Below are 88,696 nucleotides of genomic sequence, written 5' to 3'. Positions count from 1 at the left end.
AGGCCCGCGCGGCGCTGCGCGGCGTGACATTTCACGTCGAGCCGGGACAGGCGGTCGGCGTGATCGGCCCGTCGGGCGCGGGCAAGTCGACGCTCGCGCGCGCGCTCACCGGGGTCTGGACACCGGCGGCCGGGTCGGTCCGGCTGGATGGCGCGGCGCTCGACCAGTACCGGCAAGAGGCGCTCGGCCGTCACGTCGGGTATCTTCCCCAGCAGGTGACGCTGTTTGGCGGCACCATCGCGGAGAACATCGCGCGGCTGAGCGATCCGCCCGACGACGAGGAGGTGGTCGCCGCCGCGCGCAAGGCCGACGCCCACGAGATGATCTTGTCCCTGCCCAAGGGGTACGACACCGTGTTGCGCAATGACACCGCGTGCCTCTCGGGTGGGCAGATGCAGCGTATCGGCCTGGCCCGCGCGCTCTACGGCGATCCGGTGATGCTGGTGCTCGACGAACCCAACGCCAATCTCGACAACGAGGGCAGCACTGCGCTCAATGCCGCCGTGCGCGCGGCCAAGGCCGACGGCCGGGCCGTTCTGCTGATGGCGCACCGGCCGGCCGCGATCCGCGAATGCGACAGGCTCTTGATGCTGGAGGACGGAATGCTGCGCGCCTTCGGCCCGTCCGAGCAGGTGCTTCGGCAGGTCACGCAGAACCATGCGGTCGTTCTCGGGGCGACGGGCAGCGGGAGCGTGCGGTGAGCGGCGACGAACGGGCGGCGTGGCCGGTGCGCGGGCCGATGGCCGCCGGGCTGCTCGGCCTGATGGTGTTGTTGGCCGGTTTCGGCGGCTGGGCGGGGCTGACCCGCATCTCCGGTGCCATCATCGCGCCGGGACGGCTGGAAGTGGACCGGAACCGGCAGGTCGTCCAGCATCCTGACGGCGGCGTTGTCGCCGCCATCGCGGTGGAGGAAGGCGACCGGGTCCGGGCCGGCGAGGTGCTGTTGCGGCTGGACGGGGCCGCCCTGGACTCGCGGCTGGCAATCATCGAGACCCAGCTTTTCGAGGTCGTGGCCCGGCGCGACCGGCTCGCGGCCGAACGTGACGGTGCGCCGAAGATCAGTTTCGATCCGCTCTTGCGTCAAGCGGCGGCGACGGATGAACGGGTCGCGGAGTTGGTCGCGGGACAGGCGCGGTTGCTGAGGGCGCGCTCCGCCTCGGTCGGGCAGGAGATCGACCAGCTGGGCAAACGGCGCGGCCAGATCCGCAGCCAGATAGAAGGCATCCAGGCGCAACGCGCGGCGCTGGCACGTCAGCGCACGCTCATAAGCCGGGAGCTTGACGGTCAGCAAACCCTGCTCGACCGTGGCCTTGCTCAGGCCACGCGCGTGCTCGGCCTGCGCCGGGAAGCGGCCCGGCTCAGCGGGCGCATGGGCGAACTCGCGGCGGCGGAGGCACAGGCGCGCGGGCGCATGACCGAGATCGGCATCGAGATCCTGAAGCTCGAAGCGCGCAGGCGCGAGGAGGCAATCGCGGCGTTGCGCGACCTGCGCCATCGCGAGCTGGAGCTGCGGGAGGAGCGCCGCGCCTTGCTGGAGCGCATCGACCGGCTGGATCTCCGCGCGCCGGTCGGCGGCGTCGTCTATGATCTCAATGTCCACGGCCCGCACGCGGTGGTCCGCCCGGCCGAACCGCTGCTCTACATCGTGCCGCAGGACCGCCCGCTGGTCATCGGCGCCCGTGTCGACCCGATCCACGTGGATTCCGTCGGCGCCGGGCAGGAGGTTGTGCTGCGCTTCCCGGCGCTGGACAGGCGCCGCGCACCGGAGCTGACCGGACAGGTGACGCGGGTCTCGGCGGACGCGTTTCGCGACGAGGCGACGGGCCAGCGCTATTACCGCGCCGAGATCGCGCTGCCAGACGGCGAAACGGGCAGGCTTCCCGACGGGGTCACCCTGATTCCCGGCATGCCGGCCGAGGCCTTTATCCGCACCGCGGACCGCACGCCGCTGGCCTATCTGGTCAAACCCCTGTCGGATTTCTTCGTCAGGGCGTTCCGTGACTAGCTGGGTCATGCCCGCAGGGGCCGGTGCCGGTGAGCGACGGGTCGGGACTGCGCGAAAAAGGCTGCGAATGCGATTTCCTTCGCTACCGCGACCCGCTAGCGTCGCCGAGACACCGACTCGGGAGGCAAAGAGATGGGACAATTCGAGGACAATCTGGCGCGGCTGGGCGTGACGCTGCCCGAGGCGCCGATGCCGGCGGCCAACTACGTGCCGTATGTTCAGGTCGGCAACACGCTCTACGTCTCGGGCCAGATTGCCAAGGAGGGCGAGCGGCTGATCACCGGCAAGCTGGGCGATGACATGGACACCGCGCAAGGTGCCGAGGCGGCCAAGGCGTGTGCCATCGCGCTCCTGGCGCAGGTCAAGGCGGCCTGCGGGGGGGATCTCGACCGGATGAAGCGGGTGGTCAAGCTGACCGGGTTCGTCAATTCCACGCCCGAATACGGCGAGCAGCCGCTTGTCATCAACGGGGCGTCGGACTTCCTCGGTGAGGCGCTGGGCGAGGCGGGCAAGCATTCGCGTTCGGCCGTGTCGGCGGCCTCCCTGCCGTTCGGCGTGGCGGTCGAGATCGAGGGGATTTTCGAAATCGAATGACCGCGCTGGCGCCCGTATTCCTACGCCTGCCGATCGCGCACCGCGCGCTGCACGATGCCGCCGATGGCCGGCCCGAAAACTCGCGCGCGGCGATCCGCGCCGCCGTCGCGGCCGGGTATGGCATCGAGATCGACCTGCAGCCGAGCCGCGACGGCCGGGCGATGGTGTTCCATGACCCCGACCTTGGGCGCCTGACGTCCGAAAAGGGCCCGGTTCGTGCGCGCGATGCCGCGGAGCTGGCAGCGATACGGTTGTCCGGCAGTGACGAGACGGTCCCGGCGCTGTCGGACGTGCTGGCACTGGTGTCGGGGCGTGTGCCGCTTCTGGTGGAACTCAAGGACCAGCACGGCCGCCTCGGCGAGACGGACGGCACGCTGGAACGCGCGGCAGCCGATGACATCGCGGCCTATGACGGGCCGCTGGCGCTGATGTCGTTCAACCCGCACATGGTGCGGCGCATGGCAACGCTGGCGCCGGGGCGCGCGCGCGGTCTTGTGACCTGCGCGTACGCGCCCCGCGACTGGCCCGACCTGCCCGAGCAGACCCGTGCCAGGTTGCGGGACATCGCGGATTACGACGCGGCCGGGTGCAGTTTCGTGAGCCACCACGCCGCGGATCTGCACCGCCCGCGCGTGGCCGAACTAAGGGCGCGGGGCGCGGCAGTGCTTTGCTGGACAATCCGCTCCCCCGAGGCCGAGGCACGGGCGCGGCAGGTGGCCGACAATATCACCTTCGAGGGGTATCGTGCCGTGATACCGGCTTGATCCGCGGCGGATCGGTCACAGGTTATGCATGTAACCGGAGGCGCGGCGCCATGGACGGACAGGCGGTCACGATCAGCGTGCATGACAGGCTCGACACGATCGGGCAGCCCACATGGGACGCCTGCGCATGCCCGGAGGCCGCGGATGGCGGACGGGCGGAGGACCCGTTCACGACGTTCCGTTTTCTGCGCGCGCTGGAGGACAGCGGCTCCGTCGGGCCGGGCACGGGCTGGCAGCCGCAATACCTGGTGGCGGAGTCGGGGGGCGAGGTGATCGCCTGCGCGCCGCTCTATGCCAAGTCCCACAGCCAGGGCGAATACATATTCGATTTCAACTGGGCCCATGCCTATGAGCGCGCCGGCGGCAGGTATTATCCCAAGCTGCAGGTTGCGGTCCCCTTCACCCCCGTCACCGGCCGGCGCCTGCTGACCCGGCCGGGCCACGACGTGGCTGGCCGCGCGGCGCTGGTGCAGGGAATGGTGGAGCTTGCGGAAAGAAACCGGCTGTCCTCGGTGCATGTGACCTTTTGCACCGCGCAAGAGGCCGAGGCCGGCCGGCAGCTGGGGTTGATGCCGCGCACCTCGCAGCAGTTTCACTGGTTGAACCGAGGCTACGCCGGTTTCGATGATTTTCTCGCCGCGCTTTCGTCGCGCAAGCGCAAGACGATCCGCAAGGAACGGCGGGAGGCCGATGCGTTCGGCGGCGAGATACGCCTGCTGACCGGCGAGGACATACAGAGGCATCATTGGGATGCAGTCTGGACATTCTACCAGGATACCGGGGCGCGCAAATGGGGGATGCCCTACCTGACGCGCGCCTTTTTCGATCTGGCGCATGAGGCGTTGCGCGACGACACGTTGCTGGTGCTGGCAGAACGTGACGGACGCCCGGTGGCCGGCGCCATGAACATGATCGGGCGCAACGCGCTTTTCGGACGCTACTGGGGCTGCACCGAGCATCACCCCTGCCTGCATTTCGAATTGTGCTATTACCGTGCGATCGATTTCGCCATCGCCCACGGCCTGGCCCGCGTTGAGGCCGGCGCGCAGGGCGAGCACAAGCTGGCGCGCGGCTACCTGCCGACGGAGACGCATTCGCTGCACTGGATGCGCGACGCGGGTTTCGCCGAGGCCGTCGCGCGTTATCTTGAAGCAGAGAGGAACGCGGTCGAGGAGGATATCGAGGTTCTTACCGCTTACGGCCCGTTCCGAAAGGAAAAAACGGAGGATCACCAGTGACAGAACATCTCAGCGACACCGCTCGAAAGACCACCCTGGAGCCGCTGCTGGAGGCCGGGTGGAGTCTTGACAAAGAACGCGACGCGATCTCGAAGACCTTCGAGTTTGCCAATTTCGTCGAGGCCTTCGGCTTCATGACCCGGGCCGCGATGTGGGCGGAGAAATGGAACCATCACCCGGAATGGTCCAACGTCTACAAGACGGTCAACGTCACGCTGACCACCCACGACGTGGGCGGGCTGAGTTCGCTCGATGTCAAGCTTGCCCGCAAGCTTGACACGCTGTCGGAATGACGTGTCGAAGAATTTTCGCAAAAAATTCTATTTCTTAGAAAATTCTGCGAATTTTCTCGGGCTCAGATGCTCTGGTCGTAGGCGCCGACCGAGGGTTCGGTACGGATGACCGTATCGATGTCCTCGAATATCGCGCGCATCTCTTCCGCGCTGTCGCTGCTTTCGCAAACGACGACGAGGTTGGGGGTGTTGGAGCTGGCCCGCACCAGCCCCCAGCTGCCATTGTCGAGGATCACGCGGGCGCCGTTGACGGTGACGACTTCCTTGATGGGGCGGCCGCCAACGCGTTCGCCGGCCTCTTGCTTGGCCACGAGCTTTTGCACCAGCCGGTCCAGCACCTCGTATTTCTCGGTATCGGGGCAATGGGGTGACATGGTGGGCGTCGACCACGTCGTGGGAAGGGCGCGGCGCAGGTCGGACATGGACATGCCGGGGTTGCGGTCCATAAGCTTGCAGATCTCGACGGCCACACGCAGGCCGCAGTCATAACCCCGACCGATCGGCTTGGCGAGAAAATAGTGGCCCGATTTCTCGAACCCCGCGAGCGCCCCGATTTCCTTCACGCGCCGCTTCATGTGGCTGTGCCCGGTCTTCCAGTAGTCTGCCTTGACGCCGTTCTCCTGCAACAGCGGATCCGAGGCGAACAGGCCGGTGGATTTGACGTCGGCAACGAAGGTTGCGCCCGGGTACAGCCTGGACAGGTCGCGCGCCATGATGACGCCCACCTTGTCGGCAAATATCTCCTCGCCCTCGTCATCCACCACGCCGCAGCGGTCGCCGTCTCCGTCGAAGCCCAGGGCGAGGTCGGCGCCGGTATCCCGCACCGTGGCGGCCATGTCGTGCAGCATCTCCATCGCCTCGGGGTTCGGATTGTAGTTGGGAAAGGTGTAGTCCAGCCGGGTATGGGACGGCACGACCTCGACGCCGATGCGCTCGAACAATTCCGGGGCGAAATGGGCTGCCGTGCCGTTGCCGGTGGCACAGACGACCTTGAGCCTGCGGCTCATGCGGAAATCGCCAACGAGATCGTCGAGATACGCCTCGCGCACCCCGTCGACGAATTCGTAGCCGCCGCCGGCATGCGGCTCGCCGCGGCCTTCCAGCACGATATCGCGCAGCTCCGCCATTTCCTCGGGGCCGTGGGTGAGCGGCCGGTCGAAGCCCATCTTGACGCCCGTCCACCCATTGGGGTTGTGGCTGGCCGTGACCATCGCCACCGCCGGCACGTCGAGGTGGAACTGTGCGAAATAGGCCATGGGCGACAGCGCCGGGCCGATGTCCTTGACCTCGATCCCGGCCCGCATCAGCCCAAGGATGAGCGCGTTCTTGATGCTCAGGGAATAGTCGCGGTAATCGTTGCCGACCGCGATGACCGGTGCGATGCCGCGGCGGCGCATCTGCGTACCCAGCCCGAGGCCGAGGGCGGTCATGCCGGGCAGGTTGATCTCTTCGGGGTATTTCCAGCGCGCGTCGTATTCGCGAAAGCCGGTGGGCGCGATCATCGGATCGCGCAGAAAGGCCCAGGTGTTGGGAGAGACATCGGGCAGCGGCCTGGTCATGCAGAAAATCCTTTCGGTCAAATGCGGATCGGCGCGGCCTTGGCCAGCCGATCGAAATCCATCAGCGTTCTAACGAGGCGGGGCATTTCATCCAAGCGGATCATGTTGGGCCCGTCGGACGGGGCCGTGTCCGGCGACTCGTGCGTCTCGATGAACACGGCGGCGATGCCCACGGCCACGGCGGCCCGTGCCATGACGGGCGCGAATTCGCGCTGCCCGCCCGAGCAGTCGCCAAGACCGCCGGGCTGTTGCACGGAATGGGTGGCGTCCATGACCACCGGGTAGCCGGTGGCCGCCATCTGCGGCAGGGCGCGCATGTCGGCCACGAGCGTGTTGTAACCAAAACTCGATCCGCGCTCTGTCAGCATCAGCCGCGTATTGCCCGTGCTTTCAAGCTTGGACACGACGCCGGCCATGTCCCAGGGGGCGAGGAACTGTCCCTTTTTCACGTTGATCGCCGCGCCGGTCGCGCCCGCGGCCAGCAACAAATCGGTCTGGCGGCACAGGAACGCAGGGATCTGGAGCACATCCGCCACCTCTGCCACGGCGGCGCACTGATCGGGCAGGTGCACGTCCGTCAGGACCGGTACGCCGAGGGTGTCCCTGACGGATTGCAACATCGTCAGCCCCGCGTCGAGACCGGGGCCGCGTTCGCCCGAGAGCGCGCTGCGGTTGGCCTTGTCGAAGGATCCCTTGAACACGTACTGGGCGCCAGCGGCCGTGCAGGCCTCGGCCATTGTTCCGGCGATCATCTGCGCGTGGTCCGCGGATTCGAGCTGGCACGGCCCGGCGATAATCGTCAGCGGCCTGTCATTGCCGATGTCCAGCCCGTTGAGGGCAACGTGTTTCATGGCTTACGACGATACCTGCTCTCTGAGGATGGACGCGGTGAGCGATATCATCAGGTAGATACCCGCAAATATGAGGAACGCAACCAAAGTGTTTTCGAAAGCGCGGGGATAGGAGGCATCCTCCGACGCCACGGGCTGCACGCTGACCGTGAGGTAGCGCACCTGCTTGTTCGCCTCGATTTCGGACTGGCGCTTGGTCTCCAGCGCAGATTGCAGGATCATGTCGGCAGTGGCGAGGTCCGCCTTGGCGATCTCGATCGCGGCCGCCTGCGATGCGAGCGAACTGGATTCGCCGGTGGCCTCGGTCAGGCGGGCGTTCTGCTTTTCAAGCTCTGCCTTCAGCACCTCGATCTGGCTGCGCAGCGCCTCGACCTTGGCCGCGTTCGGGCGTTGGTTGTTGAGCTGGGTGTTGAGCGCGAGCTGTTTTTCCTGCAGCTGCATTTCAACGTTCTGGATGAGGGCGCGGATGTTGGCGATCTCGCCCTCGGGGTCGAGGATCGAGCCCTCCTGCAGGCGGACCAGACGTTCCTGCGCCGCCCGTCGTTCGGCCTTGGCCTCCTCGAGGCTCTGCTCGGCGGTCTTGACCGCGTCCTGCCGCTTTTCCTGGCTGAGCTGGTCGACACGCTCCTCGGCATACTCGATGAGTTTCTCGGAAAAACGCTGGCTGACCTCGGGGTCGGCCGTCGATACCTCCATCCGGATGACACCCTCGGTCGGATCGTAGCCAAGGCTGACGTATTTCGAATAGAGCTTGTAGGCCTTCTCGTTCGTGGCGTCATCGGGCAGACGCTGGATGGGGTCGATGAAATCCTGGCTGAAATGCTCGCGGAACCCCTCGTCCCGGTCGAGGCGCAGCATGGCGTCCTTGGATTCCAGATAGGATTGCGTGGCGATCGAATCCTGCCCCGTCGCGAAGGCGGTGCCGCTGAAAAGCCCTTGCGCCGCGGAACTGCCGCCCAGCCCATCCGCGGTGAGGATGAGGAACTCCGACTTGGTCGAATACATCGGGGTGGCAATGTTGTAGAAATAGTAGCCGACGAGGAAGGTCGGAAGGAACACGAAGGCCAGAAGCTTGGCGGAAAGGAGTGCAAGCCGGCGGCGGCGCCTGCGGCCGATGTCGCGCTGGATCTGCATGATCTCGGCGGCGCGCCGGTCGGCCGGGCTGGATTCGGTCGAGGGCAGTTGCGACTCGCCCGCCGGCACGGTCTGGGGAAGCTGGACCCGCTCTTCGCCTTCTTGCCGTTGCGCGGGGTCGTTGCGGCCGGGGGTGACCAGTTCCAGCACGTTGGCCCGCTGGAACGGGTCGATTCCCTTGGCACGCAGCAGCCTCACGGCATCGAAATCCGAGGTGGGGGCGAGACCTTGTTTCTGTGCCATCCGCCGGGCCATGCGCAGCTGTCGGCCGGTCAGGCCCTCGCGCCGGATGGAGTCTATGTCGTGCGGCGCCGCAGCGCCCGGCCCGGGGGTGCTGGGGGCTGCGTATTGTCCATGGTCCTCCTGCTCCTGAGCGGGGGGGCGGGCAGCGTGCTCCTGGCCGGGGTGCTGGGCGATATTTTCCTGTGCGGCGCGGGCAGCCGAGCCGTCGCTCGTCGCCGCATGGCCGCCCTGTGGCGCGGCGGCCTGGCCTTGGGGGCCGGCCGTTCCGCCCTGCGCCGGCGTACGGCGGATGCGGAATTTCCTAGCCTTGGTTTTCGTAGTCATAAAGCTGTTTCGCCTCTTCCAAGGTATCGAACATGTAGAGCTTGCCGCCCATCAGGACCGCGGCCGACCGGGCGAACTTCTCCAGCGTCCGGGGCTGGTGCGACACGATCACGACAGTGGTGGTCGCCAGCCGCTCCCTCAGGATCTCGCCGGCCTTGCGGTTGAATTCCACGTCGGTAGAGCTCGGCATTCCCTCGTCCACGAGGTAGATATCGAAATCCAGCGCCAGCATCAGCGCAAAGGTGAACCGTGCGCGCATACCCGAGGAATACGTGCCGAGCGGTTGATCGAAATACTCGCCCAGACCGCAGAGCCAGCGGCAGAACGCCTCCACATAGTCGGGATCCAGCCCGTAGAGCCGGGCGATGTAACGCGCGTTTTCCTTGGCCGAGACCTTGGCCACGACACCGCCCATGAACCCCAGCGGAAAGCTGATGCGGCAGCCCCGCCGGATGTTGCCCTCGTCGGGTTTCTCCAGCCCGGCCATCATCTTGATGAGCGTGGTCTTGCCTGTACCATTGGGCGCAAGGATTCCGAGACTGCGCCCCAGTTCCACGCGGAAGGACACCCTGTCGAGGATGACCTTGCGCTGGCGGCCCGTCCAGAAGGACTTGCTGACATTTTCGAACTCGAGCATCCAGTGGCTCCGGTCCTGCTCCGATCGGCCATCTTGTTGTTAGCGGGCTTCGGTTAATTGGTCATAAGCCGATGTCGCGGCCCAGTATGTCCGAACTGGCGCGAATATTTCAACAAAACGTGGCCTTTTTGTGCCCGTGCGCGGCAAATGCAGCGTCGGTGCAGCCAGGTATTCAACGTCCGGTTGCCGGTTCGTGCCCCGGTGGGCGAAAGAAGGCTACTCCGTGCGCCATGTCGGGTGAAAGCGACCGGCCGGCGAGAGCGTGAAAATTTCGCAGCCCTGTGCCGTGACACCCACCGAATGCTCGAACTGTGCCGAGAGCGACTTGTCGCGGGTCACGGCGGTCCAGTCGTCCGACAACACCTTGGTTTCTGGCCGTCCGAGATTGACCATCGGCTCGATGGTGAAAAACATCCCCTCCTCCAGCACGGGGCCGGTTCCGGCGCGGCCGTAGTGAAGCACGTTGGGCGGGGCGTGAAAAACGCGGCCCAGCCCGTGGCCGCAGAAATCGCGCACGACGCTCATGCGGCGGCTTTCCACGTATTCCTGGATGGCGTGGCCGATATCGCCGAAGGTGTTGCCGGGGCGGACCGCCTCGATCCCCTTCATCAGGCTGTCATGGGTCACCTGGATCAGCCTGTCGGCCTTGCGCGAGAGCTTTCCGGCGACGAACATCCTGCTCGTGTCGCCGTACCAGCCATCGACAATCACGGTGACGTCGATATTGAGGATGTCGCCTTCCTTGAGGCGCTTGTCGCCCGGGATGCCATGGCAGACGACGTGGTTGACGCTGATGCAGCTGGCATGCTGGTAGCCCTTGTAGCCGATGGTCGCCGATTTCGCGCCAGCGTTCTCGACCATTTCCTCGATCATCCGGTCGAGCTCGCCGGTGGTCTGGCCGGGGTAGACGTGGTCGGCTACCTCGTCGAGGATGTGCGCGGCCAGTTCGCCGGCCTTGTGCATGCCGGCGAAATCGCCCTTTTCGTGAATGCGGATGCCTTCACGTGTCTGCCTGCCGGGGTGATCGTTCTGCAAGGGTCGGCTCCGGTCGCGTTCTTTCGTTTGCGCGCCTTGTTTAATCCAGCCGCGCCCGACATTCCAGAGCCTGCGCAGGATCGCCGGGCCCGCCATCACGTGCCGCGGCGGTGGCAGAACGACAGCGGAGCCGCCACCTCCACCGACTCCTGGCTGATCCGGCAGCCAAGGCAGAGTGTTTCGACCCCTGCCGCCCGCGCCGCTGCGTAGGCTTCGGCATAGGCCGGGTCGATGTCTGCGGCCAGCGTGACGGTCTGGCAATCGGTGCGCTGCACCAGAAACAGCATCACCGCGCGCTGTCCGGCGCGGGCAACCTCGGCAAGCTCCTCAAGATGCCGGAGGCCGCGGGCAGTGACACTGTCGGGAAACTCGGCCACGCCGGGGCAGCGCGACAGAGTGACCGATTTCACCTCGACATAGGCATCGGGCAGGCCGGGTTCCTGCAGCAGGAAATCGATCCGGCTACCCCGTCCGTATGTCCGTTCGGGAAGCACCGCGCCATAAGCGGAAAGCCCGGGCACTGTGCGCGCCTCGAGCGCCGCCTTCAGCGCCCGGTTTGGCAGGCTTGTATCCACGCCGGTGAAATGCCCGTTCTCGTGATCGACCAGCCGCCAGCCGAATTTCAGTTTCTTCCGCGGGTCGTCGTTGGGTTCCACCCATATGCGTGCGCCGGGCTCCGCCAGCCCCATCATCGAGCCGGGATTGGCGCAATGCGCGACCACCTCGCGCCCGTCCGCCTCCAGCCGGATATCGGCGAGGAAACGTTTGTAGCGCCGTATCAGGCGGGCGGGCACAAGCGGGGTTTGAAAGCGCATGGGCGACGCCCTATACCGGTCTTTGAACCCGTTCAAGAAAGGCCTTTCATGTCCAATCCAACGGCTGCCATGCTCGTCATCGGCGACGAGATCCTGTCGGGACGCACGCGGGATGCGAACATGCATCACCTCGCGGTCATGCTCACGGCGCGGGGCATCGACCTGAAGGAGGCGCGCGTGGTGAGCGACGACGCCGCGGCGATCACGCGGGCCGTCGGGCAACTCCGCCGCGAGCGGGATCACGTTTTCACCTCCGGGGGGATCGGGCCGACCCACGACGATATCACCGCCGACAGCGTCGCCGCGGCCTTCGGTGTGCCCATCGGCGTTCGCGAAGATGCCCGCACCCTGCTCGAGGCGCACTACGCCGGAACAGGGCAGGAGCTCAACGAGGCGCGGCTGCGCATGGCACGCATTCCCGACGGCGCCACGCTGATCGAGAACCCCGTCAGCGCCGCGCCCGGCTTCACGCTGGAGAACGTGCACGTGATGGCCGGGGTCCCGCGCATTTTCGAGGCAATGCTCGAGAGCCTGCTGCCACGCTTGACGGGCGGTGCGCCGCTTCGCTCCCGGTCGCTGGAAGTGCTGCGGCCCGAAGGTGACATCGCCGGCCCGCTGGCCGACCTGGCGGAAAGGTATCCCAATCTTTCCATCGGTTCTTACCCGTTCCAGCGGGACGGCGCGTTCGGTTCCAACGTGGTGCTGCGCGGTTCTGACCCGTCAGAGGTCGACGCGGCGCTGGGCGAGTTGCAGGACGTTTTCGCCGCATGACCACGGACTTCGAGACCCTGTGTCGCGTGACCGAGGCCACATGGCCAGCGGCAGCCCTGCGCCGGTCGGGGCCATGGACCATCCGCGCGGGGCAGGGCGGGGGCAAGCGGGTCTCGGCCGCGACCGCCGAGGACGTGGTGACCGAGGCCGACCTGCCACTGGCCGAGCGAGAGATGCGCGCACTGGGTCAAACGCCGCTGTTCATGATCCGCGAGGGACAGGAGGCGCTGGACGGGGTTCTGGAGGCGCGCGGATATCGCGTGGTGGACCCGGTCAACGCATGGCTCGGGCCCGTCGCGCCGCTGATCGCGGACCCCATGCCGCGCGGTTGCGTTTTCGATATCTGGGAGCCGCTGGCGATCCAGGTCGACATGTGGACGGCTGCGGGGATCGGGCCGGGCCGCATCGCCGTGATGGAGCGCGCCGCCCATCCCAAGACGGCGCTTCTCGGACGGCTTGAGTATACGCCGGCCGCCACGGCCTTTGCCGCGATCCATCAGGGCATCGCAATGGTGCACGCGCTTGAGGTGGTTCGGCCCTGTCGCCGCAAGGGCATGGCCAAGCTGGTCATGCGTCACGCGGCCCACTGGGCCGCGGACAACGGCGCCGACCGGATCGCGGCATTGTGCACGCGGGCCAACACGGCCGCCAATCGTCTCTACGCTTCCCTAGGCCTTGGCGTTGTGGGACAGTATCATTACCGGACCGAGGAGAAAGACAGCCACGAATGAACACAGACGACCAACCCACCGCCCTTGACCTGCCCATGGCGGACCCGCTGCCGCCCGAGACGGAAAAGTACTTTGATATCTGCGAGGAAAAGCTTGGCATGGTGCCCAACGTCCTGCGGGCCTATGCCTTCGACAAGACCAAGCTGGACGCCTTCACCGCGATGTACAACGATCTCATGCTGGGTGACAGCGGCCTGTCCAAGCTGGAACGCGAGATGATCGCGGTTGTCGTGTCGTCGATAAACCGCTGCTGGTATTGCCAAGTGGCCCACGGGGCGGCGGTACGCCAGCTGTCGGGGCAGCCCGAGCTGGGCGAGGCGATGGTGATGAACTGGCGCATGGCAAACCTGGACGCCCGCCAGAGGGCCATGCTGACCTTTGCCGAGAAGGTTACGAAAGCCAGCGCCGAGGTGGGCGAACCAGATCGTCAAGCCCTGCGTGACGCGGGCTTTTCCGACCGGGACATCTGGGACATAGCAAGCGTCGTGGGGTTCTTTTCCATGTCCAACCGCGTGGCGAGCGCGACGGGGATGCAGCCCAACCCCGAGTATCACGCGCAGGCGCGCTGACCGCGGTGGAAAGGGAGGTGCTGACACTCTTCCGCGGCTTGCCGCTGGTCGCGGTTCTTGCGCTGTGGTCGGCCGCGGCGCAGGCGCTCGAGCTGAGCCTGCCGGTAAGAGCCGAATTGACACGCGCGAAGGAAAGCCCCGCCGGCACCTATGACCTGCCCCTTGGCCCGTATGCAAATGGCAAGGTCCCGACCCGCGCCGTCGAGGGCCGGGTTGCCCGGCGCGCGTGGCGTATCGACGGCGAGGCGCGTACGACGCTGGAGATATTCGCCCCCCTGCGGGAGCAGGTTGCCGCACGGGGCTATGACATCCTGTTCGAGTGCCGCGACGAGAGTTGTGGCGGCTTCGACTTCCGTTTCGGCGTCGAGGTCATGCCCGCGCCCGACATGTTCGTGGACCTTTTCGATTACCGCTTTCTCTCGGCCCGCAAGAACGGGCGCGACGACGCGGATTATGTTTCGGTGCTTGTCAGCCGCGCGGGCGGGGCGGGATACGTGCAGATCGTGGCGGTGGGCGACGCGCCCGTGATCGACACGCCAACCGACCGCGCCGAGACCGCGCGCAGCGGCAACCAGACCGGAGACGCCGGGGCGGGGGTGGCCACCTTGATCGAAAGGCTTCTGGCGCAGGGGCATGTCGTGCTCCCCGATCTGGAATTCGATACCGGCGCGGCCGCGCTGTCAGATGGGAATTACGCGTCGCTCGCGGCGCTGGCCGAGTATCTCAAGGCGAATGCGGGCCGGCGCATCGCGCTGGTGGGCCACACCGACACGGTTGGCGGGCTGGATGCCAACGTTTCGCTGTCTCGCCGGCGTGCCGCCTCGGTTGTGACGCGGCTGGTTGAGCGGCATGGCGTGCCGGCGGGGCAGCTGGAGTCGAACGGCATGGGCTACCTGTCGCCGATCGCTCCGAACACCACCGAGCGGGGGCGCGAAGCCAATCGCCGGGTGGAGGCCGTGCTTTTGGAGGCCGAATAGCCGGCCGCCGCCACGCTGCGCCTTTACGCCTCAACCATGCCGGACGGGATTTCGGCGCAGCTTGGGAAAGCTGTGGCTTCCTGTCGGACCGCTCGGCGGTTTACCATGGCCGTGCAGTCGCGTGGCCCAGACCGGAATGACCTCAGGATACTCGGAATATGCCGTGACGATCGACTCGCCCCTCGGGGCGCTGACGGTCGTGAGCGATGGCAGCGCGATCACGGCGGTGCGCTGGGGCGCCGCAGCAGGGGCGGCGCATGAACGGCCGGAGCTGGACGAGGCCGCCGCGCAGCTGGGCGCCTATTTTGACGGGCAGCTGGCGTCGTTCGACCTGCCGCTTCGGGTTTCGGGGTCCGAGTTCCAGCGGTCTGTCTGCGTGGCGATGCGCGCCATCCCCTTCGGACGGACCTGCCGCTATGGTGATCTGGCGGCGCGGCTGGAGGTCTCGCCGCAGGCGGTTGGCGCGGCCTGCGGCGCGAACCCGATCCCCATCGTGATCCCGTGCCACCGTGTTCTGGGCGCCCACGGGCTTGGCGGTTTTTCGGCACCGGGCGGGGTGGAGACAAAGGTCTGGCTGCTGCGCCACGAGGGTGCGGCGGGCCTTTTGATCTGAGCTGTCAGCGTTCCGGCAGAAGCTGTTGGAACGCGCCGGCGAACAGCAGGTAGAAGCTTGTCCCGACAAGACCCCAGATGGCCCAGCTTTCGGGGTGGAAATCAACCCATGCCGCCCACCCGGCAAAGAACGTCCACGCAACCGCTACCGGGAAAGACACCACTCGCCAGCGTTTCGTGCGGGCCGGGTGGATGAACTTGAGCGGCAAGAACATCGCCACCGACATCGCGACCACCAGCACGAGGATCAGCCAGAAATTCGGTTCGACCGCGAAAAGCACGAGCACCAGCATGTTCCAGCAGCCCGGAAACCCCTGGAACGAACTGTCCTCCGTCTTCATCTTGGAATCGGCGAAATACATCGCGCTGGCATAGGTGATCACGATGATGGCGAACCAGCCGGTCCAGCCGGGCAGCAGATCGGATTTGAAAAGCGCGAAGGCGGGAATGAAAACGTAGGTGAGGTAGTCGATTATGAGGTCGAGCAGGACGCCGTCGAACCGCGGGCAGTTGGTGTTGACCGCGTATTGCCGCGCCAGCGGGCCATCGACGCCATCGACGGCGAAGGCCACCACCAGCCAAAGGAACATAAGGCTCCATTCCTCCTCGACGGCGGCCAGCATGGCCAGCATGGCGAACACTGCGCCCGTTGCCGTGAGGAGGTGAACCAGTAACGCCTTGAACTGTTTTGTCATGAAGGCGTCATGGCCCAAAATGCGCGCGGGCGCAATCAGGCTTTGGGGTGCGCACGGCGGTAGACTTCCGTCAGCCGCGCGGTATCGACACCGGTATAGGCCTGCGTCGTCGACAGCGAGGCATGGCCGAGAAGCTCCTGTATCGCGCGCAAGTCGCCACCGGCGTTGAGCAGGTGCGTGGCAAAGCTGTGCCGCAGCGCATGCGGCGTCACGGAGGCGGGCAGGCCAAGCTGCATGCGCACCTGTGCGACCACCTTCTGCACCGCCCGGGGCGACAACGCGCCGCCGCGCACGCCGCGGAACAAGGCGGTGCCCTGTGCAAGGTCATGCGGGCATAGGCCGGCATACCGGTCCACCGCTTCCCGGGCGGGGGCGATGACGGGCACGACGCGTTCCTTGCCGGCCTTGCCCGTGATTCGCAGGGACGATCCTAGGGGCAGTACGTCGACTGTCAGGCGCAGCGCCTCGGATATCCGCAGGCCGCAGCCATAAAGCAGGGTGACGACCGCCTGATCGCGTGCCGCGATCCACGGCGTGGGTGATTGAAGGTCCAGCGTGTCGATGACGCCGCGGGCGTCCGTCTCGGTCAGCGGGCGGGGCAGCTTGCGGTGGAACTTCGGGGTTCGCGCGGACAGAACTGGCGTGGCGTCGAAACCGTCGCGTCGTGACAGCCAGCGGTAGAAGCTCTTGACCGCCGACAGCCGCCGCGCAAGCGAGCGCGCGCCGATCCCCTCCGCCCGGCAGGCCGCCATCCAGCTGCGCATGTCCGTAACTGTGAGCCGCGTGAGCGGGGCGAGCCCCTGCGCCCCGCCGTGATGCGCGGCCATGAAATCAAGGAACCCGGCCACGTCGCGGGCATAGGCATCTACCGTGTTCTGCGACGCCCCCTTGAGGGCCCTTTGATGCGTGAGCCACTCCTCCAGCGCGGCGCGGGCCGCCGGCGACATCATGACAGCCAGCGGCGCATCGCCCGTTCGAAAACGCCGGTGAAGAACGCCAGCAGGTCGGTGCCCTGCTGCGGGCTGAACTGGTGCGGGTCCTCGGCCCCGAGGGCCAGCATGCCCGGCAGACGACCCTCTCCGAAATCGAGCAGCAAGCACGCCTCCGAGCGGATATGCCCCGCCGCGTCCCCGTAAACCCGGCCATCGCCCTCGCCCAGCTGGCGCAGCGTCACCTGCCGCACGGGTCCGGGCCGTCCATCGGCGAGATAGGACTCGATGAAACCGGGCTCGGCCACCGACAGCACGTCGCCCATGCGCTGCAGGGCGGGGTCATTGCCTTTCTGGGTCGTCTCCAGCACGAGCCTGACGCGGTCGACGCGCAGTATCTCGGCCACTTCGCCCCCGAGGTCGTGCAGGAAATCCTCGAATTCCACGGGGTCGAGCATGCGCAAGATCGCCCTGTGAACCTGGTTCGTGCCCGAAAGGTTCTCGTAGGCGGCGGCGATCACGTTGCGGTGGGTGTCCTCCAGCCGTGCCAGCCGGGCCTCCAGCCGCTCCATCGCGATGCCCCGCAGGTCCACGATGTTGCCCCCCATCGCGCGTTCGTTGGCCGCGATGAGAGCGCGCATGAGATCCTGATCGTCCAGGATCACGTCGGGCTGCGCGATGATCTTCTCGCGCATCTGGTCATTGATCGCGGGCTTGCTGCTCATTGTCCGCCTCTTTCTTGTTTCGGCCCTTATATCACGGCGTCACAGTATTTTCTGCCCTGTTTTTTCCCAGTCCTTGAGGAAGGCCTCGAGCCCCTTGTCGGTCAGCGGGTGCTGGGCCATCTTCTTGATCACGTCGGGCGGCGCGGTCATGATGTCCGACCCGATGCGCGCCGCCTCGCAGGCATGGTTCACGCTGCGGATGGAGGCCGCGAGGATTTCCGTTTCGAAACCGTAGTTGTCATAGATCTGGCGGATGTCGGCAATCAGCTGCATGCCGTCGAGGTTGATGTCGTCAAGCCGCCCGATGAAGGGCGAGATGAAGCTCGCCCCGGCCTTGGCCGCCAGCAGTGCTTGGTTGGCCGAAAAGCACAGCGTGACGTTGACCATGCGGCCCTCGCCCGAGAGCGCCTTGCACGCCTTGAGACCGTCCCATGTCAGCGGCACCTTGACCGCGATGTTCTCGGCGATCTTGGCCAGTTCGCGGCCTTCGGCGATCATCTCGTCGGCCTTGAGCGCGACCACCTCGGCACTGACGGGGCCGTCGACCATCCCGGCGATTTCGCGGGTCACCTCGGTGATGTCGCGGCCCGATTTCAGGATCAGCGAGGGGTTGGTGGTCACGCCGTCGACCATGCCAAGGTCGTTGAGTTCGGCGATCGCGTCGACATCGGCGGTATCCACGAAAAACTTCATCGGCTGACCTTTCAAGCGGCTTGGGGTTTGTCAGGTTTGCGTTTACCCCATGGTGGACCTTGTCGAAACCCTAGAAGGAACGTTTGCGTGACCGACGCGCCCGGATTCTTTGCCGAAGGAGAGCTGGTTGGCGTGCTGACGGCGCAGCCGCTTGACCGGTTGCTGGACTACCGCGCGCCCGAAGGCGGCTGCCATGCCGGCGCTTTCGTCGAGGTGCCGCTCGGTTCGCGCCGGGTGCTGGGCGTTGTCTGGGGGGCCGGGCGCGGCGATATCGACGCGAACAAGATCCGGCCCGTAACCCGCGTGCTCGACGTCGCGCCGATGCGGGCGGAAATGCAGGATTTCCTGACACGGGCGGGCGATTACACGCTGACGCCGTTGCCGGCGATGCTGCGGCTTGCCACCCGCGCGCCGGGGCTTGGCGATCCGCCATCCATGCGCAAGGTGTACCGCCCCGGCGATGCAGCGCCCGAGCGCATGACCGACGCGCGCCGGCGGGTGCTTGAGGTTCTCGACGCCTACGGCGGTCTTGCCTTCACGCTGACCGAGCTGGCCCAACAGGCCGGCGTGTCTGGCTCGGTCGTCAAGGGGCTGGTCAAGCAGGGGGCGGTGCAAGAGGACTCCGCCCCCCGCGACACCCCCTATCCGCGGCTCGACCCCGAGCGCGCGGGCGTGGCCCTGACCGGGGAACAGGCGGGGGCGGCGGCGTGCCTGCGCGAGAGCGTGCGCGCGGGCGGTTATGGCACGACGCTGTTGCGGGGCGTCACCGGCTCGGGAAAGACGGAGGTCTACCTGGAGGCGGTGGCCGAAACCCTGCGCCAAGGGCGGCAGGCGCTCGTGCTGCTGCCCGAGATCGCGCTGACGACAGAGTTCCTCTCGCGCGTGGAGGCGCGTTTCGGCGCCCGGCCCGCGGAATGGCATTCGGGTGCGACGATGACCGAGCGGCGCCGCATCTGGAAGATGGTCGGACAGGGTGGATGCCAGATGGTCGTGGGGGCGCGGTCGGCGCTGTTCCTGCCGTTCCGTGACCTCGGGTTGGTCGTCGTCGACGAGGAGCACGATACCTCCTACAAGCAGGAGGAAGGCGTGCTCTACAATGCCCGTGACATGGCCGTGCTGCGCGCCAGCATCTGCGGTGCGCAGGTGGTGCTGGCCTCGGCCACACCGAGCCTGGAAAGCTGGGTGAACGCCGAAGCCGGCAAATACGCGCGGCTTGACCTGACCGCGCGGTTCGGTGCGGCGGTCATGCCCGAGATGCGGGCGATCGACATGCGGGCAGAGACGCTGCCGTCGAGCCGCTGGATCTCGCCCAGCCTGCAGCAGGCCGTCGAGTCCCGGATCGGTTCCGGCGAGCAGGCGTTGTTGTTCCTCAACCGGCGCGGTTATGCGCCGGTCACGATCTGCCGGGCCTGCGGCCACCAGATCGGGTGCGCGCAATGCGACGCGCGCATGGTCGAGCACCGTTTTCTGGGGCGGCTGATGTGCCATCAGTGCGGTGAGACGCGGCCCATGCCGACCGCGTGCCCGGGCTGCGGGGCCGAGGACCGGCTCGCCGCGGTCGGGCCGGGCGTCGAGCGCATGGCGGAGGAAGCGGCGGCACTGTTCCCTGACGCGCGGATCGCCACGCTGTCGTCGGACATGTTCGGCTCGGCCCGCGCGTTGAAAGACCAGATCGCCGATATCGCGGCTGGTGGCGCGGACATCATCATCGGTACGCAGCTGGTCGCCAAGGGCCACAACTTTCCGCTGCTGACGCTGGTGGGCGTGATCGATGCCGACCTGGGGTTGCAGGGGTCGGACCTGCGCGCGGCCGAGCGGACCTTCCAGCTTATCCGGCAGGTGGCCGGACGGGCCGGGCGCACCGACCGGCCCGGGACGGCGCTGATCCAGACCTTCCAGCCCGAGCACCCGGTAATCCGGGCGATCCTGTCTGGCGACGAGGAAGGGTTCTGGCGCGCCGAGGCGGCGGAGCGACGGCAGGCCGCCGTGCCGCCCTTCGGCCGAATGGCGGGGATCGTCCTGTCGTCCACCGACATGCAGGAGGCCTTCGACATCGGCAACCACCTTGCGCGCAATGCCGCGCCGCTGCAGGCGGCCGGCGCGCAGGTCTTTGGCCCCGCCCCCGCGCCCATCGCCCGGGTGCGCGGGCGCCATCGCGTGCGGCTGCTGGTCAAGGCCCCCAAGGGCGTGGCGCTGCAGGGGCCGATCGCGCAGTGGATCGCAACCGTGCGCGGATCCGCCCAGTTCCGGCTGAGCGTGGATATCGACCCGCAGAGCTTCTTCTGAAAAGGGAGGCGCTCATCCGCCCTCTCGGGCGTCTTCGCGATAAACGCCCCCGGCCGCTGTCAGGCGGCGGTCGCGGCGGGCCGCCGTGGCCGCGTGCGCAAAAGGATCAGGACCATGATCCCGATATTTAGGAAATTGAACGCGATGCCGTTGACGAACGCCAGCTGGTAGCTCCCCGTCATGTCGAATATCCAGCCCGACATCCAGCCGCCAAGCGCCATGCCGAGGATCGTCAGCATCATCACGAACCCCACGCGGCGCCCCGCTTCGGCGCTGGGCATGTATTCACGCACGACCAGCGCGTAGGAGGGCACGATCCCGCCCTGTGACAACCCGAAGACCGTGCTGACGATGTAGAGAGAGACCATGCCCCCCGCCGGCAGGTAGAGAAACAACGCCATGCATTGCAGCGCCGAGCCGATGAGCAGCGTTCTGACCCCGCCGAACCTGTCGGCCACCATCCCGAAGACCAGCCGGGATGCCGCCCCGCCAAGCAGCATCATCGACAGCATCTGCCCGCCGACGGCAGGGCCGTACCCCAGATCGGTGCAGAGGCTGACGATGTGCACCTGCGGCATCGCCATCGCCACGCAGCAGCCGACACCGGCCAGCCCCAGCATCAGCATCAGCGTTCGCGGCGGAAACCCGGCGGCCTTGGCCCGCATTGTCGAGATCTCGTCGGCGTGGGCGCGCGCCTCCGGCGGGACGCGGCGGCGCAGCAGGAACGACAGGGGAATGATGGTGGCCACCGTGATGAGCGCCAGCGCGGCATATACCGCGCGCCAGCCATCCTCTTCCAGCACGCCCGCCAGCACCACCGGCCAGATCGCGCCGGACAGGTAATTGCCGCTGGCGGTGATCGCCACGGCGATACCGCGCCGCTTGAGAAACCACAGCGAGACGTCGGCGATGAGCGGTCCGAAGCTGGCCCCCGTCCCGACCCCGATGGCGACCTGCAGAACGGCAAACAGGATGATGGAGGGGCTTGTTGCCGCCAGCCCCATGGCCGACGCTATGACGAGCGCCGCCATGACGAGCGCCAGCGTGACGCCGAAGCGGTCGATGACGCGGCCGACCGCGAAATTGCCGATCGCGTAACCCAGCATCGTCATCGTGTAGGGAAGGGAGGCGTCGGCGCGGTCGATTCCGAACTCGCTTTGTACCGACGGCATCACCATGACCACCGCCCATATGCCGACATTGCCCACCGCCGCGATCAGAAGCGAAACGGCGAGACGGAACCATGAATAACGGCTGTCGAGGACGTCGGGCCCGGTCATGGCGGCGACGTTAGAGGGGTCGTCCACGGTTGACCACCCGGAAATCGGACGGGGCTTGGCCTCGGCCCGGCGGCGCGGTAGGACTGCGCCGCACAGTGCCCCGGAGCCGGCCCATGACCGACAGCGACAGCCCCACCGATATCGCCCGCGACGTGCTTGCCATCGAGGGCGCGGCGCTCGCCCGGCTGCGCGACGAGTTGCCGGGCAGTTTCGACGACGTGGTGGCGCTGCTGCTGGGAATCCGGGGGCGCGTGATCGTGTCTGGCATGGGCAAGTCCGGTCACGTTGCGGCCAAGATCGCGGCCACGATGGCCAGCACGGGCACCCCGGCGCAATACGTCCATCCCGGCGAAGCGAGCCATGGTGATCTTGGCATGCTGACGCGCGAGGATGCCGCGATCCTGATTTCCAACTCGGGCGAGACGCGGGAACTGGCCGATATCATCGGCCATACCCGGCGCTTCGCGATCCCGATGGTTGCCATCACGAGGACGGCCGACAGCACGCTGGGGCGACAGGCGGATCACGTTCTGGCACTGCCTGACGCCCCCGAGGCCTGTGCGATCGGAATGGCGCCGACCACCTCGACCACCTGCACCCTGGCACTTGGCGATGCGCTCGCCGTGGCGTTGATGCGGTTGCGGGGGTTCGACAGGGACAGTTACCTTGCCTTCCACCCCGGCGGGACACTCGGGGCGCAGCTGCTGAGGGTATCGGCCGTGATGCATACCGGGGCGGAACTGCCGGTAGTGTCCGAGGACACGCCGATGGGTCAGACCCTGCTGGAGATGACTGCCAAGGGGTTCGGCGTGGCCGCGGTGGTGGAGGACGGCCAGCTTGTGGGGGTCATCACCGATGGCGACCTGCGGCGCAACCTGGACGACCTGATGGCGCGCAGCGCGGGTGAGGTCGCTACCCGCAGCCCGCGGACCATTGCGCCCGACGCGCTGCTGACCGAGGCGCTCGGAATCATGAACGCCAACAAGATATCGACGCTGTTCGCGGTTGACGGGACAGGCCGGCTGAAAGGGCTTGTTCACATCCACGACGCCCTGCGCGCCGGGGTGGCCTGAGGCCGGGTGCGCTCAGCCCTGGTGCGCGATCTTGATGTGTGTCTCGCCGCGCGCCTCGGCCAGCGCGATCTGCTTTTGCCGTTCGCGGAAGCGCGCCTTGTCAGCCTCGCTCGTCTCGTCGATGCAGTGATGGCAGGACACGCCGTGCTCGTAGTCGGGGCGGTCCATGTCCTCCGGCAGGACGGGGCGGCGGCAGGCATGGCAGAGCTCGTGCGGGCCTTCTGCCAGACCGTGGCCCACCGACACGCGGTCGTCGAAGACGAAGCAGGCGCCCTGCCACGTGCTGTCCTCCTCCGGCACATCCTCGAGATATTTCAGGATGCCGCCCTTGAGGTGGTAGACATCCTCCACCCCCTGCGAAAGCAGGTAGTTGGTGGATTTCTCGCAGCGGATGCCGCCGGTGCAGAACATCGCGATCCGCTTGTTGTGGAAGCGGTGCTTGTTGGCCTCCCACCAGGCGGGAAAATCTCGGAAGCTCTCGGTGCCGGGGTTGATGGCGCCTTCGAACGTGCCGATCGCCACCTCGTAGTCGTTGCGCGTGTCGATCACCGCCACGTCGGGGGCACGGATCAGCGCGTTCCAGTCCTGTGGCGCCACGTAGTGCCCGACCCGTGCCTTGGGGTCGACATCCGGCTGGCCCATCGTCACGATTTCCCGTTTCAGTCGGACCTTGAGGCGGCGGAAGGGCGGCGCGGCGCTCTCGCTCCGCTTCCATTCCAGATCGGCGCAGCCGGGCAGGGCGCGGATATGGGCGATGACCCGGTCTATCCCCTCGCGGGGTCCGGCGACCGTTCCGTTGATCCCCTCGTGCGCCAGCAGCAGCGAACCCGAGATCCGCTCGCGTTCGCATAGCTGCAGCAGCGGCATGCGCAGCGCGGCGGGATCATCGAACCGGGTGAAATGATAGAGGGCGGCAATGGTGTACATGCCGGGATGATCTACGCCGGGTGCCTTCATGCCGCAAGGGGCGGCGTTGACGCGGACCGCCCCGCCGCATACCTCTCGGGCAATCGGAAAGGACCGCCCATGACCCATGCCCTTATCGCCGTCGACCTGCAATACGATTTCTGTCCCGGCGGGGCACTCGCGGTGGAGGAAGGTGACGTGATCGTGCCGGGCATCAACGCCGCGATGGCCGGGTTTCCCGCGGTTGTCCTGACGCAGGACTGGCACCCGGCCGGGCATTCCTCTTTTGCCTCCAGCCATGCGGCCAAGGCGCCCTTCGACACCGTTGAAATGGCCTATGGCCCGCAGATCCTGTGGCCGGATCACTGCGTGCAGGGCACCCGCGGGGCTGCCTTGCACGACGATCTGGACACGACCCGCGCCGACGTGATCCTGCGCAAGGGGTATGATGCCGGGATCGACAGCTATTCGGCCTTCTACGAGAACGACCACGAGACGCCGACGGGACTGCACGGGTATCTGCAGGAGCGCGGGATCGACACGCTCACGATCGTGGGGCTGGCGACCGATTTCTGCGTCAAGTGGTCGGCGCTCGACGCGGCCAAGCTGGGCTATGCCGTCACGGTGCGCACCGACCTGTGCCGCGGCATCGACCTCGACGGGTCGCTTGCCGCCGCGCTGACGGAAATGGCCGACGCGGGCGTGAAGGTCGCGTGAGTGACAGGGCTGGCCGAGGACATCGCGGCCTGCCGGCTATGCTCGGACCGGTTCGCCGCAACCGCCACCGCCCATGCGCCGCGACCCGTGGTCTGGTTCCGTCCCGGCGCGCGGGTCCTGATTGCGGGACAGGCGCCGGGGATGCGCGTGCACGCGTCCGGCAAGCCCTTCGACGATCCGTCCGGCGAGCGCCTGCGAGACTGGATGGGTTTGTCGCGCGATGCGTTCTACGATCTCGACAGGGTCGCGGTGGTGCCGATGGCGTTCTGCTTTCCCGGCTACGATGCGAAGGGATCCGATCTGCCACCGCCGTCGGTATGCCGGCAGACATGGCATGACAAGGTCATGGCCGCGCTGTCCAGCGTCCGGGTGCGTGTGCTTGTCGGCGGGTATGCGCACAAGTACCATCTGGGCGTCCGAACGGGCGTCACCGAGACCGTCAAGGCATGGCGGGCGCATGCGCCCGATGTGTTCGCGCTGCCGCACCCGTCGTGGCGCAACACCGCCTGGCTCAAGAAGAACCCCTGGTTCGAGGCAGAGGTGCTGCCCGAGCTGCGCGCGCGTGTGCGGGAGGTGATTGATGACCGATGAGACCCGGCTGGAGTCCGCGCTCGCCGCGATGAATGCCGCACCCGATGACGAACAGCCGCGGCTTGCTTTCTACCACACTTTCGCGGCGTCAGAGCTTTTCCTGTTGCTGGAGGCCGAGGCGGAGGCCGACAAGGTCACGCCGAGGACCGTCGCGGTCGACGGGCAAAGCCATGTGCTTGTGTTCGACAGCGAGGATCGGCTGGCGCACTTCGCCGGTGGCGAGGCACCTTACGTGGCGCTTTCCGGCCGCACGGTCGCCACCATGTTGGCGGGTCAGGGGTTGGGGGTCGGCCTGAACCTCGGTGTTGCCTCCACTCAGACCCTGCTGCCGGCGGAGGCCGTGAGCTGGCTCGCGAACATGCTGTCCCACCGCCCGGCGGAAGTGGAGGCAAGGCTGCGCGAGGTCCGCCCGCCCGGCGAATTGCCGGCGCGGCTGTTGAGCGCCCTTGATGCGCGGCTGGCCAGCGCGGCGGGACTGGCGGGGCACGCCTATCTGGCCGGGGCGGTCTATGACACCGGCGCCGGGGGGCATATTCTGGGCATCATCGACGCCGTTCCGGGCGCCGAGGAGGCCATCGCCGCCGCGATCTCGGAGGTCTTGCAGTTCTCGGGGCTGGAGGCCGCGGCGCTGGATGTAGCCTTCTTCCGGGCCGAGGACCCGGCGACGGCGCGGTTGGCCCGGGTGGGGCTGCGTTTCGACCTGCCCGAGCCGGAAGGCGCCATTCAGGCGCCCGCTTTGACACCGGGGTCCGATCCTGACCGTCCGCCGAGGCTGAAATAGACGCCCACCCGCGCGCGGCCTGTCCGGCGGGCGGTTGACCGGCACACGTCGCTTGGCGATAGTCCGGCCATGACGCGCCTGGTTGTCGTTCTTCTTGCTGCGGTTCTCTGGGCAACGGCAGCGCCCGGGCAGCCCGTCACGGCCCCGCCGGTGGACGAGGCCACGCAAGCGCCGGATTTCGCCGCCTATCGCGACCGCCTTCTGGAGGCCGTGGTCGGGCGCGACATCGAATCGATCCTGTCCATGGCCAGCGAGAACATCCGGCTGAGCTTTGGCGGGGCGTCGGGACGCGCGGCGCTGCGTGATTTCCTCGAGGTCCCGTCGGAGGATTTCGCCCCGGAACGCCGGCACGAGGCCCCCGCCATGCGTGAGCGAAACTGGGCGGACCTCGAAACGGTCCTGCGCATGGGCGGGCGTTTCGACGGCGAGAGGCGGTTCGTCGCGCCCTACACTTTCACCTATGCTCCCCCTGACGACATCGATCCCTTCGAGGCGCTGTTCGTCACCGGCACCGGCGTGGCGATGCGCGGGCGGCCGATCCGGTACGGCGCTGTGCTGGACCGTCTCGACCACGAGGTCGTGCGACTTCGCGACTGGGTAAGCGGCACCAGCTATGTCGGCGTGGAACGCACCGACGGCGCGAAAGGCTACGTGCACGAGGACTATCTGCGCGCCTACCTCGATTACCGCGCGATCTTCGAACAGGTCGACGGGGAGTGGACGATGACCGCCTTCATCGCGGGCGACTGACCGAGCCCGCCGTGATCATCGCGCCATGGGTCAGTATCCCCGTTCACGATCCACCAGGTAGAGCAGCGGTTCGCCTGCTTCGGAGCGGCGGATATTCTCGGCGATGACCCGGGCGGCGGTTTCGGGGCGTGTCTCGGCGGCGATGTGTGGGGTGACCGTGACCCGGGGATGGGTCCAGTACGGATGGTCAGCGGGCAGCGGTTCCTGCCGGAAAACGTCGAGCGTGGCATGACTGACCTGCCCCTCGTTCAGCGCGGCCAGCAGCGCGTCATCGTCGATGAGCGTCCCGCGCCCCGGGTTGAGGATGACCGCACCCCGGGGCAGGCGGGCCAGTGCCCCCTTGTTAAGTATGTCACGCGTCGCCGGGGTGTCGGGCAACAACAGGACGAGGATCTGCGCGGTCGAAAGTGCCGTTTCCAGACCTTCCTCGCCGGACAGGCAGGTAATGCCATCAACCGTCTTGGGCGTACGGCTCCAACCCGTCACGGGAAAGCCGATACCGGCGAGCATACGTGCCGCCGCCTGCCCGAGTTCTCCAAGCCCGAGAATGCTGACGGGGCGTTCCTTTGCCAGCGGGGGGATATGCGGGGACCAGTCCCCGGCGGCACGAAGGATATCGAGATCCATGTCGAGGTGGTGACGCATCGCGTGGCCTGTCACCCATTCTGCCATCCCCACGGACAGGCCTTCGTCGACCATCCGCGTGAGCGGTTGCGTGAGCGTTGGGTTGGTCACGATGGATTCGACCCCGGCCCACAGGTTCATCACCGCCTTGCAGCGCGTGAACGGGGTGAAATCCTGCACCGGTCCGCCCGGCGCGTAGACGATGTAGTCGACGGTTTCGGGGGCTTTGTCGGTGGTTATCGACACGTCCAGCCCGGCGTTCGCGAACGCTGCTTCCAGCGGGGTCTTGTAGCTTTCCCACCGCTCGGGCTTGGCGGCGAACAGTACGTTGAGTGACATGGTTTACCTCGGCCTGTGAATATGGGCGCTCTGCACCAGGCCAAACCCCAGCATGAGGATCAGCATGGCCGACCCGCCGTAGCTGACCAGCGGCAGCGGAACCCCGACCACGGGGGCCAGCCCCATCACCATCGACATGTTGACCGCGAAGAAGAGGAAGAAGGTCGCGGCGATCCCCAGCGTCAGCAGCGAGGCGAAGCGGTCGCGGTTGGCAAGCGCCGAGACGATGCAGAAGACGGTTATCAGGGCATAGAGGGACAGGAGCGAAATCGCCCCGATAAAACCGAACTCTTCGGCCAGCGTTGTGAAGATGAAATCGGTATGCTTTTCCGGCAGGAAGTTCAGCCGGGACTGCGTGCCCTGCATGAACCCGCGCCCGGTCCACCCGCCGGAGCCGAGCGCGATTTTCGACTGCGTGACATGATACCCCGCCCCGAGCGGATCAGAGGCCGGATCGAGGAACGTGTCGATCCGTCGGTACTGGTAGTCGGCGAGCATCTGCCAGTCGGTGCCGCGGCTTTGGAATACGGCCGCGACCAGCCCGGCGGCGGCGGCGATCACCACGGCGAAATACGCCCAGTGAACCCCGGCAAGGAACATCAGGATGCCGCCCCCCGCGATGAGAAGGATCGACGTGCCCAGATCGGGCTGCCGCAGGACGAGCGCCACGGGCGCGAGGATCAAGCCCAACGGCAGCAGAACCCAGAGGGGCCGCGAGACGCGGGACATGGGCAGCCAGTCGTAATAGGCGGCGAGCACCATGATTAGGCTGATCTTCATCAGTTCGGACGGCTGCAGGCGTATCACGCCAAGGTCGAGCCATCTCTGTGCGCCCTTGCCCTCGATGCCGAAGAACTCCACCGCGACGAGCAGCAGAACCGAGGCGACGTATGCCAGTGCGGACATGTTTCGCCAGAACCAGATCGGGACCATCGCCACCGCGAACATGGCCACGAATCCCGCGGCGAAGCGTTTCATCTGCGGTTCGGCCCATGGCGAGAAGGAGCCGCCCGCGACCGAGTAGAGCATCAGGAAGCCGATGCCGGCCACGGCGGTGAGCAGGATCGCCAGCCCCCAGTTGAAATGGAGGACCTTGCGCAGCCCCGCGGGCGTGGTCTTGACCGTGTACTCGAGATAACTCACGCGCGGTCGCTCCCGTTCTCGGCAGGTCCGGGGCGGGCCCGGCGCAGGCGTTCCTGCTGGGTGCTGATCCGGTTGCGGTCCTTCGCCGGGTAGGCCGAAAGCGGCGGGTCCTCGCCGTAAAGCGCCTGCAGCGTCACGTCACGGGCGATCGGGGCTGCAGCGGTCGAGCCGCCGCCGCCATGCTCGACCACCACGGCGACGGCGATGCGCGGTTCGTCGTAGGGCGCGAAGTTCACGAAAAGGGCGTGGTCACGCTGTTCCCATGGCAGGTCCTCGTTGCGGCGCACCCCTTGGGCGCGCTCGCCGGTGGTGATGTTGCGGACCTGGCTGGTGCCCGTCTTGCCCGCCATGCGAAAGGCGTCCTCCACGATCCGGCTGGAATAGGCGGTGCCGCGACGGTCGTTGGACGCCGCGTACATAGACTTGCGCACCGCGCGCAGCATGTTCTCGTTCAGTCCGAGGGGGGCGCCGGGGCTGTTGGGCTGGTCGACCCCGTCCACCGACTTGATGAGCCGGGGCACAACGCCGCGCCCCGTGGCAAGCCGTGCCGACATGATCGCCAGTTGCAGCGGCGAGGCGAGCACGAAGCCCTGCCCGATGGCCGCGTTCACGCTGTCGCCGATCACCCATTCGGCCCCGCGGTTGACGATCTTCCAGTCCTTGGTGGGCGTGAGGCCCGCGGCCACCGATGTCAGCGGAAGGTCGTGCGCGACCCCGAGGCCGAGCCGCTGCGCCATCGCGGTGATCTTCTCGATGCCGACCCGTTGCGCGATCTCGTAATAGTAGACGTCGCAGCTTTCCTTGAGCGAATGATGCAGGTCCATGTTGCCGTGGCCCGCGCGTTTCCAGCAATGGAAGCGGCGGCCGCTCACCTCCATGTGGCCGGGGCAATAGACCGTTTCGTTGAGGTCAAGCTGGCCGTCCTCCAGCGCGGCGAGCGCCGTGACCATCTTGAAGGTCGAGCCCGGCGGATAGATGCCCTGCACCGCCTTGTTCGGCAGAGGGCGGCGTTCGTCTTGCAGCAGGGCGTTGTAGTTCGCGACCGAGATGCCCCGCACGAACAGGTTGGGATCGAAGCTGGGTGAGGAGGCGCAAGCCAGAAGGTCGCCGGTGGCGCAATCCATCACGACGACGGACGCGCTTTCGTCGCCCAGCCGTGCCTGCGTGTATGTCTGCAGCGCGTCGTCGATGGTCAGCTGGATGTCCGATCCGGACGTTCCCTCCTGCCGTTCAAGTTCGCGCATGACACGGCCGGCGGCATTCACCTCGACGCGCTTGGTGCCCGCCTCGCCGCGCAGCATCTCCTCGCGCTCGGCCTCGAGCCCGATCTTGCCGATCTGGAAGCGCGGTATCAGCAGCAGCGCGTCGGGTGCGTCGATGCGTTCAAGGTCCCGGTCGCTTACCGGGCCGACATAACCGACCACGTGCGCGTAGGCCTTGCCGCGGGGATAGCGGCGTGACAGGCCCACGTCGGGTGTCACGCCGGGCAGGGCAGGCGTGTTGACGGCAACGCGGCTGATCTCTTCCCAGCTGACACGGTCGGCCACCGTCACGGGCGTGTCGCCGCGCAGCCGCTCGAGGTCGCGGCGGGCGCGTTCCAGCTCGTCCGCCTCGATGTCGACCAACCGCGACAGGCGCGAGATGATCTCGTCGACATCCCCGGCCTCTTCGCGGATCATGGTGATGCGATAGCTCGGCACGTTCTCGGCTATGATCGCCCCGTTTCGGTCGAATATCCGCCCGCGCGTCGGAGGGATGAGCCGGATGTTGATGCGGTTCTCGTCGGCCAGAAGGCGAAACTGGTCGGATTGCTCCACCTGAAGGAAGCGCATGCGCAGCGCCAGCGCCCCCACCGCGGTGGTCATGGCGCCGCCCAGTATCAGGCTCCGCCGGGTAATCCGGCGGTGGCTTTCGGCGGTATCGCGGCTTGGCCGTCTCATGTGCCGGACCTCATGGCGTCGAGTTCCCCGGGCGCGATCTTGCGCACGCCCAGGACCGACTGCGAGACCAGCACGACGACCGGGTAGGCCACAAGGGTCATCACCATCTGCATCAGGCTCAGTCCAAGCGGTGCCTGGTCGACCATCAGGACGCCGAGAATCAGGCGGTATCCCAGTGTCATGGCCACCAGCGTCGTTGCCACGCTCAGCCACTCGACCGGGAAGGTCAGGTCGCGCAGGTCGGGCGCGCGGGCGCGCAGCGTCTGGCTGCCGATCAGCACAAGCCCGGCCCAGAGGCCCGGGGGCCGGTGGAACAGCAGGTCGCAGAGCAGGAACACCAGGGCAATCAGGACGGGCGGAACAAGCTCGGGGCGCCTGAGGCTCCACGCGAAGGTTATGGCCAGCATGATGTCCGGCCCGGCCCATCCCCGTGGCAGCGTGTCAAGCGGCAGGAGATGCAGGAAGACAAGCCCCGTGCACAGAGCGAGATACAGCGCCCGCATCGCCCAGAGATAGGCCTGTCCGCGTTCAGCCATCGGCGGCTTCCCGGTTCGCTGCTTCGGTTCCGGGGGCGTCGAGCGCGCCGGATGTGCCGCTGGCAGGCAGGTCGTCGGGCACGACCAGACCGCCGGGGTCGGTGATGCGCTCATCCCGCCAGTTGCGCAGGACGCGAAGGAATTCAAGCCGCTCGTAATCCGCCGCGAGACGCACCCGGAGCCGCCCCCCGGGATCCTTGGTAAGCTGGCCCACATGCAACCCGGCGGGGAATACCCCGCCGTCGCCCGACGTCACGACGCGGTCCCCCGGGCGCACTCGGTCCGGCGCCTCCAGGAAGCTGATCGTGGGCGCCGGCGTATTGTCTCCCGACACCAGCGCCTGCTGGCCCGAGGGCTCCACGGTGACTGGAATCCGGCTGGACGTGTCGGTGAGCAGAATCACCCGGCTGGTGTTGTCGCCAACGCCGGAGATGCGCCCGACAAGCCCCAGCCCGTCCATGGCCGCCCAGCCATCCATGATACCGTCACGCGCGCCGACATTGATGAGAACGGACTGCCGGAAGGGCGACCCGCTGTCAGCCAGAACGACCCCGGTGACAAAAGTAAGCCGGGGATCGAGCTGCACGTTGTTGAGATCCAGAAGCCGCGCGTTTTCCTGCTCCAGTTGCAGCGCCGCTTCCTTCCACGCCTTCATCTGCTGGAGTTCGCGGCGCAGCTCCTGGTTCTGGCGGTAGATACGTTGGTAGCTCTGGAAGTCGTGGAAGAGATTGACCATGCCGGTGACCGGTGCCATCGCCCAGTCGAAGCTGGGCACGACGGTGTCGATCACCTGTGCGCGGAATCGCTCTATCCGGGGGCTGTCGATGCGCCACAACAGGAACAGCGCGAACAGGCACAACGCGAGCACCCAGACCAGAAGACGCCTCAACTGGCCGGAATAGTCGTTCTCCCGGGTGCGGTCCCTTGCCAAGGGCGGTCCCTTCGCTTCGAAGCCTTTGCCTAGCTTTCGTAGTCTATCGCGTGCCGGAGCTGTTTTTCAAACTCCAACGCCTTGCCCGTGCCGAGTGCGACGCAGTTGAGGCTGTCATCGGCGATCGAGACGGCCAGCCCGGTCTGCTCGCGCAGCGCGAGGTCGAGATCGGCCAGCAGCGCGCCCCCCCCGGTCAGCATCACGCCGCGGTCCACGATGTCGGCGGCGAGGTCGGGCGGTGTGGTCTCCAGCGCGGTCATCACGGCCTCGCAGATCGACTGCACGACCTCGGACAGCGCCTCGGCCACCTGCGCCTGAGTGATCTCCGTTTCCTTGGGCACCCCGTTGAGCAGGTCGCGCCCCCGGATCTGGAGTGACGTACCCCGCCCGTCATCGGGCATCCGCGCCGTGCCGATGGACGTCTTGATGCGCTCGGCGGTTGATTCGCCCACCAGCAGGTTCAGCTGGCGGCGCAGGTAATTGATGATCGCCTCGTCCATCCGGTCGCCGCCCACGCGGATCGAGCGGGCATAGACGATGTCGCCAAGGCTGAGCACGGCGACCTCGGTCGTGCCGCCGCCGATGTCGACGACCATGTTGCCGGTGGGGTCGGTGATGGGCATGCCTGCGCCAATCGCCGCGGCGATGGGTTCGGCCACCAGCCCCGCGCGCCGTGCGCCCGCCGACAGCACCGACTGGCGGATCGCGCGTTTCTCGACCGGTGTGGCGCCGTGGGGCACGCAGACGATGATCTTGGGCTTGGAGAAGGTCGAGCGCTTGTGCACCTTGCGGATGAAGTGCTTGATCATCGCCTCGGCGGTGTCGAAATCGGCGATCACCCCTTCGCGCATCGGGCGGATCGCCTCGATGCTGCCCGGCGTGCGGCCCAGCATCAGTTTTGCGTCCTCGCCGACGGCAAGCACCTTCTTGACGCCGTCCTTGACATGATAGGCGACAACGGACGGTTCCGACAGGATGACACCGCGCCCCTTCACGTAGACAAGCGTGTTCGCTGTTCCCAAGTCGATCGCCATGTCCGAGGAAAAGAGACCGGGGATATTGTTGAACATTGACATGTTTGTGTCTGGTCCTGTCGCCGCCATGGAACCGGGGCGGCGACTCGGCCGCCCGGACCGCCGCCCTTATAGAGGGCCGGTGCCGCGTGTGAAAGTGTCTGTTTTGGCGTGCGTCGGCACCATCTTGCCTGCCGGGTGAATGGTGCTGCTGGGGAGGATTGAACTCCCGACCTCACCCTTACCAAGGGTGCGCTCTACCACTGAGCTACAGCAGCCTCGCCAATGGCGCGCCTGATAGACGCTTCCGTGTGATCGTGCAAGGGATATCTGGACCGCGATTTGCGCCTGCTATAGGAAAGGGGACATGGTGAAAAAGGCACCCCGTGACAAGTCGGCCGCAGCGCAGAAGGATAGCCGCGAGACCCGCCTGAAAGCCGCGTTGAAGGCCAACATGGCCCGGCGCAAGGCACAGGCGCGGGCCCGCAAGCGGTCGGAACAGGGCGGGGACGCGGCGGAAAGCAAGGACTGAAAAAAGATGGATTCGATACGGGTGACCGGCAACGGCCCCCTCTCGGGGGACATCCCGATTGCCGGGGCCAAGAACGCGTGTCTGACGCTCATGCCGGCGGCACTGCTGAGCGACGAACCGCTGACGCTGACCAATGCGCCGCGCCTGTCCGATATCCGGACCATGGGCGCGCTGTTGCAAAGCCTCGGCACGGAAGTGACCACCATGCAGGACGGTCAGGTTCTGGCGTTGTCGGGCCGCGGGCTGACCAGCCACGTTGCCGAGTACGACATCGTGCGCAAGATGCGGGCATCCATCCTCGTGCTGGGGCCGCTGCTCGCACGCGAGGAACACGCGGTGGTCTCGCTGCCCGGCGGTTGCGCCATCGGTGCGCGCCCGGTGGACCTGCATCTGAGGGCGCTGGAGGCAATGGGGGCAAAGCTGGAGCTCGAGGACGGCTACGTGCACGCCACGGCCAAGGGCGGCCTGAAGGGCGGCGAGTTCGAGTTCCCGCTGGTATCGGTGGGCGCGACGGAAAACGCGCTGATGGCAGCCACGCTCGCCCGCGGCACAACGGTGCTGCGCAACGCGGCGCAAGAGCCCGAGATCGTCGATCTCGCGCAATGCCTGAGGCGGATGGGCGCACGGATCGAGGGGGAAGGCACCGGCACGATCACGATCGAGGGGACCGACCGGTTGGGCGGGGCGACGCACCCGGTGGTGCCGGACCGGATCGAGCTGGGAACCTACATGCTGGCACCGGCGATCTGCGGCGGTGAGGTCGAATGCCTCGGCGGGCGGGTGGAACTGGTCGGCGCCTTTTGCGACAAGCTCGACGAGGCCGGCATATCCGTCGAGCAAACGGCCCGCGGGCTCAAGGTGACACGCCGCGGCGGACGGGTCCGGGCCGTCGACGTCACGACCGAGCCCTTTCCCGGCTTTCCCACCGACCTGCAGGCGCAGATGATGGCGCTGATGTGCACCGCCGACGGCGTCAGCGTGCTGGAAGAGAAGATTTTCGAGAACAGGTTCATGCACGCGCCGGAACTCGTCCGCATGGGGGCGCGCATCGACGTGCAGGGGGGCACCGCCACCGTCACGGGGGTGGAGCAACTGAAAGGCGCGCCGGTGATGGCCACCGATCTGCGCGCCAGCGTGTCGCTCATCCTTGCCGGTCTCGCCGCCGAGGGCGAAACGGTCGTGAACAGGGTCTACCACCTCGACCGCGGTTATGAGAGTGTCGAGGAGAAGCTGGGAAATGTGGGTGCAAAGATCGAGAGGGTGACCGGAACGTGACCGATGATGCCACTTTCGAGCAGGGCGGCGAGACGCCCCTGAATCTCGTCGCGCTTGATCCGGAGGACGTCAAGGTGGTGTCCTCGCTGGTTCAGGATGCCGTGTTTCCGGCGACGGAAATGACATGGCGATCCCGTGAGCGGCGCTTCGCCGTGCTGATCAACCGCTTCCGCTGGGAATACCCCGACGGGCCCGGCCACGGGCCGGAGCGCGTGCGTTCGCTGCTGGTGGTGGACAACGTGCTCCGCGTCGCGAGCCAGGGGATTGACCGACACGATGCCGATCTTGTCCTGTCCTTGCTGGCCATCGAACACGGAACGGCCGAGACGGGACACGAAAACCTGGAACTGATCCTCGCCGGGGACGGCATGATCCGCCTTAAGGTCGAAGCGGTCGAGGTCACCTTGAAGGATGTCACGCGCCCCTACCGCGCCCCCTCCGGCAAGGTGCCCGATCACGAGGCCTGACGCGATGACCGAGATCCGCCAGGCCCGGCTCGACGATGCCGACGGTATCAGCGCCGTTCTGATCGCCTCCATCCGTGAACTCTGCCTGCCGGACCACAACAACGACCCCGCCGCGATCGGCGCGTGGATCGCCAACAAGACGCCCGATCAGGTCCGGATATGGCTGGAGGGCGCGCACGGGATCCGCGTGGCCACACAGGACGGCGAAATCGCCTCCGTGGGCGCGATATCGCACGATGGCCGCATATTGTTGCTTTATGCCGCGCCGCGCCATGCGGGGCGGGGCCACTGCAAGGCGCTGCTGCACTCCATGGAAGAGGAGCTTGCCGCGCTAGGCCATGACGAGGGGCGTCTTGTCAGCACCAAGGCGGCACACCCGTTCTTTCTGGCGCGCGGCTGGCAGAACGAGGGGCCCGCGGTGGAATTCTTCCGCACCCGCGGCCAGCCGATGCGCAAGCGGCTGGCGCGCGGGTAGGCGTCACCGCTGGATCGATTCGAGGTAATAGGCGAGGGACAGGACGCGCCCCCGCACGACGAGCTCGACCGGGTAGTCGCCGGTGTCGCGCGTGGTCTCGGTCAAGCGGTTACCCCAGACGGGCATCGGATACCCATGGCCGGGCACTTGCTCGCGGCCGTCGATCGTTCGGATCACCCTGAGCATGGGAAACCGCCCGCCATTGTCGGCCGCCAGCCCGGTGAGGGCGGGCACGGCGCGGTCGATGATTTCCGATAACGGGCCGTCACCCGCCCCGGTCTCGCCGTGGCAGGCTGCGCAATAGTCCATGTAGTCGGGCCGACCGAGGCTTTCCGCGGACGCGGACGCGGCCGCCAACAGGCAGCAAACCATCCCCGCCGCGATGAACGGTATGCGTGTCATCCTGTCAACTTGCCTGTTCGTCGTCATGCCGGCTGATGTCTAGCATGCCGGCCGCCGTCACGGAATGACGCAGGTCAACTTGCCCTGCCGCCGCTTGTGACCATCCCGCCGAGCGGCTATGCGGTGGAGAGCCGAATTCGTCAGGGAACACCGCAATGCCGCACATCCTCGATGCCGCCGACCCGGGTTTCGAACAGGCGTTCACCGCGTTGCTTGGCGCGAAGCGCGAGGAATCGCAGGACGTGGATGATGCCGTGGCCGCGATCATCGGCGATGTGCGCGCGCGGGGCGACGCGGCGTTGATCGACCTGACCCGGCGTTTCGACCGCGTGGACATTGCGCCCGGCGGGCTGCGTTTTTCCGCCGGCGAAGTTGACGCCCTTGTGGCAGAGGTGCCCGCGCACGACCGCCAGGCGCTGGAACTGGCCGCGGAACGCATCCGCGCCTACCACGCCCGCCAGATGCCGAAGGACGAGAGCTGGACCGATCCGGAGGGCGCGACGCTGGGCTGGCGCTGGACCCCGGTATCGGCGGCAGGGCTCTACGTGCCCGGCGGGCTGGCCTCCTATCCCTCCTCGGTGCTCATGAACGCGATCCCGGCCAAGGTCGCGGGTGTCGAGCGGCTGGCCATCACCGTGCCCACGCCTGGCGGCGTGGCCAACCCGCTGGTGATGCTGGCGGCGCGGCTGGCCGGTGTTGACGAGATCTACCGCGTGGGCGGCGCGCAGGCGGTCGCTGCGCTGGCGTATGGCACCGAGAGCATCGCGGCCGTCGACAAGATCACCGGCCCCGGCAACGCCTATGTTGCCGCGGCCAAGCGACGGGTGTTCGGACGGGTGGGCATCGACATGATCGCCGGGCCGTCGGAAATCCTTGTCATCGCGGACCGCGACAATGACCCCGACTGGATCGCGCTCGACATGCTCAGCCAAGCCGAGCACGACGAGAGCGCGCAGGCGATCCTGATCACCGACGATGCCGGTTTCGCCAACGCCGTGCGGGAGGCGGTGGAAACACGTCTGCAAACCCTGGACCGGCGCGACATCGCCGGGGCGAGCTGGCGTGACTTCGGCGCGGTGATTACCGTTCCGGATCTGGACACGGCCGCGCGGCTGGCAGACCGGATCGCGCCCGAACACCTGGAACTCTGCGTCGATGACGCAGAGGGGCTGGCCGGGCGGATCACGCATGCCGGGGCGATCTTTCTTGGCCAGTGGACGCCGGAGGCAATCGGCGATTACGTTGGCGGCCCCAACCATGTTCTGCCCACGGCGCGCTCGGCAAGGTTCTCGTCCGGCCTGTCGGTCATGGACTTCCTCAAGCGTACCACGCTGGCGCGCATGACGCCCGCGGCGCTGCGCGCCGTCGGCCCCGCGGCAGAGGCGCTCGCCCGCGCCGAGAGCCTCCAGGCGCACGGGCTGAGCGTGCGGGCGCGGCTGGAGTCGCTGAACAAGCGCTGAGTTCGGGTCAGGGCGGCTCACGGCGCCGCGCCCCGAACACCCAACCGGTCGGCCGGAATTGACCGCGGGCAAGTCGAACGCCCGGGCCGGGTGGTAGCCTGCTGCCAAGGGCGGGAGCCACTTCAATGAAGCGTGAGCACCACCGCGACGGCCTACGTTTCGCCGCGGTGACAATTATGGCCGTCACGGCGGCCGGTCCGGCTGGTGCCGACATGCCCATGCTGCCGTTCTTCGCCTTCGTGCGCATGTCCTACTGGTTGCGCTGCTGGTCGAGGCCGTGGCGCTGAGGGTTCTTTTCGGGCTCGAATGGCCCCGTGCGGCGCGGCTCGCCATATTCGTCAACCTGATCTCGATGTTCGGCGGCATCGTGATCTACCCCGTTGCGGGTCTCGTGCTCTACCCGTTGCTGGAGCCGCTCGTCGTCATGGTGTTCGGGCGGGGCGACATGGTCGAGTTCTCGTCCTACGCCCTTGGCGTCGGCGTCGTGGATACGGGGGTGGAACTCGTGGCGCTTGCCTCGTTTTTCGGTGTCGCGGTTCGCTGGCGGTCCGGTCTCGGGTTCCTGCTTGCCAACCTGCTGACGGCGGCGCTGCTGGTCGGCGTCATCGTCTGGCAGAACACGCCCGCCGCCATGCCAAGGGCAGAGGCCCAGGCGGTGCAGGACACCTATGCGCAGGAGCTGTCCTTTCTCGAGGAGGTGCTGGCCGGGCTTCCACGGAATGTTTCCGTTCCCGATGGTGCCGAGGGTTTTCCCGACTTCGACGACGCGGAGCTGGAGCGTATCAGGACCCGGATGGAGACGTTGCGGCTGCGCACGATATCCCTTTCGGTCCCGTTGACGACGTTTTTCGGCATCGGCATCACGGCCCTGATGCAGATCGACGCGCGGTACCGCGATGGCGGCCTGACGATCGAGCGCGGCCTGATGATGGCGGCATTCACCGCCGGGCGCGCCGTGGGCGCGCCGGTCTACCGCGTCCAGTTGGAGCGCCGTGTCGATGACGTGACCTTCGCGGTTGCCGCTCTTTTGTCCGGACAGGCGGTCGCCGGGCAATAGGCGTGCCCGTGCGCGCCCGCACCGCCACAACGCCGCAAAATCCGCGCGCCCCCTCGCCCGGCTGCATTGCCCATGACACAAGTGTGGTCTAGGCACGATCCTGCAAGGAAACCGAAAGACCGATCCGATGAGCCGCATCTGCCATATCGAACTGGATGACGCGAACCTGCCACCGCCCACGCCGGAGATCGAACAGGAGCGCAAGGTCGCCATGTTCGACCTGATCGAGGAAAACTCGTTCAGCCTGCCCAAGCGCGACGATCGCCTCGTGCCGGATGGTCCCTACCAGGTCAGCCTTTCGATCCGCGAGAAGCGGCTGGTCTTTGACGTGCGGACCGAGGCCGGCGAGCCGGCGGCGGAATTCCACCTGTCGCTCAGCCCGTTCCGGCAGGTCGTCAAGGATTACTGGCAGATCTGCGAAAGCTATTTCGACGCGGTCAAGAACCTGCCGCCGAGCCAGATCGAGACGATCGACATGGCCCGCCGCGGTATCCATAACGAGGGCGCGCGGGTGCTGGAGGAACGGCTGGAGGGAAAGGCGGAGGTCGACGGTGACACCGCGCGACGGCTCTTCACGCTCATATGCGTGCTGCATTACGGGGGCTGAACCGGTGGTGCGGGAGCTTCCCCAGTCGGTGCTCTTCTGCTGCGATCACAACGCCGTCCGTTCCCCCATGGCCGAGGGGATCATGAAGAAGCTCTACGGCACTGACGTCTACGTACAGTCCGCCGGGGTCAAGAGCGACATGGACATCGACGGCTTTTCCATCGCCGTGTGCCGCGAACTGGGGGTGGAGCTTGACCGCCATCGCACGCGCAGCTTCGACGAGATGGAACAGTGGGGCGACGACCTGTCGTCCTTCGACCTGATCGTGGCGCTCAGCCCGGCCAGCCAGCGCAAGGCGCTGGAGCTGACGCGGCTGTTTCACCTGGAGGTGGTCTATTGGCCGATCCTTGATCCCACGGGGCTGGGTGAAACGCGGGAGGCCAAGCTGGACGCCTATCGCCAGACGCGCGACCAGATCATAAAGCACCTGAAGGACCGTTGGGGCGATCCCGGGGAGGATGGATGAAGGAAACCGTTGCAGCCTATTTCGACGCTTTCAACAAGGGCGATGTGCCGGGTATGCTCGCCTGCCTGAGCGACGACGTGGCCCATCATGTCAACGAGGGCGAGGTTCGGCGCGGCAAGGACGCGTTCCGCGCGTTCTGCGAGCACATGAACCGCTGCTACCGAGAGAAGCTCACCGATATGGTGATCTTCGAGGCAGAGGGCGGAACCCGCGCGGCCGCCGAATACGTCGTGAACGGCACCTACCTGCAAACCGACGAGGGCCTGCCCGAGGCGACGGGGCAGAGCTATTGCCTGCCCGCCGGGTCGTTCTTCTCGCTCAGGGACGGGCTGATCACCCGTATCGTCACGTACTACAACCTGTCGGACTGGACGCGGCAGGTGTCGTGATGAGGGTCGAGCGGCTGACGGGGACGGCGCTGGCCGATGCGCTGCCGGAGGTTGCCCGGCTCAGGATCGAGGTTTTCCGGGCATGGCCGTATCTCTATGACGGCGACGCGGCCTACGAGGAAGCGTATCTGCAACCCTATCGCGAGAGCGAGAACGCGATCCTCGTCGGCGCGTTCGACGGCGACAGGCTGGTTGGCGCGGCCACCGGCACGCCGATGGAGGATCACGCCGGGGATTTCTCCGCGGCATTCGAGGGGCAGGGCGTCGACCTGCAGGACATATTCTACTGCGCGGAAAGCGTCTTGTTGCCCGAATACCGTGGCCGGGGAATCGGGCATGCCTTCTTCGATGCGCGGGAAGCCCATGCGAGGGAACTCGGCCGAAGCTACTCGGCCTTTTGCGGGGTGCTGCGGCCCGAAGACCACCCGCTCCGGCCCGAAGGGTACCAGCCTCTCGACGGGTTCTGGCGCAAGCGCGGCTATGCCCCGCTGCCCGGTGTCGTGGCCACGTTCGACTGGAAGGACATCGACCAGCCGCAGGAAACCACGCACCGGCTGCAGTTCTGGATGCGCCGCCTCTGACACGGGCCCATGTGGCTGAATCGCCGCAGGCCGGCCTCGTCTCGGCGGGACGACGGGTTGCGGGCTGGCAGCCGCGGCAGGTTGTTTGCTATCAGCAACCCGCCGGGGGGCCACATCGAGAGTACGGGGACTCATGCTACGCCTTCTCGCCGCGCTTTGCGCGCTGTGCCTTGCGGCATTTCCGGCCTCCGCGCAGGAGCGCGGGCTTCACTACGGCCTTCTTTTCACCAACGACTCCCTCGGGGACGGCGAGGACCGCTGGCGCACAGGGTCGTTCGCGTCCAGCCTTGCCTACGCGCCGGGGTGGTCCGGCGCGCTGCCGCGCGGGCTGGGGCAGCTATGGGAGTTGCGGGTCAACGGCCAGGTGATCGCACCGTCGAACCTGCAAGCGCCGGCACCGCAGGACCGCGTTTATGCGCAGGCGCTTTCCTTTGGCCTGCACACGCATTTCCAGCCGAATGCCATCGAGTATTCGCTTGGCGGTGACCTGGTGGTGACGGGTCCGATCACTCAGCTCGACCACCTGCAGGAGATATTCCACGACATCTTCGGCGGCCGCGGTGCATCTCCGGCCGCCAAGGCCGCCCAGATCAGCGATGACCTCGACCCGGCCCTCGTGGTCGAGGCCGGGCGCGAATTCCGTCTGGGCCATGCGGCGCGGCTGCGCCCGTTCATCGAGGCGCGGGCGGGTGTCGAAACGCTGGTGCGCGCCGGGGCCGACCTGACCTTCGGCCGCTTTGGCGCGGGCGGTCTGCTGGTAAGATCACCCGTTACCGGGCAGCGTTTCAGCGTGATCCAGGAGGACGCCTATCAGGGGGTGTCGCTTTTCATGGGCGCCGACATCGCCCATGTCGCCAGCAGCGAATTCATCCCCTCCAGCGGGGCCGCGCGACTGCGTGACACGCGGTCACGGGCGCGGGCGGGCATGCATTGGCGCAACCGCTCCGGCACCAGCCTGTTCTACGGGCTGACGTGGCTGGGCAAGGAATTCGCCACGCAGTCCGAGACGCAGGTCGTCGGATCGATGCAGTTGCGGGTCAAGTTCTGATTCATCGTTGATTGTTCAGGGTTTGCAGGGCGATCCTTATCTGATACACTCGTTTGAATAAAAATATAGAGGCAGGAAATCAGGTATGGAGACGGGCTTTCGGGGCGCGTTCGTCATATCCTGGTCGCAGACGGAAGTGGACGGGCTCATCGCAGCCCCGATCGAAACGCTCTCGGTCGGCGCGTCTTGGGCATGGCGCGGCGAGGTGGTCCGGGTGGACGGCCCGAACGGCATTCTGCGGCTTGAAGGACATGACAGGCACGCGGCACGGCGCAAAGGCGCGGCGAAACTCGTGCGGCGGCTGGTCGCGGCGGCACGGGATACACGGAGCAACCTTCACGAGGTCGAGGTCAACGAGCCACTGGCCGATACCGGCTTCGTCGTTACCGACGGGCTGAGGACATACACGGTAACGGTCATACCGGTTGGCAACGGGTCGCCGCCGCTGCTGGTCTTTGTCGATGACCTGCCCCCGCATGAGCGCGAGCTGTGGGTGGTGCACCACTCGCTCGATGCGCTGGCGCGCAACACCACGGCCCCGGAGGCCGGCGGCGTCATCTGCTTTACGCCCGGCACGCGGATAGAGACACCCTGCGGGCCGCGCCTGGTGGAGGAACTGCGCGAGGGCGACTACGTTCAGACCAAGGACAACGGCCGCCAACCGGTGCAATGGATCGGCAAGCGGCGCATGACCGGCGCGCGGCTGTTTGCCATGCCGCATCTGCGCCCCGTCCGGATGCGCATGGGGGCGCTTGGCATCCACCAGCCGGACCAGGAGCTGCTGGTGTCTCCAGAGCACCGCATGCTGGTCAAGGGCGCGGTGGCGCGGTCGCTTTTCAACACACCCGAGGTGCTGGTCTCGGCCAAGGACTTGGTTAACAATGACACCATCGCGTTCGACCTCGCGGTGCGGGAGGTGACCTATATCCACCTGCTGCTCCCGCGGCACCAGGTGCTGTGGGCCAACGGCGTCGAGACCGAGAGCTTCCACCCCGCCTCGGCCGCGCTGACCACGCTGGATGCCTGTGACCGCGAAAGGCTTCTGGACATCAACCCGGCGATGGAACACGAGCCCCATGCCTATGGCGGTTTCGCCCGGCGCAGCCTGAGCGTGTCGGAGGCGGCGATCCTCATGCACGAGGCGGCCTGACCGGGGTCATCCATCGCGTTGCGCACCACCGGGGCGGTTCGGGGAACATGCGGCAGGGCGCCGCTGCCCCTTGCCGGTTGACTCCCACCCGTGGCCCTGTATAAGCGCGCCTTCATTGGTGTTGGTGGCCCCCGCAAGGGGATGCCTGTCGGCCGACCGGGATGCGCCGGGACGCAAAGGACAACGCCCTTCTATGGATCGGAAGGAGACCAGAGGTGACCAAACGCACCGCTGCCAAGTACAAGATAGACCGCCGGATGGGCGAAAACATCTGGGGGCGCCCGAAATCCCCCGTCAACCGTCGCGAATACGCCCCCGGCCAGCACGGCCAGCGCCGCAAGGGCAAGATGTCCGACTTCGGCCTGCAGCTGCGCGCGAAGCAGAAGCTGAAGGGATATTACGGCGACCTGACGGAAAAGCAGTTCCGCCGCATCTTTGCCGAGGCGGAGCGCGTCAAGGGCGATACCGGCGAGCTGCTGATCGGCCTGCTTGAACGCCGGCTCGACACGGTCGTTTACCGGTCGAAATTCGTGCCGACCATGTTCGCCGCCCGCCAGTTCGTGAACCACGGGCACGTGCGCGTGAACGGCAAGAAGGTCAACATTCCCTCCTACCGCGTCAAGGAAGGCGACGTTGTGGAGGTGCGCGACCGCTCCAAGCAGATGACCGCGCTGCTGGAGGCCGTTCAACTGCCCGAGCGTGATGTGCCCGACTACATCGAGGCCGACCATTCCAAGATGACCGCGAAATTCGTTCGCACGCCCGGCCTGTCCGACGTGCCCTATCCGGTCCACATGGAACCCAACCTCGTCATCGAATTCTACGCGCAGAACTGAACGTTCTGCATACCGCGAGAAAGGCCGCGACGGGGGACACCGCCGCGGCCTTTTCGTTTGCTCTGGTCAAGGCGGGATGGCGCTTATATCAAGACCGTGAAGGAGTGAGGGCAAATGACCAAAATCGAGCCGCAGCCCGGGATCATGGAGATCGCGCCCTATGTCGGGGGGGCCTCGACCGTCGAGGGCGTCGCCAACGTGGTGAAGCTGAGCTCGAACGAGAACCCGTTTGGCCCAAGCGAAGCCGCCAAGGAAGCGTTCCGCAAGGCCGCTTTCGAACTCCACCGCTATCCCTCGTCCGACCATGCGGGCCTGCGCGGGGCCATAGGCGAGGTGCACGGCCTGGACCCGGCGCGCGTTATCTGCGGCGTGGGCAGCGACGAGATCCTTGCCTTCCTGTGCCAGGCTTACGCCGGCCCGGGCGATGAGGTCATCCATACCGAGCACGGCTTCGCGCTCTACAGGATTGGCGCTTTGGCCAACGGTGCGACGCCGGTCGAGGTGCCCGAGCGCGAAAGGGTGACGGATGTCGATGCGATCCTTGCCGCGTGCACCCCACGCACCCGCCTTGTTTTCATCGCCAATCCCAACAATCCAACCGGCACGATGATCGGCGAAGCGGAGCTGGCGCGTCTGGCCGATCGCCTGCCCGAGCAGACATTGCTGGTGATCGACGGCGCCTATGCGGAATACGTGGAGGGATATGACGGGGGCGCAGCGCTGGTTGAGGCACGCGACAACGTGGTGATGACGCGCACCTTTTCCAAGCTTTACGGTCTTGGCGGGCTTCGGGTCGGCTGGGGTTACGGCCCCGCGCACGTGATCGAGGTGCTCAACCGTTTGCGCGGTCCGTTCAACCTCAGTCATGCCGCGCTCGTCACGGCCGAGGCTGCGCTGCGTGATACGGCGTGGGCCGAGAAATGCCGCGCCGACAACACCCGGCTGCGCGCCTGGCTGGCGGAGGCGCTTGCCGAGCGTGGCGTGCCTTCCGACACCTCTTTGGCGAATTTCGTGCTCGCGCGCTTTGCCGACGCGGCCGAGGCCGAGGCCTGTGATGCGTTCCTCAAGTCCGACGGGCTGATCGTGCGGCGCGTGGCGGGATACAAGCTGCCCAACTGCCTGCGTATCACGGTCGGAGACGAGCCGTCCTGCCGCCGCGTGGCCCATGCCGTGGGCCGTTTCCTGGAGGGCGCACGATGAACCCGATCTACGACCGCGTGGCGCTGATCGGGCTGGGATTGATCGCCTCTTCGATGTACTGGGCCATCCGGCGCGCCGGGCTGGCGGGCGAGGTCACGGGCTATGCGCGGTCCGCCGAAACACGGGACGTGGCGCGGCAGATCGGCCTTTGCGACAGGGTGTGCGAAAGCGCGGCCGAGGCCGCGGAGGGTGCCGATCTCGTGGTGTTGTGCGTGCCGGTGGGGGCGATGGGCAGCGTCGCCGGCGAGATCGGCCCGGTGCTCAAGCCCGGCGCGACGGTGAGCGATGTGGGTTCCGTCAAGGCCGACGTGATCGCGGCCGTGGCCCCGCATCTGCCCGAGGGTGTGCACTTCGTGCCCGCGCATCCCCTTGCAGGGACGGAGCATTCGGGGCCGCGCTCGGGGTTCGCCGGGTTGTTCGAGAACCGGTATTGCCTGATCGTGCCGCAGGCGGGCAGTGACCGGGACGCCGTCGCGCGTCTGGAAACCTTCTGGCAGGCCATGGGGGCCAAGACCGAGGAGATGGATGCCGAGCATCACGACCTCGTGCTGGCCGTCACGTCACATGCGCCGCATCTCATCGCCTACACCATGGTCGGCGTGGCCGACGATCTGCGCCGGGTGACCGACAGCGAGGTGATAAAATACTCCGCGGCAGGCTTTCGCGATTTCACCCGCATCGCCGCCTCCGATCCGACCATGTGGCGGGACGTGTTCCTGCACAACAAGGCCGCGACACTGGAAATCCTCGGGCGGTTCACGGAGGAGCTCTTTGCGCTTCAACGCGCGATCCGCACCGAGGATGGTGATCACCTCTTCGACTATTTCACTCGCACGCGGGCCATCCGCCGTGGTATCATCGAAGCCGGGCAAGATACCGACGCACCGGATTTCGGGCGTGTGAAAAGAGGCTGAGAGCAATGAGATTCATGGTATTGGCGCCCCTCGTGCTGATGGGGTGTTCGCTGTTGGGCGGGCGTGACGACCCGGACATCTCGAGCCGCGGCTCTGTCTGCGGGCACGCTTCGATCAAGGGTGCGGTTGCCGGGCCCGTCACCGGCAACAACGCCGCCTGCGGTTTCGGAAACGCGGTCGAGGTGCACGCCGTGGGCGGTGTCCGGCTGAGCCAGCCGGCGCTGATGGAATGCAGTACCGCGCGGGTACTGGATGACTGGGTGTCGCGCGACATGGACCGGATCATCGGTATCATGGGCGGCGGGGTCGAAGAACTGGACGTGGCCGCGCATTACGCCTGCCGAACGCGCAACAGCCAACCCGGCGCGCGCATCTCCGAGCATGCAAAGGGACGCGCCATCGACATCGCGGCCTTCCGGTTGCGGGATGGGGACAGGCTGTCGGTCGAGGAGCACTGGGACAGGGGGCGTCGCGGGCGGATGCTGCGGCGACTGCACGAGTCGGCCTGCGGCCCGTTCGGCACCGTGCTCGGCCCCGAGGCGGACCGTCACCACCAGGACCACTTCCATTTCGACATCGCCAGCCACGAGTCCGGCGCCTATTGTCGCTGAGCACGGCCCGCGCCGGAGCGCGGACCGCGAAGCCCGAACGATCGCGGCTCAATCGCCGCTGGAATGATCCATGCCGCCGTGACCCATGTCGCCGGTGCGTTTCTCGACATTGAACATGATCTCGACGTCGCCGGCCTTCTGGAAGCTCAGCGTGACAGGCACCTCGTTGCCGGCCTCGAAGGGGGCGCTCAGCCCCATGAACATCACGTGGTAACCGCCCGGAGCCAGTTCGACGGTTTCTCCCGCCGGTACGGCGATGCCGTCGACATGCTGCATCCGCATGACGCCGTCTTCCTCGTAGGACCGGTGCAGTTCAACCTTGGGGAAATCGGCATCGACACCGACCAGCGTGTCATCGGTTTCGCCCACATTGGTGATCGTGACGTATCCGCCCCCCGCGCGGGCCGTGGTGGCCGTCTCGAAGATGCGCGGATGCATGATCCGGAGATCCCCGAAAGCATAGTCGCTGGCGGCCGCGGCAGACGGCATTGCGAGGGCGAGCGCGATTGCGGAAAGCGTTTTCATCTTTGTCTCCTGTTCGAAGCGTTGTCTTCGGGCTGTATGGCCCGGCATTGAAAAAAATCGGATGTCGTCAGAAGCTTCAAACGGCAGGAGGCGCCCGCGGGAGCGACGGACGGCGCGGAGAGGGCACGTGCCGCGGCGGGCTGGAAAGGGCCGGCATGGACAGGTGGACGAGCCGGGACATCGCCGCCGCGGGTGCGGCGGCGGATGCGGTTCCGGCCGCCTGTGACAACGCGCAGAATTCGGCCTTTTCGGTGACGTCCGCCGGCTGTCCGTCCGGTCCGATCCGCAGGGTGCGAAGGCCGTCGCCGGTGCAGATGACAAGCACATGGCCATTGGCCAGGCCCGCAAGCGCGGCGAGCCCGGCACCCTGCGGCGCCAGGATCCCGAGCGTCACGGCCATCATGGCGATCAGTCTGATGAACCAGCGAACCATGCGCTGCAGCTAATCCTCCGGCCGTGGCCTCGGCAACAGGAAAACGGCCCCCTGCGGCTATCTGAGGCGGAGCACGGGCGCCCGCCCCAGCGGAACCGGACCCAGCTGCACGCGCCCCCCCTGGAAGGTCAGCGGGATATCCAGCGTCCGGGGATGCCCGGCCATCCGCGAGACGAGCGACAGACCATCCTCCAGCGTATCGGCAAAGCCGCCGCTGATCTGGTCCGAGGCGACGGCAAGTTGCAATATGTCCCGCCAGTTGCGTGCCTTGACCACGATTTCGCCTTCGGGGACGCCGGCGCCGTCCACCGTCAGCTGGCCTGCCGCTTGCAACTCGAGCCGTCCCCAGCTTGCCTCGGCGAGACGAATGTCGATCTCGCGTGGCTGGGGGCGGGCCTCCTCGATCGCGGACCGGTCCCACGGCTTGTCGAATTTCACCGTCAGGTCCGCCTTGAACGCGTCGAAACGCTCCGGCAGCGTGCCCGCGGGGTCCAGCTTGACCCGCCAATCGAGCGCGGGAGACAGCCCCTCGGCGGCCAGTCCGAAGCGGTACTTGGCGGGATGGGCCGGTACACGCTCGGCTGCCAGCCTCAACGCCTCGGCCCGGGTCGGCTGTTCGGCGTTTGCCGGTGTGACCGACAGTTTCTCGGCGGTCAGTGTCGCGCGTTCAAGCGGCAGGCGGATGTTGGCGCCGGTCACGATGCTCGCGCGCATGTCGCGGCTTGCGACCTCGTATTTTTCCCGCGGCGTGGCGATCAACTGGCGTTCGGGCCACACGGCGATCACGTGGTGCGGCTTGTAGCTGAGCTGAAGTATCTGGAAGAAAGGTGCCTCCCACGCGAGGCCAGTATCGGGATCGGCAAGGGCGATATCCGTGAACGACGTGTCGAAACGGTTGGGAAATCCGCGCGTTTCGATATCTGCCGCCTCGGCAACCCAGCCCTCGCCGCGGCGCGCATCCAGCCAGCTTTCGAAAGCGGTGGTCATCCCGGTGCTGCCAACGAACCAGTATCCCGACCACGCGGTGGCCGCGCTCACGATCAGGGTCAACAGGATGCGCATCGTGCCTCTGCCTCTTTAAAGCCGTTCAGGGATGGTGTTTAAGCCCTCGCAACGACGAGGAACAGCGAAATGACGATGTGGGTTTTCGGATACGGTTCGCTTGTGTGGAACCCCGGCTTCACGGCGCGCGAAACCGCGATTGCCACGTTGCCCGGTTATCACCGCAGTTTCTGCATGCGCAGCGTTCACCACCGGGGAACGCCGGAAAACCCCGGGCTTGTCCTCGCGCTTGACGCGTCGGACACCGCGTACTGCACCGGCCTTGGCATGCGCGTTGACAGGAACGACGAGGCCGAGGTGCTGGCCTACCTGCGCGAGCGTGAACTCGTCTCCGCGGCCTATATCGAGAAGGAGCTGGCCATCGACCTCGCCGATGGACGCCGCGTGGATGCGGTGACCTACGTGATCGACGCCGACCACGAACAGTACTGCGGCGCGATCGAGCTGGAGGAACAGGCACGCATCATCGCGCGCGCGGCCGGCGGGCGGGGGCCCAACACGGAGTATCTGTTCAATACCACCGCCCATCTGCGCGAGCTGGGCATCAGGGATGCAGAACTGGACTGGCTGGTGACCCGTGTGCGCCAGATCGTGGGATAATTTCTTGGCTTGCCACCATATAGAGCGTAGGGTGACAACAAGAAACGTCAGAGCCGGGAGCCGTCCAGATGGACCAGCCGGACCGTGAGGTCGCGCCGCAATTCTCGCAGCCCGTCCGCCAAATCATCCTGATGCTGATCGTGCTCGGCCTGACCGGGACCGGTGCATTTGTGGCGTTGCCGCGCGTTCTGCCGGTGTTCGAGGCTAACCTCTATCTCAACGGGTTCATCCTGTTCGTGTTCTTCATCGGGGTGGTGGCGTGTTTCTGGCAGGTGTTCCAGCTGATCGGCTCGGTCCGGTGGATCGAGGATTTCGTCACCGGCCGTCCCGGGCACACCACGATAAAGGCACCGCGCCTGCTGGCCCCGCTGGCGCAGCTCATGCGGCAGCGCAGCACGAAGCGGATGGAAATCGCCGCCAGTTCGGCGCGGTCAATCCTCGACTCCGTGGCGCAACGGATCGACGAGGCGCGCGAGATCACGCGCTATATCGTCAACATGCTGATCTTCCTCGGGCTTCTGGGCACGTTCTATGGCCTTGCGACGACGGTCCCCGCCGTGGTGGACACCATTCGCAGCCTTGCCCCACAGGAGGGCGAGGGCGGTGTCGAGGTGTTCAACCGCTTGATGACGGGGCTGGAGGCCCAGCTGGGCGGCATGGGGGTGGCGTTCGCCTCGTCGCTTCTGGGGTTGGCAGGTTCACTTGTGGTCGGGTTGCTGGAGCTGTTCGCCGGACACGGGCAGAACCGCTTTTACCGCGAGCTTGAGGAGTGGATGTCCTCGATCACGCGGGTGGGGTTCGCCGCGGGCGACAGCGAGTTCGGCGGCGAGAATGCCGCGCTGGCGGGGTTTCTCGAACAGATGACCGAGCAGATCGACGCGTTGCAGCAGATGGTCACGCAGTCGGATGTCAGCCGTGCCATGGTCGACGAGAAACTGGGTGTTCTGGCGGATTCCGTCGAAAGACTGACCCACAGGATGGGCGATACCAACCCAATCAACAGTGCGCTGATGCAGGTTGCCGACGGGCAGGAGCGGCTGATCGCCGCGATCGAGGCGCAGGGCGGCGCCACCGCCGATACCGGGCTTGACGCGGAAAGCCGCATGCGCCTGCGATCCATTGACGTGCAGATGTTGCGGATCCTCGAGGAAATCAGTGCCGGCCGCCAGGAAACGATGACCGAGATCAGGACGGACCTCGCGGCGCTGACCAAGATATTCAACCAGCTGCGCGCCGCGGAAAGCGGTCAGCGCCGCGCCGTCCAGCCCCGCCAGTCCCGGACCGATCAGGCCGGAGGGGAGGGCTGATCCATGCCCCTCTCGCGCCGCACCGGCCAGCGTTTCCAGTCGTCCATCTGGCCCGGCTTCGTGGATGCCATGACCGGCCTTTTGCTGGTCCTGATGTTCGTGCTGTCGATCTTCATGATCGTGCAGTTCGTCCTCCGCGAAACGATCAGCGGACAGGAAAGCAAGCTGGACGAACTGTCGGCCGAGGTCGCGCAGCTGTCGCGCGCGCTGGGAATGGAGCGCGACCGCAATGCCAGCCTGACGGAACGGGTGGGCGAGCTAAGCGCGACGCTGGGGGACGCGCGCCAGCGGCAAAGGGAACAGGCCGCCACGATTGCCGCCCTTGAAAGCGCGCGAGAGGAACAGGACGCGGCCCTCTCGGCGGCGCGCGACCGGATCGCCAGCTTCGAGGAACAAGTGGCCAGCTTGCTGGCCGAACGCGAGAGCAATCTGGGCACCATCGCCGATCTCGAGGCGCGGGAGCAGGAGTTGCTGTCAGAGCAGGAACAGCTGAACCTTGCGCTTGCCGATCTGCGCGAGGAGATCGACGCCCAAACCGAGGCGGCGCGGCTGGCCGCGGCGCGGCGCGAGGCGCTCGAGGCGCTCGTTTCCGATCTGCGGCGGCGGTACAATGACGAGCGGCAGGATGTCGTGGCGCTGAGCGGACAGGTGAAAGACCTGGAGGCCGAGCTGAGCGAGGAGGAGCAGGCGCGGCTGGCCGAGGCAGCCGCGGCCGAGGCGCTGCGCGAGAAGTTGAAGAACGCGGAGGCCGAGCTGACCTCGATGACGCTGGCGCTGGAAGAAGAGCGCCGCCGCGCGGAAGAAACGCTGACCATGCTTGCCGCCGCGGAGGAGGCCAAGGAGGATCTCGACATCCGGCTTGCCGCCGCGCTGCTGGCGCAGGAGGAGACGGAGACGGATCTTGCCGCGGCGTTGAGCGACAGCGATGACAAGGACGCGCGCATCGCGGCGCTCGAGGACCGGTTGGCCGAGACGGAAGAGACGGCAGAAGCGCGGGCGAGCCGGCTGTCCACGCTCGAGGCGGAGCTTGCCGCGGCGCTGGCCGATGCCGAGGACAAGAACGCGACGGTGACCGCGCTGCGTGCCGAGCTGCAACAGGCGCAAACCGACGCAACCCGGACCGAACGGACGCTGGAGGCGCGCATCGCCGCGGCAGAGGCCGCAATGGCCGACCTGCGCGCCGAGGCCGAGCAGACCGAGACCGACCTCGCCGCTGACAAGGCCGCGCTGGAGGCCGAGGTTTCGCGGCTGCAATCCGACCTCCTGGCGCTGCGCACGGCGCGCGATACGCTACGCCAGCAGGTGACCGGGCTGACGGAGCGGGCCGAGACCAGCGAGGCCGCGCTCGCGGCGGCGCAGGAGGAACTCGACGAAGCCGAAACCGAGCGCCGGGAGGAGGTGGCGCGACTTCAGGCGGAACTCGCCACGCTGCGCGATACCCGCGATGCGCTGCAAGAGGAGGTCGCCGCACTGACACGGCGCGCCGAAACCGCCGAGGGAGAGCTGGAAACGGCGCGGCAGGATCTTTCCGCGACCGAGTCCGAGCTGGAGCGCCGGCTCGCCCGGCTTCAGGCAGAGCTGACAACGCTCGGCGCGGCGCGCGATAGCCTGCAGGACCGCGTGGCAGAGTTGACAGCGCGCGCCGAAAAGGCCGAGACGGCGAGGGATGCACTTGCCACATCGAAAACCGGGCTTGAACGCGAGTCCGAACAGTTACGCTCCGAACTCTCCGCTTTGCGGATTGCCCGCGACGCCTTGCAGGAGCGGGTTGCCGCGCTGACTCAACGGGCAAGCATGGCCGAGGGGGACCTGGCGGAAACTGAGCAGGCGCTCGTCTCGACCCGCGGCCGGCTGGAGGAGCGGCTGGAAACGCTGGAAGCCCGCTTGGCCCAGATGCGCGACACGCGCGATACGCTGGGTGCGCAGAACTCGGACCTCGAGGCGCGGCTGGCCAAGCTGGAAAACGACATCGCGAGGCTGCGCTCGGAGCGCGATGCGCTGGCCGGCGACGCCAAGAGCCTCGAGCAGAGGCTGGCCGAGGCGCTGGCCGCCAAGACCGCCGCCGAGAACGAGACGGTCGAGAACGCCGATCTGATCGCCGACCTGCGCCGGCGCCTGGAATTGCGCGATCAGGCGCTTGAACGGGTGCGCGCGCGGCTGGCACAGGTGCTTTCCGCCCAGCAGGATGCCGAGGCCGGAGCGCAAGAAGCCGACGAGCTGCGCCGGCGCCTCGCGGCCGCCCTGGCCGCAAAGGCGGAGGCCGAGGATACCGCCGATGCCCGGGCGCGGGAAATCGAGGATGCGCGTGACGAGCTGGCACAGGCGCTGGCCGCCAAGCTGGCGGCAGAGCAGGATGCCAAGACCCGTCTGAGCAAGGCGGAAGAGCGCGCCGCTCTTTTGCAGGAGGCCCGCCAAGAACTGGCGCGGCAAGAGGAGCTGACGGAACAAGCGCGCCGGGAACAGGCGCTGCTCAACCGTCAGGTGGCCGCGCTGCGCGAGCAGCTTGGCGAGTTGCAGGCGCTGCTGGACGACGCCCGCGCGCGCGAGGCCAAGGCCAACGTCCAGATCGAGTCGCTGGGCGAGGATCTCAACGTGGCGCTGGCCCGTGCCGCGGCAGAGGAACGCAAGCGCCGGCAAGAGGAAGAGGCCAAGCGCAAGCTGGAAGAGGAAAAGCGCCGGCTGACCGAGGAGCGCAACGCCCTTCTGGAGGAGGAGAAGGAGAACCTCGAGAAATACAAGTCGGAGTTCTTTGGCCGTTTGCGCGATATCCTCGGAACACAGGAAGGCGTGCGTATCGAAGGCGACAGGTTCGTGTTCTCCTCGGAGGTCCTGTTCGCCCCCGCCGAGGCGGACCTGTCGGAAGAGGGCAAGGCCGAGATCGAGAAGGTGGCGCGCATCCTGCGCCGCGTGGCGGATGATATCCCCGAAGGCATAGACTGGGTGTTGCAGGTCGAAGGCCATACCGACAACACCCCGATCCGCAACAGCCCCGATTTCGACGACAACTGGGAACTCAGCCAGGCGCGTGCCTTGTCGGTGGTGCGTTACATGACCGACGAGCTCGGTTTTCCACCGGCGCGCCTGTCCGCCGCGGGTTTCGGAGAGTACCAGCCGATCGATCCCGCCGATACCGATGCGGCCCGGGCGCAGAACCGGCGGATCGAGTTGAAGATTACCGAGAAGTAGGGGCCGCGCGATCTGTCCGTGCCCCGGCCATGAAAAAGGCCCGGCGCGGAAAGCGCGCCGGGCCTCGGGGCATTCAGGGTATGATGCCGGTCAATCGGCGGTCAGAAGCGGGGGTTTCTTGCCCGACAGGCGCGGGTGCTTGGGCCCCTCGAGCTTGAGGTCGATCTTGCCGTCCTTGACACCGACCTTGACGATCCCGCCTTTCGCGAGCTTTCCGAAGAGAAGCTCTTCCGCCAATGGCTTCTTGATGTGCTCCTGGATCACCCGGCCAAGCGGGCGGGCGCCCATCTTGTCGTCATAGCCCTTTTCGGCCAGCCATTCCGCCGCCGGTTTGGTCAGCTCGATGGTCACGTTGCGGTCCATCAGTTGCGCCTCGAGCTGAAGCACGAACTTCTCGACGACCTGCAGGATGACCTCCTTGGGCAGCGGCGCGAAGGAGATCACCGCGTCAAGCCGGTTGCGGAATTCCGGCGTGAAGGTGCGCTCGATCGCCTCGGTGTCCTCTCCCTCGCGCCGGTCGCGGCCAAAGCCAACGGCGGATTTCGCCTGCTCCGTCGCCCCGGCGTTCGACGTCATGATCAGCACGACGTTGCGGAAGTTCACGCGCCGGCCGTTGTGGTCCGTCAGGCTGCCATGGTCCATCACCTGCAGCAGCACGTTGAACACGTCCGGGTGCGCCTTCTCGATCTCGTCGAGCAGCAGAACGCAGTGCGGGTGCTCGTCGACACCGTCGGTCAGCAGGCCGCCTTGGTCGAAACCGACATAGCCCGGCGGCGCACCGATCAGGCGGCTGACCGCGTGCTTCTCCATGTATTCCGACATGTCGAAGCGCAGCAGCTCGACGCCCAACGTGTCGGCCAGCTGTTTGGCCACCTCGGTCTTGCCCACGCCGGTGGGCCCCGCGAAGAGGTAGTTGCCGATGGGCTTGTCCGGCTCCCGCAGGCCCGCGCGCGCCAGCTTGATCGAGCTGGCCAACGCCTCGATCGCGCTGTCCTGCCCGAACACGACCCGCTTCAGGGCGCCCTCGAGATCCTTGAGAACCTCGGCATCGTCCTTGCTGACGTTCTTTGGCGGGATGCGTGCGATCTTGGCGACGACCGCCTCGATTTCCTTGGCGCCGATCGACTTGCGCCGCTTGGAGGCGACCACGAGATGCTGCGCCGCGCCGGCCTCGTCGATCACGTCGATGGCCTTGTCGGGCAGCTTGCGGTCGTTGATGTAGCGGGCGCTGAGGTCCACCGCGGACTTGATCGCGTCGTTGGTGTACTTCACGCTGTGATGATCCTCGAAATAGGGTTTCAACCCCTTGAGGATCTTGATCGCGTCCTCGTTGGTCGGCTCGACCACGTCGATCTTCTGGAACCGGCGGGACAGCGCACGGTCCTTTTCGAAATGCTGCCGGAATTCCTTGAAGGTCGTCGAGCCCATGCAGCGCAGCTTGCCGCCCTGCAGCGCGGGCTTGAGCAGGTTGGAGGCGTCCATCGCCCCGCCCGACGTGGCCCCGGCCCCGATCACCGTGTGTATCTCGTCGATGAACAGGATGGCGTCGGGATGTTCCTCCAGCTCGGTGACCACGGCTTTGAGCCGCTCCTCGAAATCGCCGCGATAGCGCGTGCCCGCCAGCAGCGCCCCCATGTCGAGGGAATAGATCGTGCTGTTTGCGAGCACCTTGGGCGTCTGGCCTTCGACGATCTTGTGCGCGAGTCCCTCTGCGATGGCGGTCTTGCCAACACCGGGATCACCGACGAGCAACGGGTTGTTCTTCCGGCGGCGGCAAAGCACCTGGATGCACCGCTGCACCTCGTGGTCGCGCCCGATGAGCGGGTCCACGTCACCGCGGCGGGCCTTGGCGTTCAGGTCCACGCAGTATTTCGCGAGCGCGCTTTCGCCCGCTTCCACCGCGTCGGCACCGCTGTCGGACTTGTTCTGTTCGTTTTCCATGTCGTTGACACCCTGTACCGGGCGGGATTCGCCGTAGGCGGGATCCTTTGCCACGCCGTGGGCGATGAAATTCACCGCGTCGTAGCGGGTCATGTCCTGTTCCTGCAGGAAATAGGCCGCGTTCGATTCGCGCTCTGCGAAGATCGCCACCAACACGTTGGCGCCCGTTACCTCGGTGCGGCCGGACGACTGGACGTGAATGGCCGCGCGCTGGATCACGCGCTGAAAGGCGGCGGTCGGCACTGCCTCGGACCCTTCGATGTCCGTGACGAGGTTCGAAAGGTCCTCGTCGATGAATTCCACCAGCGTGGAGCGCAGATCCTCGGTGTCGACCGAGCAAGCCTTGAGAACGCGCGAGGCGTCGGGCTCGTCGATCAGCGCCAGCAGCAGGTGTTCCAGTGTCGCAAATTCATGGCGTCTTGCGTTTGCCAACGCGAGCGCCGCGTGAATTGCCTGCTCCAGGGTTGTCGAGAATGATGGCACTTGTCTGTGCTCCTCTTAGTCTGCGGTCGGACCTCCGAGCGGTATCTGGGCCCTTACAGTTTAAAGTTTGGTCGATATGGCCGCGCCTTCAAGTTTTTTTTCTTGGCAAGCGTTCACATTTCCCAGCCCTATTGAGGTTTTGCCGCGATGGCGCACACCCCTTGGGCCATCAGAAATTATCCTTGCGCCTGCGGATTTCCGCAAAGACCTCTGCCGTTGGCGCACCGGCCATTCCCAGGTGGGAGCGAATATCCGGGTCGTCGGCCCTGAGAAACGGGTTGGTTGCCAGTTCCTCGGCCAGGGTTGATGGAACAGTGGGCTCGCCCTTGGCCCGTGCGGCATCGACCGCCGCCTTTCGAGATATAAGCGCTGCGTTCCCCGGATCAACGGTCACTGCGAAACGCGCGTTCGCGGCGGTGTACTCGTGGCCCGAGCATATGACCGTGTCCGGCGGCAGCTTGGCCATTTTCTGCAGGCTTTGCCACATCTGCGGCATCGTCCCTTCGAATACGCGCCCGCATCCAAGGGCCATGAGGCTGTCGGCGGTGAAGGCGACACGCGATTCGGGAAAGTAGAAGGCGATGTGGCCGACCGTATGGCCGGAGACGTCGATCACCTCGCCGCTCTCGTTGCCGATCACGACCGGGTCGCCCTCGCCCAGGGCCATGTCCAGCGGCGGCAGGCGGTGCTTGTCGGCGGCCGCCCCGGCGACCTCTGCGGGGTGCGACTCGAGCAATTCGGCCAGCCCCTGCACGTGGTCGGCATGGTGATGGGTCAGCAGCACGATGGTCGCGTTCCACCCCTTGGCCGCCAGCGCCTGCAGGATCGGTCCGGCTTCGGGCACGTCCACGACGGCGGTTTCGCCCGTGTCCGGGTCATGCGCGAGATAGGCATAGTTGTCGGACAGGCAGGGAACGGTTTCAATCTGCAATGCCATGGTGTTTCCCCAATCGCCGGTTAGAGTTAAGCTCAGACTGAAGGATCGGGGCCGGCGCTGCAATGCATCTTGATGTGCAGGATCTGAGGAATTTCTATTATCGCAGGTCACTGGGCCGGGCCGCCCAGAAGATCATCCGTGCGGAAATCCTGCGCTTCTGGCCCGAGGCCAAGGGCCAGACGGTCGTCGGATTCGGGTTCGCCGTGCCGTTCCTGCGCCCCTACCTCGCGGAATCGAAGCGCGTGGCGGCGCTCATGCCCGCCCCGCAGGGCGTGATCGGCTGGCCGCAGGGGATGCCCAACGTCGCGGTCCTTTGCGAAGAGACGTGGTGGCCGCTGGAGACGGGCCATGTCGACAAGCTCCTCGTTGTGCACGGGTTGGAAACCAGTGAGCAGCCCGGCGCGCTGCTGGAGGAATGCTGGCGTGTTCTGGGGCCCGGGGGCTCGGCCCTTTTCATCGTGCCGAACCGGGCAGGGTTCTGGTCGCGCAGCGATGCCACGCCGTTCGGCTATGGCCGGCCCTACAGTCAGGGCCAGCTGGAAACCCAGCTCAAGGCCCATAACTTCCTGCCCGAGCGTCATGCCACGACGCTCTTTCAGCCGCCTTCGGAAAAGCGTTTCTGGCGCAAGACCGCAGGTATGTGGGAACGGCTGGGCGGCCGGCTGTCGGTCATCGCGGCGGGCGGCGTGCTGATCGTGCAGGCAACCAAGCGCGTTCATGCCCCGAGCGGGCCGGGGCTGCGCGAGACGGTGCGACGTCCGCTGGAGGTGCTCAAGCCCAAGCCGGAGGTCAAGCCGGTATGACCGGCGCAGAATCGCGATAGCGTTAACGGCGGCCTGCCCGCGCGGCATGGAATCGCAATTTCCGGGCGCCGGGGCGATCTTTTTCGCCCCCTTCAGGCGCTGCAAACCGCCGCAGGGAAATTAAGCCATTGAAAAAGTGCAGTATTCAACGGTATACAATCTTTTTCAAGCCGCTTGCTAGGTCGATAAGGCTCTGCTACACCCCAGCCGAATTTCGGTGTATTCGTAGCAACATCGTGTCTCAACGCCCCCGGACGACGGCATGTTCATGCCGTCATTTTGCTACCCGGGGCCAGAAATCGGAAGGGTGGACGTGTCCGAACCAGCTTCGATCTCCTCTGGCATCGCTGAGCGTTATGCCACCGCGATTTTCGAGATTTCACAAGAGGACAAGTCTCTTGAGAAGCTTGAAGCCAACATAGCAGACCTGTCCGCCGCTCTGGACGAGAGCGAGGATCTGCGCAACTTCATCAACAGCCCGATCCTGTCGCGCGCCGAGATGGCCAAGGGCATCGCCGCCATTGCCGACAAGATGGGTCTTGCCCCGGTGCTGAAGAACGGGCTTGGCGTCATGGCGGAAAAGCGCCGCCTGTTCGTGCTGCCGCAACTGCTGGCCAAGCTGCGCGAGATGATCGCCGAGCACAAGGGCGAGGTGACGGCCGATGTCGTCAGCGCCAAGGCGCTGACCAAGGCCCAGTCCGAGAAGCTTGCCAAGACGCTCAAGGCGAATGTCGGCAAGGATGTGAACATCAAGGCGACCGTCGATGAGGGCCTCATCGGCGGTCTCGTCGTCAAGGTGGGCTCGAAGATGATCGATACCTCGATCCGCTCGCGCCTCAATTCCCTACAGAATGCAATGAAAGAGGTCGGATAAATGGGTATCCAAGCTGCAGAGATTTCTGCGATCCTGAAGGACCAGATCAAGAACTACGGCCAGGAAGCCGAGGTGGCCGAGGTCGGCCGCGTTCTGTCTGTCGGCGACGGGATCGCACGGGTCCACGGGCTCGACAACGTGCAGGCCGGCGAGCTGGTCGAATTCCCCGGCAACATCATGGGCATGGCGCTGAACCTCGAGGCCGACAACGTCGGCGTCGTGATCTTCGGCTCTGACCGCGAGATCAAGGAAGGTGACACCGTCAAGCGCACCAAGTCGATCGTGGACGTGCCCGCGGGCGACGAGTTGCTCGGCCGCGTGGTCGACGCGCTTGGCAACCCGCTTGACGGCAAGGGCCCGATCAAGACGGAAAAGCGCCTTGTCGCCGACGTCAAGGCGCCGGGCATCATCCCGCGCAAATCCGTGCACGAGCCGATGGCGACCGGGCTCAAGTCGGTGGACGCGATGATCCCGATCGGGCGCGGCCAGCGCGAGCTGATCATCGGCGACCGCCAGACCGGCAAGACCGCGGTGGCGCTGGACACGATCCTCAACCAGAAGACCTATAACGACGCCGCGGGCGATGATGAGAGCAAGAAGCTCTACTGTGTTTACGTTGCCGTGGGGCAGAAGCGTTCCACCGTTGCGCAGCTGGTCAAGACGCTCGAGAACGCGGGCGCGATGGAGTATTCCATCGTCGTGGCCGCGACCGCGTCCGACCCCGCGCCGATGCAGTTCCTCGCGCCTTATTCGGCGTCGGCGATGGCCGAACACTTCCGCGACAACGGCCGCCACGCCTTGATCGTCTACGACGACCTGTCCAAGCAGGCCGTGGCGTATCGCCAGATGTCGCTGCTTCTGCGCCGCCCGCCGGGCCGCGAAGCATATCCGGGCGACGTGTTCTATCTCCACTCCCGGCTGCTGGAGCGCTCCGCCAAGCTCAACGACGAAAACGGCGCGGGGTCGCTGACCGCCCTGCCGATCATCGAAACGCAGGGCGGGGACGTTTCGGCCTTCATTCCCACCAACGTGATCTCGATCACCGACGGGCAGATCTTCCTCGAGACCGAGCTGTTCTACCAGGGTATCCGCCCGGCCGTGAACACCGGTCTCTCGGTCAGCCGCGTGGGGTCTTCGGCGCAGACCAAGGCGATGAAATCCGTCGCGGGCCCGGTCAAGCTGTCGCTTGCGCAGTACCGCGAAATGGCGGCCTTTGCCCAGTTCGGCTCGGATCTCGACGCGGCGACGCAGCGCCTGCTCAAGCGGGGCGAACGCCTGACCGAGCTGATGAAACAGCCGCAGTACTCGCCCCTGACCAACGCCGAGATCGTGTGCATGATCTATGCCGGTACGAACGGCTATCTGGACGATCTGGAGGTCAGCCAGGTCGGCCGGTTCGAACAGGGGCTTCTGAACCACCTGCGCAGCAAGCACCAGGACCTGCTGGACATGATCACCAACGACGACCCCAAGATCGAGGGGGACGCCGAGGAAAAGGTCAAGGCCGCGCTGGACGAGTTCGCCTCGGACTTCGCGTGACGCGGAGGATAGGTCATGCCGAGTCTTAAGGACCTCAAGAACCGGATCGAGTCGGTCAAGTCGACCCGCAAGATCACGCAGGCCATGCAGATGGTGGCCGCCGCGAAACTGCGGCGGGCACAGGAAGCCGCGGAAATGTCCCGCCCCTACGCGGAGCGGTTCAATCACGTCATGGGCAAGCTCGCCGCGTCCGTGGGCGACAGCGAGAGCGCGCCACGCCTGCTGCGCGGCACGGGCAGCGACCAGACCCAGCTCCTTGTCGTGATGACGGCGGAGCGCGGTCTTTGCGGCGGCTTCAACAGTAACATCGCCAAGCTGGCGCGGACCGAGATCCAGAAGCTCCAGGCCGAGGGCAAGACCGTCAAGGTCATCACCGTAGGCAAGAAGGGCCGGGACGTGCTCAAGCGCGAACATGCCGACCTGTTCATCGACCACGTGGACATGACGGGCGTTCGCAACGTGGGCTATTCCGATGCGCAGGCGGTCGCCGAGAACGTGCTGAAGCGGTTCGAGAACGAGGAATTCGACGTCGCGAAGATCTTTTTCTCGCGGTTCGAAAACGTCGTCTCGCAAATCCCCACGATGCAGCAGGTCATCCCCTACGACGTCCAGGGCGACGAGGGCTCCGAGGATGCCGGCACGTTCTACGATTTCGAGCCGGACGAGGATGCCATCCTGCGCGAGCTCTTGCCGCGGGGCGTGGCGACCGCGATATTCAGCGGGCTGCTGGAGAACGGCGCCTCGGAACAGGGGGCGCGCATGTCCGCCATGGACAACGCCACCCGCAACGCCGGCGAGATGATCGACAAGCTGACCATCCAGTACAACCGCTCGCGTCAGGCCGTGATCACCAACGAGCTTATTGAAATCATTTCGGGCGCAGAGGCGCTCTGACGAGAAACCGGAGACGAAACATGGCAAACGCAAAAGGCACAATCACCCAGGTGATCGGCGCCGTGGTGGACGTGCAGTTCGGCGACCACCTGCCGGAGATCCTGAACGCCCTGGAATGTGACAACCACGGCAAGCGGCTGGTGCTCGAGGTGGCCCAGCACCTCGGCGAAAGCACCGTGCGCTGCATCGCGATGGACGCCACCGAGGGCCTCGTGCGGGGGCAGGAAGTCACCGACACCGAAGGCCCGATCAGCGTGCCGGTGGGTGACGCGACCTTGGGCCGCATCATCAACGTGATCGGCGAACCGGTGGACGAGGGCGAGCCGATCAAGGCCAAGGAAACCCGGCCGATCCACCAGTCCGCCCCGGAATTCGAGGAACAGTCGACCGAGTCGGAGATCCTCGTGACCGGCATCAAGGTGGTCGACCTGCTGGCGCCTTACGCCAAGGGCGGCAAGATCGGCCTGTTCGGCGGTGCCGGCGTGGGCAAGACGGTTCTCATCATGGAACTGATCAACAACATCGCCAAGGTGCACTCGGGCTATTCGGTCTTTGCCGGCGTGGGAGAGCGGACCCGCGAGGGTAACGACCTTTACCACGAGATGATCGAATCCGAGGTCATCAAGCCCGACAACCTCGAGGACAGCCAGGTGGCGCTCGTATACGGCCAGATGAACGAGCCGCCGGGGGCCCGTGCCCGTGTCGCCCTGACCGGCCTGACGCTGGCGGAACAGTTCCGCGACCAATCCGGTACCGACGTGCTGTTCTTCGTCGACAACATCTTCCGCTTCACGCAGGCGGGCTCCGAGGTGTCGGCGCTTCTGGGCCGTATTCCCTCGGCCGTGGGCTACCAGCCGACGCTGGCCACGGACATGGGCGCGATGCAGGAACGCATCACCTCCACCAAGCAGGGCTCGATCACCTCGATCCAGGCCGTGTACGTGCCCGCGGACGACCTGACCGACCCGGCGCCGGCGACGACCTTCGCCCACCTCGATGCCACGACCGTGCTGAGCCGCGCGATCTCGGAGCTGGGCATCTACCCGGCCGTGGACCCGCTTGACTCCACCTCGCGCCTGATGGACCCGGCGATCGTGGGCGAAGAGCATTACCAGGTGGCGCGTGACGTGCAGGGTGTGCTGCAGCGCTACAAGTCGCTTCAGGACATCATCGCGATCCTCGGCATGGACGAACTCAGCGAAGAGGACAAGCTGACCGTGGCCCGGGCCCGGAAAATCCAGCGTTTCCTGTCGCAGCCCTTCGACGTGGCCAAGGTGTTCACCGGTTCCGACGGCGTTCAGGTGCCGCTGGAGGACACGATCGCCTCGTTCAAGGCCGTCGTGGCCGGCGAGTACGATCACCTGCCCGAGGGCGCCTTCTACATGGTCGGCGGCATCGACGAGGCCGTCGCCAAGGCAGAGAAGATGGCTGCCGAGGCGGCGTAAGGGCCCATGCGGGATCTTCCCGCATGACCAGAACGATCCTGGTGCAGGGTGGGGCACGCCCCCGCCTTGCCACCGCAAGAGGAGGCCGACATGGCTGACACAGTTCAATTCGACCTCGTGAGCCCCGAGCGCCGTCTCGCCTCGGAAGAGGTGAAAGAGGTGCGGCTGCCCGGCGCCGAGGGTGACATGACGGTGCTGCCGGATCATGCCCGGTTGATAACCACGCTGCGCCCCGGCATCGTCAAGGTCGCGGGACAAGGGGGAGAGACGGATTACGTCGTCACCGGCGGGTTCGCCGAGATCAACCCCGAAAGCATCTCGGTGCTTGCCGAACGGGCAATCTCGCGTGACGAGATCACGCAGGACCAGTACAAGGAAATGGTCGACGAGGCCAACGCCAAGCTGGAAAAGGCGCAGGAAGCCTACAAGAACGAGCCGGGCCCTGTCGATGAGGCCGCCAAGTTCCTTGCCGACATGGTGGCCATGGGCGACGAGATCGGGCTCAAGGCATACTGACCGCACGACTTGCCGCGCGGCCGGGAGCCGGCCGCGGGCACAAACGGGTCCGCCGCGAAACCGCCGCATGAGATGCTCATTCCGGCCGAATTGCCGGATTAGCGCCAATGCTACACAACGCGGGCAGGACACGATGAAGGAACTTTCCAGCGCGACGATCGGCATCGATGAGGGCGAGGACGTCCTCTTTTCCGATTACGAGGACGACGGCGAGATGTGGTCGGGCAGCGGGCCGCGCGAGCGCCGCATCACCATCCGGTTCAGCCGAAGCTTTCGCGCCGCGCCAACGGTGTTCGCCACCCTGTCCATGTGGGACGTGGATCAAAGCACGAACGCGCGGCTTGACCTGGCAACCGAGGATGTCACGGAAACAGGGTTCGATGCCGTCTTTCGCACATGGGAGGATACGCGCGTGGCGCGCGCGCGCGTCCGTTGGATCGCGATCGGACCGGTGACGGGCGAGGACGATTGGGACGTCACCTGAGGGGATGTCGCCGCCCCCGATTACGCGCGCTCACTCCTTGAACTGGCCCTCGTAGAGCGGCTCCAGCGTGTCCGCGCCGAACAGCGACGACACGCTCGTGCCGTTCCAGATGTTCAGGATCGCCTGCGTGAAGATAGGGGCCGTCGGTATGATGCGGATGTTGGGCGTGGCCTTGACCGCCTCGGTGGCGCCGATCGTGTCGGTGATGACCATCGATTTCAGGCGGGAATTGGTGATCCGCTCGATCGCCGGGCCGGACAATACCCCGTGGGTGGTATAGGCGTGCACCTCCTGCGCGCCGTAATCCAGCAGGATGTCGGCCGCCTTCACCATCGTTCCCGCAGTGTCGCACATATCATCGACGATGATGCAGATCTTGTCCGTCACGTCACCTATGACGGTCATTTCCGCCACCTCGCCCGCACGTTCGCGGCGCTTGTCGACGATCGAGAGCGGCGCCTCGATCCGCTTGGCCAATTCCCGAGCCCGGGCAACGCCGCCCACGTCGGGCGAGACGATCATCACCTCGTCCACCCGTCCGGCGAACTGGGTCTGGATATCAAGTGCGAAGACCGGAGAGGCATAGAGGTTGTCCACCGGGATATCGAAAAAGCCCTGTATCTGCGCGGCGTGCAGGTCCATCGTCAGCACGCGCTCGATGCCCGCCTCGACGATCATGTTGGCCACCAGCTTGGCCGAAATGGGCGTGCGCGCCTTGGTCCGCCGGTCCTGCCGCGCATAGCCGAAATAGGGGATCACGGCCGTGATCCGCTTGGCCGAGGAGCGGCGCAGCGCGTCGGCCATGATCAGCAGCTCCATAAGGTTGTCGTTGGCCGGGTTCGAGGTGGGCTGGATAATGAACATGTCCTCGCCGCGGACGTTCTCGAACACCTCGACAAAGACTTCCTGGTCGTTGAAGCGTTCCACGCGCGCGTCCACGAGGCCCACGGGCGCGCCGCGATGCATGGGCATGCGGCGGGCGATGGCGCGGGCGAGCGGCAGGTTGGCGTTGCCCGAAATCAGTTTCGGTTCTGGCGTGGTCGACATCGTCTGATTATCCCCGGCTGGCCGATTATGGCAGATTCGTAACGTTGACACCGCTTAGCACGCGCGTAACGTCGGGCAAAGCGCAAGGCAGGGAGGGAGTGCGCCGTATGCCGCGGATCGATTACTATTTCTCGACGCTTTCGCCCTTTGCCTATCTCGCGGGAACGCGGCTGGAGGAGATCGCCGACCGCCATGGCGCGGAAATCACCTACAAGCCGATCGATGTCATCGCGTTGTTCCAGCGCACCGGCGGCACCCCGCCGCAGGAACGGCACCCCAGCCGGCAGGCGTACCGCGCGCAGGAACTGCCGCGCCTTGCGCGCAAGCACGGGATGATCCTGAACCCGCAGCCAAAGCACTGGCCGACCAATGCCGCGCCATCCTCTTATGCCATCATCGCGGCGCAGAATGCCGGCGGTGGCCACATGGGGGCGCTGGTGCACGGCATCATGCGCGCGTGCTGGGCCGAGGAGCGTGACATCGCCGAGGATGATGTCGTCAGGCATTGCCTGGAGATGGCCGGTTTCGACCCCGGCCTGGCCGACAGCGGGCTGCTGGCGGGGGCTGAAACCTATGCCGCAAATCTCGAGGACGCTGTGAATTCGGGCGTTTTCGGATCGCCCTTCTACGTCGTGGACGACGGGCAGGGATTCTGGGGGCAGGACCGGCTGGAAGATCTCGACCTGCACCTGTCCGGGCAGCTTTGACGTCGTCAGGCGACCGTCGGGGCCGGGCATACCGGCTGGCGGTTCAGCCCATGGCGATCTCAACGAACCTGTCGATCTCGGCGTCGCTTACGGACCAGTCACAGACCAGCCGCGCGAGCAGCGGCTCATCGGGGGCGCCCGCGTCCAGAGGCCCTTCATAGAGGCCATAGATCGCGCCCGCCGCCTTCAGCCGCTGGTGGGTGGTGCGCGGCAGGCGGACAAAGATCATGTTCGCCTCCGGTTCGGCGGCCAGCTCGGCGCCGGGCACGCCGCGCAGGCCATCTGCCAGCCGTGCCGCCCGGCGATTGGCCGCCCGGGCAGAACGGCGCCACAGGTCGTCATCGAGATAGGCCAGCATCTGGGCGGACAGGTAGCGATGCTTGGAAAACAGGTGCGCGCCACGCTTCCGGCGAAGTTCGAATTGCCAGGCATGTCCGGGCTCGAAAAAGATCACCGCCTCCACGCCGAGGCAGCCATTCTTGGTGCCGCCAACGCTCACCGCGTCGAGCCCGGATTTCCACGTCATCTCTGCCGGGCTGCAGCCGAGCGCCTCGAGAGCATTGGCGAACCGCGCGCCGTCCATGTAGCTGGCCAGCCCGTGCTCGCGGGCAACCGCGGTCAGCGCGGACAGTTCGGGCGGGGTATAGACGCGCCCCATCTCGGTCGCCTGCGTCAGGGCGACGGGGCCGCGTTGCGGCACGTGCACATCGTCCTTCGTCCAGCCCGATACCGCGGCGCGCAGGTCCTCGGGCGACATCTTGTCCCCGTCCCCCACCAGCGTCAGCTTCGCGCCGCCGGTATAGAACTCGGGCGCGTTGCATTCGTCGGTATGGATATGCGCGAACGGCGTGCAGAACACGGTCTGCCAAGGGTCTGCCATGGTCGAGAGGGCCAGCGCGTTCGCTGCAGTCCCGGTTGCCACCAGATGAACGCTGGCGTCGGGCGCTTCGAAGATCGTACGCACGCGGTCGCGCACGGCGTCCATGTGCGCGTCGGCACCGTAGGACGGCGAATGCCCTTCATTGGCCTTGGCCAGGGCTTCGAGGATCTCAGGGTGCGCCGGGCCGCAATTGTCGGACGCGAAATGCATCAGGTAGGCTCCTCGATCACGTGATCTTCCCAATCGTCCTCGTCGACCTCGAATTCCGGTATCGTTGCGTCGCGCACCGAAACCCCGGCGGCATGAACGGTCTCGGCCGTGCCGGAGATCAGCGGATGCCAGTCACGAAGCGGCTGGCCCTCGTAGAGCAGCTTGTAGGCGCAGGTCCGGGGGAGCCAGTAGAGATTGCGGGCGATGTTGTCGACCGACAGCGTCACGCATTCGGGCACGAACCGGTGGCGGTTGTCGTATTGCGCGCAGCGACAGCATGTATCGTCGAACAGCCGGCAGGCCACGCGTGTGAGCGCGACCTCGCCGGTATCGGCATCCTCCAGCTTGTTGAGACAGCACTTGCCGCAGCCGTCGCACAGCGCCTCCCATTCGCGCCGGGTCATTCCGTCCAGCGGCGTGGTTTCCCAGAAGCGGGGGCGCAGCCCGCTGCGGTCGATCGGGTCGTTGGTCATAGGCGGGCAAGCACCTCGCGGGCGCGTTCGCAATCGGCGTCCATCTGCGCGATGAACGCCTCGAGGCTGTCGAAGGTTTCCTCGGAGCGCAGGTACTCGACCAGCCCGACCGACAGCTCGGCGGAGTAGAGATCGCCCGAGAAATCGAAAATGAATGTTTCGATGTTCGGTTCCTCGCCTTGGAACATCGGCCGGACGCCCAGGCTGGCCGCGCCGTGATACTGTCCCCGGTGCGGCCCCGTGAGCACGTCCACCAGCACGGCGTAGACGCCGAACCGGGGCGGGTGAAGTCCGGCGATGGACATGTTGGCGGTGGGATAGCCAAGATCGCGGCCCCGCTGTTCGCCGCCAAGAACAGGCCCGTCGATGCGGTGCCAGTGTCCCAGCATGCGCGCCGCGTCGCGTGGCCGCCCCTCGCTCAGCGCGTTGCGGATCGCCGTCGAGGACACCTCTTCGCGATCGCCTTTCAGCAGCTCCGCGATGGTGACGCCAAAGCCCATTTCGGCGCCGAACTTCTCGAGATCCTGGGCATCGCCCGCGCGGCCCTTGCCGAAACAGAAATCCGCACCGACGACCACGTGCCGCAGGCCAAGGCCCTCTGCGATCACGTTTCGGGCGAATTCATCGGGCGATAGCGCGGAGAGGGCGGCATTGAAATTGAGTTCGTAGAGTTTGTCGACACCGAGCTTTTCCAGTCGGTGAGCGCGCGCCTCGGGTCCGGTCAGCCGGAACGGCGGAGCATCCGGCGCGAAAAACTCGCGGGGGTGTGGTTCGAAGGTCAACACACCCAGCGGTGCGCCGATGCGGTCGCCCGTCTCGCGTGCCATCGCGATGACGGACTGGTGCCCCAGATGGACGCCGTCGAAATTGCCGATGGCGACACTGGCACCGCGGTCGGCGGGGTCGAGATAGGTATAATCCCGGATGATGCGCATGGGCCGTTGGGTAGCCTCAAGCGCAGCCCTGCGCAAGCGGCGATCCGGTCCTTGCGATGCCACGGGCAGGGCGGCCCGCCCTTTTCATCCGGCTTACCCCGCCATCACGCGGGCCGGTGCGCTCAGCCCTGGTGCGGCCCGCGCATTTCGCTGATGGCCAGCCGAATCCGCTTCCAGTCCTCGGCCTCTTTCCGGCGTCCGGTTTGCTCGCATTCCCGCATTCTTCGGGCGGCCTCGACATGTGCCCGCGCGCCGTGGGAATTCAGGAGCGCGCGAGCATACTGGGTCGTTCTCATCGCGTCCATCGCGAACCTCCCTCGTCTTGGCCGTTCATCATACCACGGGAATCCTGCGGCCCAAAACCGGCGTGGCGACCCTCTGCCAACCGGGCTGATCCGTGGCCGCGGTGTCCTGCGTCAGTCGAACTTGCCCGACGGCGCGAGAACCGTTGCTTCGCCGATCAGGACCTTTTTGCCATCCACGGTGCAACGGCAGTCCAGCTGCACGCGGCGCTTGGCGTGATCGATGCCGGTAACCTCGACCTCCGCGAGGACCATGTCACCGGGGCGCACCGGGCCGAGGAACTTGAGCGTCTGGCCCATGTAGACCGTGCCATGACCCGGCAACTGCTCTCCGATCACCGCCGAGATGAGGCCGGCCGTCAGCATGCCATGCGCGATTCGCCCTTCGAAGATCGTGTCACGGGCATAGTCATCATCCAGGTGCACCGGGTTCCGGTCGGTGGAGACCTGCGCGAACATCTCGATATCCTCGTCGGTCACCGTTTTGCGCAGGCTGCGGGTCATGCCCATCTCGATTTCCTCGATGGTGATGGTTCCGCGTGGCATGTTGTCCAACATTCGATCCTCCAAGGGTGATCGTGCGAGCAATTATATAGACGCCAAGGCGCCCGCTGAGGCAACTTTATTACTTCGCATACGCAGAAACGCAAGGATTTTTTGTCAACGCAGGCGCCCGATGGTGTAGGTCGGCGTGACGTTCTCCTGCGAGAGATAAGCTGCCAATGCCTGCGGATCTGGTTGATGCGCTGTCCCGGTCATCTGGGCGGCAAGCCCGCCGGATATGAACAGGCTGTCGAGCCCCTCTTCAATGGCACCGGCGATATCGGTTTGCGCCCCGTCCCCTATCGCGAGGATGCGGTCGCGGGGCACGTCCTTTCCGAGCGCGGCCAGACGGCGGTGTGCGAGGTCATAGATCGGCGGGTGCGGCTTGCCGAAATAAAGGCTTTCGCCACCCATCTCGGTATACATCCGGGCCAGCGCCCCCGCGCACCATTCGCGGGTCTCGCCCCGGTCGACCACGATGTCGGGGTTCGCGCAGAGTAGTTTCAGCCCCTTCCGGGCGGCGTGGAGCAGATCGGCGCGGGAATCTTCGAGATCGGCCTCGGGATCGAACGGCCCGGTGCAGACGATGCCCTCGGCGTCGTCCAGCGATACGCGCACCACATCGACCGGGGAGTCGATGATCTTGAGCGGTTCGAAGAATTTCAGGTCGGCATCCTGTCCGATGAAGTACACCCTGCGCCCCACGACGCCGCGGAACATGGCCGCCCGCGCGCTGTCGCCGGATGTGGCGATGGTGTCCCAGCAATCCTCGGGAACCCCGAAACCCTCGAGCTGCCGCTCGACCCGGTCGCGGGCACGGGGCGAGTTGGTGACCAGCACGACACACCCGCCGCGCGCGCGATAGGCGCGCAACGCCGCAACCGCCTCTTCGTAGGCCGACACGCCGTTATGAACGCATCCCCACAGATCGACGAACAGGGCGTCGTAACGGTCGGAAATCTCTGATAGCGCGTGCACGATCTGGGTCATTGGGCCTGTCCGTCACATGATGGAATCTCAGGCCCGTATGGCACCGGGACGCGGTGATGGCCAGCGTGGCCGGACACGTCACGCGGATTTCGGCGGTCATTGCCGCGCGGCCCGGCCGGAATGGCCGGCCGGGACCCTGTCAGTGGACTGTCACGGGTTCCATGTCATTCTGCTTCGCCAGCACGAATGCCAGGGACCGGTCGCGCACGAGTGCCAGCCGCTCGCCATCGGAACTGTGGACCGCGTAAAGCGTCTCAAGCCCCTGTGCCTGCTGGCGCAGGTCCTCGGGCAGGTCGTCAACCTTCACCGGGCGGACATAGACGATGGCGCGGCTGTCATCGGTGCCGAGATCGAATTTCGTATCCATTTCGCTTACCCCTTGTTGATCTTGATGGTCTGCACCACCGTTTCCGGCTGGGCACGGTTAAGGTCGATATGCAGCAGACCGTTTTCCAGCACGGCCTCTCCGACCTCGACGCCATCGGCCAGCACGAAAGAGCGCTGGAACTGCCGCGCGGCGATGCCGCGATGCAGAAAGACCCGATCGCCGGTGTCATCCTTCTGGCGCCCGCGGATCACCAGCTGGCGGTCTTCCACGGTGATCGAGAGATCGGCCTCGCGGAAGCCGGCCACGGCGAGCGTGATCCGGTAGGATGCGTCCGACGTCTGTTCGATGTTGAAGGGCGGGTAGCCCTCGTTGCCCGATTTTGCGCTGCGTTCCAGCATCCGCTCGAGCTGTTCGAACCCGAGCATGTAGGGGTGCGACCCCAGGGATAGCTTTGTCATCGGCGCGTCCTTTTCCACTAAGCGACCGTCCGTTTGCACTGGCCCCGTTATGGCGGCCCGTACGGGAAATATGGTGGCGGGGGGATGGCGGCGCAAGTGTTTTGCCGAACGCCGGGTTTGACTGTACCCTGCACACCGTCGCAGGCGGAAGCGAATCAGCGCGCATGAACAAGTTCCAAGATCTTTCGATGAAATCCGACGAGGTTCTGCGCGTCGAGCTGGAGGAATTCCGCCGCCAGCACCGCGACCTTGACGAGGCGATCCTCGCCCTGGAGGAAAAGGGCACCAGCGATCCTCTCACCGTCAAGCGGCTCAAGCAGCAAAAGCTGCGGCTCAAGGACCGTATCTCTTACATAGAGGACCGGCTTTATCCCGACATCATTGCGTAACCGGCCGCGGGTCGTATAGTGCGCAACGCCGTGGGGCAGGCGAGGCGAAGGGGCCGATATGACAGAGATACGCGTCGGCATCATCATGGGCAGCCAGTCCGACTGGGCCACCATGCGACGGGCGGCGGAGGTTCTGGACGAGCTGGAGGTTGCCCACGAGGCGAAGATCGTGTCGGCCCACCGCACGCCGGACCGCCTTTGGTCCTACGGGCAGGCCGCGGCGGGGCGCGGGCTCAAGGTCATTATCGCCGGCGCCGGCGGGGCGGCGCACCTGCCGGGCATGATGGCCTCCAAGACGCGCGTGCCTGTGATCGGCGTGCCGGTCCAGAGCCGCGCGCTGAGCGGCGTGGACAGCCTGTATTCCATCGTCCAGATGCCCCGCGGCTTCCCCGTGGCGACCATGGCGATCGGCGAGGCCGGGGCAGCCAATGCCGGGCTGATGGCCGCGGCGATCCTGGCCAACGAGGACGAGTCGCTGGCCGCGCGGCTCGACGCATGGCGCGCGGCATTGTCCGCATCAATCCCGGAAGATCCACAGGATGACTGATTCCCTCTCTCCCGGCGCGACGATCGGGATACTCGGCGGCGGTCAGCTGGGCCGCATGCTGTCGGTCGCGGCCGCGCGGCTCGGGTTCAAGACCTGCGTGTTCGAGCCGGGGGCCGATTGCCCCGCGAGCCACGTGTCGAACTACCATTTCCGCAAGTCTTACGAGGACGGCGATGCCCTGCGCGAGTTTGCCGGGGCGGTGGACGTGATCACCTACGAGTTCGAGAACATCCCCGCCGCGGCGCTTGACCTGCTGGAGCCGCTGAAACCCGTTCGTCCCGGCCGCCGCGCGCTGAAGGTCAGCCAGGATCGCCTGATGGAAAAGGCGTTCCTGTCGGAACTGGGGCTGGCCACTGCGCCGTTCGCCGCCGTGGACGATTCGCAGGACCTCGCCGAGGCGATGGCCGAGATCGGTCTTCCCGCGATCCTCAAGACCCGCCGTTTCGGCTATGACGGCAAAGGCCAGGCGTGGATCACATACGCGGACCAGGCCAAAGCCGCACTGACCGAGATGGCGGGGCAACCCGCGCTGCTGGAAGGGGTCGTCGATTTCTCGCACGAGGTGTCGGTGATCGGGGCCCGCGGGGTCGACGGGGCCGTTGCCTGTTTCGATCCGGGAGAGAACGTCCACGAGGACGGTATCTTGCGCACCACGACCGTCCCGGCGCGCCTGTCGTCGGCGCAGCGCACCGATGCAGCCCTTCTGGCCGGGCAGATCCTCAACAGGCTCGATTACGTGGGCGTGATGGGGGTGGAGCTGTTCGTGACGCGCGACGCGCTGGTGGTGAACGAGATCGCGCCGCGTGTTCACAATTCCGGGCACTGGACCCAGCAGGGCTGTTCGGTTGACCAGTTCGAACAGCACATCCGTGCCGTCGCAGGCTGGCCGCTGGCCGATGGCCGGCGCTACGCGGACGTGGTCATGGAGAACCTCATCGGCGTGGACGTGGAAAAGGTGGCCCTGATCGCGCAGGAGCCGGGCGCGTCCCTCCATCTTTACGGCAAGGCCGAGGTCAAGCCGGGCCGCAAGATGGGCCATGTCAACCGGGTGCACGCCACGCCGCGCGACTGATCCCGTGGCGCGGCATGGAAAACGGGGTATTTCGACCAAGAAGAAGCCCGCGATGCGGCGCCTCAGCCGAGAAAACGCGCGGCGGCCCGGCCCCGCATGTAGCTGACCCGTCCCCCCGACATGGTGGCGCAGACATCGCGCGTCGCCGCGTCGAGAACGACGAGATCCGCGCGCTGGCCGGGCGCCAGCGTGCCGCGATCCTCCAAGCCCAACAGGCGGGCAGGGCCGGAGGATACCAGCGCCCACGCCGCGGCAAGGTCGCAGAGCCCGCCATCCGCCAGCAGGAAGGCGGCGCGCCTCAGCGAGGGGTAGTGATAATCCGAGGCGAGGGCATCGCACAGCCCCATGGCCACGAGGTCGATCGCGCTGACATTGCCGTTGTGGGAGCCGCCGCGCACGACGTTGGGTGCGCCGAGCACGACGCCGTCGCCGTCTGAATGCGCGGCCTCTGCCGCCTCTTGGGTTTCGGGAAACTCCGCCAGCCGCACGTCCATGCGGCGCCATTGCCGGCGCGTCTCGGCGGTGCGGTCGTCGTGGCTGCCCATCATGACGCCCCGCGCGGCGAGCGCCCCGGTCAACCGTTCCAGCGCGGCGGGGACATCCGGCATCCGGGCGTGCAACGCCTGCATGTCGGCAAGGTGGCTTTCCGGGTTCTTGCCGATCCGCAGGGCCTGCCCGGTCAGCCGCGGGGGGCGCTTGCCCGCCGCCAGCGCGTCGTGCGGAAGGTGATCGTTGAACACGACGAAGGGAATGGCGAAGCGCTGCACCATCTGCTGCATGGCCTCGTAGTGGTCGAGCATCGGGATCTCGAAGCGGAGCTGCGCCAGGAGCGCGGTATCGAGGCGCGGGCGCACCTCTTCGAGGGCGGACAGCACGCGGCCGGCGAAGTCGGGGCCGCGCATGCCGCCTTCCCAGCTGTAGAACTGTGCGAGGACCGCGGTGGTGATGCCGTTGGCGGCCAGCTCGGCCTCGGCCGCGACAAGCCCCTGGTCGAGGTCTTTCATCGCCCCGCGCCGCGGCGCGAGGTGTTTCTCGAACCCGTCGCCATGGATGTCCACGATGCCGGGCAGAACGATGAACCCCGATAGATCCACTTCGCGGGCCGCGCGCACCGCCGAGATTCTGCCGTCCTCGATGCCCAGCGGTGCACGGCGCAGCCCGCCGGGGGTCAGGACCTGCGCGCCCACGAGCTTCAGCGCGTCGCTCATTCGGTTTCCGCCCCGAGCAGGTCGGTCATGCCCATGTCGTGGTCGAAAGCCCCCGTTTCGAGGAATTTCGACACCTGCGCGATGACCATCGGGTTGTTCATCATGAAGGTATGGCTCACCGGCAGGGTTATGTGGTCGGCCATGCCCGCCACCCGCGTCGACGCCACCGATACCTTCCCGTCATCCGGCCCCTCGATGAGAGTGGAAAAATACGGGTTGAGCGACCGGTCGCCCGCGATCACGCCCAGCTCGAAATCCACCGGGGGCAGATTGCCGGGCAGGCCGTCAGCCCCGGTTTCCAGCTCTTGCCCCGCCGGGCCGCTGAGCCAGAGGAAGAGCTTCGTCCGGCCGAGTTCGTCCACGAGTTGCGAGCCATGGTTGGGCGGTGCCAGCATCACCACCCGACCGAGGTTGTCGGGGCGGTGATCCCGGAGCCAGTGGCGCAACAGGATCCCGCCCATCGAGTGGGTCACGAAATGGATCCGCGTCTCGCCGCAGACCCGCACGGCCATGGGAAGCGTCTCGTCGGCAAGTCTTTCGATGCTGAGCTCGGTCGAAGGGTAGTCGGGCCGGAACGTCGTATACCCCTGCGCCTGAAGCGCCTCCTCCATCACGATGAAGGAGGCATCCGTCCGCGCGAGACCATGCAGGAGCGCGACGCAGTCGGCCAGCGCCGTGGCCGGAAGAATCGTCAGGAGGGCAGCGAGCAACGCTTTCATGGCTATTGAGATAGACACAAACCCGCCGATACAACAGCCCCCGATACAATCACGGAAAGGAAGGCCAATGGCGGGGGTGCGTCTGGCCGTGCGCGCGGTGATCGTCGAGGATGGCAGGCTCTTGCTGGTCAATGCCTACCCCGGCGGGGACAGCGACCTGTGGTGCGCCCCCGGCGGCGGGGTCGAGCCCGGCGCGTCGCTGCCCGACAACCTGGTGCGCGAAGTGCAAGAGGAAACCGGGCTCACCGTGGAGGTCGGCCTGCCATGCCTCGTCAACGAGTTCCATGACCCGCGCACCGGTTACCATCAGGTCGACCTGTTCTTTCGTTGTCGGGTCACCGGGGGTGTGCTGGACGCGGGCTGGCGCGACCCCGGGGCGGTGGTCGACCGCAGACGGTTCTTTTCCCGGACGGATCTGGCTGGCCTCAGGCTCAAGCCTGACAGCCTGCCGCGGGTCGCCTTTTCGGACAGGGTCCTCTACGACCCGCTGGAGCGGCTGGTGCGCTGAGGCGCCCGCATGTCCGCCCCTGCTACTGGCGCCAGCACTGCCGGCGCGAGCCCCGCGCGCCCAGACAGCGCCGCACCGGTATTATCGAGCGCGCCGCGGGCCAGCGAGAAGCTGTGGGTGTGGGTCAGAAGGGAAACACCCCCGCTCCGCGTGCGCCAACACGCGGCGCCCGGCATGCCCGATCCGTCCGTCAGCGGGTCCCGGGGCATGGCGCGCGGCCGGGCCCGGCCGTATGCCCGGCCACTTGCCGTGTCTGCCGGAATTGACTTGCCGCCCGGGCTCAGGCACTCAAAGGGCTTCTTGTATCAGAGGATAGACGACATGATCCCCTCCGTTCTGCCGACCTACAACCGCGCGCCCCTGACCTTCGTCAAGGGCGAGGGAAGCTGGCTGATCGAGGAGGACGGCCGCCGATTCCTCGATCTTGGCGCCGGCATCGCCGTCAACGCGCTTGGCCACGCTCACCCCGCGCTGGTGCGGGCGCTGACCGATCAGGCTGCGAGGCTGTGGCACACGTCGAACCTCTATCGCATCCCGCAACAGCAGGAATTGGCCGACAGTCTGGTTCGGGCGACGTTTGCCGACACGGTGTTCTTCACCAATTCCGGCACCGAGAGCTGCGAACTGGCGGTCAAGATGGTGCGCAAGCACTTCTTCGACAGGGGCGAGCCCGGCAAGACCGAGATCGTCACCTTCGAGGGTGCCTTTCACGGCCGCTCCAACGCGGCCATCGCCGCGGCCGGTTCCGAGAAGATGACCAGGGGCTTCGCGCCGCTGTTGCCGGGCTTTCGCCACGTGCCCTGGGGCGATCACGATGCCCTGCACGCGGCGATCGGCGAGCAGACGGCCGCCATCCTGATCGAGCCGGTGCAGGGGGAGGGCGGCATCCGTCCCTTGCCCGACCAGTGTCTCAGGGGCCTGCGCGAGCTTTGCGACGAAAAGGGCATCCTGCTTGTTCTCGACGAGGTGCAGTGCGGAATGGGCCGCACCGGCCGGCTCTTCGCGCATGAATGGGCCGGGATCGCGCCGGACATCATGCTGGTCGCCAAGGGCATCGGCGGCGGCTTTCCCCTTGGCGCGGTGCTGGCCACCGAGGCGGCAGCGGCCTCGATGGGCGCGGGCACGCATGGCTCGACCTACGGTGGCAATCCGCTCGGCTGCGCCGTGGGCCGCGCGGTCATGGATCATGTCGCCGACGAGGGGTTCCTCGCCGAGGTGCGCCGGAAATCGGCCGTCTTGCGCCAGGGGCTCGATGGCCTGGTCGCCGCGCATCCGGGGGTTTTCGAGGAGGTGCGCGGCCGCGGCCTGATGCTTGGTCTCAGGTGCAAGCCAGCGAACACAAAGGTTGTCGAGGCGGGGTACGAGTCGTGCGTTACCACGGTCCCGGCGGCGGAGAACGTGGTGCGCCTGTTGCCGCCGCTCACGATCTCCGACGACGAGATCGCCGAGGCCGTCACCCGTCTCGATGCCGCCGCCTCGCGGATCGAAACCGTATCGGAGACGGCCAGCGCCTGATCTTCATCTTGCCGGAAATACTCCGGGGGAGTCGCCCGCAGGGCGACGGGGGCAGCGCCCCCATCCCCCTTCAGCCAAGAGACGACGACAATGCACCATTTCCTCGACATACACAAAACCGACGCGCAGGCGCTGAGGCAGATCATAGACAAGGCGCGGGAGATGAAGGGCGCGCGGGCGGGGCGCACGCGCGGGGCGCCCGACGACGACCTGCCGCTCGCGGGCCGGATGGTGGCGCTCATCTTCGAGAAGCCATCGACCCGCACGCGCGTGAGCTTCGATGTCGGCGTGCGCCAGATGGGTGGCCAGACGATGACGCTGTCCGGCGCCGAGATGCAGCTTGGCCATGGCGAGACCATCGCGGACACCGCCCGCGTGCTGTCACGCTATGTCGACCTCGTCATGATACGCACCTTCGACGAATCCGTTCTGACCGAGATGGCGGAATACGCGGATGTTCCGGTGATCAACGGGCTGACTGACCGCACCCACCCGTGCCAGATCATGGCCGACGTCATGACGTACGAGGAACACCGCGGCCCGATCGCGGGCCGCAAGGTCGTGTGGTCGGGCGATGGCAACAATGTATGCTCGTCCTTCCTGCACGCGGCCGCGCAGTTCGGCTTCGACTTCACCTTTACCGGGCCTGCGCAGCTCGACCCCGAGGCAGAGTTCGTCGGTCTGGCCCGGGATGCCGGCTGCAAGGTCACGATCGAACGCGACCCGTTCAAGGCGGTCGAGGGCGCCGACCTGGTGGTGACCGACACATGGGTCAGCATGCATGACAGCCAGTCCACCAAGGAGCGCCGCCACAACATGCTGCGCGGCTACCAGGTGAACGAGTCGCTCATGGCCCATGCAAAGCCCGATGCGCTCTTCATGCATTGCCTGCCGGCCCATCGCGAGGACGAGGCGACCAGCGCGGTGATGGACGGGCCCCATTCGGTGATCTGGGATGAGGCGGAAAACCGGCTGCATGCGCAAAAGGCGATCATGCGCTGGTGCCTTGGTGTCTGAGGCCGCCGACAGCGCTGCCTGTCCGGCCGGCCGAACCTGCGCTCCAGCGTGGTGGTATCGTTTTGACCCCCCGCGCAGCGGGTGCAGGCCCGCGGCGCCAAGTCTTGCGCGCCGCGCCGCGTGCAATAGTCTGAGCCGGTGGGCTTGAACGGGAACCGGCCGCCTATGGCAAGGGCAGAGATAGGCATCTACGGTCTCGGCACGATGGGCGGCGCGCTGGCGCTGAACATGGCCGAAAAGGGGCTGGGTGTGGCCATCTCCAACCGCGAAGCGGATTGGATCGACCCGTTCATGAACGCGGCCGGCGACCTGGCGCAGAACCTCTATCCGCGCGAGCGGATCGAGGATTTCGTCGCGGCGCTGGCCAGGCCGCGCGCGGTCATGTTCATGATCCCGTCGGGGCCGCCGCTGGATAACATGATCGCGGCCATCGCGCCGCTTTTGTCGCGGGGCGATACGATCGTCGACGGTGGCAATGCCGATTTCCATGATACGCGCCGGCGCGCGGCGCAGTTGGCCGAAAGCGGGCTTCATTTCGTCGGCATGGGGGTGTCGGGCGGGCAGCACGGTGCGCGCCACGGCCCTTCGCTGATGGTCGGCGGGCCGGAACAGGGCTGGCAGCGGCTGGCGCCCGTGCTCCGGGCCATCGCGGCCCGTTACGAGGGAGATCCATGTGTCGCCCGGTTGGGACCGGACGGCGCGGGCCATTTCGTGAAAACGGTCCACAACGGCATCGAATACGCCGAAATGCAGATGATCGCGGAGGTTTACGGCCTGATGCGCCACGGCGCGGCCCGGCCGCCGGCCGAGATCGGGCGGCTCTTCGCCGATTGGAACGACGGGCCCCTGGCCTCCTACCTGTTGGGCATCACCGCCAAGATCCTGCAAACCGCCGATCCTGCCACGGGGCATCCCGTCATCGACGTGATAAAGGACGCGGCGGATCAGAAGGGCACTGGCCGTTGGACCGTGGTGGAGGCGCTGAACCTCGGACAGTCCGCGAGCATGATCGAGGCGGCGGTGGGCGCGCGCAGCTGGTCGGCGGAAAAGCAAACGCGCCAAGCGATTCAGGCACGCCATGGCGGCGCCCGCGGCGGGCTGGAGATCGACGATGAGACGCTGGCCGAGGCGATGATGGCGGCGCGCATTCTTGGCCATGCGCAGGGGTTCCGTGTTGTCGCGGCCGCCTCGGCCGCGTACCATTGGCGCCTGGACAGTGCGCGCATCGCGGAGATCTGGCGCGCGGGCTGCATCATCCGCTCGGCCTTTCTCGACGATGTGGCAGCGGCTTTCAGGGCCGGGCTGCCGGCGGGCGAGCTCATCCTCTCGCCAGCCCTTGCACAGCGTCTCGGGCGGTGCGTGCCTGCCTTGCGCGGTGTCGTCGCGTCGGCGGTTGCCGGGGGGCACGCCGTGCCGGCGCTGGCGGCGGCCCTGCAATGGTTCGATACCATGCGGCAAGGCCATGGCACGGCCAACCTGATCCAGGCGCAGCGGGATTGGTTCGGTCGCCACGGGTTCGAACGGCTGGGACATGCCGGCAGGGTCCACGGGCCGTGGTTGCCCTGATCCAGAGATCCAGAATCAGACCGTGAGATCGGATGCGGCCCCGCCGGCCATCCAGCCGTGAAGCGCGTCGAGAAAGGCCGAGACCGACCGTCTTGGACGTCCCTTTGCCCGGCCCGACAACAGTTGCAAGCGTGGCAGCCCCGGGTCCAGCGGGCGCGACGATAGCGCATCGCCGGCATAGGAACGGGTCGTGAAGGGACGCATGTTCAGAACCGCGATCCCCATGCCCGCGCCGACGAGGCTGCGCACCATTTCCGTGCTGTCGGCACGGGCGGCGACCTGCGGTTGCAGACCACTGTCGAGAAACAGCCGGTCCAGGTAGGGCCGCGCAAGCGGACGGTCGAGCTGCACGAGCGGGTGTCGCGCGATCCTCTCAAGCGGCACCGGACCCTCACCCTCCAAAGGATGCCCCGCGGGAAGCAGCACGTAGGGTGGCAGGTCCAGCAACACGCGCGTTTCCACCCCGGCGCGCAGGTCCTGCCCGGCGAAGAGGATCACGTCGAGCGCGCCCGACAGCAACGCCTCCTGCGCGCTATCGTTGTCGTGTTCCCGCAATTCGAGCCGCAGATCGGGATTGTCCCGCATCAGCGGCATCACGAGGCGTGGCAGGAACGCAGGGGCGACCGGTGCGTAATAGCCAACCCGCAACGTGCCGGTGAGGGTTTGGGCGATGTCCCGGCCTTCCGACAGCACCGTTGCATAATCATCCAGCAGCGTGCGGAAGCGTCCAGCCATTGCGGCGCCTTGGGGCGTCGGGGCGATGCCACGGGCCCGGGTACGGATCAGCAGGCTGGCGCCGAATTCCGCCTCGACCTGGTCGACCGAGGCCGCGACCGCCGAGGCAGAGGTGTTCAGCGCCTCGGCCGCCGCGGCGATCGACCCCCGTTCGACGACGGCGGCAAAGGCGCGCAGGGCCTTCAGCGACAGGCGTAAATCGTCTTTCATCGGCCATTCCACGGATTTTTCGTTATTTTTATTCTAATAATTCTGTTTTTCCAAGGAAGCGGTGCGTGGCAACCTGGCCGGCAAAGGACGGAGCCAGCCATGACCGCCGATACGCCGACAGACACGCCCACCGAGACCGACCGAAAGCTGCCTGGTTGGCACCATGTCCCCGATGTGCCGATCGAGGTATCGCCCTTCTTTGCCTGGCCACCGCGGCCCCGCCGCATGCTGCGCTGGATCGCCGTGCGCTGGTTCCGGCTGGCCGAGAACTCGATCCTGACCGGTCTTGCGCTGGTGTGCTGGCTTTGGCTTCAGCCGTCGCTCGAGACGACGCGGACGCTGTCGCTGGACTGGATCGCGGCTATCTGGCTGCGCAACATGGCGCTCATGGTGATCATCGCAGGCGGGTTGCACTGGTTTTTCTACATTCGCAAGGGACAGGGCGCGCGGTTGAAGTTCGATCCCCGCGACCTGATGCACAAGGGCCGGCAATTCACATTCGGCGGGCAGGTGCGTGACAACATGTTCTGGACGCTTGTCAGCGGCGTCGGATTCTGGACGGCCTACGAAGTGCTCATGTTCTGGGCCATGGGGAATGGCTGGGCGCCGGTGCTTGCGTGGATCGACAATCCGCTATGGTTCGTGGTTCTTTTCCTGCTCACGCCGGTCTGGATATCTTTCCATTTCTACTGGATACACCGGGCGCTGCACTGGCGGCCGCTGTACAGGCTGGCGCATGCGCTGCATCATCGCAACGTCAATGTCGGGCCCTGGTCCGGCCTGTCGATGCATCCGGTGGAACACCTGATCTTTTTCAGCAGCGTGCTGGTGCATTTCATCGTGGCGGCCAGCCCCGTTCACATCCTGTTCCACATGCAGCATCAGGCCCTGACGGCCGTCACCTCGCACACGGGCTTCGAGGATCTCTTGCTGCGGGATCGGCGGCAACTGGCGCTTGGGACCTTCCATCACCAGATGCACCACCGATATTTCGAGGTGAATTACGGAAACCTCGAGATGCCGTGGGACAAGTGGTTCGGTACCTTTCATGACGGGACGGCCGCCGCACATGACAGGCTCAGGCACCGGCGGGGACGTCACCGAGCCTGAAACGCTCAGGCCGTCACCGTGTTGAGCAGCAAGAATATGGCTGCCGACATTATCGCCGCGGCGGGAACGGTTACGACCCAGGCGGCCACGACCGTCATGAAATGACTGCGGCGCACCAGTTTGCGGCGGCGCCTTTCCTCGGGCGGCAGGCGGCGTATCTTGCTGCCGTTCGCCGCCGAGGGCCGCCGCCGCTCCATGTACCATTCACGGAAAAACCCCACGCCGAAGACACCCCCCACCGCGATGTGGGTCGAACTCACCGGCAGGCCCAGCCAGCTGGCCACGATGACGGTGATGGCCGCCGAAAGCGCCACGCAATAGGCGCGCATCGGGTTCAGCTTGGTGATCTGGCTGCCGACCATGCGGATCAGCTTGGGGCCGAACAGGAACAGGCCGAACGATATGCCAAGCGCCCCGATGATCATGACCCAATGAGGGATGGCCACCGTGCCCGCCGCCGACCCGAACTCCGACGCGTGCACGATGGCAGCCAACGGGCCCACGGCGTTGGCCACGTCGTTGGCCCCGTGCGCGAATGACAAAAGCGCCGCCGAAAGGATGAGCGGCAAACCGAACAGCGCCTTGAGCGAGCGGTTGCGGTTCTCCATTCCCCGCGACTGCCGCCGGATGAGCGGGATGGTCACGGCCCAGATGACGCTGCCGACCGCCAGCCCGATCATCAGCGCAAGGCCGATATCGACATCGATGATCCGCTTGAGCCCCTTCAACGCGAGATAGGTCGCGAATGCGCCCGCCATCACGCCTACCAGCAACGGCACCCAGCGACGCGCCGCCGCGATCTTGTCGTCGCGGTAGATGATCCGGCTCTTGATCACGGCAAGGAACGCCGCGGCGACGACACCGCCCAACACGGGCGAGACCACCCAGCTTGCGGCAATCGCCCCCATGGTTGGCCATGAGACGGCGGCAAACCCCGCCGCCGCGATGCCGGCGCCCATAACCCCGCCCACCACGGAGTGGGTGGTCGAGACGGGCGCCCCGATCCTCGTGGCGAGGTTGACCCAAAGGGCAGCCGAGATCAGCGCCGCCATCATTGCCCAGATGAACACGCGGGGTTCGGCCACGCCAGCCGGATCGATTATGCCCTTGGAAATGGTCGACACCACATCGCCGCCGGCCAGAAGCGCGCCGGCGGTTTCACAGATCGCGGCAATGACAATCGCCCCGCCCATGGTCAGCACGTTGGCGCCCACGGCGGGCCCCATGTTGTTGGCCACGTCGTTTGCGCCGATGTTGATCGCCATGTAGGCGCCGAACGCCGCCGCCGCGATCACGGCCAGGTTGCCGGGCTGCGCGCTGAACAACAGGGCTGCCGCCAGCCCCGCGATGACGATGAAGGCGAGGGCGATCCCCGGCGCGATCAGCGGCCGGGCGACATAGGCGGTGGCGTACTCGACATGGGATATCCGGCCGAGATCCTTGTCGAGCGTTCTCCACTGGTTGTCGTCGGGTGTTTCGCTCACGCTGGTGCCCCGGGGTTCTGCCGCAGTCAGGCAACAGCGCTACAGCCCCGGCAAGGGCACTTCAACCGTGCCCGTTGCGGCTTTGTTACAAAAACGTCACAGGCGCAGCAGGAGCTCTTTCAGTTCCGGTTCGTCGACGCGGTTCGCAGCGGTCCGGGGCGACAGCCAAAGCCGCGCACGCTCGCGGGCTTCGGGATAAATGTCCGACAGCGCCTCGACATCCAGTCGGTAGACCTGCACTTCTACGGGGGCGGCATATCCGTCGTCCAACTGCTTTTCGTAACGATAGGTCCCGACCACCTCGGGTGAAACGCGGGCAGATTTGACGCCCGCTTCCTCCCATGCTTCCTGCCGGGCCGCCTCGGCCGCGTCCATGCCGTCCATGAGCCATCCCTTGGGCATGACCCATCGGCCGGTGCCACGGCTTGTTATCATCAGGACCTCGGTGCCCTCGCCGCTCTCGCGGCAACAAAGCGCGGCGACCTGCAATTGGGGCGGGCGACGCAGCAGGGGCCGCACCATCCCGGCCCAGGCCGCTTTCAATCCATCGGTCATTGTTGTCTGTTGCCTGCTCATCTCGCTGTGAGAACCAAGATATAGACAACCGGTTGATGAAATTCAAATCAGCCCCCGCGACGCTTGGCGCGCAAGGTCGGGGCTGCCGCCGTCGGGTCCTCGGGCCAGGGGTGCTTTGGATAGCGACCGCGCATTTCCTTGCGGACATCGGGGTACGAGTTGCGCCAGAAACCGGGAATGTCCGTCGTGGTCTGCACCGGCCGTCCCGCCGGCGAAAGCAACGTGACCTTGAGCGGCGCCGCGCCCACGGTCGGATGGTCGGCAAGGCCGAACATCTCCTGCAGGCGGACCTCGATCTCGGGAGGGTCCGCGGAATAGTCGACCGGGACCGTTCGGCCGAGCGGCGTTGTGAAATGCGCCGGCGCCGCGCTGTCGAGTCGCTGCATCTGCTCCCAGTCCAGCCGGGCGCGCAGGGCGGGCAGGATGTCGAACCGCTTCCAGTCCTGCGCCGTGTTTACCCCCCTGAGGTAAGGCAGGAGCCACTCCTCCAGCCTGTCCATCAGCGCGTTCCCGGTCATGTCCGGGAACGCCTCGCCGGTGGCGCGCAGCAGTTCCACCCGGGCGGCGAAACGGCGTGCGGCATCCGTCCATGTCAGCCCCAGATCCCGCACGCCGTCCAGCATCGCGCGCGCCACGGCATCGTCCGGCACGTCCTTCCAGATGCGGTCATCCAGCACCAGGGCGCCGAAACGCTCCTGCTGGCGGGCCACCACCTTGCGCGCCCGCTTGTCCCAATAACATACGTCTTGCCAGCCGATCTGGTCCGAGAAGAGCGCCCGCAGCTCCGACTCCTCGATGCGGATCGCCTGGCGGATGCGGGCCTCGCGCCGGTCGCCGTCCAGATCGGTCGCCACGATCAGCCTTGCGCCGGCCATCGGGTCGGCCTCGGGCATCGCCGCGCCCTTGCCCCCCGAAAGCACGTAACGCGGCTGGTCGCCCTTGCGGCGCAGCCCGACACGGTCTGGATAGGCCAACGCCGCCATCGCTGCATCGCCCATACCCTCGCGCTGCGCCGTGCCCGCGCGTTTCGCCAGCCGCTTCGCCTCGGCCCGGACGCGTCCGAGTGCTGCGCGGTTTGCCCCATGCGGCACGTTGTCCGCATGCCCGTTCGGATCACGGATGGCCGATAGCCGCAGGCCAAGGTCCACCGGCGCATCCCGGCCCATCGGATCACGCTCCGACAGCAGCGCCGCGAGGGGGGCGGCGGCGGGCCCGGCCACCGCAAGCATGTGCGCCAGCCGTGGATGCAGCGGCAACGCCGCCAGATCCTTGCCGTGGGCCGTGATCCGGTCGGAGGCATCAAGCGCCCCGAGCATCCGCAGAAGCGCCCGTGCCTCTTCCATGCCGCCGGGATTGGGGGGCGCGAGAAACGGCAGATCCTTCGCCGCTGCGCCCCACAGCGCCAGTTCCAGCGCCAGCCCGGCGAGATCGGCCACCTCGATTTCGGCAGGCGGATAGGCGCGCAACGCGCCCTCCTCGCCTCGGGTCCAGAGCCGGTAACAGACCCCTTCGGACACCCGGCCCGCGCGGCCCGCGCGTTGCGTGGCCTCGGCGCGCGTCACCTTTTCCGTCACGAGGCGGGACATGCCAGAGGACGGGTCGAACCGCGCCCGCCGGGCCCGCCCGCCATCGACCACCACGCGGATACCCTCGATGGTCAGCGACGTCTCGGCGATGGCGGTGGACAGCACCACCTTGCGCCCCTGAGCCAGCGGCGCGATGGTGGCGCGCTGCCGTTCAAAGGGCAGCGCGCCGTAAAGCGGCGTCACCGTGCAATCGCCAGGCAGACGGCCCTTCAGCAGCCCCTCGACCCGCCGGATCTCGCCCTCGCCGGGCAGGAAGACGAGAAGGCCGCCCGTCGTCTCTGCCGCCGCCTCGGCCACCAGATCGGCCAGCGCCGCCTCGAACCGCACTTCCTTGGGCCGCGGGCGGGGCAGGTGGCGGATATCGACCGGGAAGCTGCGCCCCTCCGACGTGATGACCGGCGCGTCCATGAGCTCCGCCACCGGCTCCGCGTCGAGCGTGGCGGACATCGCCACCAGGATGAGGTCATCGCGCAAGGCGCCCGCGATCTCGAGGCAGAGCGCGAGCCCGAGATCGGCGTTGAGCGAGCGTTCGTGGAACTCGTCGAAGATCACGGCGCCGATACCCTCTAGCCCGGCGTCCGCCTGGATCATGCGGGTCAGGATGCCCTCGGTGACGACCTCGATCCGGGTGGCCCGTGAAACCCGCGTCTCGCCCCGCATGCGGTACCCCACCGTTTCACCCACGGCTTCCCCGAGGGTTCGGGCCATGCGCTCGGCGGCGGCGCGCGCGGCGAGCCGGCGCGGCTCAAGCATCACGATGCGGCCGGCCGTCAGTCCCGCGCGGTACATCTCCAGCGGCACGACGGTGGTCTTGCCCGCCCCCGGCGGCGCCTGGAGAACGGCGCGCCCGGTGTTCCGCAGGGCGTCGATGAGGCGGGGTATCGCCGCATGTATCGGCAAGCCGGCGTCGATCATGGCCGGGGTATGTCTCATGCGGGCGCTGATTTCCACCGCCTGCAGCCTTTCGGACCGGTTTACCGACGGTCCATGACCGCCGGTCCAAGGCGCGTGTCGAATTCCACCCGTTCTGCCCGCATGCCGCTGCCGTTGGGTTCGTATTGCACCGTTATGCTGACATGGCGGTTCTCGCGCTCGCTGTTACCGTAACCCGACACCCGGCGGTAATGCCCGGTGCAGGTGATCGCCTCGCCCTGTTCCCGGCGCTGGTTGAGCGCGATCTCGGCGTGGCGGTGTCCGTCGAAGACGTCGGCGGAAAACCGGCATACCTTGTCACGCGGCTGGTCGCGCAGGGCGAGGTAGAGCAGCGTCAGCGGGTCGATCGCGTCGGATAACCGGGACGTGTCGGCGGGCGGGGCGCTGCTGCCGGTATCACCGGAGAGCAGGTGCGGCTCGCCGGGGGCGAAACGCACCTCGACATTCGTCACCCTCTGGCCGTCGTCGATGGCCTCGGAATAATCGTGCGGCTTCAGCCGGCCCTGCGCCACGCGGCCCTGCACGGAAACGTCGGCGCGGACCCGTTTGAGCACGCCGACCAGCCCCGCGGTGCGAAACCGCGACCGGGCGGCGTAGGCGCTGTCGGTTTCGCGCGCGGCAATTTCCATCACGCCGGCATGCAGGCCCAGCAGGCGCACGTCGAACCGCATGGACGACTGGTCCTCCCCGGCGCGGGCCGCCGTGGCCAGACATGCCAGCAGTACCAAGAAGGTCAGTCGCATCGCATCACATCCGATAGCCACATCGGCGCGCTCTGGACAACGGATGGCGTGCCGGGGCATAGGGGCCGGCGATTCCCTTCCAGGGCAGCGCACATGGATATTGCACAGCTAAGCGACAGAATAATCAAGGGTGACCGGCGGGCTCTTGCTCGTGCCATCACCCTGATCGAGAGCGGCCGGCCCGACCACCGTATGGCGGCCGGCCAGCTCATGGAGGCGCTCAAGGGCCACGGACAGGCCATCCGCATCGGCCTGTCGGGCACGCCCGGTGTCGGAAAATCCACCTTTATCGAGAGTTTCGGCACCATGTTGACGGGGCAGGGCCTGCGGGTGGCGGTGCTGGCGGTCGATCCCAGCTCGGCCCGCTCGGGCGGCTCGATCCTTGGCGACAAGACGCGGATGGAGCGGCTCAGCCGCGACTCCAACGCCTTCATCCGCCCCTCGCCCAGCCAGTCGCATCTGGGCGGCGTTGCGCGCCGCACGCGCGAGGCGGTCGCGGTTTGCGAGGCCGCGGGTTTCGACGTCGTGCTGATCGAGACGGTGGGCGTGGGCCAGTCCGAGACCGTGGTGGCCGAGATGTCGGACCTGTTCGTGCTGCTGCTGGCGCCGGCGGGCGGCGACGAGCTGCAAGGCGTCAAGCGCGGGATCATGGAAATGGCCGACATGATCCTCGTCAACAAGGCCGATGGCGACCTGAAGGCCGCGGCCACGCGCACCTGCTCGGACTATTCCGGCGCCTTGCGGCTGCTGCGCAAGCGCCCGCAGGACCCGGAAGGATTTCCCAAGGCGATGATGGTCTCGGCCCGGCAGGAGGAAGGATTGCAGGCCGCGTGGGACGAGATGACCGCGCTGGTCGACTGGCGCCGCGCGCACGGGCATTTCGACGCCCGCCGCGAGGCGCAGGCGCGCTACTGGTTCAACGAGGAAGTGAAGCAGGGGCTTCTGGCCCGGCTGGAAACGCCCGAGGCGAAGGCGGCGATGGAGCAGGCGGCCGGGGACGTGGCCGCGGGCCGCGCGACGCCGACCAATGCGGCGCGGGACTTGCTGGACAAGCTGAAGTGGTGAGTGCGAAAGGCGGTACCGTTTCGTGTGAAACGAATTGCTAACACTCTTCGGTACAGAATGCCGCAACTTCAATAAATGGCCTTATTCATCCGGAAAATGCTACGGTATGATGATTGTTGGAGGATAATTTGGGACGTCAACTAGTATGCCTTGTGGCACTCTTGATCGCGTCTGGCGCTAGTGCTCAGTCGGCAGCAGAGCATCATGCCTGGCAAGATGCGCGATCTTTTGCGCCCCTCAGTAGGACGGCAGAGGCGATTACGGGCGCGATAACCCTCTCAGGAAATGCAGAATTCGCGTCCGAAGGCAGTACGATGACGATGACCTTCGGAAATGGGGCGGCTGTTGAGTTGACATCCGAAGGCGCATATTGGCGAACGTGGGAATTGACCGGCGGGAAACATACGGCCGAGGTGTTTAAACTATCTGACAGTCCCGGCGCACTTCGGAACGGCAACACCCTCTGCGGCGGCGAGAATACGGAAGAAAATCTCTACGCGGTTTTCTACGAGCAAACCCTTTTTGACCTGCCCGCGACCCTCGCGCTCGCGGTTTTTCAGTCGGTTAAGCCGCCGTTTGATATCAACAGCCCCGGTCTTTGCGGGACGTATACCTACAATATTACCACACACGATGAAGCGAAAAGTTCGAATGAAATAGCATCATCCATGGCCGAGAACGCGGAAACCGGATCTTGGCGGGTACGTAAAACAGTCAACCCGATTGACGACACGAAGACCGTTACCCTGTCGCTTGAGGCTGAGGTCGGTACATCCAGCTATGGAGAGCCAATAACTTTCGTGGCTCGCTGTAAGTCCAACAAGACCGAGGCTTACGTGATTTGGGGAGATTATCTTGGGGATGACTCGGGTGACATCTATTCGGAGTGGAAGAATGTAACCGTTCGAATCGGGAATGATCAGGCGATACAGGAGCGCTGGGGCGTATCGACAGACCGCAAAGCTACGTTCGCGCCCGATTGGGCCGGAAACCTGCTGAAACAGTTGTTGGACGAAGACAGACTTGTCCTCCAGACAATCCCTTATGGCGAGAACCCCAATACTGCAATCTTCGACATATCCGGATTCCGGTCTGTTCTTGGCGAATTGGCAGGAACATGTAACTGGAGCTACTAAGGTTGACCTGCCACTGAACTTTCATCCAGCCGGAACCGGAGTCCTTTGGGTTCATACGCCGACAAGCGCAGGTGGAGCAACCGAGAGATGCGCGGAGCTTT

The 88,696-nt window shown here is 66.4% G+C and carries 95 protein-coding genes and 1 tRNA gene; 55 read left to right on the top strand and 41 right to left on the bottom strand.

The window, feature by feature from the left end; all coding sequences use genetic code 11:
* The 6 genes from ACH13J_RS07805 to ACH13J_RS07780 all read left to right on the top strand — a co-directional run.
* Positions 1-701 (top strand): ATP-binding cassette domain-containing protein (locus ACH13J_RS07805; protein WP_397542762.1); only part of this gene is annotated, 701 nt, incomplete at its 5' end.
* On the top strand, positions 698-2,005 hold the full coding sequence (locus tag ACH13J_RS07800) for an HlyD family type I secretion periplasmic adaptor subunit (RefSeq protein ID WP_397542761.1): 1,308 nt from the start codon (positions 698-700) through the stop codon (positions 2,003-2,005). The genes ACH13J_RS07805 and ACH13J_RS07800, both read left to right, overlap by 4 nt.
* A 132-nt stretch (positions 2,006-2,137) precedes the next feature.
* Complete coding sequence (locus tag ACH13J_RS07795) at positions 2,138-2,599, top strand: RidA family protein (RefSeq protein ID WP_397542760.1); 462 nt, start codon at positions 2,138-2,140, stop codon at positions 2,597-2,599.
* Positions 2,596-3,363 (top strand): glycerophosphodiester phosphodiesterase family protein, encoded by a 768-nt coding sequence (locus ACH13J_RS07790; RefSeq protein WP_397542759.1) that lies wholly within the window; start codon positions 2,596-2,598, stop codon positions 3,361-3,363. Before ACH13J_RS07795 ends, ACH13J_RS07790 begins: the two co-directional genes overlap by 4 nt.
* Positions 3,364-3,413: 50 nt before the next feature.
* Complete coding sequence (locus tag ACH13J_RS07785; RefSeq protein ID WP_397542758.1) at positions 3,414-4,601, top strand: GNAT family N-acetyltransferase; 1,188 nt, start codon at positions 3,414-3,416, stop codon at positions 4,599-4,601.
* Positions 4,598-4,894, top strand: coding sequence for a 4a-hydroxytetrahydrobiopterin dehydratase (locus ACH13J_RS07780; RefSeq protein ID WP_397542757.1), 297 nt, complete (start codon positions 4,598-4,600; stop codon positions 4,892-4,894). The genes ACH13J_RS07785 and ACH13J_RS07780 overlap by 4 nt, the downstream gene beginning before the upstream one ends.
* A 62-nt stretch (positions 4,895-4,956) precedes the next feature.
* Here the strand turns inward: ACH13J_RS07780 and ACH13J_RS07775 are convergent, their stop codons facing one another.
* The 6 genes from ACH13J_RS07775 to sfsA all read right to left on the bottom strand — a co-directional run bounded on the left by ACH13J_RS07775 (position 4,957) and on the right by sfsA (position 11,492).
* Entirely contained in the window at positions 4,957-6,453 is a 1,497-nt protein-coding gene (locus ACH13J_RS07775) for a phosphomannomutase/phosphoglucomutase (RefSeq protein ID WP_397542756.1), read from the bottom strand.
* 17 nt (positions 6,454-6,470) lie between these two features.
* On the bottom strand, positions 6,471-7,304 hold the full coding sequence (gene kdsA / locus ACH13J_RS07770) for a 3-deoxy-8-phosphooctulonate synthase (RefSeq protein WP_397542755.1): 834 nt from the start codon (positions 7,302-7,304) through the stop codon (positions 6,471-6,473).
* A gap of 3 nt (positions 7,305-7,307) precedes the next feature.
* The gene (locus ACH13J_RS07765) at positions 7,308-9,005 is read right to left on the bottom strand and encodes a capsule biosynthesis protein (protein ID WP_397542754.1); all 1,698 of its coding nucleotides are present in this window, start codon (positions 9,003-9,005) and stop codon (positions 7,308-7,310) included.
* Positions 8,983-9,642 (bottom strand): ATP-binding cassette domain-containing protein, encoded by a 660-nt coding sequence (locus tag ACH13J_RS07760; RefSeq protein WP_397542753.1) that lies wholly within the window; start codon positions 9,640-9,642, stop codon positions 8,983-8,985. The genes ACH13J_RS07765 and ACH13J_RS07760 overlap by 23 nt, the downstream gene beginning before the upstream one ends.
* 216 nt (positions 9,643-9,858) lie before the next feature.
* Positions 9,859-10,677 (bottom strand): type I methionyl aminopeptidase, encoded by an 819-nt coding sequence (gene map, locus ACH13J_RS07755; protein WP_397542752.1) that lies wholly within the window; start codon positions 10,675-10,677, stop codon positions 9,859-9,861.
* A 95-nt stretch (positions 10,678-10,772) separates the two neighbouring features.
* Positions 10,773-11,492, bottom strand: a complete 720-nt coding sequence (gene sfsA / locus ACH13J_RS07750; RefSeq protein WP_397542751.1) for a DNA/RNA nuclease SfsA — start codon at positions 11,490-11,492, stop codon at positions 10,773-10,775.
* Positions 11,493-11,540: 48 nt separating this feature from the next.
* On the opposite strand from sfsA, the gene ACH13J_RS07745 reads away from it, so the two are divergent.
* From ACH13J_RS07745 to ACH13J_RS07725, 5 genes are all read left to right on the top strand, one after another.
* Positions 11,541-12,263, top strand: a complete 723-nt coding sequence (locus ACH13J_RS07745) for a molybdopterin-binding protein (protein ID WP_397542750.1) — start codon at positions 11,541-11,543, stop codon at positions 12,261-12,263.
* Entirely contained in the window at positions 12,260-12,994 is a 735-nt protein-coding gene (locus tag ACH13J_RS07740; RefSeq protein WP_397542749.1) for a GNAT family N-acetyltransferase, read from the top strand. The genes ACH13J_RS07745 and ACH13J_RS07740 overlap by 4 nt, the downstream gene beginning before the upstream one ends.
* Positions 12,991-13,563, top strand: coding sequence for a peroxidase-related enzyme (locus ACH13J_RS07735; RefSeq protein ID WP_397542748.1), 573 nt, complete (start codon positions 12,991-12,993; stop codon positions 13,561-13,563). The genes ACH13J_RS07740 and ACH13J_RS07735 overlap by 4 nt, the downstream gene beginning before the upstream one ends.
* Before the next feature lie 17 nt (positions 13,564-13,580).
* Positions 13,581-14,540 carry an OmpA family protein gene (locus tag ACH13J_RS07730; protein ID WP_397542747.1) on the top strand — a complete coding sequence of 320 codons (960 nt, stop codon included), beginning with the start codon at positions 13,581-13,583 and terminating at the stop codon, positions 14,538-14,540.
* A gap of 136 nt (positions 14,541-14,676) precedes the next feature.
* Positions 14,677-15,153: a methylated-DNA--[protein]-cysteine S-methyltransferase gene (locus ACH13J_RS07725; protein WP_397542746.1), complete on the top strand. Its 477-nt coding sequence runs from the start codon at positions 14,677-14,679 to the stop codon at positions 15,151-15,153.
* 4 nt (positions 15,154-15,157) lie between these two features.
* Here ACH13J_RS07725 and ACH13J_RS07720 read toward each other — a convergent pair whose 3' ends face one another.
* Genes ACH13J_RS07720 through fsa form a run of 4 tightly spaced genes read right to left on the bottom strand, consistent with a single transcriptional unit; the run spans position 15,158 to position 18,194 of the window.
* On the bottom strand, positions 15,158-15,847 hold the full coding sequence (locus ACH13J_RS07720; protein WP_397542745.1) for a CDP-alcohol phosphatidyltransferase family protein: 690 nt from the start codon (positions 15,845-15,847) through the stop codon (positions 15,158-15,160).
* 35 nt (positions 15,848-15,882) lie between these two features.
* Positions 15,883-16,797, bottom strand: a complete 915-nt coding sequence (locus ACH13J_RS07715; protein ID WP_397542744.1) for a tyrosine-type recombinase/integrase — start codon at positions 16,795-16,797, stop codon at positions 15,883-15,885.
* A complete protein-coding gene (locus tag ACH13J_RS07710; protein WP_397542743.1) occupies positions 16,794-17,501 on the bottom strand; it encodes a DUF484 family protein in 708 nt (235 codons plus the stop codon). Before ACH13J_RS07710 ends, ACH13J_RS07715 begins: the two co-directional genes overlap by 4 nt.
* Before the next feature lie 39 nt (positions 17,502-17,540).
* The gene (fsa, locus tag ACH13J_RS07705; protein ID WP_397542742.1) at positions 17,541-18,194 is read right to left on the bottom strand and encodes a fructose-6-phosphate aldolase; all 654 of its coding nucleotides are present in this window, start codon (positions 18,192-18,194) and stop codon (positions 17,541-17,543) included.
* An 87-nt stretch (positions 18,195-18,281) separates the two neighbouring features.
* On the opposite strand from fsa, the gene ACH13J_RS07700 reads away from it, so the two are divergent.
* Positions 18,282-20,480 (top strand): primosomal protein N', encoded by a 2,199-nt coding sequence (locus tag ACH13J_RS07700; protein WP_397542741.1) that lies wholly within the window; start codon positions 18,282-18,284, stop codon positions 20,478-20,480.
* Positions 20,481-20,539: 59 nt separating this feature from the next.
* On the opposite strand, the gene ACH13J_RS07695 is transcribed toward ACH13J_RS07700, so the two are convergent.
* Positions 20,540-21,760: an MFS transporter gene (locus ACH13J_RS07695; protein WP_397542765.1), complete on the bottom strand. Its 1,221-nt coding sequence runs from the start codon at positions 21,758-21,760 to the stop codon at positions 20,540-20,542.
* Positions 21,761-21,873: 113 nt separating this feature from the next.
* Between ACH13J_RS07695 and ACH13J_RS07690 the strand changes: the two genes are divergently transcribed.
* Positions 21,874-22,833 carry a KpsF/GutQ family sugar-phosphate isomerase gene (locus tag ACH13J_RS07690; RefSeq protein WP_397542740.1) on the top strand — a complete coding sequence of 320 codons (960 nt, stop codon included), beginning with the start codon at positions 21,874-21,876 and terminating at the stop codon, positions 22,831-22,833.
* 12 nt (positions 22,834-22,845) lie between these two features.
* On the opposite strand, the gene trhO is transcribed toward ACH13J_RS07690, so the two are convergent.
* Positions 22,846-23,760 carry an oxygen-dependent tRNA uridine(34) hydroxylase TrhO gene (gene trhO, locus ACH13J_RS07685; protein WP_397542739.1) on the bottom strand — a complete coding sequence of 305 codons (915 nt, stop codon included), beginning with the start codon at positions 23,758-23,760 and terminating at the stop codon, positions 22,846-22,848.
* A 99-nt stretch (positions 23,761-23,859) separates the two neighbouring features.
* Here trhO and pncA point away from each other — a divergent pair, with 99 nt between their 5' ends.
* The 4 genes from pncA (at position 23,860) to ACH13J_RS07665 (ending at position 26,578) form a co-directional block, all read left to right on the top strand.
* Positions 23,860-24,456, top strand: coding sequence for a bifunctional nicotinamidase/pyrazinamidase (pncA, locus tag ACH13J_RS07680; RefSeq protein WP_397542738.1), 597 nt, complete (start codon positions 23,860-23,862; stop codon positions 24,454-24,456).
* Positions 24,457-25,047 (top strand): uracil-DNA glycosylase family protein, encoded by a 591-nt coding sequence (locus ACH13J_RS07675; RefSeq protein WP_397542737.1) that lies wholly within the window; start codon positions 24,457-24,459, stop codon positions 25,045-25,047.
* The gene (locus ACH13J_RS07670) at positions 25,037-25,828 is read left to right on the top strand and encodes an SseB family protein (protein WP_397542736.1); all 792 of its coding nucleotides are present in this window, start codon (positions 25,037-25,039) and stop codon (positions 25,826-25,828) included. The genes ACH13J_RS07675 and ACH13J_RS07670 overlap by 11 nt, the downstream gene beginning before the upstream one ends.
* A gap of 69 nt (positions 25,829-25,897) precedes the next feature.
* Complete coding sequence (locus ACH13J_RS07665; protein ID WP_397542735.1) at positions 25,898-26,578, top strand: hypothetical protein; 681 nt, start codon at positions 25,898-25,900, stop codon at positions 26,576-26,578.
* 30 nt (positions 26,579-26,608) lie between these two features.
* Here ACH13J_RS07665 and ACH13J_RS07660 read toward each other — a convergent pair whose 3' ends face one another.
* The 7 genes from ACH13J_RS07660 to ACH13J_RS07630 form a co-directional block, all read right to left on the bottom strand.
* The gene (locus tag ACH13J_RS07660; protein WP_397542734.1) at positions 26,609-27,541 is read right to left on the bottom strand and encodes an NAD(P)-dependent oxidoreductase; all 933 of its coding nucleotides are present in this window, start codon (positions 27,539-27,541) and stop codon (positions 26,609-26,611) included.
* Positions 27,542-27,544: 3 nt separating this feature from the next.
* On the bottom strand, positions 27,545-28,684 hold the full coding sequence (rodA, locus tag ACH13J_RS07655; protein WP_397542733.1) for a rod shape-determining protein RodA: 1,140 nt from the start codon (positions 28,682-28,684) through the stop codon (positions 27,545-27,547).
* Positions 28,681-30,624, bottom strand: coding sequence for a penicillin-binding protein 2 (gene mrdA / locus ACH13J_RS07650; RefSeq protein WP_397542732.1), 1,944 nt, complete (start codon positions 30,622-30,624; stop codon positions 28,681-28,683). Before mrdA ends, rodA begins: the two co-directional genes overlap by 4 nt.
* Positions 30,621-31,160 (bottom strand): rod shape-determining protein MreD, encoded by a 540-nt coding sequence (locus ACH13J_RS07645; protein ID WP_397542731.1) that lies wholly within the window; start codon positions 31,158-31,160, stop codon positions 30,621-30,623. The genes mrdA and ACH13J_RS07645 overlap by 4 nt, the downstream gene beginning before the upstream one ends.
* Positions 31,153-32,091 (bottom strand): rod shape-determining protein MreC, encoded by a 939-nt coding sequence (gene mreC / locus ACH13J_RS07640; protein ID WP_397542730.1) that lies wholly within the window; start codon positions 32,089-32,091, stop codon positions 31,153-31,155. Before mreC ends, ACH13J_RS07645 begins: the two co-directional genes overlap by 8 nt.
* Positions 32,092-32,120: 29 nt before the next feature.
* On the bottom strand, positions 32,121-33,167 hold the full coding sequence (locus ACH13J_RS07635; protein ID WP_397542729.1) for a rod shape-determining protein MreB: 1,047 nt from the start codon (positions 33,165-33,167) through the stop codon (positions 32,121-32,123).
* A 140-nt stretch (positions 33,168-33,307) separates the two neighbouring features.
* Positions 33,308-33,382: transfer RNA gene (locus ACH13J_RS07630), tRNA-Thr, on the bottom strand.
* An 89-nt stretch (positions 33,383-33,471) separates the two neighbouring features.
* Here ACH13J_RS07630 and ACH13J_RS07625 point away from each other — a divergent pair.
* The 4 genes from ACH13J_RS07625 to ACH13J_RS07610 are packed head-to-tail and all read left to right on the top strand — an operon-like array spanning position 33,472 to position 35,853.
* The gene (locus ACH13J_RS07625; protein WP_397542728.1) at positions 33,472-33,636 is read left to right on the top strand and encodes a hypothetical protein; all 165 of its coding nucleotides are present in this window, start codon (positions 33,472-33,474) and stop codon (positions 33,634-33,636) included.
* Between the two features lie 6 nt (positions 33,637-33,642).
* Positions 33,643-34,911 carry a UDP-N-acetylglucosamine 1-carboxyvinyltransferase gene (murA, locus tag ACH13J_RS07620; RefSeq protein WP_397542727.1) on the top strand — a complete coding sequence of 423 codons (1,269 nt, stop codon included), beginning with the start codon at positions 33,643-33,645 and terminating at the stop codon, positions 34,909-34,911.
* Positions 34,908-35,378, top strand: a complete 471-nt coding sequence (locus ACH13J_RS07615; RefSeq protein ID WP_397542726.1) for a DUF2948 family protein — start codon at positions 34,908-34,910, stop codon at positions 35,376-35,378. The genes murA and ACH13J_RS07615 overlap by 4 nt, the downstream gene beginning before the upstream one ends.
* Positions 35,379-35,382: 4 nt before the next feature.
* Entirely contained in the window at positions 35,383-35,853 is a 471-nt protein-coding gene (locus ACH13J_RS07610; protein ID WP_397542725.1) for a GNAT family N-acetyltransferase, read from the top strand.
* A gap of 3 nt (positions 35,854-35,856) precedes the next feature.
* Here the strand turns inward: ACH13J_RS07610 and ACH13J_RS07605 are convergent, their stop codons facing one another.
* Positions 35,857-36,255, bottom strand: a complete 399-nt coding sequence (locus ACH13J_RS07605; protein WP_397542724.1) for a c-type cytochrome — start codon at positions 36,253-36,255, stop codon at positions 35,857-35,859.
* Between the two features lie 155 nt (positions 36,256-36,410).
* Between ACH13J_RS07605 and hisD the strand changes: the two genes are divergently transcribed.
* The 13 genes from hisD to ACH13J_RS07540 all read left to right on the top strand — a co-directional run bounded on the left by hisD (position 36,411) and on the right by ACH13J_RS07540 (position 46,574).
* On the top strand, positions 36,411-37,715 hold the full coding sequence (gene hisD / locus ACH13J_RS07600; protein WP_397542723.1) for a histidinol dehydrogenase: 1,305 nt from the start codon (positions 36,411-36,413) through the stop codon (positions 37,713-37,715).
* Between the two features lie 125 nt (positions 37,716-37,840).
* Positions 37,841-38,002, top strand: a complete 162-nt coding sequence (locus ACH13J_RS07595) for a hypothetical protein (protein WP_397542722.1) — start codon at positions 37,841-37,843, stop codon at positions 38,000-38,002.
* The gene (locus ACH13J_RS07590) at positions 37,993-38,772 is read left to right on the top strand and encodes a hypothetical protein (protein WP_397542721.1); all 780 of its coding nucleotides are present in this window, start codon (positions 37,993-37,995) and stop codon (positions 38,770-38,772) included. The genes ACH13J_RS07595 and ACH13J_RS07590 overlap by 10 nt, the downstream gene beginning before the upstream one ends.
* Before the next feature lie 127 nt (positions 38,773-38,899).
* The gene (locus ACH13J_RS07585) at positions 38,900-39,379 is read left to right on the top strand and encodes a UPF0262 family protein (RefSeq protein ID WP_397542720.1); all 480 of its coding nucleotides are present in this window, start codon (positions 38,900-38,902) and stop codon (positions 39,377-39,379) included.
* Positions 39,380-39,386: 7 nt separating this feature from the next.
* Positions 39,387-39,845 carry an arsenate reductase/protein-tyrosine-phosphatase family protein gene (locus ACH13J_RS07580; RefSeq protein ID WP_397542764.1) on the top strand — a complete coding sequence of 153 codons (459 nt, stop codon included), beginning with the start codon at positions 39,387-39,389 and terminating at the stop codon, positions 39,843-39,845.
* Entirely contained in the window at positions 39,842-40,234 is a 393-nt protein-coding gene (locus ACH13J_RS07575; protein ID WP_397542719.1) for a ketosteroid isomerase-related protein, read from the top strand. Before ACH13J_RS07580 ends, ACH13J_RS07575 begins: the two co-directional genes overlap by 4 nt.
* Positions 40,234-40,815 (top strand): GNAT family N-acetyltransferase, encoded by a 582-nt coding sequence (locus ACH13J_RS07570; protein ID WP_397542763.1) that lies wholly within the window; start codon positions 40,234-40,236, stop codon positions 40,813-40,815. The genes ACH13J_RS07575 and ACH13J_RS07570 overlap by 1 nt, the downstream gene beginning before the upstream one ends.
* A 133-nt stretch (positions 40,816-40,948) precedes the next feature.
* Positions 40,949-41,863 (top strand): lipid A-modifier LpxR family protein, encoded by a 915-nt coding sequence (locus ACH13J_RS07565; RefSeq protein ID WP_397542718.1) that lies wholly within the window; start codon positions 40,949-40,951, stop codon positions 41,861-41,863.
* Between the two features lie 85 nt (positions 41,864-41,948).
* The gene (locus tag ACH13J_RS07560) at positions 41,949-43,013 is read left to right on the top strand and encodes a Hint domain-containing protein (RefSeq protein WP_397542717.1); all 1,065 of its coding nucleotides are present in this window, start codon (positions 41,949-41,951) and stop codon (positions 43,011-43,013) included.
* A 215-nt stretch (positions 43,014-43,228) separates the two neighbouring features.
* Complete coding sequence (gene rpsD / locus ACH13J_RS07555; protein WP_397542716.1) at positions 43,229-43,849, top strand: 30S ribosomal protein S4; 621 nt, start codon at positions 43,229-43,231, stop codon at positions 43,847-43,849.
* 114 nt (positions 43,850-43,963) lie between these two features.
* Complete coding sequence (gene hisC, locus ACH13J_RS07550; RefSeq protein WP_397542715.1) at positions 43,964-45,049, top strand: histidinol-phosphate transaminase; 1,086 nt, start codon at positions 43,964-43,966, stop codon at positions 45,047-45,049.
* Complete coding sequence (locus ACH13J_RS07545; protein ID WP_397542714.1) at positions 45,046-45,963, top strand: prephenate/arogenate dehydrogenase family protein; 918 nt, start codon at positions 45,046-45,048, stop codon at positions 45,961-45,963. Before hisC ends, ACH13J_RS07545 begins: the two co-directional genes overlap by 4 nt.
* Positions 45,964-45,977: 14 nt before the next feature.
* The gene (locus ACH13J_RS07540; protein ID WP_397542713.1) at positions 45,978-46,574 is read left to right on the top strand and encodes an extensin family protein; all 597 of its coding nucleotides are present in this window, start codon (positions 45,978-45,980) and stop codon (positions 46,572-46,574) included.
* Positions 46,575-46,622: 48 nt separating this feature from the next.
* On the opposite strand, the gene ACH13J_RS07535 is transcribed toward ACH13J_RS07540, so the two are convergent.
* The 3 genes from ACH13J_RS07535 to ACH13J_RS07525 form a co-directional block, all read right to left on the bottom strand.
* Positions 46,623-47,099 carry a copper chaperone PCu(A)C gene (locus ACH13J_RS07535; RefSeq protein ID WP_397542712.1) on the bottom strand — a complete coding sequence of 159 codons (477 nt, stop codon included), beginning with the start codon at positions 47,097-47,099 and terminating at the stop codon, positions 46,623-46,625.
* A gap of 76 nt (positions 47,100-47,175) precedes the next feature.
* Positions 47,176-47,502, bottom strand: a complete 327-nt coding sequence (locus ACH13J_RS07530) for a hypothetical protein (protein ID WP_397542711.1) — start codon at positions 47,500-47,502, stop codon at positions 47,176-47,178.
* A gap of 87 nt (positions 47,503-47,589) precedes the next feature.
* Positions 47,590-48,594, bottom strand: a complete 1,005-nt coding sequence (locus ACH13J_RS07525) for a DUF2125 domain-containing protein (protein ID WP_397542710.1) — start codon at positions 48,592-48,594, stop codon at positions 47,590-47,592.
* A 69-nt stretch (positions 48,595-48,663) separates the two neighbouring features.
* On the opposite strand from ACH13J_RS07525, the gene ACH13J_RS07520 reads away from it, so the two are divergent.
* The 3 genes from ACH13J_RS07520 to ACH13J_RS07510 all read left to right on the top strand — a co-directional run bounded on the left by ACH13J_RS07520 (position 48,664) and on the right by ACH13J_RS07510 (position 53,687).
* On the top strand, positions 48,664-49,194 hold the full coding sequence (locus ACH13J_RS07520) for a gamma-glutamylcyclotransferase (RefSeq protein ID WP_397542709.1): 531 nt from the start codon (positions 48,664-48,666) through the stop codon (positions 49,192-49,194).
* Positions 49,195-49,262: 68 nt separating this feature from the next.
* Entirely contained in the window at positions 49,263-50,501 is a 1,239-nt protein-coding gene (locus ACH13J_RS07515) for a biopolymer transporter ExbB (RefSeq protein ID WP_397542708.1), read from the top strand.
* Positions 50,502-50,504: 3 nt separating this feature from the next.
* Positions 50,505-53,687 carry a peptidoglycan -binding protein gene (locus tag ACH13J_RS07510; protein WP_397542707.1) on the top strand — a complete coding sequence of 1,061 codons (3,183 nt, stop codon included), beginning with the start codon at positions 50,505-50,507 and terminating at the stop codon, positions 53,685-53,687.
* Positions 53,688-53,777: 90 nt separating this feature from the next.
* Here ACH13J_RS07510 and clpA read toward each other — a convergent pair whose 3' ends face one another.
* Together clpA and gloB are read right to left on the bottom strand one after the other, a co-directional pair.
* On the bottom strand, positions 53,778-56,111 hold the full coding sequence (gene clpA, locus ACH13J_RS07505; RefSeq protein ID WP_397542706.1) for an ATP-dependent Clp protease ATP-binding subunit ClpA: 2,334 nt from the start codon (positions 56,109-56,111) through the stop codon (positions 53,778-53,780).
* A gap of 169 nt (positions 56,112-56,280) precedes the next feature.
* Positions 56,281-57,048 carry a hydroxyacylglutathione hydrolase gene (gene gloB / locus ACH13J_RS07500; protein WP_397542705.1) on the bottom strand — a complete coding sequence of 256 codons (768 nt, stop codon included), beginning with the start codon at positions 57,046-57,048 and terminating at the stop codon, positions 56,281-56,283.
* A 62-nt stretch (positions 57,049-57,110) separates the two neighbouring features.
* On the opposite strand from gloB, the gene ACH13J_RS07495 reads away from it, so the two are divergent.
* From ACH13J_RS07495 to ACH13J_RS07465, 7 genes are all read left to right on the top strand, one after another.
* Complete coding sequence (locus tag ACH13J_RS07495) at positions 57,111-57,851, top strand: methyltransferase domain-containing protein (RefSeq protein ID WP_397542704.1); 741 nt, start codon at positions 57,111-57,113, stop codon at positions 57,849-57,851.
* Positions 57,852-58,158: 307 nt separating this feature from the next.
* Entirely contained in the window at positions 58,159-58,725 is a 567-nt protein-coding gene (locus ACH13J_RS07490; RefSeq protein ID WP_397542703.1) for a F0F1 ATP synthase subunit delta, read from the top strand.
* Positions 58,726-60,264, top strand: a complete 1,539-nt coding sequence (atpA, locus tag ACH13J_RS07485; RefSeq protein ID WP_397542702.1) for a F0F1 ATP synthase subunit alpha — start codon at positions 58,726-58,728, stop codon at positions 60,262-60,264.
* A 15-nt stretch (positions 60,265-60,279) separates the two neighbouring features.
* On the top strand, positions 60,280-61,158 hold the full coding sequence (locus ACH13J_RS07480) for a F0F1 ATP synthase subunit gamma (protein ID WP_397542701.1): 879 nt from the start codon (positions 60,280-60,282) through the stop codon (positions 61,156-61,158).
* 20 nt (positions 61,159-61,178) lie between these two features.
* Positions 61,179-62,603, top strand: coding sequence for a F0F1 ATP synthase subunit beta (gene atpD / locus ACH13J_RS07475; RefSeq protein WP_397542700.1), 1,425 nt, complete (start codon positions 61,179-61,181; stop codon positions 62,601-62,603).
* Positions 62,604-62,693: 90 nt separating this feature from the next.
* Positions 62,694-63,119, top strand: coding sequence for a F0F1 ATP synthase subunit epsilon (locus ACH13J_RS07470; protein ID WP_397542699.1), 426 nt, complete (start codon positions 62,694-62,696; stop codon positions 63,117-63,119).
* A 133-nt stretch (positions 63,120-63,252) separates the two neighbouring features.
* Positions 63,253-63,603 (top strand): H-type lectin domain-containing protein, encoded by a 351-nt coding sequence (locus ACH13J_RS07465; RefSeq protein WP_397542698.1) that lies wholly within the window; start codon positions 63,253-63,255, stop codon positions 63,601-63,603.
* Between the two features lie 30 nt (positions 63,604-63,633).
* Here ACH13J_RS07465 and ACH13J_RS07460 read toward each other — a convergent pair whose 3' ends face one another.
* A complete protein-coding gene (locus ACH13J_RS07460) occupies positions 63,634-64,650 on the bottom strand; it encodes a ribose-phosphate diphosphokinase (protein WP_397542697.1) in 1,017 nt (338 codons plus the stop codon).
* A 107-nt stretch (positions 64,651-64,757) separates the two neighbouring features.
* Here ACH13J_RS07460 and ACH13J_RS07455 point away from each other — a divergent pair, with 107 nt between their 5' ends.
* Positions 64,758-65,357, top strand: coding sequence for a 2-hydroxychromene-2-carboxylate isomerase (locus tag ACH13J_RS07455; protein WP_397542696.1), 600 nt, complete (start codon positions 64,758-64,760; stop codon positions 65,355-65,357).
* A 43-nt stretch (positions 65,358-65,400) separates the two neighbouring features.
* On the opposite strand, the gene ACH13J_RS07450 is transcribed toward ACH13J_RS07455, so the two are convergent.
* The 8 genes from ACH13J_RS07450 to ACH13J_RS07415 form a co-directional block, all read right to left on the bottom strand.
* Positions 65,401-66,447: a beta-eliminating lyase-related protein gene (locus tag ACH13J_RS07450; RefSeq protein ID WP_397542695.1), complete on the bottom strand. Its 1,047-nt coding sequence runs from the start codon at positions 66,445-66,447 to the stop codon at positions 65,401-65,403.
* A complete protein-coding gene (locus ACH13J_RS07445) occupies positions 66,447-66,920 on the bottom strand; it encodes a YcgN family cysteine cluster protein (protein WP_397542694.1) in 474 nt (157 codons plus the stop codon). The genes ACH13J_RS07450 and ACH13J_RS07445 overlap by 1 nt, the downstream gene beginning before the upstream one ends.
* Positions 66,917-67,855, bottom strand: a complete 939-nt coding sequence (locus ACH13J_RS07440) for a bifunctional riboflavin kinase/FAD synthetase (RefSeq protein ID WP_397542693.1) — start codon at positions 67,853-67,855, stop codon at positions 66,917-66,919. The genes ACH13J_RS07445 and ACH13J_RS07440 overlap by 4 nt, the downstream gene beginning before the upstream one ends.
* Before the next feature lie 122 nt (positions 67,856-67,977).
* Positions 67,978-68,160, bottom strand: a complete 183-nt coding sequence (locus ACH13J_RS07435; RefSeq protein WP_397542692.1) for a hypothetical protein — start codon at positions 68,158-68,160, stop codon at positions 67,978-67,980.
* Positions 68,161-68,271: 111 nt separating this feature from the next.
* Entirely contained in the window at positions 68,272-68,715 is a 444-nt protein-coding gene (locus ACH13J_RS07430) for a MaoC family dehydratase (RefSeq protein ID WP_397542691.1), read from the bottom strand.
* 102 nt (positions 68,716-68,817) lie between these two features.
* Positions 68,818-69,690: a TIGR01459 family HAD-type hydrolase gene (locus tag ACH13J_RS07425; protein ID WP_397542690.1), complete on the bottom strand. Its 873-nt coding sequence runs from the start codon at positions 69,688-69,690 to the stop codon at positions 68,818-68,820.
* Positions 69,691-69,829: 139 nt separating this feature from the next.
* Positions 69,830-70,057 carry a DUF1150 family protein gene (locus tag ACH13J_RS07420; protein ID WP_397542689.1) on the bottom strand — a complete coding sequence of 76 codons (228 nt, stop codon included), beginning with the start codon at positions 70,055-70,057 and terminating at the stop codon, positions 69,830-69,832.
* A gap of 5 nt (positions 70,058-70,062) precedes the next feature.
* Complete coding sequence (locus tag ACH13J_RS07415) at positions 70,063-70,476, bottom strand: Hsp20 family protein (protein WP_397542688.1); 414 nt, start codon at positions 70,474-70,476, stop codon at positions 70,063-70,065.
* Positions 70,477-70,640: 164 nt separating this feature from the next.
* Here ACH13J_RS07415 and ACH13J_RS07410 point away from each other — a divergent pair, with 164 nt between their 5' ends.
* Genes ACH13J_RS07410 through ACH13J_RS07400 form a run of 3 tightly spaced genes read left to right on the top strand, consistent with a single transcriptional unit; the run spans position 70,641 to position 72,484 of the window.
* Positions 70,641-70,865, top strand: coding sequence for a YdcH family protein (locus ACH13J_RS07410; protein ID WP_397542687.1), 225 nt, complete (start codon positions 70,641-70,643; stop codon positions 70,863-70,865).
* Positions 70,866-70,923: 58 nt separating this feature from the next.
* Positions 70,924-71,412 (top strand): 5-(carboxyamino)imidazole ribonucleotide mutase, encoded by a 489-nt coding sequence (purE, locus tag ACH13J_RS07405; RefSeq protein ID WP_397542686.1) that lies wholly within the window; start codon positions 70,924-70,926, stop codon positions 71,410-71,412.
* A complete protein-coding gene (locus ACH13J_RS07400) occupies positions 71,405-72,484 on the top strand; it encodes a 5-(carboxyamino)imidazole ribonucleotide synthase (protein ID WP_397542685.1) in 1,080 nt (359 codons plus the stop codon). The genes purE and ACH13J_RS07400 overlap by 8 nt, the downstream gene beginning before the upstream one ends.
* Before the next feature lie 62 nt (positions 72,485-72,546).
* On the opposite strand, the gene ACH13J_RS07395 is transcribed toward ACH13J_RS07400, so the two are convergent.
* Positions 72,547-73,692: an alpha-D-ribose 1-methylphosphonate 5-triphosphate diphosphatase gene (locus tag ACH13J_RS07395; protein WP_397542684.1), complete on the bottom strand. Its 1,146-nt coding sequence runs from the start codon at positions 73,690-73,692 to the stop codon at positions 72,547-72,549.
* Positions 73,689-74,411, bottom strand: a complete 723-nt coding sequence (locus ACH13J_RS07390; protein WP_397542683.1) for an esterase/lipase family protein — start codon at positions 74,409-74,411, stop codon at positions 73,689-73,691. Before ACH13J_RS07390 ends, ACH13J_RS07395 begins: the two co-directional genes overlap by 4 nt.
* A gap of 67 nt (positions 74,412-74,478) precedes the next feature.
* Here ACH13J_RS07390 and ACH13J_RS07385 point away from each other — a divergent pair, with 67 nt between their 5' ends.
* The 4 genes from ACH13J_RS07385 (at position 74,479) to gndA (ending at position 79,017) form a co-directional block, all read left to right on the top strand.
* Positions 74,479-74,919, top strand: a complete 441-nt coding sequence (locus ACH13J_RS07385) for an NUDIX domain-containing protein (protein WP_397542682.1) — start codon at positions 74,479-74,481, stop codon at positions 74,917-74,919.
* 321 nt (positions 74,920-75,240) lie between these two features.
* The gene (locus ACH13J_RS07380) at positions 75,241-76,434 is read left to right on the top strand and encodes an aspartate aminotransferase family protein (protein ID WP_397542681.1); all 1,194 of its coding nucleotides are present in this window, start codon (positions 75,241-75,243) and stop codon (positions 76,432-76,434) included.
* Positions 76,435-76,524: 90 nt separating this feature from the next.
* The gene (gene argF / locus ACH13J_RS07375; protein ID WP_397542680.1) at positions 76,525-77,451 is read left to right on the top strand and encodes an ornithine carbamoyltransferase; all 927 of its coding nucleotides are present in this window, start codon (positions 76,525-76,527) and stop codon (positions 77,449-77,451) included.
* 165 nt (positions 77,452-77,616) lie between these two features.
* Positions 77,617-79,017 (top strand): NADP-dependent phosphogluconate dehydrogenase, encoded by a 1,401-nt coding sequence (gene gndA / locus ACH13J_RS07370; protein WP_397542679.1) that lies wholly within the window; start codon positions 77,617-77,619, stop codon positions 79,015-79,017.
* Between the two features lie 15 nt (positions 79,018-79,032).
* On the opposite strand, the gene ACH13J_RS07365 is transcribed toward gndA, so the two are convergent.
* Positions 79,033-79,962, bottom strand: coding sequence for a LysR substrate-binding domain-containing protein (locus ACH13J_RS07365; protein ID WP_397542678.1), 930 nt, complete (start codon positions 79,960-79,962; stop codon positions 79,033-79,035).
* Between the two features lie 99 nt (positions 79,963-80,061).
* Here ACH13J_RS07365 and ACH13J_RS07360 point away from each other — a divergent pair, with 99 nt between their 5' ends.
* Positions 80,062-81,072, top strand: a complete 1,011-nt coding sequence (locus ACH13J_RS07360; RefSeq protein WP_397542677.1) for a sterol desaturase family protein — start codon at positions 80,062-80,064, stop codon at positions 81,070-81,072.
* Between the two features lie 5 nt (positions 81,073-81,077).
* Here ACH13J_RS07360 and ACH13J_RS07355 read toward each other — a convergent pair whose 3' ends face one another.
* From ACH13J_RS07355 to ACH13J_RS07340, 4 genes are all read right to left on the bottom strand, one after another.
* A complete protein-coding gene (locus ACH13J_RS07355) occupies positions 81,078-82,556 on the bottom strand; it encodes an inorganic phosphate transporter (protein WP_397542676.1) in 1,479 nt (492 codons plus the stop codon).
* Between the two features lie 96 nt (positions 82,557-82,652).
* A complete protein-coding gene (locus ACH13J_RS07350) occupies positions 82,653-83,111 on the bottom strand; it encodes an NUDIX domain-containing protein (protein ID WP_397542675.1) in 459 nt (152 codons plus the stop codon).
* Between the two features lie 68 nt (positions 83,112-83,179).
* Complete coding sequence (gene hrpB / locus ACH13J_RS07345; RefSeq protein WP_397542674.1) at positions 83,180-85,651, bottom strand: ATP-dependent helicase HrpB; 2,472 nt, start codon at positions 85,649-85,651, stop codon at positions 83,180-83,182.
* A 41-nt stretch (positions 85,652-85,692) separates the two neighbouring features.
* Positions 85,693-86,394, bottom strand: a complete 702-nt coding sequence (locus tag ACH13J_RS07340; protein WP_397542673.1) for a DUF3108 domain-containing protein — start codon at positions 86,392-86,394, stop codon at positions 85,693-85,695.
* 93 nt (positions 86,395-86,487) lie between these two features.
* Here ACH13J_RS07340 and meaB point away from each other — a divergent pair, with 93 nt between their 5' ends.
* Positions 86,488-87,459 carry a methylmalonyl Co-A mutase-associated GTPase MeaB gene (gene meaB, locus ACH13J_RS07335; RefSeq protein WP_397542672.1) on the top strand — a complete coding sequence of 324 codons (972 nt, stop codon included), beginning with the start codon at positions 86,488-86,490 and terminating at the stop codon, positions 87,457-87,459.
* 314 nt (positions 87,460-87,773) lie between these two features.
* Entirely contained in the window at positions 87,774-88,595 is an 822-nt protein-coding gene (locus tag ACH13J_RS07330) for a hypothetical protein (RefSeq protein WP_397542671.1), read from the top strand.
* Positions 88,596-88,696: the final 101 nt, after the last annotated feature.

This window comes from Roseovarius salis (assembly GCF_044472985.1).
GTDB classification, from domain to species: domain Bacteria; phylum Pseudomonadota; class Alphaproteobacteria; order Rhodobacterales; family Rhodobacteraceae; genus Roseovarius; species Roseovarius salis.
Note: the sequence above shows the minus strand (reverse complement) of the source record. Positions and strands in the feature narration are given on the sequence as shown.

Coding starts and splice junctions, on each gene's coding strand:
- kdsA (WP_397542755.1), bottom strand. CDS start 7,304: ATGAAACACGTTGCCCTCAACGGGCTGGACATCGGCAATGACAGGCCG.
- atpD (WP_397542700.1), top strand. CDS start 61,179: ATGGCAAACGCAAAAGGCACAATCACCCAGGTGATCGGCGCCGTGGTG.
- ACH13J_RS07690 (WP_397542740.1), top strand. CDS start 21,874: ATGACCGACAGCGACAGCCCCACCGATATCGCCCGCGACGTGCTTGCC.
- trhO (WP_397542739.1), bottom strand. CDS start 23,760: ATGTACACCATTGCCGCCCTCTATCATTTCACCCGGTTCGATGATCCC.
- ACH13J_RS07745 (WP_397542750.1), top strand. CDS start 11,541: ATGTCCAATCCAACGGCTGCCATGCTCGTCATCGGCGACGAGATCCTG.
- ACH13J_RS07435 (WP_397542692.1), bottom strand. CDS start 68,160: ATGGACGCGATGAGAACGACCCAGTATGCTCGCGCGCTCCTGAATTCC.
- ACH13J_RS07775 (WP_397542756.1), bottom strand. CDS start 6,453: ATGACCAGGCCGCTGCCCGATGTCTCTCCCAACACCTGGGCCTTTCTG.
- ACH13J_RS07450 (WP_397542695.1), bottom strand. CDS start 66,447: ATGCATTTCGCGTCCGACAATTGCGGCCCGGCGCACCCTGAGATCCTC.
- ACH13J_RS07605 (WP_397542724.1), bottom strand. CDS start 36,255: ATGACACGCATACCGTTCATCGCGGCGGGGATGGTTTGCTGCCTGTTG.
- ACH13J_RS07365 (WP_397542678.1), bottom strand. CDS start 79,962: ATGAAAGACGATTTACGCCTGTCGCTGAAGGCCCTGCGCGCCTTTGCC.
- ACH13J_RS07695 (WP_397542765.1), bottom strand. CDS start 21,760: ATGACCGGGCCCGACGTCCTCGACAGCCGTTATTCATGGTTCCGTCTC.
- purE (WP_397542686.1), top strand. CDS start 70,924: ATGACAGAGATACGCGTCGGCATCATCATGGGCAGCCAGTCCGACTGG.
- hrpB (WP_397542674.1), bottom strand. CDS start 85,651: ATGAGACATACCCCGGCCATGATCGACGCCGGCTTGCCGATACATGCG.
- ACH13J_RS07670 (WP_397542736.1), top strand. CDS start 25,037: ATGACCGATGAGACCCGGCTGGAGTCCGCGCTCGCCGCGATGAATGCC.
- ACH13J_RS07710 (WP_397542743.1), bottom strand. CDS start 17,501: ATGAGCAGCAAGCCCGCGATCAATGACCAGATGCGCGAGAAGATCATC.
- gloB (WP_397542705.1), bottom strand. CDS start 57,048: ATGGCATTGCAGATTGAAACCGTTCCCTGCCTGTCCGACAACTATGCC.
- ACH13J_RS07740 (WP_397542749.1), top strand. CDS start 12,260: ATGACCACGGACTTCGAGACCCTGTGTCGCGTGACCGAGGCCACATGG.
- ACH13J_RS07425 (WP_397542690.1), bottom strand. CDS start 69,690: ATGACCCAGATCGTGCACGCGCTATCAGAGATTTCCGACCGTTACGAC.
- ACH13J_RS07520 (WP_397542709.1), top strand. CDS start 48,664: ATGACGATGTGGGTTTTCGGATACGGTTCGCTTGTGTGGAACCCCGGC.
- ACH13J_RS07575 (WP_397542719.1), top strand. CDS start 39,842: ATGAAGGAAACCGTTGCAGCCTATTTCGACGCTTTCAACAAGGGCGAT.
- ACH13J_RS07440 (WP_397542693.1), bottom strand. CDS start 67,855: ATGCGCATCATCCGGGATTATACCTATCTCGACCCCGCCGACCGCGGT.
- ACH13J_RS07735 (WP_397542748.1), top strand. CDS start 12,991: ATGAACACAGACGACCAACCCACCGCCCTTGACCTGCCCATGGCGGAC.
- ACH13J_RS07545 (WP_397542714.1), top strand. CDS start 45,046: ATGAACCCGATCTACGACCGCGTGGCGCTGATCGGGCTGGGATTGATC.
- ACH13J_RS07790 (WP_397542759.1), top strand. CDS start 2,596: ATGACCGCGCTGGCGCCCGTATTCCTACGCCTGCCGATCGCGCACCGC.
- ACH13J_RS07410 (WP_397542687.1), top strand. CDS start 70,641: ATGAACAAGTTCCAAGATCTTTCGATGAAATCCGACGAGGTTCTGCGC.
- fsa (WP_397542742.1), bottom strand. CDS start 18,194: ATGAAGTTTTTCGTGGATACCGCCGATGTCGACGCGATCGCCGAACTC.
- ACH13J_RS07340 (WP_397542673.1), bottom strand. CDS start 86,394: ATGCGACTGACCTTCTTGGTACTGCTGGCATGTCTGGCCACGGCGGCC.
- ACH13J_RS07385 (WP_397542682.1), top strand. CDS start 74,479: ATGGCGGGGGTGCGTCTGGCCGTGCGCGCGGTGATCGTCGAGGATGGC.
- ACH13J_RS07455 (WP_397542696.1), top strand. CDS start 64,758: ATGCCGCGGATCGATTACTATTTCTCGACGCTTTCGCCCTTTGCCTAT.
- ACH13J_RS07510 (WP_397542707.1), top strand. CDS start 50,505: ATGCCCCTCTCGCGCCGCACCGGCCAGCGTTTCCAGTCGTCCATCTGG.
- ACH13J_RS07645 (WP_397542731.1), bottom strand. CDS start 31,160: ATGGCTGAACGCGGACAGGCCTATCTCTGGGCGATGCGGGCGCTGTAT.
- argF (WP_397542680.1), top strand. CDS start 76,525: ATGCACCATTTCCTCGACATACACAAAACCGACGCGCAGGCGCTGAGG.
- ACH13J_RS07525 (WP_397542710.1), bottom strand. CDS start 48,594: ATGCGCATCCTGTTGACCCTGATCGTGAGCGCGGCCACCGCGTGGTCG.
- ACH13J_RS07610 (WP_397542725.1), top strand. CDS start 35,383: ATGACCGAGATCCGCCAGGCCCGGCTCGACGATGCCGACGGTATCAGC.
- murA (WP_397542727.1), top strand. CDS start 33,643: ATGGATTCGATACGGGTGACCGGCAACGGCCCCCTCTCGGGGGACATC.
- ACH13J_RS07660 (WP_397542734.1), bottom strand. CDS start 27,541: ATGTCACTCAACGTACTGTTCGCCGCCAAGCCCGAGCGGTGGGAAAGC.
- mrdA (WP_397542732.1), bottom strand. CDS start 30,624: ATGAGACGGCCAAGCCGCGATACCGCCGAAAGCCACCGCCGGATTACC.
- ACH13J_RS07625 (WP_397542728.1), top strand. CDS start 33,472: ATGGTGAAAAAGGCACCCCGTGACAAGTCGGCCGCAGCGCAGAAGGAT.
- ACH13J_RS07460 (WP_397542697.1), bottom strand. CDS start 64,650: ATGTCGACCACGCCAGAACCGAAACTGATTTCGGGCAACGCCAACCTG.
- hisC (WP_397542715.1), top strand. CDS start 43,964: ATGACCAAAATCGAGCCGCAGCCCGGGATCATGGAGATCGCGCCCTAT.
- ACH13J_RS07765 (WP_397542754.1), bottom strand. CDS start 9,005: ATGACTACGAAAACCAAGGCTAGGAAATTCCGCATCCGCCGTACGCCG.
- hisD (WP_397542723.1), top strand. CDS start 36,411: ATGCCGCACATCCTCGATGCCGCCGACCCGGGTTTCGAACAGGCGTTC.
- ACH13J_RS07535 (WP_397542712.1), bottom strand. CDS start 47,099: ATGAAAACGCTTTCCGCAATCGCGCTCGCCCTCGCAATGCCGTCTGCC.
- ACH13J_RS07725 (WP_397542746.1), top strand. CDS start 14,677: ATGACCTCAGGATACTCGGAATATGCCGTGACGATCGACTCGCCCCTC.
- ACH13J_RS07415 (WP_397542688.1), bottom strand. CDS start 70,476: ATGACAAAGCTATCCCTGGGGTCGCACCCCTACATGCTCGGGTTCGAA.
- ACH13J_RS07480 (WP_397542701.1), top strand. CDS start 60,280: ATGCCGAGTCTTAAGGACCTCAAGAACCGGATCGAGTCGGTCAAGTCG.
- ACH13J_RS07560 (WP_397542717.1), top strand. CDS start 41,949: ATGGAGACGGGCTTTCGGGGCGCGTTCGTCATATCCTGGTCGCAGACG.
- ACH13J_RS07570 (WP_397542763.1), top strand. CDS start 40,234: ATGAGGGTCGAGCGGCTGACGGGGACGGCGCTGGCCGATGCGCTGCCG.
- ACH13J_RS07380 (WP_397542681.1), top strand. CDS start 75,241: ATGATCCCCTCCGTTCTGCCGACCTACAACCGCGCGCCCCTGACCTTC.
- ACH13J_RS07665 (WP_397542735.1), top strand. CDS start 25,898: ATGACGCGCCTGGTTGTCGTTCTTCTTGCTGCGGTTCTCTGGGCAACG.
- ACH13J_RS07795 (WP_397542760.1), top strand. CDS start 2,138: ATGGGACAATTCGAGGACAATCTGGCGCGGCTGGGCGTGACGCTGCCC.
- ACH13J_RS07515 (WP_397542708.1), top strand. CDS start 49,263: ATGGACCAGCCGGACCGTGAGGTCGCGCCGCAATTCTCGCAGCCCGTC.
- gndA (WP_397542679.1), top strand. CDS start 77,617: ATGGCAAGGGCAGAGATAGGCATCTACGGTCTCGGCACGATGGGCGGC.
- ACH13J_RS07430 (WP_397542691.1), bottom strand. CDS start 68,715: ATGTTGGACAACATGCCACGCGGAACCATCACCATCGAGGAAATCGAG.
- ACH13J_RS07530 (WP_397542711.1), bottom strand. CDS start 47,502: ATGATGGCCGTGACGCTCGGGATCCTGGCGCCGCAGGGTGCCGGGCTC.
- ACH13J_RS07390 (WP_397542683.1), bottom strand. CDS start 74,411: ATGAAAGCGTTGCTCGCTGCCCTCCTGACGATTCTTCCGGCCACGGCG.
- ACH13J_RS07420 (WP_397542689.1), bottom strand. CDS start 70,057: ATGGATACGAAATTCGATCTCGGCACCGATGACAGCCGCGCCATCGTC.
- meaB (WP_397542672.1), top strand. CDS start 86,488: ATGGATATTGCACAGCTAAGCGACAGAATAATCAAGGGTGACCGGCGG.
- ACH13J_RS07360 (WP_397542677.1), top strand. CDS start 80,062: ATGACCGCCGATACGCCGACAGACACGCCCACCGAGACCGACCGAAAG.
- ACH13J_RS07785 (WP_397542758.1), top strand. CDS start 3,414: ATGGACGGACAGGCGGTCACGATCAGCGTGCATGACAGGCTCGACACG.
- ACH13J_RS07595 (WP_397542722.1), top strand. CDS start 37,841: ATGAAGCGTGAGCACCACCGCGACGGCCTACGTTTCGCCGCGGTGACA.
- ACH13J_RS07585 (WP_397542720.1), top strand. CDS start 38,900: ATGAGCCGCATCTGCCATATCGAACTGGATGACGCGAACCTGCCACCG.
- ACH13J_RS07565 (WP_397542718.1), top strand. CDS start 40,949: ATGCTACGCCTTCTCGCCGCGCTTTGCGCGCTGTGCCTTGCGGCATTT.
- atpA (WP_397542702.1), top strand. CDS start 58,726: ATGGGTATCCAAGCTGCAGAGATTTCTGCGATCCTGAAGGACCAGATC.
- ACH13J_RS07470 (WP_397542699.1), top strand. CDS start 62,694: ATGGCTGACACAGTTCAATTCGACCTCGTGAGCCCCGAGCGCCGTCTC.
- ACH13J_RS07635 (WP_397542729.1), bottom strand. CDS start 33,167: ATGTCAATGTTCAACAATATCCCCGGTCTCTTTTCCTCGGACATGGCG.
- ACH13J_RS07465 (WP_397542698.1), top strand. CDS start 63,253: ATGAAGGAACTTTCCAGCGCGACGATCGGCATCGATGAGGGCGAGGAC.
- ACH13J_RS07715 (WP_397542744.1), bottom strand. CDS start 16,797: ATGATGTCGCCGGCGGCCCGCGCCGCGCTGGAGGAGTGGCTCACGCAT.
- ACH13J_RS07540 (WP_397542713.1), top strand. CDS start 45,978: ATGGTATTGGCGCCCCTCGTGCTGATGGGGTGTTCGCTGTTGGGCGGG.
- pncA (WP_397542738.1), top strand. CDS start 23,860: ATGACCCATGCCCTTATCGCCGTCGACCTGCAATACGATTTCTGTCCC.
- ACH13J_RS07400 (WP_397542685.1), top strand. CDS start 71,405: ATGACTGATTCCCTCTCTCCCGGCGCGACGATCGGGATACTCGGCGGC.
- ACH13J_RS07760 (WP_397542753.1), bottom strand. CDS start 9,642: ATGCTCGAGTTCGAAAATGTCAGCAAGTCCTTCTGGACGGGCCGCCAG.
- ACH13J_RS07330 (WP_397542671.1), top strand. CDS start 87,774: ATGACGATGACCTTCGGAAATGGGGCGGCTGTTGAGTTGACATCCGAA.
- ACH13J_RS07395 (WP_397542684.1), bottom strand. CDS start 73,692: ATGAGCGACGCGCTGAAGCTCGTGGGCGCGCAGGTCCTGACCCCCGGC.
- ACH13J_RS07495 (WP_397542704.1), top strand. CDS start 57,111: ATGCATCTTGATGTGCAGGATCTGAGGAATTTCTATTATCGCAGGTCA.
- ACH13J_RS07720 (WP_397542745.1), bottom strand. CDS start 15,847: ATGACAAAACAGTTCAAGGCGTTACTGGTTCACCTCCTCACGGCAACG.
- ACH13J_RS07445 (WP_397542694.1), bottom strand. CDS start 66,920: ATGACCAACGACCCGATCGACCGCAGCGGGCTGCGCCCCCGCTTCTGG.
- sfsA (WP_397542751.1), bottom strand. CDS start 11,492: ATGCGCTTTCAAACCCCGCTTGTGCCCGCCCGCCTGATACGGCGCTAC.
- ACH13J_RS07350 (WP_397542675.1), bottom strand. CDS start 83,111: ATGACCGATGGATTGAAAGCGGCCTGGGCCGGGATGGTGCGGCCCCTG.